The 108,178-nt window shown below is 67.5% G+C and carries 119 protein-coding genes, 2 pseudogenes and 1 riboswitch (1 of these 122 cut by a window edge); of the genes and pseudogenes, 53 read left to right on the top strand and 68 right to left on the bottom strand.

What is annotated here, in order from left to right:
* The 4 genes from ASD72_RS21590 to ASD72_RS18285 all read left to right on the top strand — a co-directional run.
* Positions 1-60, top strand: the final stretch of a protein-coding gene (locus tag ASD72_RS21590; protein ID WP_056881404.1) for a phosphatase PAP2 family protein. The gene continues 522 nt to the left of window position 1, outside the view; the window shows 60 of its 582 coding nt (coding positions 523-582); its start codon lies beyond the left edge, outside the window; it ends in the stop codon at positions 58-60.
* Between the two features lie 2 nt (positions 61-62).
* The gene (locus tag ASD72_RS18295; protein WP_056881403.1) at positions 63-785 is read left to right on the top strand and encodes an arginyltransferase; all 723 of its coding nucleotides are present in this window, start codon (positions 63-65) and stop codon (positions 783-785) included.
* Between the two features lie 141 nt (positions 786-926).
* Positions 927-1,328: a hypothetical protein gene (locus tag ASD72_RS21340; RefSeq protein WP_056881402.1), complete on the top strand. Its 402-nt coding sequence runs from the start codon at positions 927-929 to the stop codon at positions 1,326-1,328.
* Between the two features lie 94 nt (positions 1,329-1,422).
* Positions 1,423-2,622, top strand: coding sequence for an endonuclease/exonuclease/phosphatase family protein (locus tag ASD72_RS18285; protein ID WP_056881401.1), 1,200 nt, complete (start codon positions 1,423-1,425; stop codon positions 2,620-2,622).
* Here ASD72_RS18285 and ASD72_RS18280 read toward each other — a convergent pair.
* Together ASD72_RS18280 and purT are read right to left on the bottom strand one after the other, a co-directional pair.
* Positions 2,612-2,923, bottom strand: a complete 312-nt coding sequence (locus tag ASD72_RS18280; protein ID WP_056881400.1) for a hypothetical protein — start codon at positions 2,921-2,923, stop codon at positions 2,612-2,614. The two genes, ASD72_RS18285 and ASD72_RS18280, sit on opposite strands and share 11 nt — an antisense overlap.
* 10 nt (positions 2,924-2,933) lie before the next feature.
* Positions 2,934-4,118: a formate-dependent phosphoribosylglycinamide formyltransferase gene (gene purT / locus ASD72_RS18275; RefSeq protein WP_056881399.1), complete on the bottom strand. Its 1,185-nt coding sequence runs from the start codon at positions 4,116-4,118 to the stop codon at positions 2,934-2,936.
* Positions 4,119-4,240: 122 nt separating this feature from the next.
* On the opposite strand from purT, the gene ASD72_RS21680 reads away from it, so the two are divergent.
* The 8 genes from ASD72_RS21680 to ASD72_RS18240 are packed head-to-tail and all read left to right on the top strand — an operon-like array spanning position 4,241 to position 8,084.
* Positions 4,241-4,363, top strand: coding sequence for a hypothetical protein (locus tag ASD72_RS21680; protein WP_255357666.1), 123 nt, complete (start codon positions 4,241-4,243; stop codon positions 4,361-4,363).
* Positions 4,364-4,384: 21 nt separating this feature from the next.
* Entirely contained in the window at positions 4,385-5,248 is an 864-nt protein-coding gene (locus ASD72_RS18270) for an SPFH domain-containing protein (protein WP_056881398.1), read from the top strand.
* Positions 5,249-5,261: 13 nt separating this feature from the next.
* Positions 5,262-5,537 (top strand): hypothetical protein, encoded by a 276-nt coding sequence (locus ASD72_RS18265; RefSeq protein WP_056881397.1) that lies wholly within the window; start codon positions 5,262-5,264, stop codon positions 5,535-5,537.
* A complete protein-coding gene (locus tag ASD72_RS18260; RefSeq protein ID WP_056881396.1) occupies positions 5,534-5,734 on the top strand; it encodes a hypothetical protein in 201 nt (66 codons plus the stop codon). The genes ASD72_RS18265 and ASD72_RS18260 overlap by 4 nt, the downstream gene beginning before the upstream one ends.
* On the top strand, positions 5,731-5,910 hold the full coding sequence (locus ASD72_RS18255; RefSeq protein WP_056881395.1) for a DUF4177 domain-containing protein: 180 nt from the start codon (positions 5,731-5,733) through the stop codon (positions 5,908-5,910). The genes ASD72_RS18260 and ASD72_RS18255 overlap by 4 nt, the downstream gene beginning before the upstream one ends.
* Positions 5,911-5,935: 25 nt before the next feature.
* Entirely contained in the window at positions 5,936-6,478 is a 543-nt protein-coding gene (locus ASD72_RS18250) for a DUF3093 family protein (RefSeq protein WP_162250410.1), read from the top strand.
* Positions 6,479-6,487: 9 nt separating this feature from the next.
* Complete coding sequence (locus tag ASD72_RS18245; RefSeq protein ID WP_056881393.1) at positions 6,488-7,327, top strand: M15 family metallopeptidase; 840 nt, start codon at positions 6,488-6,490, stop codon at positions 7,325-7,327.
* Complete coding sequence (locus ASD72_RS18240; RefSeq protein ID WP_081420453.1) at positions 7,305-8,084, top strand: DUF4328 domain-containing protein; 780 nt, start codon at positions 7,305-7,307, stop codon at positions 8,082-8,084. The genes ASD72_RS18245 and ASD72_RS18240 overlap by 23 nt, the downstream gene beginning before the upstream one ends.
* 15 nt (positions 8,085-8,099) lie before the next feature.
* Here the strand turns inward: ASD72_RS18240 and ASD72_RS18235 are convergent, their stop codons facing one another.
* From ASD72_RS18235 to ASD72_RS18215, 5 genes are all read right to left on the bottom strand, one after another.
* The gene (locus tag ASD72_RS18235) at positions 8,100-8,774 is read right to left on the bottom strand and encodes a DNA-3-methyladenine glycosylase (protein WP_056881391.1); all 675 of its coding nucleotides are present in this window, start codon (positions 8,772-8,774) and stop codon (positions 8,100-8,102) included.
* Between the two features lie 4 nt (positions 8,775-8,778).
* Positions 8,779-9,147 carry a DUF423 domain-containing protein gene (locus tag ASD72_RS18230; protein WP_056881390.1) on the bottom strand — a complete coding sequence of 123 codons (369 nt, stop codon included), beginning with the start codon at positions 9,145-9,147 and terminating at the stop codon, positions 8,779-8,781.
* A 145-nt stretch (positions 9,148-9,292) separates the two neighbouring features.
* The gene (locus ASD72_RS18225; protein ID WP_056881389.1) at positions 9,293-10,456 is read right to left on the bottom strand and encodes an SRPBCC family protein; all 1,164 of its coding nucleotides are present in this window, start codon (positions 10,454-10,456) and stop codon (positions 9,293-9,295) included.
* Between the two features lie 175 nt (positions 10,457-10,631).
* Positions 10,632-11,273, bottom strand: a complete 642-nt coding sequence (locus ASD72_RS18220; RefSeq protein WP_056881388.1) for a response regulator transcription factor — start codon at positions 11,271-11,273, stop codon at positions 10,632-10,634.
* Positions 11,270-12,511 carry a sensor histidine kinase gene (locus ASD72_RS18215; protein ID WP_056881387.1) on the bottom strand — a complete coding sequence of 414 codons (1,242 nt, stop codon included), beginning with the start codon at positions 12,509-12,511 and terminating at the stop codon, positions 11,270-11,272. Before ASD72_RS18215 ends, ASD72_RS18220 begins: the two co-directional genes overlap by 4 nt.
* A gap of 181 nt (positions 12,512-12,692) precedes the next feature.
* Here ASD72_RS18215 and ASD72_RS18210 point away from each other — a divergent pair, with 181 nt between their 5' ends.
* The 8 genes from ASD72_RS18210 to ASD72_RS18170 all read left to right on the top strand — a co-directional run bounded on the left by ASD72_RS18210 (position 12,693) and on the right by ASD72_RS18170 (position 20,331).
* Complete coding sequence (locus tag ASD72_RS18210; RefSeq protein ID WP_056881386.1) at positions 12,693-13,289, top strand: GNAT family N-acetyltransferase; 597 nt, start codon at positions 12,693-12,695, stop codon at positions 13,287-13,289.
* Positions 13,290-13,291: 2 nt separating this feature from the next.
* Positions 13,292-14,059, top strand: coding sequence for a septum site-determining protein MinC (minC, locus tag ASD72_RS18205; protein WP_235578061.1), 768 nt, complete (start codon positions 13,292-13,294; stop codon positions 14,057-14,059).
* Positions 14,060-14,100: 41 nt separating this feature from the next.
* Positions 14,101-14,910, top strand: a complete 810-nt coding sequence (gene minD / locus ASD72_RS18200) for a septum site-determining protein MinD (RefSeq protein WP_056881384.1) — start codon at positions 14,101-14,103, stop codon at positions 14,908-14,910.
* A gap of 2 nt (positions 14,911-14,912) precedes the next feature.
* Entirely contained in the window at positions 14,913-15,167 is a 255-nt protein-coding gene (gene minE / locus ASD72_RS18195; protein WP_056881383.1) for a cell division topological specificity factor MinE, read from the top strand.
* A 75-nt stretch (positions 15,168-15,242) separates the two neighbouring features.
* Complete coding sequence (locus tag ASD72_RS18190) at positions 15,243-15,692, top strand: hypothetical protein (RefSeq protein ID WP_235578060.1); 450 nt, start codon at positions 15,243-15,245, stop codon at positions 15,690-15,692.
* A gap of 367 nt (positions 15,693-16,059) precedes the next feature.
* The gene (locus ASD72_RS18180) at positions 16,060-18,036 is read left to right on the top strand and encodes a M2 family metallopeptidase (protein ID WP_056881380.1); all 1,977 of its coding nucleotides are present in this window, start codon (positions 16,060-16,062) and stop codon (positions 18,034-18,036) included.
* Between the two features lie 83 nt (positions 18,037-18,119).
* Positions 18,120-19,673: a hypothetical protein gene (locus ASD72_RS18175; protein ID WP_056881379.1), complete on the top strand. Its 1,554-nt coding sequence runs from the start codon at positions 18,120-18,122 to the stop codon at positions 19,671-19,673.
* A 127-nt stretch (positions 19,674-19,800) separates the two neighbouring features.
* A complete protein-coding gene (locus tag ASD72_RS18170; protein WP_056881378.1) occupies positions 19,801-20,331 on the top strand; it encodes a metal-dependent hydrolase in 531 nt (176 codons plus the stop codon).
* A 156-nt stretch (positions 20,332-20,487) separates the two neighbouring features.
* Here ASD72_RS18170 and ASD72_RS18165 read toward each other — a convergent pair whose 3' ends face one another.
* Positions 20,488-20,898, bottom strand: coding sequence for a hypothetical protein (locus ASD72_RS18165; RefSeq protein ID WP_056881377.1), 411 nt, complete (start codon positions 20,896-20,898; stop codon positions 20,488-20,490).
* Positions 20,899-20,916: 18 nt separating this feature from the next.
* Positions 20,917-22,170 carry a multidrug effflux MFS transporter gene (locus tag ASD72_RS18160; protein WP_056881376.1) on the bottom strand — a complete coding sequence of 418 codons (1,254 nt, stop codon included), beginning with the start codon at positions 22,168-22,170 and terminating at the stop codon, positions 20,917-20,919.
* 200 nt (positions 22,171-22,370) lie between these two features.
* Positions 22,371-22,489, top strand: a riboswitch (glycine riboswitch).
* Between the two features lie 42 nt (positions 22,490-22,531).
* Here ASD72_RS18160 and gcvP point away from each other — a divergent pair.
* Complete coding sequence (gene gcvP, locus ASD72_RS18155; protein ID WP_200948928.1) at positions 22,532-25,435, top strand: aminomethyl-transferring glycine dehydrogenase; 2,904 nt, start codon at positions 22,532-22,534, stop codon at positions 25,433-25,435.
* A gap of 124 nt (positions 25,436-25,559) precedes the next feature.
* The gene (locus tag ASD72_RS18150; RefSeq protein WP_056881374.1) at positions 25,560-26,744 is read left to right on the top strand and encodes an FAD-binding domain; all 1,185 of its coding nucleotides are present in this window, start codon (positions 25,560-25,562) and stop codon (positions 26,742-26,744) included.
* A 15-nt stretch (positions 26,745-26,759) separates the two neighbouring features.
* Here the strand turns inward: ASD72_RS18150 and ASD72_RS18145 are convergent, their stop codons facing one another.
* On the bottom strand, positions 26,760-27,500 hold the full coding sequence (locus tag ASD72_RS18145; protein WP_056881373.1) for an SDR family oxidoreductase: 741 nt from the start codon (positions 27,498-27,500) through the stop codon (positions 26,760-26,762).
* A 97-nt stretch (positions 27,501-27,597) separates the two neighbouring features.
* Here ASD72_RS18145 and ASD72_RS18140 point away from each other — a divergent pair, with 97 nt between their 5' ends.
* Entirely contained in the window at positions 27,598-28,521 is a 924-nt protein-coding gene (locus tag ASD72_RS18140; RefSeq protein ID WP_056881372.1) for an AraC family transcriptional regulator, read from the top strand.
* 10 nt (positions 28,522-28,531) lie between these two features.
* Complete coding sequence (locus tag ASD72_RS18135; protein WP_056881479.1) at positions 28,532-29,776, top strand: cation:proton antiporter; 1,245 nt, start codon at positions 28,532-28,534, stop codon at positions 29,774-29,776.
* A gap of 19 nt (positions 29,777-29,795) precedes the next feature.
* On the opposite strand, the gene ASD72_RS18130 is transcribed toward ASD72_RS18135, so the two are convergent.
* Positions 29,796-30,698: a LysR family transcriptional regulator gene (locus ASD72_RS18130; RefSeq protein WP_056881371.1), complete on the bottom strand. Its 903-nt coding sequence runs from the start codon at positions 30,696-30,698 to the stop codon at positions 29,796-29,798.
* Between the two features lie 127 nt (positions 30,699-30,825).
* Between ASD72_RS18130 and ASD72_RS18125 the strand changes: the two genes are divergently transcribed.
* The gene (locus tag ASD72_RS18125; protein WP_056881370.1) at positions 30,826-31,590 is read left to right on the top strand and encodes an SDR family oxidoreductase; all 765 of its coding nucleotides are present in this window, start codon (positions 30,826-30,828) and stop codon (positions 31,588-31,590) included.
* 171 nt (positions 31,591-31,761) lie between these two features.
* On the opposite strand, the gene ASD72_RS18120 is transcribed toward ASD72_RS18125, so the two are convergent.
* Complete coding sequence (locus tag ASD72_RS18120; protein WP_056881369.1) at positions 31,762-32,190, bottom strand: VOC family protein; 429 nt, start codon at positions 32,188-32,190, stop codon at positions 31,762-31,764.
* Positions 32,191-32,323: 133 nt separating this feature from the next.
* On the opposite strand from ASD72_RS18120, the gene ASD72_RS18115 reads away from it, so the two are divergent.
* The 4 genes from ASD72_RS18115 (at position 32,324) to ASD72_RS18100 (ending at position 33,997) form a co-directional block, all read left to right on the top strand.
* Complete coding sequence (locus ASD72_RS18115; RefSeq protein ID WP_056881368.1) at positions 32,324-32,782, top strand: hemerythrin domain-containing protein; 459 nt, start codon at positions 32,324-32,326, stop codon at positions 32,780-32,782.
* 106 nt (positions 32,783-32,888) lie between these two features.
* Complete coding sequence (locus ASD72_RS18110) at positions 32,889-33,329, top strand: hypothetical protein (RefSeq protein WP_155944734.1); 441 nt, start codon at positions 32,889-32,891, stop codon at positions 33,327-33,329.
* A gap of 13 nt (positions 33,330-33,342) precedes the next feature.
* Positions 33,343-33,783, top strand: coding sequence for a hypothetical protein (locus ASD72_RS18105; RefSeq protein ID WP_056881367.1), 441 nt, complete (start codon positions 33,343-33,345; stop codon positions 33,781-33,783).
* Positions 33,770-33,997 carry a hypothetical protein gene (locus ASD72_RS18100; protein WP_056881366.1) on the top strand — a complete coding sequence of 76 codons (228 nt, stop codon included), beginning with the start codon at positions 33,770-33,772 and terminating at the stop codon, positions 33,995-33,997. Before ASD72_RS18105 ends, ASD72_RS18100 begins: the two co-directional genes overlap by 14 nt.
* A 364-nt stretch (positions 33,998-34,361) precedes the next feature.
* On the opposite strand, the gene ASD72_RS18095 is transcribed toward ASD72_RS18100, so the two are convergent.
* The 4 genes from ASD72_RS18095 to ASD72_RS18080 all read right to left on the bottom strand — a co-directional run bounded on the left by ASD72_RS18095 (position 34,362) and on the right by ASD72_RS18080 (position 37,411).
* A complete protein-coding gene (locus ASD72_RS18095; protein WP_155944733.1) occupies positions 34,362-34,583 on the bottom strand; it encodes a hypothetical protein in 222 nt (73 codons plus the stop codon).
* Positions 34,580-34,885 (bottom strand): hypothetical protein, encoded by a 306-nt coding sequence (locus ASD72_RS18090; protein WP_056881364.1) that lies wholly within the window; start codon positions 34,883-34,885, stop codon positions 34,580-34,582. The genes ASD72_RS18095 and ASD72_RS18090 overlap by 4 nt, the downstream gene beginning before the upstream one ends.
* A 191-nt stretch (positions 34,886-35,076) precedes the next feature.
* The gene (locus ASD72_RS18085) at positions 35,077-36,564 is read right to left on the bottom strand and encodes a heme peroxidase family protein (protein ID WP_081420452.1); all 1,488 of its coding nucleotides are present in this window, start codon (positions 36,562-36,564) and stop codon (positions 35,077-35,079) included.
* 355 nt (positions 36,565-36,919) lie between these two features.
* Positions 36,920-37,411 (bottom strand): pyridoxamine 5'-phosphate oxidase family protein, encoded by a 492-nt coding sequence (locus tag ASD72_RS18080; RefSeq protein WP_056881362.1) that lies wholly within the window; start codon positions 37,409-37,411, stop codon positions 36,920-36,922.
* A 210-nt stretch (positions 37,412-37,621) separates the two neighbouring features.
* Here ASD72_RS18080 and ASD72_RS18075 point away from each other — a divergent pair, with 210 nt between their 5' ends.
* The 3 genes from ASD72_RS18075 (at position 37,622) to ASD72_RS18065 (ending at position 38,800) form a co-directional block, all read left to right on the top strand.
* A complete protein-coding gene (locus tag ASD72_RS18075; RefSeq protein ID WP_056881361.1) occupies positions 37,622-37,987 on the top strand; it encodes a glycine zipper 2TM domain-containing protein in 366 nt (121 codons plus the stop codon).
* 154 nt (positions 37,988-38,141) lie between these two features.
* Positions 38,142-38,363: an AbrB/MazE/SpoVT family DNA-binding domain-containing protein gene (locus tag ASD72_RS18070; protein WP_056881360.1), complete on the top strand. Its 222-nt coding sequence runs from the start codon at positions 38,142-38,144 to the stop codon at positions 38,361-38,363.
* Between the two features lie 8 nt (positions 38,364-38,371).
* Positions 38,372-38,800, top strand: a complete 429-nt coding sequence (locus ASD72_RS18065; protein WP_056881359.1) for a type II toxin-antitoxin system death-on-curing family toxin — start codon at positions 38,372-38,374, stop codon at positions 38,798-38,800.
* A gap of 11 nt (positions 38,801-38,811) precedes the next feature.
* Here the strand turns inward: ASD72_RS18065 and ASD72_RS18060 are convergent, their stop codons facing one another.
* The 3 genes from ASD72_RS18060 to ASD72_RS18050 all read right to left on the bottom strand — a co-directional run bounded on the left by ASD72_RS18060 (position 38,812) and on the right by ASD72_RS18050 (position 42,274).
* Positions 38,812-40,914, bottom strand: coding sequence for a bifunctional diguanylate cyclase/phosphodiesterase (locus tag ASD72_RS18060; protein WP_056881358.1), 2,103 nt, complete (start codon positions 40,912-40,914; stop codon positions 38,812-38,814).
* 214 nt (positions 40,915-41,128) lie between these two features.
* Positions 41,129-41,620 (bottom strand): TspO/MBR family protein, encoded by a 492-nt coding sequence (locus ASD72_RS18055; RefSeq protein WP_056881357.1) that lies wholly within the window; start codon positions 41,618-41,620, stop codon positions 41,129-41,131.
* 48 nt (positions 41,621-41,668) lie between these two features.
* Positions 41,669-42,274, bottom strand: a complete 606-nt coding sequence (locus tag ASD72_RS18050) for a DUF2878 domain-containing protein (protein ID WP_162250409.1) — start codon at positions 42,272-42,274, stop codon at positions 41,669-41,671.
* Positions 42,275-42,639: 365 nt separating this feature from the next.
* Between ASD72_RS18050 and ASD72_RS18045 the strand changes: the two genes are divergently transcribed.
* Positions 42,640-43,422: a hypothetical protein gene (locus ASD72_RS18045; RefSeq protein ID WP_155944731.1), complete on the top strand. Its 783-nt coding sequence runs from the start codon at positions 42,640-42,642 to the stop codon at positions 43,420-43,422.
* Between the two features lie 109 nt (positions 43,423-43,531).
* Here the strand turns inward: ASD72_RS18045 and ASD72_RS18040 are convergent, their stop codons facing one another.
* The 5 genes from ASD72_RS18040 to ASD72_RS18020 all read right to left on the bottom strand — a co-directional run bounded on the left by ASD72_RS18040 (position 43,532) and on the right by ASD72_RS18020 (position 46,668).
* A complete protein-coding gene (locus ASD72_RS18040; RefSeq protein ID WP_056881354.1) occupies positions 43,532-43,723 on the bottom strand; it encodes a hypothetical protein in 192 nt (63 codons plus the stop codon).
* 91 nt (positions 43,724-43,814) lie between these two features.
* Positions 43,815-44,120 (bottom strand): hypothetical protein, encoded by a 306-nt coding sequence (locus tag ASD72_RS21585; RefSeq protein ID WP_081420450.1) that lies wholly within the window; start codon positions 44,118-44,120, stop codon positions 43,815-43,817.
* Between the two features lie 226 nt (positions 44,121-44,346).
* Positions 44,347-44,667 carry a hypothetical protein gene (locus ASD72_RS18030; protein WP_235578058.1) on the bottom strand — a complete coding sequence of 107 codons (321 nt, stop codon included), beginning with the start codon at positions 44,665-44,667 and terminating at the stop codon, positions 44,347-44,349.
* A gap of 147 nt (positions 44,668-44,814) precedes the next feature.
* The gene (locus tag ASD72_RS18025; protein WP_056881353.1) at positions 44,815-45,129 is read right to left on the bottom strand and encodes a hypothetical protein; all 315 of its coding nucleotides are present in this window, start codon (positions 45,127-45,129) and stop codon (positions 44,815-44,817) included.
* 246 nt (positions 45,130-45,375) lie between these two features.
* Positions 45,376-46,668 carry an adenylosuccinate synthase gene (locus ASD72_RS18020; RefSeq protein ID WP_056881352.1) on the bottom strand — a complete coding sequence of 431 codons (1,293 nt, stop codon included), beginning with the start codon at positions 46,666-46,668 and terminating at the stop codon, positions 45,376-45,378.
* Positions 46,669-47,207: 539 nt separating this feature from the next.
* On the opposite strand from ASD72_RS18020, the pseudogene ASD72_RS18015 reads away from it, so the two are divergent.
* Positions 47,208-47,528: pseudogene (locus ASD72_RS18015) on the top strand (DUF559 domain-containing protein); the annotation flags it as partial.
* A gap of 301 nt (positions 47,529-47,829) precedes the next feature.
* On the opposite strand, the gene ASD72_RS18010 reads toward ASD72_RS18015, so the two are convergent.
* From ASD72_RS18010 to miaA, 6 genes are all read right to left on the bottom strand, one after another.
* The gene (locus ASD72_RS18010) at positions 47,830-48,015 is read right to left on the bottom strand and encodes a DUF2065 family protein (RefSeq protein ID WP_056881351.1); all 186 of its coding nucleotides are present in this window, start codon (positions 48,013-48,015) and stop codon (positions 47,830-47,832) included.
* Between the two features lie 93 nt (positions 48,016-48,108).
* Positions 48,109-48,972, bottom strand: a complete 864-nt coding sequence (hflC, locus tag ASD72_RS18005; RefSeq protein ID WP_056881350.1) for a protease modulator HflC — start codon at positions 48,970-48,972, stop codon at positions 48,109-48,111.
* On the bottom strand, positions 48,969-50,108 hold the full coding sequence (gene hflK / locus ASD72_RS18000) for an FtsH protease activity modulator HflK (protein ID WP_056881349.1): 1,140 nt from the start codon (positions 50,106-50,108) through the stop codon (positions 48,969-48,971). Before hflK ends, hflC begins: the two co-directional genes overlap by 4 nt.
* 230 nt (positions 50,109-50,338) lie before the next feature.
* A complete protein-coding gene (hflX, locus tag ASD72_RS17995; protein WP_056881348.1) occupies positions 50,339-51,685 on the bottom strand; it encodes a ribosome rescue GTPase HflX in 1,347 nt (448 codons plus the stop codon).
* 34 nt (positions 51,686-51,719) lie between these two features.
* Positions 51,720-51,998 carry an RNA chaperone Hfq gene (gene hfq, locus ASD72_RS17990; protein WP_056881347.1) on the bottom strand — a complete coding sequence of 93 codons (279 nt, stop codon included), beginning with the start codon at positions 51,996-51,998 and terminating at the stop codon, positions 51,720-51,722.
* Between the two features lie 166 nt (positions 51,999-52,164).
* Positions 52,165-53,121 (bottom strand): tRNA (adenosine(37)-N6)-dimethylallyltransferase MiaA, encoded by a 957-nt coding sequence (gene miaA, locus ASD72_RS17985; protein WP_056881346.1) that lies wholly within the window; start codon positions 53,119-53,121, stop codon positions 52,165-52,167.
* Between the two features lie 233 nt (positions 53,122-53,354).
* Here miaA and ASD72_RS17980 point away from each other — a divergent pair, with 233 nt between their 5' ends.
* Positions 53,355-55,736, top strand: a complete 2,382-nt coding sequence (locus ASD72_RS17980) for a hypothetical protein (RefSeq protein WP_056881345.1) — start codon at positions 53,355-53,357, stop codon at positions 55,734-55,736.
* A 40-nt stretch (positions 55,737-55,776) separates the two neighbouring features.
* Here the strand turns inward: ASD72_RS17980 and ASD72_RS17975 are convergent, their stop codons facing one another.
* The 5 genes from ASD72_RS17975 to rlmE all read right to left on the bottom strand — a co-directional run bounded on the left by ASD72_RS17975 (position 55,777) and on the right by rlmE (position 60,831).
* The gene (locus ASD72_RS17975) at positions 55,777-56,571 is read right to left on the bottom strand and encodes a c-type cytochrome (protein WP_056881344.1); all 795 of its coding nucleotides are present in this window, start codon (positions 56,569-56,571) and stop codon (positions 55,777-55,779) included.
* A gap of 57 nt (positions 56,572-56,628) precedes the next feature.
* Positions 56,629-57,528: a dihydropteroate synthase gene (gene folP / locus ASD72_RS17970; protein ID WP_056881343.1), complete on the bottom strand. Its 900-nt coding sequence runs from the start codon at positions 57,526-57,528 to the stop codon at positions 56,629-56,631.
* A 24-nt stretch (positions 57,529-57,552) separates the two neighbouring features.
* Complete coding sequence (locus tag ASD72_RS17965; RefSeq protein ID WP_155944730.1) at positions 57,553-58,059, bottom strand: hypothetical protein; 507 nt, start codon at positions 58,057-58,059, stop codon at positions 57,553-57,555.
* A gap of 161 nt (positions 58,060-58,220) precedes the next feature.
* Positions 58,221-60,149 carry an ATP-dependent zinc metalloprotease FtsH gene (gene ftsH / locus ASD72_RS17960; RefSeq protein WP_056881341.1) on the bottom strand — a complete coding sequence of 643 codons (1,929 nt, stop codon included), beginning with the start codon at positions 60,147-60,149 and terminating at the stop codon, positions 58,221-58,223.
* Positions 60,150-60,198: 49 nt separating this feature from the next.
* A complete protein-coding gene (gene rlmE / locus ASD72_RS17955) occupies positions 60,199-60,831 on the bottom strand; it encodes a 23S rRNA (uridine(2552)-2'-O)-methyltransferase RlmE (RefSeq protein ID WP_056881340.1) in 633 nt (210 codons plus the stop codon).
* Between the two features lie 102 nt (positions 60,832-60,933).
* On the opposite strand from rlmE, the gene yhbY reads away from it, so the two are divergent.
* Genes yhbY through ASD72_RS17940 form a run of 3 tightly spaced genes read left to right on the top strand, consistent with a single transcriptional unit; the run spans position 60,934 to position 62,252 of the window.
* Positions 60,934-61,239: a ribosome assembly RNA-binding protein YhbY gene (yhbY, locus tag ASD72_RS17950; protein WP_056881339.1), complete on the top strand. Its 306-nt coding sequence runs from the start codon at positions 60,934-60,936 to the stop codon at positions 61,237-61,239.
* Positions 61,240-61,261: 22 nt separating this feature from the next.
* Positions 61,262-61,639 carry an Mth938-like domain-containing protein gene (locus ASD72_RS17945; protein WP_056881338.1) on the top strand — a complete coding sequence of 126 codons (378 nt, stop codon included), beginning with the start codon at positions 61,262-61,264 and terminating at the stop codon, positions 61,637-61,639.
* A 13-nt stretch (positions 61,640-61,652) separates the two neighbouring features.
* Entirely contained in the window at positions 61,653-62,252 is a 600-nt protein-coding gene (locus ASD72_RS17940) for a D-Ala-D-Ala carboxypeptidase family metallohydrolase (RefSeq protein ID WP_056881337.1), read from the top strand.
* On the opposite strand, the gene ASD72_RS17935 is transcribed toward ASD72_RS17940, so the two are convergent.
* From ASD72_RS17935 to surE, 5 genes are read right to left on the bottom strand one after another with little or no spacing between them, the layout of a single operon-like run.
* The gene (locus ASD72_RS17935; protein WP_056881336.1) at positions 62,204-63,076 is read right to left on the bottom strand and encodes an endonuclease/exonuclease/phosphatase family protein; all 873 of its coding nucleotides are present in this window, start codon (positions 63,074-63,076) and stop codon (positions 62,204-62,206) included. The genes ASD72_RS17940 and ASD72_RS17935 overlap by 49 nt on opposite strands.
* A complete protein-coding gene (locus tag ASD72_RS17930) occupies positions 63,073-63,864 on the bottom strand; it encodes a peptidoglycan DD-metalloendopeptidase family protein (RefSeq protein WP_056881335.1) in 792 nt (263 codons plus the stop codon). The genes ASD72_RS17935 and ASD72_RS17930 overlap by 4 nt, the downstream gene beginning before the upstream one ends.
* A gap of 40 nt (positions 63,865-63,904) precedes the next feature.
* Positions 63,905-64,558: an exopolysaccharide biosynthesis protein gene (locus ASD72_RS17925; RefSeq protein WP_056881334.1), complete on the bottom strand. Its 654-nt coding sequence runs from the start codon at positions 64,556-64,558 to the stop codon at positions 63,905-63,907.
* A gap of 4 nt (positions 64,559-64,562) precedes the next feature.
* Positions 64,563-65,240, bottom strand: coding sequence for a protein-L-isoaspartate(D-aspartate) O-methyltransferase (locus ASD72_RS17920; protein ID WP_056881333.1), 678 nt, complete (start codon positions 65,238-65,240; stop codon positions 64,563-64,565).
* Positions 65,237-66,016 (bottom strand): 5'/3'-nucleotidase SurE, encoded by a 780-nt coding sequence (surE, locus tag ASD72_RS17915; protein ID WP_056881332.1) that lies wholly within the window; start codon positions 66,014-66,016, stop codon positions 65,237-65,239. The genes ASD72_RS17920 and surE overlap by 4 nt, the downstream gene beginning before the upstream one ends.
* A 99-nt stretch (positions 66,017-66,115) precedes the next feature.
* On the opposite strand from surE, the gene ASD72_RS17910 reads away from it, so the two are divergent.
* Complete coding sequence (locus ASD72_RS17910; RefSeq protein ID WP_056881475.1) at positions 66,116-66,658, top strand: Smr/MutS family protein; 543 nt, start codon at positions 66,116-66,118, stop codon at positions 66,656-66,658.
* 9 nt (positions 66,659-66,667) lie between these two features.
* Here ASD72_RS17910 and ASD72_RS17905 read toward each other — a convergent pair whose 3' ends face one another.
* The 9 genes from ASD72_RS17905 to ASD72_RS17865 form a co-directional block, all read right to left on the bottom strand.
* Positions 66,668-66,901 (bottom strand): hypothetical protein, encoded by a 234-nt coding sequence (locus tag ASD72_RS17905; RefSeq protein ID WP_155944728.1) that lies wholly within the window; start codon positions 66,899-66,901, stop codon positions 66,668-66,670.
* A 131-nt stretch (positions 66,902-67,032) separates the two neighbouring features.
* A complete protein-coding gene (truD, locus tag ASD72_RS17900; RefSeq protein WP_056881330.1) occupies positions 67,033-68,070 on the bottom strand; it encodes a tRNA pseudouridine(13) synthase TruD in 1,038 nt (345 codons plus the stop codon).
* Positions 68,067-68,558 (bottom strand): 2-C-methyl-D-erythritol 2,4-cyclodiphosphate synthase, encoded by a 492-nt coding sequence (gene ispF, locus ASD72_RS17895; RefSeq protein ID WP_056881329.1) that lies wholly within the window; start codon positions 68,556-68,558, stop codon positions 68,067-68,069. The genes truD and ispF overlap by 4 nt, the downstream gene beginning before the upstream one ends.
* Positions 68,559-68,575: 17 nt before the next feature.
* Positions 68,576-69,271 (bottom strand): 2-C-methyl-D-erythritol 4-phosphate cytidylyltransferase, encoded by a 696-nt coding sequence (gene ispD, locus ASD72_RS17890; RefSeq protein WP_200948934.1) that lies wholly within the window; start codon positions 69,269-69,271, stop codon positions 68,576-68,578.
* The gene (gene ftsB, locus ASD72_RS17885; RefSeq protein ID WP_056881327.1) at positions 69,268-69,612 is read right to left on the bottom strand and encodes a cell division protein FtsB; all 345 of its coding nucleotides are present in this window, start codon (positions 69,610-69,612) and stop codon (positions 69,268-69,270) included. Before ftsB ends, ispD begins: the two co-directional genes overlap by 4 nt.
* Before the next feature lie 3 nt (positions 69,613-69,615).
* On the bottom strand, positions 69,616-70,899 hold the full coding sequence (eno, locus tag ASD72_RS17880; RefSeq protein WP_056881326.1) for a phosphopyruvate hydratase: 1,284 nt from the start codon (positions 70,897-70,899) through the stop codon (positions 69,616-69,618).
* Between the two features lie 17 nt (positions 70,900-70,916).
* Positions 70,917-71,750, bottom strand: a complete 834-nt coding sequence (gene kdsA / locus ASD72_RS17875; protein ID WP_056881325.1) for a 3-deoxy-8-phosphooctulonate synthase — start codon at positions 71,748-71,750, stop codon at positions 70,917-70,919.
* 49 nt (positions 71,751-71,799) lie between these two features.
* Positions 71,800-73,461, bottom strand: a complete 1,662-nt coding sequence (locus ASD72_RS17870) for a CTP synthase (RefSeq protein ID WP_056881324.1) — start codon at positions 73,459-73,461, stop codon at positions 71,800-71,802.
* Positions 73,462-73,598: 137 nt separating this feature from the next.
* The gene (locus ASD72_RS17865) at positions 73,599-73,850 is read right to left on the bottom strand and encodes a hypothetical protein (RefSeq protein WP_056881323.1); all 252 of its coding nucleotides are present in this window, start codon (positions 73,848-73,850) and stop codon (positions 73,599-73,601) included.
* 259 nt (positions 73,851-74,109) lie between these two features.
* Between ASD72_RS17865 and parE the strand changes: the two genes are divergently transcribed.
* The gene (gene parE, locus ASD72_RS17860; protein WP_056881322.1) at positions 74,110-75,999 is read left to right on the top strand and encodes a DNA topoisomerase IV subunit B; all 1,890 of its coding nucleotides are present in this window, start codon (positions 74,110-74,112) and stop codon (positions 75,997-75,999) included.
* 113 nt (positions 76,000-76,112) lie between these two features.
* Complete coding sequence (locus ASD72_RS17855) at positions 76,113-77,255, top strand: carboxylate-amine ligase (protein WP_056881321.1); 1,143 nt, start codon at positions 76,113-76,115, stop codon at positions 77,253-77,255.
* Positions 77,256-77,265: 10 nt separating this feature from the next.
* Here the strand turns inward: ASD72_RS17855 and ASD72_RS17850 are convergent, their stop codons facing one another.
* The 6 genes from ASD72_RS17850 to ASD72_RS17825 form a co-directional block, all read right to left on the bottom strand.
* Entirely contained in the window at positions 77,266-78,186 is a 921-nt protein-coding gene (locus tag ASD72_RS17850) for a DMT family transporter (protein ID WP_056881474.1), read from the bottom strand.
* Positions 78,187-78,259: 73 nt separating this feature from the next.
* Complete coding sequence (gene hutG / locus ASD72_RS17845) at positions 78,260-79,036, bottom strand: N-formylglutamate deformylase (protein WP_056881320.1); 777 nt, start codon at positions 79,034-79,036, stop codon at positions 78,260-78,262.
* A 35-nt stretch (positions 79,037-79,071) separates the two neighbouring features.
* The gene (gene gorA / locus ASD72_RS17840; protein WP_056881319.1) at positions 79,072-80,427 is read right to left on the bottom strand and encodes a glutathione-disulfide reductase; all 1,356 of its coding nucleotides are present in this window, start codon (positions 80,425-80,427) and stop codon (positions 79,072-79,074) included.
* On the bottom strand, positions 80,424-81,674 hold the full coding sequence (locus tag ASD72_RS17835; protein ID WP_056881318.1) for an FAD-dependent oxidoreductase: 1,251 nt from the start codon (positions 81,672-81,674) through the stop codon (positions 80,424-80,426). Before ASD72_RS17835 ends, gorA begins: the two co-directional genes overlap by 4 nt.
* 19 nt (positions 81,675-81,693) lie before the next feature.
* Positions 81,694-82,941: a DUF418 domain-containing protein gene (locus ASD72_RS17830; protein ID WP_056881317.1), complete on the bottom strand. Its 1,248-nt coding sequence runs from the start codon at positions 82,939-82,941 to the stop codon at positions 81,694-81,696.
* Positions 82,942-83,058: 117 nt separating this feature from the next.
* Positions 83,059-83,538: a peptidylprolyl isomerase gene (locus ASD72_RS17825; protein ID WP_056881316.1), complete on the bottom strand. Its 480-nt coding sequence runs from the start codon at positions 83,536-83,538 to the stop codon at positions 83,059-83,061.
* An 83-nt stretch (positions 83,539-83,621) separates the two neighbouring features.
* Here ASD72_RS17825 and ASD72_RS17820 point away from each other — a divergent pair, with 83 nt between their 5' ends.
* The 3 genes from ASD72_RS17820 to ASD72_RS17810 all read left to right on the top strand — a co-directional run bounded on the left by ASD72_RS17820 (position 83,622) and on the right by ASD72_RS17810 (position 86,114).
* The gene (locus tag ASD72_RS17820) at positions 83,622-84,176 is read left to right on the top strand and encodes a C40 family peptidase (protein ID WP_081420448.1); all 555 of its coding nucleotides are present in this window, start codon (positions 83,622-83,624) and stop codon (positions 84,174-84,176) included.
* A gap of 119 nt (positions 84,177-84,295) precedes the next feature.
* Positions 84,296-85,078: a C40 family peptidase gene (locus tag ASD72_RS17815; RefSeq protein ID WP_081420459.1), complete on the top strand. Its 783-nt coding sequence runs from the start codon at positions 84,296-84,298 to the stop codon at positions 85,076-85,078.
* A 169-nt stretch (positions 85,079-85,247) separates the two neighbouring features.
* Positions 85,248-86,114: a bile acid:sodium symporter family protein gene (locus ASD72_RS17810; RefSeq protein ID WP_056881315.1), complete on the top strand. Its 867-nt coding sequence runs from the start codon at positions 85,248-85,250 to the stop codon at positions 86,112-86,114.
* Positions 86,115-86,222: 108 nt separating this feature from the next.
* Here the strand turns inward: ASD72_RS17810 and ASD72_RS17805 are convergent, their stop codons facing one another.
* A complete protein-coding gene (locus tag ASD72_RS17805) occupies positions 86,223-87,500 on the bottom strand; it encodes a dicarboxylate/amino acid:cation symporter (protein WP_056881314.1) in 1,278 nt (425 codons plus the stop codon).
* 139 nt (positions 87,501-87,639) lie between these two features.
* Between ASD72_RS17805 and ASD72_RS17800 the strand changes: the two genes are divergently transcribed.
* Positions 87,640-89,340, top strand: coding sequence for an alkaline phosphatase (locus tag ASD72_RS17800; RefSeq protein WP_056881313.1), 1,701 nt, complete (start codon positions 87,640-87,642; stop codon positions 89,338-89,340).
* Positions 89,341-89,355: 15 nt separating this feature from the next.
* On the opposite strand, the gene ASD72_RS17795 is transcribed toward ASD72_RS17800, so the two are convergent.
* From ASD72_RS17795 to ASD72_RS17790, 5 genes and pseudogenes are all read right to left on the bottom strand, one after another.
* On the bottom strand, positions 89,356-91,458 hold the full coding sequence (locus ASD72_RS17795) for a peptidase domain-containing ABC transporter (RefSeq protein WP_056881471.1): 2,103 nt from the start codon (positions 91,456-91,458) through the stop codon (positions 89,356-89,358).
* A gap of 708 nt (positions 91,459-92,166) precedes the next feature.
* The gene (locus tag ASD72_RS21580; protein ID WP_235578057.1) at positions 92,167-92,307 is read right to left on the bottom strand and encodes a hypothetical protein; all 141 of its coding nucleotides are present in this window, start codon (positions 92,305-92,307) and stop codon (positions 92,167-92,169) included.
* Between the two features lie 99 nt (positions 92,308-92,406).
* A pseudogene (locus ASD72_RS21110) lies at positions 92,407-92,589 on the bottom strand (hemolysin D); the annotation flags it as partial.
* Positions 92,590-92,619: 30 nt separating this feature from the next.
* Positions 92,620-93,081: a hypothetical protein gene (locus ASD72_RS21105; RefSeq protein WP_155944727.1), complete on the bottom strand. Its 462-nt coding sequence runs from the start codon at positions 93,079-93,081 to the stop codon at positions 92,620-92,622.
* Positions 93,082-93,407: 326 nt separating this feature from the next.
* The gene (locus tag ASD72_RS17790; protein ID WP_056881312.1) at positions 93,408-94,673 is read right to left on the bottom strand and encodes an HlyD family efflux transporter periplasmic adaptor subunit; all 1,266 of its coding nucleotides are present in this window, start codon (positions 94,671-94,673) and stop codon (positions 93,408-93,410) included.
* Between the two features lie 298 nt (positions 94,674-94,971).
* Between ASD72_RS17790 and ASD72_RS17785 the strand changes: the two genes are divergently transcribed.
* The gene (locus ASD72_RS17785; protein ID WP_056881311.1) at positions 94,972-95,358 is read left to right on the top strand and encodes a transcriptional regulator; all 387 of its coding nucleotides are present in this window, start codon (positions 94,972-94,974) and stop codon (positions 95,356-95,358) included.
* Between the two features lie 13 nt (positions 95,359-95,371).
* On the opposite strand, the gene ASD72_RS17780 is transcribed toward ASD72_RS17785, so the two are convergent.
* Positions 95,372-95,788 (bottom strand): CopD family protein, encoded by a 417-nt coding sequence (locus tag ASD72_RS17780; protein WP_056881310.1) that lies wholly within the window; start codon positions 95,786-95,788, stop codon positions 95,372-95,374.
* Positions 95,789-95,887: 99 nt separating this feature from the next.
* Between ASD72_RS17780 and ASD72_RS17775 the strand changes: the two genes are divergently transcribed.
* Positions 95,888-96,496 carry a class I SAM-dependent methyltransferase gene (locus ASD72_RS17775; RefSeq protein WP_056881309.1) on the top strand — a complete coding sequence of 203 codons (609 nt, stop codon included), beginning with the start codon at positions 95,888-95,890 and terminating at the stop codon, positions 96,494-96,496.
* Between the two features lie 80 nt (positions 96,497-96,576).
* Positions 96,577-97,824 (top strand): polyhydroxyalkanoate depolymerase, encoded by a 1,248-nt coding sequence (phaZ, locus tag ASD72_RS17770; RefSeq protein ID WP_056881308.1) that lies wholly within the window; start codon positions 96,577-96,579, stop codon positions 97,822-97,824.
* Here the strand turns inward: phaZ and ASD72_RS17765 are convergent.
* The 3 genes from ASD72_RS17765 to ASD72_RS17755 all read right to left on the bottom strand — a co-directional run bounded on the left by ASD72_RS17765 (position 97,802) and on the right by ASD72_RS17755 (position 100,068).
* Entirely contained in the window at positions 97,802-98,722 is a 921-nt protein-coding gene (locus tag ASD72_RS17765; protein WP_056881307.1) for an alpha/beta fold hydrolase, read from the bottom strand. The genes phaZ and ASD72_RS17765 overlap by 23 nt on opposite strands.
* Before the next feature lie 66 nt (positions 98,723-98,788).
* Entirely contained in the window at positions 98,789-99,706 is a 918-nt protein-coding gene (locus ASD72_RS17760) for a sensor domain-containing protein (protein ID WP_056881306.1), read from the bottom strand.
* On the bottom strand, positions 99,703-100,068 hold the full coding sequence (locus tag ASD72_RS17755) for a PadR family transcriptional regulator (RefSeq protein WP_056881305.1): 366 nt from the start codon (positions 100,066-100,068) through the stop codon (positions 99,703-99,705). The genes ASD72_RS17760 and ASD72_RS17755 overlap by 4 nt, the downstream gene beginning before the upstream one ends.
* A 132-nt stretch (positions 100,069-100,200) precedes the next feature.
* Between ASD72_RS17755 and ASD72_RS17750 the strand changes: the two genes are divergently transcribed.
* From ASD72_RS17750 to ASD72_RS17740, 3 genes are all read left to right on the top strand, one after another.
* Positions 100,201-101,121 carry a peptidylprolyl isomerase gene (locus ASD72_RS17750; protein ID WP_056881304.1) on the top strand — a complete coding sequence of 307 codons (921 nt, stop codon included), beginning with the start codon at positions 100,201-100,203 and terminating at the stop codon, positions 101,119-101,121.
* An 89-nt stretch (positions 101,122-101,210) separates the two neighbouring features.
* Positions 101,211-101,540, top strand: coding sequence for a metalloregulator ArsR/SmtB family transcription factor (locus tag ASD72_RS17745; RefSeq protein ID WP_056881303.1), 330 nt, complete (start codon positions 101,211-101,213; stop codon positions 101,538-101,540).
* A gap of 18 nt (positions 101,541-101,558) precedes the next feature.
* Positions 101,559-102,956: a DUF2867 domain-containing protein gene (locus ASD72_RS17740; RefSeq protein WP_056881302.1), complete on the top strand. Its 1,398-nt coding sequence runs from the start codon at positions 101,559-101,561 to the stop codon at positions 102,954-102,956.
* A 6-nt stretch (positions 102,957-102,962) separates the two neighbouring features.
* On the opposite strand, the gene ASD72_RS17735 is transcribed toward ASD72_RS17740, so the two are convergent.
* Positions 102,963-103,859: a DMT family transporter gene (locus ASD72_RS17735; RefSeq protein WP_056881470.1), complete on the bottom strand. Its 897-nt coding sequence runs from the start codon at positions 103,857-103,859 to the stop codon at positions 102,963-102,965.
* A 106-nt stretch (positions 103,860-103,965) separates the two neighbouring features.
* On the opposite strand from ASD72_RS17735, the gene ASD72_RS17730 reads away from it, so the two are divergent.
* Positions 103,966-104,910: a LysR substrate-binding domain-containing protein gene (locus ASD72_RS17730; protein WP_056881301.1), complete on the top strand. Its 945-nt coding sequence runs from the start codon at positions 103,966-103,968 to the stop codon at positions 104,908-104,910.
* A 22-nt stretch (positions 104,911-104,932) separates the two neighbouring features.
* On the opposite strand, the gene ASD72_RS17725 is transcribed toward ASD72_RS17730, so the two are convergent.
* Positions 104,933-105,715, bottom strand: a complete 783-nt coding sequence (locus tag ASD72_RS17725) for a DUF4349 domain-containing protein (protein ID WP_235578056.1) — start codon at positions 105,713-105,715, stop codon at positions 104,933-104,935.
* The gene (locus ASD72_RS17720) at positions 105,712-106,062 is read right to left on the bottom strand and encodes a GFA family protein (protein WP_056881299.1); all 351 of its coding nucleotides are present in this window, start codon (positions 106,060-106,062) and stop codon (positions 105,712-105,714) included. Before ASD72_RS17720 ends, ASD72_RS17725 begins: the two co-directional genes overlap by 4 nt.
* A gap of 114 nt (positions 106,063-106,176) precedes the next feature.
* On the opposite strand from ASD72_RS17720, the gene ASD72_RS17715 reads away from it, so the two are divergent.
* Positions 106,177-107,988, top strand: coding sequence for a DUF885 domain-containing protein (locus tag ASD72_RS17715; RefSeq protein WP_056881298.1), 1,812 nt, complete (start codon positions 106,177-106,179; stop codon positions 107,986-107,988).
* Positions 107,989-108,178 lie beyond the last annotated feature (190 nt).

The raw sequence follows: 108,178 nt of genomic DNA, 5'->3' as shown, positions 1-108,178 counted from the left end.
GCCCTGGTCGGCTCCGCGGCGGGTGCCGCCTTCTGGCCACTGGCCGCGCAGTGGGGCTGACGATGGGCGAGAACTCCCACCCCATCGACGACCTGCGGCTTTTCCACACCGGCGAACATCCGTGCGGCTACTGGCCCGACCGGGTGGCGCGCGACCTGGTGCTGGACCCGCGCGACCCGCGCCTGCCGCAGCTGTATCCCGATGCGCTGTCGTGGGGTTTCCGTCGTTCGGGCGACATCGTCTACCGCCCGCATTGCCGGCAATGCCGCGCCTGCGTGGCGGTGCGCCTGCCGGTGGCGGACTTCGCGCCCGACCGCAGCCAGCGCCGCTGCGCCGCCCGCAACACGCGGGTGGAAACGCGCATCGTCGCGGCGCTACGCGGCGAGGAACACCTGGCGCTCTATCAGCGCTACCTGGCGGCGCGGCATCCGCTTGGCGGCATGGACGACCATGGCGCGACCGAGTTCGACCAGTTCCTCGTCGGCAGCTGGTCGCGCGGACGCTTCGTCGAACTGCGCGAAGACGGCCAGCTGCTCGCGGTGGCGGTCACCGATGTGATTCCCGGCGCACTCTCCGCCGTCTACACGTTCTACGAGCCGGGAATGGAAGCGCGCAGCCTGGGCACGCTCGCCATCCTCCGGCAGATCGAGTGGGCGAAGCGCGACGGTTATGCGCACCTCTACCTCGGCTACTGGATCGACGGCCATCGGAAGATGGATTACAAGCGGCGTTTCTCACCGCTCGAGTGCTTCGATGGACGCGCGTGGGTTCGCGCAGAAACGTGAGTCGATCGACTGATTGCGCGCACTGAATGTGAGTCGCAAATGTGAATAGCAACTTCGTGGTGAGGTACGCAGAATGTGCCGCCGACGCGCGCACGTGTCGGTGCTGGAATCAGCACATTCACTCACACGATGGGAGCTTTCATGAAGTTCAACTGCCTTGCCCTTGCGGCACTGACCACGCTGGCATTGTCGGCCTGCCTACAGCATGAAGAAACGGCCCCGGCGGCGGATGCACCGGCGGCCGAGGCTCCCGCCGACACGGCTACCGCCACCGACGCCGCCACTGACGCCACCGCGATCGCCGCGTCCGATACGGTCAACGCGGGCACCGGCGTCGCCGAGTGCGACCAGTACCTCGAGAAGGTCTACGCCTGCATCAGCGACAAGGTGCCGGAAGCGCAGCGCGACATGATGAAGCAGGGCATCGAGCAGTCGAAGGCCGGCTGGGCAGCGGTCACCGACAAGAGCGCGCTGGCTGCGCAGTGCAAGACCGCGATGGACCAGGCCAAGACCGCATACGCGGCCATGGGTTGCTCGTTCTGACGTTCCACAGGCCGACCCGTCGTTAGCCTGCGGCGCCCCGGTCTCCGGGGCGCTTTTTTTTACGACTGTCATGCCGGCATGACAGAATCCGCGCATGCGCACCCTCGCCGTCCTGTTCACCATGTCCCTCGCCGCCTGCAGCAGCTCACCCGATGCCGGCGATGCCGCCGGCCCGTCGCCGGCGCGGCTCCGCGTGGCCACCTACAACACCTCGCTGTACTCGGACGATGCCGGCGGCGTGATCCGCGAGCTGCAGGGCGACAGCGCGCACGCGCGCAAGATCGCCTCCGTGCTACAGAAGGTCCGGCCGGACCTGGTGCTGCTGAACGAGTTCGATTTCGACGAGGCGCACCACGCCGCCGATCTGTTCCAGCAGCGCTATCTCGAGGTCGCCCAGCCTGCGGGGGGCGAGCCCCTGCGCTATCCCTATCGCTATCTGGCACCGGTGAACACCGGCGTGCCGAGCGGGCTGGACCTGGACGGCAACGGTACCGTCGGTGGCAAAGGCCGCGAACGCGGCAACGATGCCTGGGGCTACGGTCTTCATCCCGGCCAGTACGGCATGCTGGTGCTGTCGAAGTACCCGATCGACGAGGCCCAGGTGCGTACGTTCCAGCTGCTGCGCTGGAGCACGCTGCCGGGCGCGACCAATCCCGTCGACCCGGCCAAGGGCCGCGGCTTCTACCCGGATGCCACCTGGGCGCAGCTGCGCCTGTCGTCGAAGTCGCATTGGGACGTGCCGGTACGCACGCCGCAGGGCACGGTGCATTTCCTGGTTTCGCATCCCACGCCACCGGTGTTCGACGGACCGGAGGATCGCAACGGGCGCCGCAACGCGGATGAGATCCGGCTGTGGCGCGAATACCTCTCGACCGGCGACAAACCCTGGCTGTGCGACGACCAGGGCCGCTGCGGCGGTCTCGCTCCGGACGCGCGCTTCGTCATCGCCGGCGACCTCAACAACGATCCGGTGGATGGCGATGGCCACCACGACGCCATCCTGGAACTGCTCGAACACCCACGCGTGATGCGGATGGCCACGCCACGCAGCGAAGGCGGCGAAGAAACCGCCCTGGCCTACGCGGCGAAAGGCCTGCAGCGTCGCGGCGCGCCTGCACACGTGACCGGCGACTTCGGTCCGCGCGCGGGCGCCATGCGCCTGGACTACGTGTTGCCCTCGACCGGCTTCGCCCTGGTCGACAGCGGCATCTTCTGGCCGAAGAAGAGCGACCCGGACGCCGCCATCGCCGATGGCAGCGACCATCACCTCGTGTGGGTGGATCTCACGCCGTAGGCGGCGCGGATGTACCGGGCGGCGGCGTCACCCGCGGCCCGAAGCCGAACAGCGATTCGCTCTGCGCGGAGACGATCATCCGGATCATGCTGCCGGGGACCATCAGTTCCACCTGCACGTCGTGGCCTTCGGCGTCCTTGCCCACCAGCGTCATCTCGGTGAAGGCACCGCCGGTGTCGATCTCCCTGCAGAAGATGTGCGGACCTTCGGGCTGGTTGGTCAGGTAGGGCTTGATCGCTTCGCCCAGGGCCTCGAGCGCCTGCGGGAAGAAGAACACCGCGTAACCACCATGGCCGTTCATCGCGTGCGCCTCACTTCAGTTCGATGGTGATGGCCGCGGCCGCGGCGCGGGCCTTGGAGCGGGCGATGTCGACATCCTCGCCGCGCGCCAGGGTCACGCCGACCCGGCGGTGACCTTCGACGCGCGGCTTGCCGAACAGGCGCAGCGCGGTGTCGGGCTCCTCCAGCGCGCCTTCCACGTTGCCGAACACCGGCACGCCGTGGCCGTGCGCCAGCATCGCGCACGACGCGGACGGGCCGCTCTGGCGGATCACCGGGATCGGCAGGCCGAGGATGGCGCGTGCATGCAGCGCGAATTCGGAAAGCTCCTGCGAGGCCAGCGTGACCAGGCCGGTGTCGTGCGGGCGCGGCGAGACTTCGCTGAACCACACCTCATCGCCCTTCACGAACAGCTCCACGCCGAACAAGCCCCATCCGCCCAGGTCGTCGGTCACCGCCTCCGCGATCTGCTGCGCGCGTTCCAGCGCGCGCGGCGACATCGGTTGCGGCTGCCAGCTCTCGCGGTAATCGCCATCCTTCTGCCAATGGCCGATGGGCGCGCAGAACGCGGTGCCATCGGCATGGCGCACGGTCAGCAGGGTGATCTCGTATTCGAAATCGATGAAGCCTTCGACGATGCAGCGGCCGGCGCCGGCACGGCCACCGGTCTGCGCGTAGTCCCATGCGGGATCGATGTCGGTCTCACTGCGCAACGTGCTCTGGCCCTTGCCGGACGAGGACATCACCGGCTTCACCACGCACGGCAGGCCGATCTCGCGCACGGCCTCGCGGTACTCCTCCACCGTGTCGACGAAGCGGTACGGCGAGGTGGGCAGGCCCAGCGTTTCGGCGGCGAGCCGGCGGATGCCTTCGCGGTCCATCGTCAGGCGTGCGGCGCGGGCGGTCGGGATCACCCGGGCCGCGCCTTCGGCTTCCAGCGCCACCAGCGTCTCGGTGTGGATCGCCTCGATCTCCGGCACGACCAGGTGCGGCCGTTCCTGCGCGATCAGCGCGCGGATCGCGGCCGGATCGAGCATGTCCAGCACGTGCGAGCGATGGGCCACCTGCATGGCCGGCGCGTCGGCGTAGCGGTCGGCGGCGATCACTTCCACGCCCAGCCGCTGCAGCTCGATGGCCACCTCCTTGCCCAACTCGCCCGACCCCAGCAGCAGGACGCGGGTCGCATGGGGGGACAGCGGGGTGCCGAGGGTGGTCATGGGGTCGTTCCGGAAAAGGGGGCGCCAGTGTACCGGTCGCCCCGACGGACGGCGGGGACCAGCCGTTGACATCTGATATCAAATTGATATCTTTTAATCCAACAACCAGCCGGGGACCGACCATGCTCCATGTGATCCATCAGATCCAGCGCCGCTGGCCCTCCCAGGCGCACAAGGTCATCCCCGCCCTGCTCATTCTCTCCGTCGCCCTGCTCGCGCTCGGTGCCGGCCTGTCGCTGCTGTGATCCCGTCCTGAGACCAAGACCATGAAAGAGAACGCCACGTCGTCGCTGCCCGGAATCCCAACCCTCCTCGGTCTGCTGGTGCTGGGCCTGGGGGTGATCGCCTTGTTCATCATGGGCGCCGCGGACAAGCAGCCCGCCTACATGGTGGTGGCCGCCCTGCTCGGCTTCGCCGTGATGTTCCTGATGGCCGGCCTGTACAAGCTGGAACCCAACCAGTCCGCCGTGCTCAGTCTGTTCGGCAAGTATGTCGGCACGGTGAAGGACAACGGCCTGCGCTGGAACAACCCCTTCTTCAGCAAGCGCAAGGTCTCGCTGCGCATCCGCAATTTCGAAAGCAGCCGCCTGAAGGTCAACGAGCTGGATGGCAGCCCGATCGAGATCGCGGCGGTGATCGTGTGGCAGGTGGTGGACTCGGCCGAGGCCGTATTCAACGTGGACGACTACGAGAGCTTCGTGCACATCCAGTCCGAAGCCGCGCTGCGCGCGATGGCGTCCAGCTACCCGTACGACCAGCACGAGGAAGGCCAGATCGCCTTGCGCAGCCATCCGCAGGAGATTTCGCAGCACCTGCAGGACCAGATCGCCGAACGCCTGGGCAAGGCCGGCGTGGACGTGATCGAAGCGCGCATCAGCCACCTCGCCTACGCACCGGAAATCGCCCAGGCCATGCTGCAGCGCCAGCAGGCCAACGCGGTGATCGCGGCCCGCACGCGGATCGTCGCCGGTGCGGTGGGCATGGTGGAAATGGCGCTGGCCGAACTGCAGAAGAACGACGTGGTGAAGCTGGACGAAGAGCGCAAGGCGCAGATGGTCAGCAACCTGCTGGTGGTGCTGTGCGGCGAGCGTGGCACGCAGCCGATCGTCAACACCGGCTCGATCTACTGACCGGCCGTTCCGCATGCACGCGCTCGCACCGCTCATCGTCGCGCTCTCCGGCCTGCCCGCGCTCTTCATCGGCGCGTGGGTAAGCCGGGCTCGCGACCCGCGTTCGCGCGGCATGGCCCTGCACTGGGTGCTGATCGGCCTGGCCATCCAGGCCGGTGCGGTTGGCCTGTACTGGGCGGGCGACGACGACCGCCTGGCCACGGGCGCCGTCATCGCGATGGTGGTACTGGTCAACGCGCTGATCGTCTCGATGGTGCTGCAGCTCCGCCGCAATGGGACGCCCCGGTGAGCGAGAAGCAGGACAAGAAGGCCTACCCGCTGCGCATCAGCGCCGACGTGCTGGCCGCCGCGCAACGGTGGGCCGACGACGAGTTGCGTTCGCTGAATGCCCAGATCGAGTACGTGCTGCGCGACGCACTGCGCAAGGCGGGCCGGCTCCCGAAGACCGGCTCCAACCCGGAAGACAGCAAGAAGGAATCGCCATGAACCACCGATGGAGCCACAAGGTCATCGAAGTCCCGTACAAGATGTTCGCGGGCAAGCTCACCGACCGCATCCAGCAGGAGTTGGACAAGATGAGTGCGCAGGGCTGGGAACTGGTCAGTACGCTTTTCATCGAGCATGAAGTCTCGGTGCGCCTGTTCTTCAAGAAGCCCGCCTGACGGCCCACACGCACGGAGCCACTGCATGCAGCATCCACAGGATTTCCCCGTCGCCCCGATGCCGACCCACGTCACCTGGTGGCTGTGGCTGCCCCTGCTGCTTGCGATCGGCGCCTGCGTCGCCGCAATGACGATGGAATCGAATACGCCACCGCTCGCGGCGTGGCTGGCGGTGCCCCTCGTCCTGCTGGTCGGCGTAGTACTGGCGCTGGCGCTGCGGCGGCGCGCGATCGTGCTGGACAATCGCGAACTCCAGGTGAAGGCGACGTTCTATACGAAGAAGCTCGCCGTCGAAGCCATCGACCTCGACAAGGCCCGCGTGTTGAGCCTGGAAGAACACACCGAACTCGCGCCGACACTGAAGACGAACGGTTTCAGCCTGCCGGGCTTCAAGGCCGGGCACTTCCGCCTGCGCAACCTGGGCAAGGCGTTCTGCCTGGTCACCGACCGCACGCGCGTACTGACGTTGCCGCTGCGCGATGGCAGCCTGGTGCTGCTCAGCCCCGCGCGCCCGGCCGACCTGCTGGCCCGGCTGCGCGAACTGGCGGCGCCCACGCCGCGTCGCTAAGCTGCGGGCATGCGCCGCCTGCCCTCCCAGCCGCTGAAGTCCACCCTGCTCAACACGTCGCGGATCGAACTGTGGCCGGCAGACCTGTTGCGCGTGCGCAGCAATGCGGATGCACGCATCCTGGCGGCCGCGCACGCGGTGCTGCGACGCAAGCACGATGGCCGCTATCTCGCCGCGGTGTCTGCGCACGGCGTGCATCCGCTGGTGCCCGGCCTGCCGCGCGAACCGGGCCTGGATGAAGCCTGGGATGCGCTGGAGTGCTTCGAGACCGCGACGCGCGGCTTCGATGCGGATGCCCAGGGCCTGCTGCCCCTGCATGCGTTGCAGGAACGCCTGCACGCACTGGGGTTGGATGATGATGCGTATGCCGAGCAGACCGGCCTGGCGCTCGTCGCCGAACCGGCGGCCCTGGCCTTCGCGGGGCGCGACCGTTATCGCCGGCCGCTGTGGCTCACGCGCGAAGCCGCACGCGCATGGCAGGCGCTGCACACCGCCGCGGCACGCGACGGCCTCGTGCTGGAGGCCATTTCCGGCTATCGCAGCCACGATTACCAACTCGGCATCTTCGAGCGCAAGCGCGCCCGTGGACAGCGTGTCGACGAGATCCTCACCGTCAACGCCGCACCGGGCTACAGCGAACACCACAGCGGCCGCGCGCTCGACATCGGCGCGCCGGGCGAACCGCCCGCCGAGGAATCCTTCGAGCGTACGCCGGCATTCGCCTGGCTCACCCGTCGCGCTGGGGACTTCGGCTTCGTCATGAGTTACCCGCGCGACAACCCGCACGGCATCGTGTACGAGCCGTGGCATTGGTACCATCTTGGCCATGACGGCGGTGGGGACCGCTGAAGCCAGGGCCGGATACGGCCGCCAAGGGGATCACATGGAGAATCCGTACCAGACGCCTGCAGCGGAAGTCATCGCTGCGCCTCCCGCACACACGGCATGGGCCTTCAAGGACCCGACCTGGCTGACATGGGCGTGCCGGGCTTGCCTGGTCGCCGGCGCTCTGGTTTCGCTGCTGATGATCGCCGTAATGGCACGGCAGTATTCGCTGTTCGAAGCGGCCGAGGCCAATGGCTTGACGGTGGACGATGTCTATGCGGAATCGGGCCTGATCTTTCTCGCCGCCGCGCTCCTGCAGTTCGTGACGATGGTGTCCTCGTTCGTGTTCATCGGCATGTGGATCTATCGTGCGGCTTGGAACGGGCGCGCCTTCGCGGGCGCACGGCAACTGGATTTCACGCCGGGCTGGTCGGTCGGTTGGTACTTCCTTCCCATTGCCAACCTGTGGAAGCCCTACCAGGCCATGAAAGAAATCTGGCGGGCCAGCGCGCGTCCGGACAAAGTCGATGCCGCCGAAGTCCCCGGCTGGCTTCCGCTCTGGTGGTTCCTCTGGCTGGCCTTCAGTTTCACCAGCAATTTCGCCAGCCGCACGTCGTGGAGAGCGCAAACTCCCGAGGCCGAGATGAACGCTGCGCTCGCCTCCATTACGTGCGATGCGATCAACGTGCCCCTGTGCTTGGTGCTGCTGGTGATCATTACACGCGTGCACCGCATGCAGTGGCAGCGCCAGACCGAGCGCCTGCAGGCACTCGCTGGCTGACGCCGGTTTCCGCGCCTAATCCTGCGACCGCTTCGTCGCCGTCTTCGCTTCCGTGCCGAAGTCGGCGATCCGCCACAGGTATTGGGCGGCGTAGGTGCGGTAAGGGCCCCACTTCTCGCCACGCGCCAGCAGCTCCTTTGGCGTGGGCATGACCTCCTGCTTGTCGACGAACTGCGCACCCTTGCGCACACCCAGGTCATCGACAGGCAGCACGTCCGGGCGGCCTAGGCGGAACATCAGCATCATCTCCACCGTCCAGCGGCCGATGCCGCGGATGGGCACCAGCGCGGCGACGATCTCGTCCTCGCTCATCACCGACATCTGCCGCAGGTTCGGGATCTCGCCCCGCTGTTCGCGTGCGGCCAGATCGCGCAACGCCAGGGTCTTGTTGCCGGAGACGCCGCACGCACGCAGCGCCACGTCATCGATGCGGCCCAGGGTGTCGAAGTGCAAACGCGTGCTGCCGATGGCGGTCTCGACGCGACCGACGATGGTGCCGGCGGCCTTGCCGCTGAGCTGCTGGTAGAGGATGGCGCGCGCCAGCGCGTCCACCGGGTCGAACGGCTTGCGCCACGTAGGCTGCGGTTCGATGTAGCCGATCCGCTTCATCCATGTGCCGAGCTTGCGGTCGCGCCGCGCCAGGTGGTCCCAGGCCTGCTCGGTATCGAAGCCGCGCGCGTGCCGGGGCATGGCGTCAGCGACGGACGGCGTCCACCGCCCACAGCACCCATCCCAGCATCAGGGTGATGCCGCCCGCGGGCGCGAGCCGTGTCGGCAGGCCCGCGAGTGCACCGCCCACCAGGCTGCCGGAGAACAGCAACGTGCCCAGCAACAGCAGGCCAAGGGCCAGCTTGCCCAGGCGACGGGTGGTGCCGGGCGACAACGCGGCGAGCGCGAGGCCGTGGCCGAAGGTGAACAGTGCCGCCGTCTGCACGTGCGATTGCGCTTCTGCCATCGCGATCCCATGCGAAGCATAGGCGGACAAGCCTACGGCGATCGCGGCGAGCAAGCCGCCACTCAGTGCGAGGAACGAGGGTTTGCGTTGGCGTCGATCGTAGTTCATCGGCTCAGGGATCCCGAAAACCGGGTGGGCATCCTGCCAGTGGAGGACCGCCTGAAGCGGACCGGCAGCCCCACAAACGCAACGCGCCGCATGAAGCGGCGCGTTGGCGTGGAGCTGACCATCCGGGACAGCGGTCCGGAAAGGCTTACTGCTTGACGGCCCAGTAGATGTCGAACTTGCCGTCGGCCTCGAACGAACCATCGACGCCGGACTTCCAGGACTCGTACGGACGATCCACGACCTCGTGGCCGGACGTCACCGCCCAGGCACGCAGCGCATTGCGCTGGTTGTCGAGTTCGGCCATGTAGCCGGTGTAGCTGGCGAAGGCGGACTTGCGGGCATCGGTATGGACGTACGTGACCGGCGCGCCGGACGGGATGGCGACCTTCAGCTCGCCCGTGGAGGCGACCGGAGCGGCCGGCGGCGGGGTCACCGGCGGCTGGCCAGCGGCGGGAGCGTCGGCCTTCGGCGCGGCACTGCCCTTGCGGACCGGCTGGACCACGTCGAATGCGTACTTCTCGGCGCCGAAATCGGTGGTGACGATGCGCAGCGGGCCGGCGGCCACCAGGCCATTGGCGTCCATCACGCGCTTGATCCACTCCTGGTTCGACTTGATCGATGCCTTGATGGCGTCGTTCGTGCGGTCGATGTTGCCGGCGTTGACGACCAGCAGGTCCTCGGCGGGCACCTCGACGATCTTCAGATCGGTCAGCGGGCTGCCTTCGGTGCGGTAGTCGAAGTTCGGCACGGTGGCCAGCATGTTGGTCAGCTTGCCGAGGCCGGCCTTGACGGCGTCGCCCACGTGGCGGCTGACGTACATGCCGGCATAGCGGCCGATCAGGTTGAAGCCGTAGGTGACCTCGTAGCTCTGGGTGACCTTGACGTTGCGGTTGTTCTTGCCGGTCGGCTCGAGCGTGAAGGTGCTGCGCTTGTCGGTGCCCATGCGCTTGTCGGTGATCGCATAAACGATCTTGCCGGGACCACCGGACGGCGCCGGGCGCTCGCTCTCGACGATTTCCCAGCTGCCCTGGCCCCAGCCGGCATTGGCGGAATTGAAGTCGACCTTGGCGCCGACGCCCGAGTCGTTCTCGCCACCGGAGTAGCTCAGCTCGTTGGCGGCGCTCGGGATCAGCGGGTTCCAGTCCTTCAGTCGGCGCACGTTGTTCAGCGTGTCGAACACGATGGTCATGCGACGGTTGGTTTCAATGCTTTCCTGCAGCTCGCGCGAGGACGGCAGAACCAGGCCGATCACCAGGAACAGCGCCAGGACCAGCGCCAACGCAATCACGAACTCGATCAAACGGGTCATTCAGGAAGTCTCCGGGGGCCGGTGCCACGGCCGTGAAAAAAATGCACCGCGCATCCTAGCAGGGTTGCCGGGCTTCGGGCAGCCCACCTGACACCGGTGGGCGGCCCTATCCAGAGGCGTATGGACGCCTCTCCGGGCCCGTGTCCGGGCACCCGCGGACGGACGGTGGCCGCCTTCACACCAGTTGCAGTTCGAAGGCCTTGAGGACCGCCCGCGTGCGGTCGCGGACACCGAGTTTCGAGAGGATGTTGGACACGTGGTTCTTGATCGTGCCCTCCGCCACGCCCAGCGAATTCGCGATTTCCTTGTTGGAGAAGCCGCTGGCCATCAGCCGCAGGATCTCGGTCTCGCGGTCCGTCAGCGGGTCGGGGCGATCCAGGCTGACGAACTCGTTGCGCATGTGCTCCAGCCCCGACAGCAGGCGCTGGGTGACCGCCGGCTGGACGAGGGAGCCACCGTCGGCCACCGTGCGGATCGCGCCGACCAGTTGCTCCAGCGAGACATCCTTCAGCAGGTAGCCCTTGGCGCCCGCTTTCAGGCCCGCAAGCACGAGCTGGTCGTCGTCGAACGTGGTCAGGATGATGGTCGGCGGCAGCTGGCCGGCCCTGGCCAGCGCCTGCAGGGCCTCCAGGCCCGACATCACCGGCATCCGCATGTCCATCAGGACCACGTCCGGCTTGACTTGCGGTACCAGCTCAACGGCCTGGCGGCCGTCCGCGGCTTCGGCGATGACCTCGATACCGTCGTCCAGCGCCAGCAGGGAGCGGATGCCCTGGCGTACCAGGGTTTGATCGTCGACCAGGCAGACACGGATCACAGGGTTCCTCCGGAGCTGAGCTCGGGTGTGGGTTCGGGTGGGGAAACGGGAAGGGGCGCCAGGGCCGCCGGGGCCTCGCTGACGGGCAAGACGATGTGCAGGCAGAAGCCCTGCCCCGGCTGCGTCTCGATACGCAGCTCGCCGCCGTACTGGGCCAGGCGCTCCCGCATGCCGGTCAGGCCGTTGCCGGCCACCACGTGCGGGCGGCCGGCGCCGTCGTCGCGGGCATCGATCAGGATCCTGGCGCCGTCCCTGCGGCAGTGCAGCCACAGGTTGCGGGCGCCGGCATGACGCACGGCATTGGTGATGATTTCCTGGGTGCACCGCAGCAACACATGGGCGCGATGCGGGTCTTCGAGGGTCAACGGCTCCTCGATGTCCATGTGGATCGCCAGCGACGGCACCTTCTCGGCCAGCGGCACCAGCGCGGCACCGAGATCGATCGCCCCGCTGTCGCGCAACTGGCTGACGGCCTCCCGGACGTCGGTCAGCAGCAGGCGGGCCAGCGTGTGGGCCTGGCGCACATGCTCCTGGGCCCGGCCCTCGGTCATGTGGCCGGCCACTTCGAGGTTCAGGCTGAGCGCGGTCAGATGGTGGCCAAGCAGGTCGTGCAGCTCGCGGGAGATGCGGGTGCGTTCATTGACGCGGGCGCTCTCGGCCAGCAGCACGCGGGTCGCGCGCAGTTCCGCGTTGAGCCGGCGCTGGTCCTCGCGGGCCTGGGCCTGCTGCCGCGCCACGTACGTGGTGATGAGCACGAAAGCGGCGAAACCCACGTAGAACATCGACTGGAACAGGGCTTCCCAGAAGTTGAAGTCGTCGCGCGCCATGAACGACGGCACCAGCAACACATGGGCGGCCAGCAGCCAGGCAACGGCAAAACGCAGCTCCAGCAACCAGGGCAGCACACCCGCCATGATCAGCAGCAGCACGGCACCCAACCCGGTCTGGGTGTAGAAACCCACGCCGATGGACGTCGCCGTCAGCACCATGGCCAGCGGCACGTTCCATGCCACCGGCAGGCTGTCCCGGCGCCCGTCCAGGGCGCGCGTCGCCAGCCAGTACACCGCGCCGAACGCGAAATAGCTCAATGCGGTCAGCGGCAGGTTCACGCCCTGCCCATCCGTGCCGCTGGACGGCGGCAGCACCCACACATTCAGGATGATGGGAATCCCCACCAGGGCCCAGGTGTAGAGGCCGGCGGCACGCAGCAGGCGGGTATGGCTGAGTCGTCCCAACATCCGGGCATATTAGGCGGAATCCCCGGCGGCCATGTCCCAACTAAAGTCATGCTGCGGCGGCACGGATGCACCAAGCGGGTTCATGCCCCGCTCACCCGCTGCCTCGCCGGGCTCGGCGCCACCATGCGATAATCCGGGCTTGGCCGCGTGCCACCCCGCAAGACCCGTACGGAGTCAGGTAATGTCGATCGTCATCCGCGACGTGCGCGAGCACGAGCTGGATTCCGTCCTAGCCCTCAACAACAATGCCGGACTGGCGATCCTGCCGCTGGATTCGGCCAAGGTTCGCCGCTTCTACGAGACGGCCGAATACTTCCGCGTCGCCGAGCGCGACGGCAACCTCGCCGGTTTCCTGGTCGGATTCGGCTCGGCCGCCGGGCACGACAGCAGCAACTTCGCCTGGTTCGGCGAACGTTATCCGCAGTTCTTCTACATCGACCGCATCGTGGTGGCGAGCCGCCGTCGCGGCGGTGGCGTGGGCCGGGCGTTCTATGCCGATGTCCAGAGCTTCGCCGAACTGCGCTACCCGCAGCTGGCCTGCGAAGTCTTCCTCGACCACGGCGCCGATCCGGCCCTGCTGTTCCATGGCAGCTTCGGCTTCCGCGAAGTCGGGCAGCACGTGATGGCCGAGGCGAACGTCCGCGCCAGCATGCTGATGAAAGAATTGTGCAGCTACCCGTGGGTGCGCGACACCTACGGCGACGCCCTGCCCGAAACCCCCTGGACCCGTACCCGCCTCGTGGCGGATGCCGGCGCGCAGCGCCCGACGGGAACATGAGCGTGACCCGGACCCACATGGACTACGAACAGGCCGGCGAACTGAAGATCGGCCAGGTCGGCATCGCCAACCTCCGCATCCGCACCCTCGACGTCGATCAACTCACCCGCGAAATGCGCGAGCGCGTGGAACGCGCGCCCAAGCTGTTCGGCCGCGCCGCGGTGATCGTCGATTTCGGCGGCCTGGCCCAGATGCCCGACGCAGCCACGGCTCAGGCGCTCATCGAGGGCCTGCGCGGCGCCGGCGTCATCCCGGTGGCGCTGGCCTACGGTTCCCGCGACACCGAGGTGCTGGCCGAGCAACTTGGCCTGCCGTTGCTGGCCAAGTTCCGCGCGCAATACGAGCCCGTCGGCGCGGCCGTCCCGGCGCCCGCCCCGCGTGCAGCCGAGCCCGCGCCTGCGAAATCCGCGGCCCCTCCGGCCCCCAAGTCCGCCGACAGCAAGCCGGGCCTGGTCCAGAAGACGCCCGTGCGCTCCGGTCAGCAGCTCTACGCCGAGAATCGCGACCTGACCGTGCTGAGCACGGTCGGCGCCGGCGCGGAAGTCATCTCCGACGGCTCCATCCACATCTACGGCGCCCTGCGCGGCCGCGCCCTCGCCGGCGCCCGCGGCAATGCCGATGCGCGCATCTTCTGCCGCGAGTTCCACGCCGAACTGGTCGCCGTCGCCGGCCACTACAAGGTGATGGAAGAAGTGCCCAAGGAGCTGCGCGGCAAGGCCGTGCAGATCTGGCTGGACCAGGACCAACTCAAGATCGTCGCGCAGGACTGAGCGCGACGCCCCGAACATAAGAACGACCAAGGAGAACACCGTTGGCTGAAATCATCGTAGTCACGTCCGGCAAGGGCGGCGTCGGCAAGACCACCACCAGCGCCAGCATCGCCTGCGGGCTGGCCCGTCGCGGCAAGAAGGTCGCGGTCATCGACTTCGACGTCGGCCTGCGCAACCTCGACCTCATCATGGGCTGCGAGCGCCGCGTGGTGTACGACTTCGTCAACGTCACCCAGGGCGAGGCCACGCTGAAGCAGGCCCTCATCAAGGACAAGCGGTTCGAGACGCTGTACGTGCTCGCCGCCTCGCAGACGCGCGACAAGGACGCGTTGACGAAGGAAGGCGTGGAGAAGGTGCTGAAGGACCTGTCCGACGACGGTTTCGACTTCATCGTCTGCGACTCGCCCGCCGGCATCGAGAAGGGCGCGTTCCTGGCGATGTACTTCGCCGACCAGGCCATCGTGGTGGTCAACCCGGAAGTGTCTTCCGTGCGCGACTCCGACCGCATCCTCGGCCTGCTGGATTCCAAGACCCGGCGCGCCGAGAACGGCGAGCCGCTGAAGGCCAACCTGCTGCTGACGCGCTACAACCCCGCGCGCGTGGAAGGCGGCGAAATGCTCAGCATCAAGGACGTGGAAGACGTGCTGGGCCTGAAGACGCTGGGCGTGGTCCCCGAGTCCGGCGACGTGCTCAACGCCTCCAACAAGGGCGAGCCGGTCATCCTCGACCTCGAATCGCCGGCTGGCCAGGCGTACGACGACACCGTCGCCCGCCTGCTGGGCGAAGACCGCCCGCTGCGCTTCATCACCCTGGAGAAGAAGGGTTTCTTCAGCAAGTTGTTCGGAGGTTGAGCATGGGCCTGTTCGATTTCCTCAAGGCGAAGAAGAACACCGCCGAGACCGCGAAGAACCGCCTGCAGATCATCATCGCGCAGGAACGCAACTCGCGCGGCGCTCCCGACTACCTGCCGCTGCTGCGCCGCGAGCTGCTGGAAGTCATCAAGAAGTACGTCAACGTCGACGTCGATGCGGTCAAGGTCGACCTGATCAAGGATGGCGACCACGACGTGCTCGACATCTCGGTGGCGCTGCCGGAAGGCAACAACTGACGCCGTAACGGGCGGAGCCCTGCTCCGCCCGCGTTTCCGATGAACGCGACGCTGACCGAAACCGAGGCCTCCGTGATGCGGGTGGGCAGCCTGTTCTTCGGGGATGCCGCCTCGCTGCTGGCCGGCTACGGCCTGCTGCTCCATCGCGTCGAGGATGGCGCGCCGATCCCCGGCAGCTACTGGGGAGAGCCCGAGGCGGGCGTGATCGCGCACAACGTCTATGTGCGCGGGGACACGCCCGTGCACTCCATGCTGCACGAGGCCTGCCACCTGATCGTGCTCCCTTCGGAGCGGCGCGCGCAGGTGCACACGGACGCCACCGATTCGGTGATCGAGGAAGACGCCACCTGCTGCCTGCAGATCATCCTGGCCGACGCCCTGCCCGGCGTTGGGCGCGCGCGCCTGATGGCCGACATGGACGCCTGGGGGTATACCTACCGGCTGGGGTCGACGCAGGCGTGGTTCGAGCAGGATGCGGATGACGCCCGCACGTTCCTGCAGGAACGCGGGCTGCCCTTCCGCTGATCTGGCGGCGACACCCGGACGCGCTGCGGCGCGCGATCTGCCGCGGCGCCCGTCATTCCAGTGGGCGCGGTTCGAGCAGGATGCGGATGACGCCCGCRCGTTCCTGCAGGAACGCGGGCTGCCCTTCCGCTGATCTGGCGGCGACACCCGGGCGCGCTGCGGCGCGCGATCTGCCGCGGCGCCCGTCATTCCAGTGGGCGCGGTTCGAGCACGACGCCGACGATGCCCGCGCGTTCCTGGAGGAACGAGGCCTGCCGCACCGCTGACGGCGCTTTCCTGCCGGGCGTCGTGACGTCGCACTTGCCGCCCTTCCCCCGTCTCACTACCCTTCGGGTTCCCGTGCCAGCCGCACCCCGAAGGACGTCCCGTGAAGCACCGTCATCTCCTGCTCGCCCTCGCCATCGGCGCCGGCATCGCCACGCTCGCCGCCTGCAAGAAGGACGAACCGGCCGCCGAGACCGCCGCCGCACCCGCTGCGCCGAAGGGCGAGACCGCCGACCAGTTCGTCGCGCGCGTCAACGACGAATTCAAGAAGATGTACCCGGAGCTCACCGCCGCGCAATGGCTCTCGAGCACGTACATCAACGATGACAGCCAGCTGCTGGCCGCCAAGGGCAACGAACGCTACCTGACCCAGCTCAACAGCTGGATCGAGCAGGCGAAGCAGTTCGAAGGGCAGAAGATGTCGCCCGAAACCGCGCGCGCCATCCAGTTGCTGAAGCTGGCCACCGCGATGCCGGCGCCGAAGGATCCGGCCAAGCTCGCGGAGCTGACCCAGATCGCCACGAAGATGGAAGGCACCTACGGTGCGGGCAGCTATTGCACCGGCGAAGGCGATGCGAAGAAATGCCGCCAGTTGGGCGAGCTCGAGGACGTGTTGCGCAGCAGCCGCGACTACGACGCGCAGCTGGATGCATGGCAGGGCTGGCACACGATCGCCCAGCCGATGCGCAAGGATTACACCCGCTTCGTCGAACTGGTGAACGAAGGCTCCAAGGAGATGGGCTTCGCCGACGCCGGCGAGATGTGGCGCAGCGGCTACGACATGACGCCCGCCGAGATCGCCGCCGAGACCGACCGCCTGTGGGGCCAGGTCAAGCCGCTGTACGAACAGTTGCACTGCTACACCCGCACCAAGCTGCAGGCGACCTATGGCGTGGAGAAGGGCCAGGTCAACGGCCTGCTGCCCGCCCACCTGATGGGCAACATGTGGCAGCAGGACTGGGGCAACCTGTGGGACATGCTGGAGCCGTACAAGGGCGCCGGCAGCCTCGACATCACCGGCGCGCTGGAGAAGCAGTACCAGGCCGACTACCAGGCGGCGCTGGCCAAGGCCGGCCCCGGCCCGGGCACGGACAAGCTGTTCCAGGCCGAGCGCGAGGCGCAGTTGCAGGTCGCCAAGCAGATGACCGAGCGCGCGCAGGACTTCTACACCAGCCTGGGCATGCCGAAGCTGCCCGAGAGCTACTGGACCAAGACCCAGTTCATCAAGCCGATGGACCGCGACGTGGTCTGCCACGCGAGCGCGTGGGACATGAACATGACCGGCGACGTGCGCACCAAGATGTGCATCAAGCCGAACGAGGAAGATTTCACCACCATCTACCACGAGCTGGGCCACGTGTATTACTACCTGGCCTACAACAAGCTGCCGCCGCTGTTCCAGACCGGCGCGCACGACGGCTTCCACGAAGCCATCGGCGACACGATGGTGCTGGCGATGACGCCGGACTACCTGAAGTCCATCGGCATGGTCGGCGACCAGCAGCAGACCAACGAAGCGCTGATCAACGCGCAGATGCGCATGGCGCTGGCCAAGGTGTCGTTCATGCCGTTCGGCCTGATGATCGATCGCTGGCGCTGGGGCGTGTTCGACGGCAGCATCAAGCCGACCGACTACAACAAGGCCTGGTGGGACCTGAAGGCGAAGTACCAGGGCGTGGCGCCGGCCACCGCGCGCAGCGAGGATTTCTTCGACCCGGGCGCGAAGTACCACGTGCCGGGCAACACGCCGTACACGCGCTACTTCCTCTCGCACGTGCTGCAGTTCCAGTTCTACAAGGGCCTCTGCGATGCGGCCGGCTACAAGGGCCCGCTGTACAACTGCAGCTTCTACGGCAACAAGGCGGCGGGCCAGAAGTTCTGGGCGATGCTCGAGAAGGGCGCCAGCCAGCCGTGGCAGGGCACGCTGAAGGAGCTCACCGGCACCGACAAGATGGACGCCGGTGCGGTGCTGGAATACTTCGCGCCGTTGCAGGACTGGCTGAAGCAGCAGAATGAAGGCCAGACCTGCGGCTGGCCGGCGACCGCACCGGTCGCCGCCGCCGCACCCGCCAAGCCCTGAACCCGCCCCGTGGGCGGGCCCGCGTCGGCCCGCCCGTTCCCGACACACGCTCCGACAAGGAGGTCCCACGAATGACACGATCCATGAGTCTGCGATGCCTGGCCAGCCTGCTGCTGGCTGCCCTGCCCTTCGCCGCCAGCGCCGCGGCCACCCAAGCGGCCGGCGAAGCCAGCCGCACGCCGGCACAGGCCGCGCCCGCCTGGAAGCTCGCGCAGTTTCCTGCACGCAGCGTCACCCGGCAGGGATACCGGGAACTGGCCATCGAACGGTTGGTGGAGCTGGAACGGAACAATGCGAGCGAACGCATCAAGGCCACCCAGATCGGTGTCGGTCGCAAGCTGCTGGGGGAAGGCGTCGAACGCGTGACGCCCGCGGTCCGTTGGGTGTCGATCCCGTCGGGCGGCGCGGTCGCCCGGCTGCAGGTGGGCTCACCGGATGCGCTCGGCTTGCGCGTGGGCCTGCAGGTGAAGGGTCTGCATCCGCACGTGGAGCTGCGCTTCGCCGGCACGGATGATCCCCAGCGGGTCGTCGCACGCGTCACTGCGGCCGAAGCCCAATCGTTGGCCGACGCCAACGGGCTGTACTGGACGCCCTCCACCGACGGTGCGGCGCAGATCATCGAGATCTATCGCCCTGCGCACGTCAAGGCGACCCAGGCACGACTGCAGGCACCGCAGGTCTCGCACTTGCTGACCAACAGCCGCAACGACTTCAAGATCGTCGAGAAGCTGGGCGAATCGGCCAGCTGCAACATCAACGCCATGTGCCGCGTCGACCAGCTGGGAGCGGCCTACGTGCGGGCGAAGAATTCCGTCGCGCACATGGTGTTCGTGAAGAGCGGCAGCAGCTACATCTGCACGGGCACGCTGCTCAACGACACCACCGCGTCCACGCAGGTGCCCTACTTCTATTCGGCCGCGCACTGCATCGCCGACCAGACCGTGGCCAACACGCTCAATACCTATTGGGGCTACGAGAATTCCGGCTGCGCGACCCTAGACGGCATGCGGACGAATCCGCTCACCGGCGGTGCCGACATCCTGTTCGTCGATGCGGCCGTGGATGCGCTGCTGCTGCGCCTGAAGAATCCCGCTCCCGCCAGCGCGACTTTTTCCGGCTGGGATGCGAGTCCGCTGGCGGCCAACGCCGAGGTGATCGCGATCCACCATCCCAAGGGCGACGCGAAGAAGTACTCGCGCGGCCAGCACGTGACCGACGCTTACGCGGAGCAGTTCACCGTGGGCTGGCTCGAGGGCACCACTGAAGGCGGCAGCAGTGGTTCCGGGCTGTTCACCCGTCATACCGACAACAGCTACCGATTGAGGGGCGGCCTGTACGGAGGGAATGCCTCCTGCGCCAATACGGGCAATCTGTCCAATACGGCGAATCGCGACCACTACTCGCGCCTGGACCTGGTCTTCCCCCAGATCAAGCAGTGGATCGCCGCGGATCCCGTCCTCGAGCGCAGCTCGCAGCCCCTCGTGCGGAGTGCAGGTGCCACCGCGGGCGCCACCGCCCAGGGCCAGGGCGCGCGCGCCACAGGGACGACGGATGTCGCTGCACCGCCGGCGTCTTCGACGACCGTCGAACGTGCGCGCCAGACCGCCCCCTTGCGCACGACCCAACGCGAACGCTGAACCCTGCACACGGGATGTCCCAGGAAAAGGCCGGCGCATGCCGGCCTTTCCTTTTGGGCACACGCGGACTTCATCGGAGCCACACGCCGCCGGTCGATGCTGGGCACCACCACGGACGATGCCCCACATGCCCACGATCCTGACCCACGCCCTGCTACCGCTCGCCGCCGGCATCGCAGCGGGACGCAGACGTCTCCCGCCGCGACTGGTCGTTGCCGGGATGATGGCCGCGATGCTGCCCGATGCCGACGTCGCGATGTTCGCGCTCGGCATCGACTACGCGCACGCCTTCGGTCATCGCGGCGCCAGCCATTCGCTGATCTTCGCGCTGGCGTGTGGCTTGCTGGCCGCCTGTTTCGCGCGAACGCTGAGGACATCGCCCATCACCGCGCTGTTTTTCGTCGCACTGTCCGCCGCCTCGCATCCCCTGCTCGACATGCTGACCGACGGTGGCCTGGGCGTCGCGCTGTACTGGCCGTGGTCCGACGCGCGCCACTTCGCGCCATGGCGAGTGATCGACGTGTCGCCTTTCGCGAACCGCTTCTTCAGTGCACGCGGCGTGGAGGTGTTGCTGTCGGAGATGCGGTGGGTGTGGTTGCCGATGATCGCGCTTGCGGGGTCCGGAGCGTGGCTACGCCATCGCCACGCTCCAATGTAGGAGCGACGTGAGTCGCGACCGCACGGCTGGATTGCTTGATTGGCCCTGGCAAGAGCAGGACAGCAGCGACGGCAACACCACCGCTCCTCTCCTTGCCGTCGACATGTCAGAGTCTGCGGTCGCGACTCACGTCGCTCCTACAGAAAGCGCCAACCATCAGTTCACGTCCGGCGCCGGTTCCGGCTTGTTCGCCTTCATCTGCTCGGCCATCTGCTGCTCGAACTGTTCCAGCGTCAGCCCCTGCGCGGCCGCCTCGATCACGGCCGTATCGCGCAGTTCATCGGAATAGACCAGGCGCACCGCATTGCCCTGCGCCTCGTGCAGGGCCGCGGCCTGCTTGATCATCGCCAGCACTTCCGCCGCGCTGTCCGAGCTACCGGCGATGCGGCCGTCCATGCCCAGCACCCACACACCGGCCTGGCGCACGATGCCGGCCAGCAGGTCGCCCTGCGGATTGCGCAGTTCGGCGTGCGGCTCGATCGCCGGTGCGTTGGCGCGCGACACGTTGCGCTCCTTGGTCGCCTTGCGCTTCTTCGCTTCGCGTCGGGCCTTGGACTGGATGGACATGGGAAATCTCGCTGTAAGTCAGAGTTGATCGGTGGGCTCGAGCGCGGCCGGCGCGCGCGGGCAGGCGGGCTGGCGGCGGCTCGCGTGCGCCTCCCACTGCCACATCAGCCAGCCGACCAGCACGAAGCCGGCCATGCCCAGCGCCAGGTGCAGGCCATGATGGCTCAGCAACGGCGAGAGCACGCCGGCGATGATGGCGTTCACCACCAGATTGCTGAAGGCCTGCAGCGACGACGCCGCGCCGCGCTGGCGCGGATACATGTCGAGGATGGCCAGGGTCAGGATCGGGAACACCAGCGCCACGCCCAACGCCGCCAGCATCATCGGCAGCACCGCCCACGGCACCCGGATGTCCGCGCCGGCCCAGGCGTTGTAGCCCACGTTCGCCACCATCGCCAGCGCCATGCAGGCATAGCCGATCCTCACCAGGCGCGCGCCTTCCATGCGGCCGGCCGCACGGCCGGACAGGAACGCGCCCAACACCATGCCGCCGATGGTGGGCAGGAACAGCCACGCGAACTGCTGCTCGTTGAGGTGCAGCAGGTCCATCACGAACGCGGGCGCGGAGGCGATGTACAGGAACAGGCCGCCGAAGCTCAGCGAGCCGGCCAGCGCCAGGCGCAGGAAGCGCCGGTTGCGCACGATGCCGACGTAGTCGCGCAGCAGGTGCCGCGGCGACACCTTCAGGCGCACCTCGGCCGGATGCGTCTCCGGCAGCCACACGGCCACCGCGACCAGCAGTACCAGCGAGAAGGCCGCCAGGAACCAGAAGATCATCGGCCAGGCGCTCCAGCCGAGGATCCAGCCGCCCACGATCGGCGCGATCGCCGGCGCGATGCCGAAGATCATCGAGACCTGGCTCATCAGCCGTTGCGCATCGTCGCCCTGGCGCGCATCGCGGATCACCGCGCGGCCGACGATGAAGCCCACGCCCGCGGACAGGCCCTGCAGCGCGCGGAACAGCAGCAGCGTGCCCATGTCGGTGGCCAGCGCGCAGCCCGCCGAGGCGAGCAGGAACAGGAACAGGCCGCCCTGGATCACCCGCTTGCGCCCGAATGCATCCGACAGCGGCCCATGCACCAGGCTCATCAGTGCGTACGTCAGCAGGTAGGCGCTGATGGTCTGCTGCATCGCCACCTTGTCCGCGCCCAGCTGCGCGCCCATGGCCGGGAAGGCAGGGAAGATGGTGTCGATCGAGAACGGGCCGAACATCGCCAACCCGCCCAGCAGCAGGGCCAGGCGGCGGTTGGAGATGGCGTGGGGGGCACTCATTGCGGGGAACGCTCCGGACGGGCGCGGCGGTCCACCATGAACAGGCCGCGCCGGGCGGCACATGGTACGCCGAAACCGCCGGCGGCCCCGCCGCCGGGCTATAATCGGCCGGCAATACCCGGTGGGAGAAGCCCGTCGCACGCGACCGGCTGCCGAAGGCGCAAACGCCCGTAATCGCTCAGGCCCGATACCACCACTGCAACAGACACTCTGGAGAGACCGGCCGCCTCGCGGCAGCGCCGGCGCCGAAGGGGCACGAAGCACGCGACCTCGTCCGCCGTGCTTCCAAACTCTCAGGCAAAAGGACAGAGGGGCATCCCACGTGCGGTTTCCGCGCGCCGGTCCTCATTGCCCTTCCCGGATGCCTGCCATGTCGAATACCCCCACCCTGCGCGAGCTCGAGCACCACGGCGCGTTCCTCGAACGCCACATCGGCCCCAACGACGCCGAGATCGCGCACATGCTCGGTGTCGTCGGCCATGCGTCGCTCGACGCGATGACCGATGCCATCGTGCCGGGCAACATCAAGTCCGCGCAGCCGCTGGCCCTGCCCGCGCCGATCAACGAGGAAGAAGCGCTGGCGAAGATCCGCGCCGTCGCCGACCGCAACCAGGTCTTCCGCAGCTTCATCGGCCAGGGCTACTACGGCACCCACACGCCGAAGGTCATCCTGCGCAACATCCTCGAGAACCCGGCCTGGTACACGGCCTACACGCCCTACCAGGCGGAGATCTCGCAAGGCCGCATGGAAGCGCTGATCAACTTCCAGACCATGGTCGCCGACCTGACCGGCATGGAGATCGCCAACGCTTCGCTGCTGGACGAAGGCACCGCCGCCGCCGAGGCGATGACGCTGGCCAAGCGCTCGGCCAAGTCGAAATCGAACACCTTCCTTGTCGCCGGCGACACCCATCCGCAGACGCTGGAAGTGCTCGCTACCCGCGCCGAACCGCTGGGCATCACCGTCGACGTCGTGCGCTCCACCGACGCCTTCCACGAGAAGCTCGCCGCCGGTGATTACTTCGGCGTGCTCGTGCAGTACCCGGCCTCCAGCGGCTGGGTCGAGGAATGGACGAAGGATGCCGAGACCATCCACGCGCACAACGCGCTGTTCGTGGTCGCCACCGACCTGCTCGCGCTGACCCTGCTGAAGTCGCCGGGCGAAATGGGCGCAGACATCGTGGTCGGCAACTCGCAGCGCTTCGGCGTGCCGTTCGGTTTCGGTGGCCCGCATGCGGGCTTCATGGCCTGCCGCGACGCGTACAAGCGCAGCATGCCGGGCCGCCTGATCGGCGTGTCGGTCGATGCCGAAGGCAAGGCCGCCTACCGCCTGACGCTGCAGACGCGCGAACAGCACATCCGCCGCGAGAAGGCGACTTCCAACATCTGTACCGCGCAGGTGCTGCTGGCCGTGATGGCCAGCATGTACGCCGTCTACCACGGCCCCGACGGCCTGAAGCGCATCGCCGGCCGCGTCGCCCGCCTCACGGCCATCCTCGCCGAAGGCCTGCGCACGCTGGGCTACCCGGCGGTGCACGCCAGCGCCTTCGACACCCTGTGCATCGAACCGGGCGATGCCCGCGATGCCATCCTCGCCCGCGCCCGCGCCGCACGCATCAACCTGCGCGTGCGCGGCAACGGCTCGCTGTGCCTGTCGCTGGACGAAACCACCACGCGCGCCGAAGTCGAAGCGCTGTGGGGCGTGTTCGCCGGCGAAGGCGCCACGCTGCCGTCGATCGACGCGCTGGATGCCGCCGCACCGTCGCTGATCCCGGCCGGCTTGCGGCGCACCAGTGCGTTCCTGACCCACCCAGTGTTCAACACGCACCACAGCGAGCACGAACTGCTGCGCTACATGCGCGCGCTGTCGGACAAGGACCTGGCGCTGGACCGCACCATGATCCCGCTGGGCAGCTGCACCATGAAGCTCAACGCCACCGCCGAGATGATCCCGGTGACGTGGCCGGAGTTCGGCAACATCCACCCGTTCGCGCCGGCCGAGCAGTCGCAGGGCTACACGCAGCTGATCGATGAACTGGAAGCGATGCTGGTCGAATGCACCGGCTACGACGCCGTCAGCCTGCAGCCGAACTCCGGCGCGCAGGGCGAGTACGCCGGCCTGCTCGCCATCCGCGCCTACCACCGCGCGCGCGGCGATGCCCATCGCGACATCTGCCTGATCCCCGAATCCGCGCACGGCACCAACCCGGCCAGCGCGCAGATGTGCGGCATGACCGTGGTGGTCACCAAGTGCGATGCCAACGGCAACGTCGACGTGGAGGACATCCGCCGCGCCGCCGAGAAGTACAGCGACCGCCTGGCCGCGATCATGATCACCTACCCGTCCACGCATGGCGTGTTCGAGGAAGACGTGGTCGCCATCTGCGACATCGTCCACCAGCACGGCGGCCAGGTGTACACCGACGGCGCCAACATGAATGCCCTCGTCGGCGTGGCCAAGCCCGGCAAGTGGGGCTCGGACGTTTCGCACCTCAACCTGCACAAGACCTTCTGCATTCCGCACGGCGGCGGCGGCCCCGGCGTCGGTCCCTGCGCGGTGAAGGCGCACCTGGCGCCGTACCTGCCGAAGAAGCTGGGCGGCGAAGGCGACGTCGGCATGGTCAGCGCGGCCAGCTTCGGCAGCGCCAGCATCCTGCCGATCAGCTGGATGTACGTCACCCTGATGGGCGCCTCCGGCCTGCGCAAGGCCACCCAGGTGGCGCTGCTCAACGCCAACTACATCGCCAAGCGCCTGGAAGCGCATTACGAGACGCTCTACACCGGCCGCAACGGGCTGGTGGCGCACGAGTGCATCCTCGACCTGCGCCCGATCAAGGACGCCACCGGCATCAGCGCCGAAGACGTCGCCAAGCGCCTGATCGACTTCGGCTTCCACGCGCCCACGCTGAGCTTCCCGGTCGCCGGCACGCTGATGGTCGAGCCGACCGAGAGCGAATCGCAGCACGAGCTGGACCGCTTCATCGACGCGATGATCGAGATCCGCGAGGAGATCCGCGCGGTCGAGGACGGCCGCCTGGACCGCGAGGACAACCCGCTGAAGAACGCGCCGCACACCGCCACGATGGTGATGGCCAGCGAGTGGACCCACGCCTATCCGCGCGAACTGGCCGCATTCCCGCTGGCCACGCTGAAGCTGCAGAAGTACTGGCCGCCGGTGGGACGCGTGGACAACGTCTACGGCGACAAGAACGTCATGTGCGCCTGCATCCCGGTGGATGCGTACAAAGACGAAGTGGACGCCTGAGTGCGGCGCCACGTATGACGAAGAAGCCCCGCCGATGCGGGGCTTTTTCTTGCGCCACCGCGACAACGTGCGTGCCTGGCCGATACCGGGCACGCTTGGATTCGAACCACGGGGAGACGCATCGATGAAGGTCGTCATCAACGGAGCCGGTATCGCGGGGACCGCGCTGGCGTACTGGCTGGGCAGGCTCGGCCACGGCGTGACGCTGGTGGAGCGCGCGCCTGCACTGCGGACGGGCGGTTTCGTGGTCAACCTCTGGGGCATCGGCTACGACGCGCTGGAGCGCATGGGCCTGCTGCCCACGTTGCTGGACATGCAGCACACCACCGACGCGTTGCGCATGGTGGACCAGGCCGGGCGCACCCGCGGCGGCTATCCGTCCAGCGTGCTGCTGAAGCTCGCACACGGACGCATGGCCACGCTGGCGAGGTCCGATATCGCCGCGACCCTCTACGGCGCCCTCGATGGCCGGGTGGACACCCGGTTCGGCGACAGCATCACGGCCATCGAGGATGACGGGGCGCGGGTGCGCGTCATGTTCGAGCAGGCGGCGCCGCAGGAAGCCGATCTCGTGATCGGCGCCGACGGTCTGCATTCGCGCGTCCGCGAATACGCGTTCGGCCCGCAGGCGCGGTTCGAGTATCCGATGGGGTGCCACGTCGCTTCGTTCGAGGTGGCCGGCTACCGGCCCCGCAACGGGAACGCCTACGTGGCCTACACCGCGCCCGGTCGCTACGTCGCGCGCTTTCCGATGCGCGACGATCGGATGCTCTTCTTCGTCCTGCTGCGCGACGAACATCTCGCAGACGGAACACCCCGCGACCTTGCCGGACGCCAGGCCGCGCTGGTCCGTGCGCTCACCGGCATCGGGTGGGAATCCACCGCCATCGTGTCGGCGGTCGAGCAGGCGGACGACATCTACTTCGACAGCATCAGCCAGATCCGCATGGACCGCTGGGTCCAGGGCAACGTGGCGTTGATCGGCGATGCCGCAGCGTGCCCGTCCCTCATCGCAGGAGAAGGCGCGGGCTTCGCGCTGGCGGAAGCCTACGTACTCGCGGGCGAACTCCACCGACACGGCGACGACACCGCCGCGGCGCTTGCGCGCTACCAGGCGCGCCTGCACGCCGTCGTCGCCCGCAAGCAGAAACACGCGGAAAGCCTGGCCGCCTCGTTCGTGCCCAGAACGGCGCTCGGCGTGCGCCTGCGCGACTACACCACGCTCCTGATGCGCCTGCCCGTCTTCCCCCGGCTCCTGATGGGGCGCTACTTCCACGACGAACTGACCCTGCCGGATTACGGGATCTGACGCGACGCGATTTCCCTACGCCGCGGCCAGCGCCACCGCATCGGCGCCGGCGGGGAATCGCAGCTGTCCACCCGTGTCGTGGACCGCCGCCCACACCGCCTGTGCGACGTCGGTTTCCAGGGTGAACGCGCTGGCATCGGCGAACCCGGCGAACACGTCCTGCGCGTAACGCGCGTAGGCATCGGGCACCAAGCCTCGCATGCGCTCCTCTCCGTTCGCGGCGAAGCGCGTAGTGGGTGCGTAGCCCGGCTCGACCAATCGCACCGCCACGTCGAACGCGCCCAACTCGTGCGCGAGCGACGCGGTGAAGCCTTCGACCGCCGTCTTGCTCGCGGTGTAGGCCGCCACCAGCGGCATCGGTGCCAGGGTGGCGCTGGACGTGACGTTGACGATGGTGCCCGCACGCCGCGCACGGAACGCGGGAATCACCGCCTGCGCCATCGCCATCGTGCCGAACGTGTTGGTGTCGAAAATCTCGCGCACGGTCGACATCGGCGTGGCCTCGAACGCGCCGAACAGGCCCAACCCGGCATTGTTGACCAGCACATCCAGCGGGCCGGCGGCCTCCAGCGCGGCCGCGATGCTGTCGGGCCGGGTGACATCCAGGGCCAGCACGCGCAAGCGTTCGTCGGTGGGCAGCAGCTCGGGGCGCGGCGTGCGCATGGTGGCGATGACGCGCCAGCCCTGGGCGTGGAAGTGGCGGGCGGTCGCCAGGCCGTAGCCGGAGGAACAGCCGGTGATGAGGACGGTCTTCATGGAAGGATTCCGGGGTCGTTGATCGGGAGGCCACGATAGGCGAGCATCACCGGACGCTCTATCGCCCTGCGTCCACATTTCTTGTTGGATCGTCCATATGTCAGACCCGCTGTCCGACGTCGTCCGCCTGCTCCGCCCGCAGGCCGCCTTCTCCAAGGGCATCACCGCCGCGGGTGCCTGGGCCGTGCGGTACAGCCGGTTCGGCGAACCGAGCTTCTGCATCGTCCAGGCCGGCCAGTGCGTGCTGGCCGTCGATGACCATGCGCCCGTGCTGCTCGAAACCGGCGATTTCGTGCTGCTGCCGGCGACACCGGGGTTCCTGTTGTCCGATGGGCGCACGCAGCTCCCCCACCACATCGATCCCGTCCGCGATCCGCCCCCCGACCAGGCGATCCGCCACGGCCGCCAGGACGGACCGCCGGACGTGCGCCTGCTCGGTGGCTGGTTCCGTTTCGACGCGGATGAACCCGGCCTGCTCGCCGCGCTGCTGCCCGCGCTGGTGCATGTGCGCGGCGTACCGCGCTTCTCGCCGTTGGTGACGCTGCTGAGCGATGAAGCCGACGACGACCGCCCGGGACGCGACGTGGTGCTGTCCCGGCTGGTGGACCTGCTGCTGGTGGAAGCCCTGCGCGCCACGCCCGCGGCCGCCGCGCCACCGGGCCTGCTGCGCGGACTCGCCGATCCACGCCTCGCACCGTCGCTGCGCGAACTGCACGCACGGCCCGCGCATGCCTGGACCGTCACCGAGCTCGCCCGGCACGCCGCGCTCTCGCGCTCGGCGTACTTCGAACGTTTCAGCCGCGCCCTCGGCATCGCCCCCATGAGCTACCTGCTGCACTGGCGGATGGCCCTGGCCCGCGAGTTGCTGCGCGAAGGTCGCGTCAGCGTGGCAGAAGCCGCCGAACAGGTCGGCTACCGCTCGCCCGCCACGTTCAGCACGGCCTTCCTGCGCCTCACCGGCCTGCCGCCGCGACGCTATGCCCGCCAGCACGCCGCGACACCGCGCGCGACCCACGGGTAACATCGCCGCCATGACCGATCTCACCGCGCTCGCCCTCGATGCCCTGATCTTCATCGGCCTGGCCTGGACGGCCTGGCGCGCGTTGGGGCGGTCGATCCCGATCGCCGTCATCCCGATCATCATCGGCCTGCTGCTGGCGGCCACCGGCGTACTGCCCGCCAGCTGGGGCGTGCCGTCGAAGCTCGGCGACCAGATCGGCTTCATCGGCGTGCTGCTGCTCGCCTTCACCGCCGGCCTGGAAACACGCCAGTCCGCGCACCTGCCCAGCGCGCCGAATGCGGCGCCGCTGCCGCGCCCGCAGGCGCTGCGTTTCATCGCCAGCGCCAGCATGGCGCTGCTGCTGCCGTTCGTCGCCGGCACGCTGGCGGCGCATTACTACTTCACCGGCCTGCCGGGTTGGGACGCACCGAAGGGCGGCGCGTGGATGGGCTCGCTCGCGATCGGCCTGTGCATCGCGGTCAGCGCGCTGCCGGTGCTGATCGGCATCATCCGCGAGCTCGGACCGCTGCACCGCCCGCTCACCCAGATCGCATTGCGCATCGCCGTGATCGACGATGCCGTGCTCTGGACCGGGCTCGCGCTGCTGCTGCTCGCGGCCGAAGGCGGCTCGCTGCTCGCCAGTGCGTCGTCGGCCACCGCGTTGGCCGTCGGCGTGCTCGTGGCGCTCGCCTTCGCAGGTCGGCTGGCGCAGCGCGCACAGGCCGCCCCGCCGGTGTGGGCGGTGTGGATCGCATTGCCGGTGTTCCTCGTCGCCGGTGCATGGGCCAGTTCGCAGCTGGGCCTGCATGCGTTGCTCGGCGCGTACTTCGGCGGCGCGATGGTGCCCTCCGCATGGTCGCGCCGCGTGCCGGTCGAACGCCTCGGCCAGTTCGCCCTGATCGGCATCGCCCCGCTGTTCTTCGGCCACAGCGGATTGAAGATCGATGGCAGCGTGCTGGGCTGGGCCTCGCTGCAGGCCTCGGTGGCGCTGCTGGTGGTGGCCGTGGCCGCCAAGCTGGCCGCCGTGATCGCCTGCCCGCCCTCGTCCACGCTGTCGCGCCGCGACGCGCTCGCGGTCGGCGCGCTGCTGCAATGCAAGGGCCTGATGGAAATCGTCGCGGCCACCATCCTGCGCGACAAGGGCCTGCTGTCCGAACACGCCTTCGCCGCGCTGGTCACCCTCGCCGTGCTGTCCACGCTGCTCACCGGCCCGTTCTTCCGTGCGCTGGTGAAGCGCCGCGCCACCGCCGACGCGCACGGCCGTCACGCCGTGTGATCGCGGCTACGCATCCAGATCACGCATCCAGGTAAGGGCGCGTCGTCTCCGTCAGCCACGCCATGAACGCCTGCACGCGCTGCGGCAGGTGGCGGCGGTGCGCGTACAGCAGCGTCACCGGCATCGGCTCGGCGGCGTACTGCGGCAGCACCTCCTCCAGCAGCCCCTGCTCCACCAGCGTGCGCAGGCCGGCGACCGGCGCCTGGATCAGGCCCAGGCCGGCGATGCACGCCGCTTCGTAGGCATCGGAACTGTTGACCGTCAGCGCGCCTTCCATCGGCACGCTGGCGTAGCGCGCGCCATCCCAGTACTCCCAGCCGTCGGGCTTGCCGCCGAACTGGCTGGCGTAGTGGATCAGCCGGTGCGTGTGCAGATCCCCCGGCGACTGCGGCACGCCATGGCGCTGCAGATACGCCGGGCTGGCGCAGGTCACCACCCGCAGCTGGCCCAGCGGCCGCGCGATCAGGCTGGTGTCGGCCAGCGTGCCCACCCGCAGCACGCAGTCGAAGCCCTCGCGCACCACGTCCACGCGGCGGTCGGTGCAGCTCAGCTCCAGCGCGAGTTGCGGATGGTCGTGCAGGAACGCCGGCAGGTGCGGCAGCACGAAGTGCCGCGCGAAGCGCGCCGGCATGTCCACCCGCAACCGGCCGCGCAGCGCCTGCGGCGAACGCGCGAACAGGTGCTGCACTTCGTCCATGTCGGCCAGCAGGTCCTGGCAGCGCTCGTAGAAGGCCTGCCCGTCCTGGGTGAGCTGCACGCGCCGGGTGGTCCGGTGCAGCAACTGGGTGCCCAGCCAGGCTTCCAGCTGCTGCACGGCGGTGGAGACGCTGGCCTTGGGCAGGCCCAGGCTGTCGGCGGCACGGGTGAAGCTGGCCATCTCGGCGACCCGGACAAAAGCCTGCATGGCATCGAGGCGGTTCATGGTGGCTCCGGCGATTGTTCGCCACAGGCGAACGGTGCAATCGGTTCAGGCCAGTTTATCCATCAGATCACGCCCAATACAGTGCTTCCACGGTGAACCCACCGCCTTCCCCGACTGGAGACCTGCCATGACCCCAACCACCTCCCCTCTCACCCTGATCACCGGCGGCAGCCGCGGCCTGGGCCGCAACATGGCGCTGGCCGTCGCCCGCCAGGGCCACGACGTGCTGATCACCTACCGTAGCCAGCAGTCCGAAGCCGAGGCCGTCGTGGCCGAGATCGAGGCCCTCGGCCAGCGCGCCGCCGCGCTGCCGCTGGACGTCGGCCAGAGCGACAGCTTCGACGCCTTCGCCGAGGCCGTGCGCGTACGGCTTGCGGCCTGGGGCCGCGAACGTGTCGATCATCTGGTCAACAACGCCGGCATGGGCGTGCACGCCGGTTTCGCCGAGACCACGCGGGCGCAGTTCGACGCGCTGGTCGACGTGCACTTCAAGGGACCGTTCTTCCTCACCCAGGCGTTGTTGCCGCTGCTCGCCGATGGCGGCCGCATCATCAACATCTCGTCCGGCCTGGCGCGCTTCGCCCTGCCCGGCTACGCCGCCTATGCGGCGATGAAGGGCGCAATGGAAGTGCTGACGCGCTACCAGGCGAAGGAACTGGGCGCGCGCGGCATCGCGGTGAACATCATTGCACCCGGTGCGATCGAAACCGACTTCGGCGGCGGCGCCGTGCGCGACAACGCCCAGCTCAATGCCTTCGTCGCCTCGCAGACCGCACTCGGCCGCGTGGGCGTACCCGACGACATCGGTGGCGTGGTCGCCTCGCTGCTCTCGCCCGCCAACCGCTGGGTCAACGCGCAGCGCATCGAAGCCTCGGGCGGGATGTTCTTGTAAGCGTGTGACGCTTCCTTCTCCCCGCAAGGCGGGGAGAAGGTGCCCGAAGGGCGGATGAGGGGCGCGCGCGAACGCGGTATTACCTCGGGGTTCGTCGTCCTGGACTTCGTTCGCCCCTCACCCGCCTTCGGCACCCTCTCCCCGCTACGCAGGGAGAGGGAACGCGCGGGGCTAGAACTCCACCTTCACCGACGGCGCACTGCGCTTGGCTTCGCCGTGGTACACCGCTTCGATGTTGTTGCCGTCCGGGTCCAGCACGAACGCGCCGTAGTAACCCGGGTGATACGCCCGCAGGCCCGGCGCTCCGTTGTCCTTGCCGCCGTGCGCCAGCGCGGTCTCGTGGAAGCGGTCCACCATCGCGCGGTCCTGCGCCTGGAACGCGATGTGGTGGCGGCCGGTGAGCTTGCCGTCCGCCGCTTCGCTGTCGGCGGTGGAGACGAACAGCTCGTCCGCCCAGAAGTAGTTGCCGCCGTCGCCGCCCATCGGAATGCCGAGCACGTCGAACACCGCGGCGTAGAACGCGCGGCTGGCGTCCAGGTCGCGCACGACCAGCTGGATGTGGTCGATCAAGCGACCGCGATGCAGTTCATGGGTTTCCATGGCAAAACCTCCGGTGGTGGTCGCGGCAGTATCCGCGCGCATTGTGGACAGCGAGTGTCCGCGAGGCGCCGTTAACGCGGCCTCGACAGCGCGTGAGGGACGCTGCCATTCCGCCAGCCATCCCGAGCGCGCCATGCCCGAGTCCATCTACGACGCCCTGCACGAAAGCCACGAGGCCCAGCGCGCGCTGTGCCGCCGCGTGCTGCGCTCCAAAGCCGGCACGCGCGAGCGGCTGGACCTGTTCACCGCGTTGCGCATCGAGCTGGCCGCGCACGCCGCCGCCGAGGAGCGCTTCCTCTACGTGCCCCTCCTGATGGACGACCGCGGATTGAATTCCTCGCGACATGCCTTGCACGAACATCACGAGATCGACGAACTCGTCGAAGACATCCAGGCCCTCGATCCGCGCCACGCCGCGTGGCTGAAGAAAGCGCGCGCGCTGTCCGAGAAAGTGCACCACCACCTGCGCGAGGAAGAGAAGAAGTTCTTCCAGGTTTCCGGCCGCATCCTCAGCGCCACCAGGAAGACGCAGCTCGCCCGCCAGTACCGGCGCGACTACGCCCGCATGCGCAAGGAACTGGAAACGGCATAGTCCGCTACGCGTTCTTTACGCCTCCGTCGCCGGAACGCATGGCGACGTTACGGGGTGCGGGCCTAACGTGGCCACACCGCACACGCTGTGCGCCACCGACCGCTCCATGTCCATCCTGATCCTGCGCGGCCCGCATGCCACGCATCCCGACACTTCCTTCCTCGACCGATCGCTGCGCGCCCGGGCGCACGCCGCCGGGCAGGCGATCCACTGCCGTGCCTTCGCGACCGCCCGCGACCTGCTCGCTGGCCTGTGCCGCGCGCGCGGCGATCGTGCCGACGTGTTGCTGCTCGATGTCGGCGACCTGACGCTGCCGGACGCAGCGCACACGCGAGCCCTGCGCGACGCGCTGGACGCATGGCCCACGCCGTACATCGAACTGCACGACGACGCCGCGCATGCGCTGGAACCGCGCCTGCAGCCACGGCACGCGCCGCTGGTCACCGTGATCCTGCGCGACGACCTGCCGCGCGCCTACACGATGGCGCTGGACATCGCGCTACGCCGCGCCGACCGCGCGCCTGTCGCGGAGCCCTTCCATGCCTGATCCGGAGCCCCTCATGTCCATCCTCGTCATCCGCGGCCCCGAACGCCGCGACACCCTCACGTCGCCACCCCCGCCCCTGCCGCCATCGGTGCTGGGTGCGCTGGTCCAGCGCGCCGGTTGCGCGGGGCAGACGCTCGCCGTGCGCAGCTGCGGCTCCACCACCGAAGTGCTCACCGCGCTGCGCCTCGCCAACGAATGGGGCGTGCGCGCCACCCTGCTCGACCCCGGCGCACTCACCGACCATCCGTTGCTGCAGCGCGCGGTGCAGGGCCTCGCTCATCCCTACGTGGAAGTGCACGACGCCCTCGATGAAGGCACCCTGCCCGCCGCCACCGGCCGTCGTCTCGCGGTGGTCGATGGTTACGGCGCACGCAGCTATGCGCTTGCATTGGAGATCGCGCTGGAACAGCTCGGCTGCGCGGCCTGCGAATGCGATGTGCATGTCGGCACCTGATGCGGACGGCGGCGCATGCCTTGGACAGTACTTCGCCGACTACGAGGTCTACGACGGCGGGCACTGCATCGCGTGGGGCCAGGTGGCCGCGCGCCTCAACGACGGAGCGAAGGCGTCGGCCGACGCCATCGTGGCGACCTTGCGCGATGACGCGGCGCGCCAGCACGGCGTGGCGCGCGGCGCGATCCGCCTGCGTTGCGTGTGCCGGCTGTGATCCCGCAAGCAAGACAGCGTATGTTCACACGCGCGTGTGATCCGGCGCGCAGTTTCGCGCGGCGTGCACGCGCGCGTTGACGCGGTCTTTGCGGATACCGCGCGACACTGCAGGCGTGGTCGGTGCCGCGTCGCGGCCAGCCGGATCCAGGTGAACAGCCACGGCGACCACAAGGGTACCGTTGTGCGAAGCCCTAGCTTCGCCCAGCTCGGCTGCATGTGCGTCCCCGTCGATAGGATCGCTGGCGCGGTACCTTCTTTCTTCCAGCGCGCTTTCTTCTGGCGCGCTTTCTTCTGGCGCGATGCATGGCATCGCATGATGGCCCCTTTTCCCGCGTGGCGGGGAGAAGGCGCCTGCGTATGTTTCATGCTTCCGTGCGGGCCTGCGCCGATGGCGCCTGGATATCGGACATCGCCTCTGCCACCCCCCGCAAGGTCTCCGGCGCGGCCGTCGCGCCCATCGCCATCACCGCAACGGCCAGCAACCCGGCCGTGGACAGCGGGGCGATGCCGGGCGTGCAGCCTTCGCATTGGCGCCTGGCGCGCACGACGCGACGGCGGCCCGCATCGGGCGAACGGCGCCTCATACGTTGGGCGGCGGCGGCAGGCGCACGCGGGGCAGCGGCTCGGCCAACGACGCCAGCGATTGCAGCTGGCAGAACGTGGCGTCGTACGCGGCCACTTCTTCCTGGTACTGGCAGAGCGCGCGGAAGGGATTGCGGGCAGAGAGCGCCTGCGCGGTGGCGCGCAGTTGGGCGCCATCGGGATGGGTTTGGACCAGCGCCGCCACCCACACGGTGAGGGCTTCCAACTGGCCGGTGGTGCGGGCATCGCTGGTTTCCAGGCGATCCAGCAGGTTATGCAGATGGGTTTGCGAGTACAGCAACATGGGGCGTGGCATCCGGTGCGTGATCACCGCGGCCTGGCCCCTGTTCCAGCGCGTTGGTTTTCCCCTGTCACGGGCCGTGCCCCGGCATCCGGCCACCGTTGGGCGGTTGGAGTCAGGTGCCGTTGGGGAAGTCGTGACCAACGGCAGGGTCGTCACCGACGGCCCTGCCCTGGCGACCGCATGCGGTCCACTCACGTCCCGGCCATGCCCGCCTTGCGCAGCAGATCCACCAGATCGAAGTCGCCCGTGACGCGTCCGAACATCGGCTTCCAGTCCGGCTTGGCGACCAGGAACGAGATCGGATCCTTCTGCAGCAGACCGATCAGCACCTCGGCCACGATCCTGCCTCCCAACGGCCCCAGGTGCTTGCCGTCGGCCAACACCGCGGCCTCGCGCAGCACGTAGAACCACAGCGGCACATCGTGGCTGGCGAAGGGCTGCAGATCGCCGCTCCAGATCTGCGCGGATGGCACCAGCGGGATGTTGACGCCCAGCCTGTTCGCCTCCGCAACCGCTTCCGCACCCGAGGGCAACTCGAAGGCGGCGGCCCGCATCAGGTTGCGCGTAGCCAGCGATCGCTGCGGATCGCCATCGGGCAGGCTGAGCACCGGCACGACGGACAGCGGAAGATTCAGCAGCGGCGCCACCAGCTTTTCGTTGATCAGCGCCGAGAACCGGGTGCCGCCGCCGCGCGGCAGGCCGGTATCGATGAAGAGATTCCAGTTGACCACTTCGCGCGCGCTCAGCGGTCCACCGCGCAGATCGCTGCGCGGCACGATGGGCGCGTTGATCACCCCGGGGAACAGGCCGGCGCCGAATCCCGGATTCACCAGGTAACCCGGCTGCACCTGACTGTGGCCGAAGCGGTACGCCGCGACCGAGAACTCCACCGGGATGAAGGCCTCCTCGGCCTTGTTGTTCGGGTCGTAGAGCTTCCGCCCGTTCTGCAGCACATCCTCCACGACGCCCGGGCCCACGGTGGCGGGCAGGAAGTGCTTGAGCACCAGCCACTGGTAGTGCCAGCGCACCAGCCGCTGCGCGCGATCGAACTTTCCTTCGTCCGCGGAAAAGCCATCGTCGCCCAGCCCGATGTCGATGTCGTCCATGACCGCGTTGTGGAAGCGCAGGAAGGCCAGGTGCAGTTGCGAGACGATCAGGTTCTCGTCGTTGCGCGGGTCTCCGATGAGCGCGACATCCTGCGCATTCCGCGGCAGATCCATGCGCTGCGCAGGATCAGCGGGATCACCGCCCTGCAACGTACCCAGCAGGAAGCGTCCCGGCCGCGTCCTGTCGTACAGGAACGGATGCGACGCGGGGCCGGCGCCATAGAGATTGTCGAGCTCCAGATTGGCCGTGCGGAAATTGCGGGTCGCCTCCGGATCGTTCTGGCGCTCCAGGCTCGAGGTCGGATCGAGCGTGATGTCGTGATCGATGAACTGACCCAGATACGTGAAGGCCGCGGGGATCGAGGGATTGTCCTGCGTACCCAATGCGCCGTCGGGCGCGGGCGTCTGGCCGTGGCTCGTACCCTGGTCCATCGGGCCGCCGCGCTTCCCGAGCGCTGCGGGATCGGGCCATGATTTTCCTACTGCTGCCTTGGGGAAGATACGTCCGAAGCGCGCTTGTGCAGGATTCTTCTCCGCGGTGTAGGAACCGCGCATTTCGTAACCGTGCGTCATCGTGGGTCTCCTGTGCCTGGGGATGCGCCCACGCGCGACACCCACCGGGTGACGGCACCCACCGGGCGCCATCACGTCTCACCGCACAGCCCCTGTTTACGCGTACAACGCCGCGGGTGGACAAACCATCCCTGCGTCCAGCACGTCAGTGCGCATCCGATCGAGTTCCATCGCTACGTGTCGCACTGATTCAGAACGCGCGCGCGCGCGCCGCACGGACGACCGCTTGTCCGAAGTAGCCACTCAATCGCGCGAGGCCAAGACCATCACGCCGTCAATGCGTAAACGCATGTAGCAGATGCAACCCCACACCGCGATGCACTCGCAAGCACTTCTGCACCACGTGCAACGCTTGTCATCCGCGCAGGTTCACCTCGGCCACCTTGTCTTCGTAGTCCTGCTTGGGGTCTACGCCGAACAGCAGCTTCATGCCGGCCCACAGGCTCTGCTCGTTGAGCCAGATCTCGGCGTGTTCGGGATCGAAGCGCAGCAGCGCGAGCTTGGGGTCGTCCTTGCCGTCTTCGTACCAGGCGGCCACGAACGGATTCCACAGGCGTTCGATCACGGCGCGGTCGTCATCGCGCACCAGCGCACCCTGCAGGCTGGCGAACAGGTCGTGGCCCATCGAGGCGAACGTGGCGATGGCGCGTTGCGGTGTCTGCGAGCGCTGCGCGAGCAGGTTGTCGGTGGCGGTGAAGATCCACAACGGGCCGCGGCCTTCGTGTTCCAGCAATGCGGTCATCGGACGGGTGTGGCCGTCTTCTGCGCCGTCCAGGCCCAGCATCAGGGTGCGGTCGGATTTCAGCGCCTTCCACAGCTTCTTCTCGAGTTCTTCGGGGGTATGCATGGGAACCTCCTCGTCGATGGATGCGCCCAACGTAGGCGCGCAGGCGTGGCGTGGATGTCAACGCGGCATGGAATCGTCATTCCGTGGTCATGTTTGTCGCGTGCGCGTCACGGCAAGCGCACTGGCGGGTGAACGCGCACGCACACCTTTCACCTCGAGTTCGCAACATCGCGCGCAGGCTGGCCCGGCGATACTCACCAGGAGAAGCGCATGAAGACCTCCCGCCTCGTGCTGTCGCTCGGCCTGCTGTCGGTGATGTCGGCCGCCGCCGCGCAAAACAGCTATTACGGCCCCGAAGACGAGGGTCGCCGCTTCAGCGACGGCAGCAAAGTGGAATGCCGCAACGTGGAAGTGCAGAAGAACACCCGCGACCCGAACCGCGTGGCCGGTACCGCCATCGGCGCCGTGGTCGGCGGCCTGCTGGGCAACCAGGTCGGCAGCGGCAACGGCAAGAAGGTCGCTACCGTGGGCGGCGCCGTCGCCGGCGGTGCGATCGGCCGCAAGGTGCAGGGCAACAGCCAGGAAACCAAGGGCGACCGCATCGTCGAACGCCGTTGCGAGCGCGTGTACCGCTAACGCACCTGCTCCCGGGACAGGTGCCCCCGGGCGCCTGCGGTGACGAGGCCGCAGGCGCCTTTCTTTTCCCGGATCGGCGGCGGTCCGGCCACGGGTTGCGAGGCCGGGGCATCGAGCGTATAACATCCGTTATAACTCCCGGAACCGCTGCGCCATGAAGCTCAAGATCACCACCATCGGCAACTCCGCCGGCGTCATCCTGCCCAAGGACCTGCTGGCCCGCCTGCGCCTGGAAAAAGGCGACGAGCTGCATGCGCTGGAGACGCCCGACGGCATCCGCCTGACCGTGTACGACCCCACCCTTGCCGAGCAGATGGAAGTGGCGGAACAGGTGATGCGCGATCGCCGGACGTTGCTCAACAAGTTGGCGCAGTAAGGGTCCCGATGATCACCTGGATCAGCAGGACGCTGGCCCTGGCCATCCACGACCGCCAGTTGGCCGAACATGGAGGTGCTACGGGCGTGCGCGATGAAGGCCTGCTCGACAGCGCACTTGCACGCCCGCAACAGTTGTTCGCATACGGTGACCCTCCGCCCGACCTGGCCGCGCTCGCGGCAAGCCTCGCGCATGGGCTTGCGCGCAACCACCCGTTCGTCGACGGTAACAAGCGCACCGCCGCCGTCGCTTGCGAAGTCTTCATCGTGCTCAACAGCGGTCGGCTGCAGGCCACGGACCCGGAGCTCTATCCGCAGTACATCGGCCTCTCCGAAGGCTCACTCAGCGAAGCCGACTTCGCCACCTGGCTGCGCGCGCACCTGGTGGTGACGCGCACGGGCAAGCTGCAGGAAACGCGCGCGGCCTATCGCCGCTAGCGAAGAGCCGATCAGCCCAGCAAGCCGTACGCGGCGACGGTGACGGCGCGTTCGGGTTGTTCTTCCACCGGGCGCGGCGGGCTGATCAGATAGCCCTGCAGGCGCGTGCAGCCCATGCCGGCGAGCAGTTGCTTCTGTTCGGGTGTTTCCACACCTTCGGCCACCACGTCCAGGCCCAGCTGCCGGCCCAGGTGCACGACCGATTGCACGATGGCGGCGTGGCGTGAACCGGGCACGAGTTGGCGCACGAACTGGCGATCGATCTTCAACTCGTGCACCGGCAGGTGCGCCAGGTACGAGAGACTGGAATAGCCGGTACCGAAGTCGTCCACCGAAATGCGCGCGCCGGCCTCGGCGAGTTCTTCCAGCACGCCGGCGGTGCGTTCGGGTTCCACCATCGCCATCGATTCGGTGATCTCCAGCGTCAGCACGCCGGGCGGCAGGCCGTGGCGGCGCATCGCGCTGCGCACCTGCGCGACCAGTTGCTCGCTGCGCACCTGCGCGGCGGACAGGTTCACCGACACGGTGGGCACGCGCGCGCCAGCGCGTTGCCAGGCGGCCCATTGGCGGCAGGCTTCGTCCAGCACCCAGGCGCCGAGTTCGACGATCAGCCCCACGCGCTCGGCCAGGGCGATGAAGCGGTCCGGCATCACCAGGCCCAGGCGCGGATGCTGCCAGCGCACCAGCGCCTCCATGCCGGCAAGACCGCTGTCGAGCGCGCGGATCTGTGGCTGGTAGTACAGCACCAGCTGGCCACGCTCCAGTGCGCGGCGCAGGTCGTAGGTCATCTGCAGCTGGCCCTGCGCGCCTTCGCTCATCGAGGGCTCGTACAGGGCCATGCCGTTGCGGCCGGATTCCTTGATGCAGTACATCGCCGCATCGGCGTGCGCCATCAGCGCGTCGGCATCTTCGCCATCGCCGGGGTACAGGGCGATGCCGATGCTGGCGGTGACCCGCACGTCGTCGTGGTCTTCCAGTTTCATCGCTTCGCCCAGGCGCGCCAGCAGGCGCTGGCCCAGCACGGTGGCCTCGTTGGCGCCGCCCACGGCCGCGGCCATGACGAACTCGTCGCCGCCCAGCCGCGCGACAGTATCGCCGGGCGCGATCATCTGCCGCAGCGTGGTGGCCACGCGCACCAGCAGCGCATCGCCCACGTGGTGGCCGAAGCTGTCGTTGACGCCCTTGAAGCCGTCCAGGTCGATGAAGAGCACAGCGAAGCGGTTGTTGTCGTCGCGCTGCGCCTGGGCGATCAACTGCTGCAGGTAGTCGACCAGTTGCAGGCGGTTGGGCAGGCCGGTGAGTGCGTCGTGCAAGGCCAGATGGGTGAGTTGCTGGTTGGCCTGCTGCAGGGACGCCGACAACCGCGCGGTGCGTTCGTGCAGCAGGCGGTCCAGCACGCTGGCGCCGATCGCGGTGCCCAGCACCGCGGCGTTGATGACCACCACCAGCCAGGCGAGCGAATCCGGCGAGAAGCCAGCGCCCAGTGCGGCGCCGCACATGGCGCCTTCGGGGAAATGGGCGGCAGCCATGCCGGTGTAGTGCATGCCCACGATGGCCACGCCCATCACGCCTGCGGCCAGGGCGCGGTGCAGGCGTTCGTGGTGCACGTCGTCGCGCAGGCGGTAAGCGATCGCCAATGCGCCGCCGGCCGCGGCGATGGCGATCAGCACGGAGGCGATGAACCATCCGGGGCGGTAGACGATCTGGGGGTCCATCCGCATGGCGGCCATGCCCACGTAGTGCATGGCGGCAATGCCCAGGCCCATCACCACGGCGCCGCTGAAGAGGCGCGCGCGGCTGACGTGGTCGCGGGTGACCAGCCACAGGGCGTAGCCGCTGGCAGCGACGGCCAGCAGCAGGGACAACAGGGTGATGCCGATGTCGTAGCCCAGGCGGATGGGCAGGCGCAGGGCCAGCATGCCGATGAAGTGCATCGACCACACGCCGATGCCCATCGCCAGGGCACCGCCGGCCAGCCACCAGCGCTTGGCCACGGCGTCGCTGGCACGCACGCGGCCGGCGGTCTTCAGTGCGGCGTACGAGGCCAGGGCGGCCACGACGAACGAGGTGACCACCAACTCCGGCACGTAGGTTGCGACCAGCCCCTTATCCATCAGGTCCTGCTTACTCCTCTTCCTGACGGCCATAAAGGCCGCCCGCCCCGAAGCATGATGGTGTATGCGTGGTTACAAGCTTTACATGCTCCGGAGTGAGGGCTGTGTCACGGAATGGGAGCGCCCCGCAGGGGCTGGCACGGGCACAGGGCCCCAAAACGGCGGCGACGGCATGGCGAGGCGGCGATGCCCTGCCTCACCCATGCCCCGCGCATCACCCCCCCAACGCCGCGCCGTTGGCCTGCCAGACGGCGTAGTTCAGCGCGGCCGCGAAGGTGATCCACAACAGGTAGGGCACCATCAGCGCGCCCGCGATGACCCGGATCTTCCAGAACGCCGTGAGGGTCCACGCGACGAGGATCCACAGCAGCACGATGTCGGCGAAGGCGAGCGCGCCCTGCTTCCCGCCGAAGAACAGCCAGCTCCATAGCGCGTTGACGAGAAGCTGGATCACGAAGGCGGTCAGCGCGGCTTTGCGACGCGCCCATCCCCCCGTGCGCCAGACGATCCAGGCGGCGAGCGCCATCATCCCGTACAGCACGGTCCACACCGGACCGAACAGCCACGCGGGGGGTGCCCAGACGGGCAACGTCAGCGACGCGTAGAACGTGCTCGCCTCCACGGACGCCAGCGCACCCACGCCCGCCGCGGCGTAACACGCCACGATCCATCCCACCAAAGCCCAAGCCTGTCGGCCACGCGTCATTTCCGGTCTCCCTGTGTGTTCAACGTTGCAACGAATTGATTGAAGCTGTCATCGCGAGTCGGCCGGCGCATCGGCGCTCCACTCCCGCGCCGCCCACAACAGACCCGGCAGCGCCATCGCCCACGCGACGGCGAGCCAGGCGACGCCTCGCCACGCGGGATCCGCGAATCGCGCCGCATCCCATCCTTTACTCGCGGCCAGGTACGCCAGCGGTCCGCCGATGCCCCCGACCAGCACGCCCAGCCAACGCCGCCGCTGCAGGCTGCGCATCGCCACGTTGAGGGTGACGGCGAGCGAGGCCCACAGCGCCAGAATCCACGCGGGCGGCAAGCCCTCGCCTCCCGGCAGGGGTGCGGCATAGCGGAGCCATCCTTGCGACGCTGCGATGCCATCCACCACGACACCGCACGCCAGCGCCGCGCCTACCAATTTCAGTTCCACGCGCGGCGCGGTCGCGGTGACTACGTGGACGCCGACGAACGCCGCGGCCGCGAGCACGCCCGGCCACGCATGGCCGTACGACGCCGCGATCACCGCCACGAACCAGACCGCCTGATTGCCCGCCACGTTGACGAGCAGTCGCGGCCATCGCACCGCGCCCGTTGGCCGGATGCGTCTTTCGTCCTCGGCCATGACCGTGCGTCGAGGGTTCAAGGCGTCGGCTCGTTGGAGTACGTCCGCACGCATGCCGTGCTGATCGGCAAGCCGGCATGGAATGCATCGACGCGACGCGTGGTCATGATCGTATGTCCTGTGATGTAAGTGCTCGCAGGCAGAACCCTCACCCGCGGCGGCGTCTGGCGGGATGCATACGCGGGGCGATACGCTTCGGATGCGCGCGTTGCGCCGGGCGCGCGCGATGCCGACGAACGGCCGTGGCGTACAGCCACGTGTAGCGCGCGTGAAGCGTTCTGAAAGTGCGCTTACGGCCGGCGAGCGATTGAATCCATCGCCACCGCGTTCGCGTACAGCACGTGCCTACAGTGGGTAGGCGAAACCCGTTCTGATGGGAGAGGCACATGCAGATCAAACTTCTTGGAGCTGCCCTGCTGATGGCCGCAGGGCCGGCATTCGCAGCGGGGCCCGAGCAGGGAAAATTCTCGATGTCCGTGTTCGGTGGCGCCGACAGGCCGATCAGCGGTGACGTCCACACGGGCGCCGTGGCACCGGTAGCGGATCTCGGCCCGTTGAATCCCGACCTGGCCGGCGTCAGCGCGGAGCTGCGGATCCGTTCGCGCAGCCACGAGCAGATCTACGGCACCGCCCGGTCGTTGGGCCTGGAAGTGGGTTATGGACTGAGTGACCGGAGCGAAGTGTTCCTTCAGGCCAAGGAGACCAGCGCCGATGACGGGCGCGTGCGCGTCGGCGCCGCCTACGTGCCGGCGCTCGAAACCGAACTCGACGTCTTCGGCCGATTCTCGCGCTACGACGCGTACACGTGGGAGGTCGGTTACCGGCACTACTTTGGCGACGGTGGCCGGGTCAGGCCGTTCGTCGCGGCGCGCCTGGGCGCGACCGAAACCGATGACATCCGGGCCACCTTCGAGATTCCCGACGCCGCGATCACGATCCCGAATGCGCCGTTCTACGAGAAGGGCTGGGCGCTCAGCGGCGGGCTCGATGCCGGCGTGCATGTGTCCTTCACCGAGCGTTTCAGCATGAGGTTCGCCGCAGGCGTGAACTACATCGACGATCTGTCCGACGACGATTCCGCGATCGCCGGGCTCGGTCTGGCGGCGATCAACGACACCGGCAGCCGCGTCTCCGTGCCACTGTCCATCACCGGCCGCTGGGACTTTTGAGAACATCCGGCGGCGGGCCCGAACCTCGCCACGTGCACTGCGGTCGCAGGTGGCGGAGAGAGCAACAAGAAAGGCCCCGCATTGCGGGGCCTTCGATTGCGTGCCGAATTCAGTTGTCGCCGCTGCCTGCGGGCTCCGGCGCGGGCGATGCGTTACGCCGGACGAAGCGGGACGCCAGTTCTCGGCGGGCTTCATCCACGCCTTTGTCCTTGCCCGCCACCTTGATGACGCCATAGACCTCCAGCGAGGCGGCCATCAGATCGCTGCCGAGGGCGAGTTCGGTGTCGGCCGTACGTTGCATGAGGTGTGCGAGCCGCGCGGCGCGCGGGCGCAGGGCGTCGAGGGCCAGGTGAGGGAGCGGCCGAACGTGTCGGGCTAATCTGCTGCGGCCCTCAATCCCTCAACACCAACGCCGGGTTCTCATCGATCGTCCCGTCCTCGTTCACCACCACGTAGCGGTCGCCGGCGCGGTTGAACAGCACGGGCACGGGGACCTTGAAGATCGGGCGGCGGACGAACTTCAGGTGCCAGTGGAAGTTTTCCATCGTGTGGATGGTGGCCTGCTGCGCCGGGGTGAGGCCGGCCAACAGCGTGGCGTCGTCGAGCTTGGGGGCGCCCTTGCGGCGCTCCGGCGTACGGGGGCCGGCGCCGGGGGCGTCCGGGGGAGAGCTGTCGCCTGGGCGGTGCGGATCCGACATCCGGTGGGGGGCTCCTGATGGCGTGGAACGGGAACGGACCTGCCGCCATGGCGGCAGGAGCCCACCTTGTATCGGCCGACTTCAAGAAAACGTGAGGGTCGCGTTGCCGCGTGGGGGATGTGTTCAGGGGGGCGGCGGGCATCGCGCTCTGCCCCTCATCGGCCCGTTGGGCACCTTCTCCCCGTGGGACGGGGAGAAGGAACAGCGGAGGGAGAAGGAACGACGGTCAGGCGCGCAGGACGAGCGTCTGGCTCTCGTCGAGGCTGCCGTCTTCCTGGATGACGACATGGCGCGTGTGGTCGCGGTCGAACAGCACCGGGATGGGCGCCTGGAACAGCGGGCGGCGCACGAAGGCCAACTTCCACTGGAAGATCTCCAGCGCTTCCAGGGTCATGACCTGCGCGGGGGTGAGGCCGGCGCGCAGCGCGTCCGCTGCCTGCATGGGTGCGGGCTTGCGGCGCTCGGGCGTGCGCGGGGCGGCCGCGGCGGGCACGGGGGTCTGCCAGGGGCCGGTGATGACAGCGGCTTGGGCGGCATTGCGGTACATGGGGGGGCAACTCCATCGACGACGGGCGACATCTGTTGTTTCTAACGGCCGGTCTTGGCCGCTATTTAGGGTCGTGATGACGATGCAAACCATGTGCCGGAATGCAGCGCACCGGCCCGCGACGCGCCGATGCGCCACGGGGCCGGGTCAACCGCGCAGCGTCAGCCCGGGCTGTTCGTCGAGGCTGCCGTCTTCGTTGATCACCACGTAGTGGGTGCCGGTTTGGTTGAACAGCACCGGGATGGCCGCGCTGTGCATGGGCCAGCGCACGAAGGCCAAGCGCCACCGGAAACTTTCCATCATGTCCAGGGTGTCGAGCTGCGCGCGCGACAGACCGGAGCGCAAGGCGATGGGGTCCTGCTCCGATGCCGGGTCGCGACGGTCGTGGACGCTGGATGCGGGCACGGTATCGTCTTCGAGGTCGTTGAGGTCGTCGCGGTACGGATCGTTGGGGTCGTGCATGGATAAGGCTCCGTCGGAAACAGGCAGGCGCGCGCGGGGACGGCACGTGGCGGCCGAACGGGCGCAATCGAGAGAAAGTGAACTGCCGGCATTGCGCCGCAGGGGGGCGCGCCAGGGACCATGGCGAAACAAAAAGCCCCGCATGTGCGGGGCTTCCTTTCACCAGGCCGTGCAATCCCTGCACACCTGGTTCTGTCGCGACGGTGTACTGCGGCAGGACGGCCGCAGTACACAACGTAGGACCTGTTACGCGAACGGGTCCTGCAACACCATGGTGTGGTCGCGATCCGGGCCGGTGCTGACGATGGCCAGCGGGCAGCCGGAGAGTTCTTCCAGCGCGCGCAGGTAGGCACGGGCGGCCGGCGGCAGCTTGTCCCACTCGGTGATGCCGTGGGTGTTCTCTTCCCAGCCCGGGAACTCCAGGTACACCGGCGTGCACTCTTCCCAACCGCCGGCGTCCAGCGGGGCGTACTCGGTGCGCTTGCCGCGGTACTCGTAGGCGATGCAGATCTTCAGCTTTTCCATGCCGTCGAGCACGTCGAGCTTGGTGATGCACAGGCCCGAGATGCCGTTGATGGCGACGGCGCGCTTCAGCGCGACGATGTCCATCCAGCCGCAGCGGCGCGGACGGCCGGTGGAGGCGCCGTATTCCTGGCCGCGATCGCGGATGCCCTGGCCGACTTCGTCGTCCAGCTCGGTCGGGAACGGGCCGCCGCCCACGCGCGTGGCGTAGGCCTTGCAGATGCCCAGCACGTAGTCGATCGCGTCCGCGCCCACGCCGGTGCCGGCGAACGCGCCGCCGACGGTGGTGTTGGAGCTGGTGACGTAGGGATAGGTGCCGTGGTCGATGTCGAGCAGCGCGCCCTGCGCGCCTTCGAACAGCACGCGCTTACCCTGCTTGCGCAGGTCGTGCAGGATGCCGGCCACGTCGGACTTCATCGGCTGCACGTAATCGCCGAAGGCGAGCGCTTCGTCGTAGGTCTTCTGGAAATCGACCGCTTCCACGCCCAGGTACTTGGTCAGCACGAAGTTGTGGTAGTCCAGCGCGGTGCGCAGCAGTTCTTCCAGCTGCTTGGGGTAATGCAGGTCGGCCACGCGGATGCCGCGGCGCGCCACCTTGTCTTCGTACGCCGGGCCGATGCCGCGGCCGGTGGTGCCGATGGCCTTGCCGCCGGCGGCCTTCTCGCGGGCCTGATCCAGGGCGATGTGGTACGGCATGATCAACGGGGTGGCCGGGGAGATCTTCAGGCGCGAACGCACTTCCACGCCGGCGGCTTCGAGCTCGGCGATTTCCTTCATCAGGGCGGCCGGCGAAAGCACCACGCCGTTGCCGATCAGGCACAGCGCGTCGGGGCGCAGGATGCCGGACGGAATCAGGTGGAGAACGGTCTTCTTGCCACCGATGACCAGGGTGTGGCCGGCATTGTGGCCGCCCTGGAAACGGACGACGGCACCGATTTCCTCGGTAAGCAGATCAACGATCTTGCCCTTGCCTTCATCGCCCCACTGGGCGCCGAGAACGACGACTGACTGACCCATGACGGGTAACTCCTCGCTTGGTGGCGGCCATCGGGGCCGCCGGGAAGGGTCGTGCTGGGCTTGGCGCCAATGATGCCGGCAGGCTCCATCGGGGAGCCGCCCGCCACGCCGGGCCCAGACACGGAAAAAGCCGGCGGTCTTCCCACGCGGGGAGCCCGTCCGGCTTTTGTGCATTATCCGGGTTTCCGGGGACGGGGGCTACCCTGCCCGGCCCGAGCGCCAGGGCGTTCAGGAACCGCGCGGAAAGCCGCCCCTCATCCGCCCTCTGGGCACCTTCTCCCCGCTAGCGGGGAGAAGGAGAAGCATGGTCCCGCTAGCGGGGAGAAGGAAAAGCATGGTCCCGCTAGCGGGGAGAAGGAAAAGCATGGTCCCGCTTGCGGGGAGAAGGCTTCGAGCGCGCGCGCTATCCCCTTCTCCCCGCTAGCGGGGAGAAGGTGCCGAAGGCGGATGAGGGGCGCCTTCCGATCCGCGACCGAGGGGCTTTCCGATAGATACAGCGTGCGCCCACATCGACGCTACCTCCTGACAGGAGGTGCCCCTTGCGAAGCAAAACGAACCACGACCTTCAGCGTCTGCTGCGCCATGGCCAGACCGAAGCAGAACGCGTGCTATGGCAGCGCCTGAGAGACCGACGCCTGCAGGGGTGGAAGTTTCGTCGCCAGTACCGGATTGGGCGTTACATCGCGGACTTCAGCTGCCTGGAGAAGCGTCTCGTCGTAGAGCTGGATGGAAGCCAACATCTCGAGGCAACCGAGCACGACGCATTGCGTACGAGGTTCCTGGAGGCGCGGGGATTTCGCGTACTGCGATTCTGGAACGATGACGTGTTACGCGAAACGGATGCTGTACTGGACACCATCTGTACAGCGCTCGCCCCTCATCCGCCCTCCGGGCACCTTCTCCCCGCTTGCGGGGAGAAGGAAAAGCATGGCCCCGCTTGCGGGGAGAAGGAAAAGCACGATCCCGCTTGCGGGGAGAAGGAAAAGCACGATCCCGCTGGCCGGGAGAACAAAAAGACGAAGCGCTGATTGCTTCCTTCTCCCGTGGCAACGGGGGGAAGGTGACGAAGGCGGATGAGGGGCGCCCTGCCATCCGCAAACGCAGGAAGCGGAACCGCAGGCGAGTTCCCACCTCAAATGAGGCGATGAAGACGCGCGCCGTTCAGCGCTTCAGCGCCCACAGGAAGGTCAGGCCGAAGATCAGGATGAAGCCGCCCACGGCGCGGACCTGGCCGTCGGACATCTGCAGGAGCTGGAGGACCGCACGCTTCCAGCCCGCCGGGATGGCGAACAGCACCAGGCCTTCCAGGATGGCGACCAGGCACAGGGCGGACCAGAGTTCGGGCATGGCGGGGTGTCCTGGCCCGCGCGGCGAGGCGGGCGACGGAAAAAAGGGGGCTGGAACGGAACCGGCCGCCCTGAGGCGGCCGGCGCGGTGACCTTAGCGGTCGCTCTTCATGTACTGGAGGAACGGGTCGTCCTTGTCCAGGACGATCACGCCCTGCCCGTCGCGGAACGACTCACGGTAGGCCTCCAGGCTGCGCTGGAAGGCGTAGAACGCCGGGTCGCGGTTCGCGGCCACGCCGTAGATGCGGGCGGCTTCGGCATCGCCTTCGCCGCGCAGCTTCTGCGCATCGCGTTCGGCTTCGGCCAGCAGCACCGCGCGGTCGCGGTCGGCCTGGGCTTCGACGATGCGGGCCTGCTCTTCACCCTGCGCACGCAGCGCGCTGGCCACCTGCTTGCGTTCGGCGCGCATGCGGTCGTAGACCTGGCCGATCACTTCGCTGTCGGTGGGCAGGTCGATCTGCTTGAAGCGGATGTCGACGATCTGCATGCCCAGCGTCTTCGCACCGGCGTTGATGCCGGGCAGCTGCTTCTCGATCAGCTCCATGCGGTTGCCCGACACCAGTTGGGTCAGCGTGCGCGAGTTGATTTCGTTGCGCAGCGATTCCTTGATGATCGGCGCCAGGCGGTCGGTGGCGACCTCGGCATTGCCGCCGGTGGCGCGGTAGAAATCCGCGGCGTTGACGATGAAGCCGATGGCGATGAAGTCGACGCTGACGTCCTTGCGCTCGGAGGTCAGCGAACGCTCCGGCGGGAACTCGTTGGCGGTGAAGCGCTGGTCGAACACGCGCGCCGATTCCACCAGCGGCAGCTTGAAATGCAGGCCGGGGCCGATCTCGCTGCGGACCACGCGGCCCAGGTTGAGCACCAGGCCCACCTGGCCTTCACGGACCACGTAGACCGAGCCCATCAGGCCCAGCAGCAGGGCCACGGCGATACCGACGATCAGGGACATCCTCATGGCTGCGCCTCCTCTCGGCCGGCCGGACGGGGGGTGCGCGCGCTCCTCGCGGCGGAGGGCGTGCTCTCGACCTGCGGCATCACCACCTCGGGCGGCACCACTGCGGGTGCGGCGGCACCGGCGGGCGCATTGCCCATCGGCACGTAGATCAGCTGGCGGCCGTCGCCACCGACGACCTTGCGGTTGTCGGCGAGCACCTGCTGCACGGTGTCGAGCCACAGGCGCTTGCGGGTGACCTCGGGCGCGTTGCGGTACTCGTCCAGCAGCAGGCTGAAGCGGGTGGCGTCACCGGTCGCGCGGGCGATGGCGGCGGTCTTGTAGCCTTCGGCGGCGGTGCGCACGCCCTGCGCCTGGCCACGGGCCTCGGGCACGATGCGGGCGGCGTAGGCGCGGGCCTGGCTGACCAGGCGCTCGTTCATCTGCTGCGCGCTGTTGACCTCGTCGAACGCGGGCTTGACCTCTTCCGGCGGACGCGCGTCCTGCAGGCTCAGCTCGGTCACGACCAGGCCGGTGCGGTAAGCCTCCAGCGAGGATTGCAGCGCGGTCAGCGCCGCGGCCGACAGCGGACCACGCGCATTGAGCGCGGCATCCAGGTTGGAACGGCCGATCACTTCGCGCACCGCGCTCTGCGCGGTCTGCTCGAGTACACGGACGGCGTCGGTGGTGCCGAACAGGAACTTCTGCGGATCGCCCACGCGGTACTGCACGTTGAACGACACGGTGATGATGTTCTCGTCGCGGGTCAGCACCGGCAGGCTGTTGCTGAAGGTACGCACGCCGGTGGTCGGGACCTTGGTGACGCTTTCGATGGGCCAGGGGAACTTGAAGTTCGGGCCGGGCTGCATAGTGCGGTTGTAGTGGCCGAAGCGCAGCACGACGCCGCGGTCCTGTTCGCCGATCAGCTGGAAGCTGGAGAACAGCACCAGGATGCCGATGCCCAGCAGCACCCAGCGCAGCGGATTGCCACCGCCACCACCACCGGCACCGCCCAACAGGCCGCGCAGGCGGTCGATGACGTCACCCAGGCCACCGCCCTGGCTCTTGCGGGGCTTCCAGTTGTTGTTCCGGTTGCCGTTGTTGCCATTGTTGCCGGATCCGCCGCTACCAGAGCCGCTTCCAGGGGTGTTCCAGGCCATGCCCACTCCATTTGAAAGGTTCGCGCGGGCCCGGGGACCGGCGCGTTCTCGATTCTACTAGATAGGGACGCCCCGGCCGGGAGGCAAGGCCGGGAGGTCATGGAGCGGGCGCCTTTGTAGGAGCGACGTCAGTCGCGACCGCGGCAATGCCGTACCAGGGGATTTTCCCCCGGGCGATTCACCCGTGCGGTCGCGACTGACGTCGCTCCTACAACAACCCTGCCCCGCCCCTACTGCCAGTCTTCCCGCTCCGCCTGCGGCAGCAGCGCTTCCAGCGGATGGCCGCCGGCCTGCGAGGCCAGGCGCTGCGCGTCGGCCAGGGCGAGGTCGACGGTGACGCGCCAGCCGTGTTCGTCGAAGTCCTCCGACAGCACGGCGCCGAGCGCATGCAGGCGCGAACGCAGGCGGGCCGAGTGCGCGGGCAGGTGCAGTTCGCCGCGCACGCGCTGGAAGCCCAGCCGCTGCGCCAGCGCGCCCTTGAGCAGGTCGATGCCCTGCCCGTCGCGCGCGGAGATCCACACGCGTTCGCGCGCGCGGCCGATGCCGACGGCGTCGCCGCCTTCTTCGCCGGCGTCCGGATCGGGCTGGTCGTGGCGCGGCTCGGCGCCTTCGATGCGGTCGATCTTGTTGAACACCAGCATCTGCGGCAAGTCGCCAGCGCCGATCTCCTGCAGCACTTCATCGACCTGGGCGATGCGCTCCTCGCGGTGCGGATCGGCGGCGTCGACGATGTGCAGCAGCAGGTCGGCTTCACGCGCTTCGCTCAGGGTGGAACGGAACGCAGCCACCAGTTCGTGCGGCAGGTCGCGCACGAAGCCGACGGTGTCGGCGAGCACCACGGCACCGCCGGGCAGATCGATGCGGCGCACGGTGGGGTCGAGCGTGGCGAACAACTGGTCGGCCGCGTAGGCCTCCGCGCCGGTCAGCACGTTGAACAGGGTGGACTTGCCGGCGTTGGTGTAGCCCACCAGCGCTACGCGCGGCAGTTCGCTGCGCACGCGGGCGCGACGCATCTGGGTGCGCTGCACTTCCACTTTCTCGAGCCGCTTCTGCAACTGCTCCACGCGCTTCTGCAGCAGGCGGCGGTCGGTTTCCAGCTGGGTTTCGCCGGGGCCGCGCAGGCCGATGGAACCGCCGCGCTGGCGCTCCAGGTGGGTCCAGCCGCGGATCAGCCGGGTGGCCATGTGGCGCAGCTGCGCCAGTTCCACCTGCAGCTTGCCTTCGTGGCTGCGTGCGCGCTGGGCGAAGATGTCCAGGATCAGCCCGGTGCGGTCGAGCACGCGGCGCTGCAGGAGTTTTTCCAGGTTGCGTTCCTGGCCCGGCGACAGCGGGAAGTTGACCAGGATCAGGTCGGCGCCGGTCGCATCGGCGGCCGCCTTCACTTCGTCCAGCTTGCCGCTGCCGATCAGGGTGGACGGATTGGGGCGGTCGATGCGCGCGGTGATCAGCGCGGCGATGCTGGCGCCCGCCGAGCGCGCCAGGTCGCTGAATTCCTCGGTGATGCCGTCGTCCAGACGGCCGCTGGCATACGGCTGGATCAGCAGCGCATGCTCGCCCTTGCGGGATCTTTCAAACAATGGGGTCGTGCCTCTTCAAACGAGGCACGCATTATCACGCGGTTTCGTCGTCGCCGCCTTCCGCGCCATCTTCACCCTGCTGCACGTAGCCGCCACCCGGGCCCACGCGCACGTTGCGCGCCGGCACCACCGTGGAAATGGCGTGCTTGTAGACCATCTGGCTGACCGTGTTGCGCAGCAGGACCACGAACTGGTCGAAGGATTCGATGGTGCCCTGCAGCTTGATGCCGTTGACCAGGTAGACCGACACCGGCACGCGCTCGCGCCGTAGTGCATTCAGGAAAGGATCCTGCAGGGATTGCCCCTTGGACATGACGTACTCCCGCCTTGCGTTCTTATAGTAGGTATGGGTGCTGACCCCGGTGCGGCAAACAGCTCCCCTGCCGACCCGGAGACCCGATGTTACACAACATCGGCCCCGGGGGGCGCCGCGAAGGCAGGCAGCCGGTCCCAGTTCCGCCATGCTGGGCCCCGGGGACTCATCCCCGTGGGAGGAACAGGTCCAGCGCCTGCGCCAGCCGCGCGTGCTCGGTGGCGGGGTCGAACCAGCGGGCATCCAGCTCGCCGCGCAGCCAGGTGAGTTGCCGCTTGGCCAACTGGCGGGTGGCCGCGATGGCGCGTTCGCGGACGTCCTGGGCATCGCCCTGCCCGTCCAGGAACTCCCACGCCTGCCGATAGCCGACGGCGCGCACCGCCGGCAGCTCCAGCGGCGCGGCCACGGCCTGCATGCCGGGCAGCGCGCGCAGCCGGCGCACTTCCTCCAGGAAGTCCTGCGCCAGCATCAGGTCGAAGCGCTGCGCGATCCGCGCATGCAGTACGGCGCGATCGGCCGGCGCCAGCACCAGCTTGAGTACGCGGAACGGCAGGCGGTCGCGCCGCGCTTCGCGCTGCCACTGGCTGATGGGCTTGCCGGTCAGCCGGAAGACTTCCAGCGCACGCTGGATGCGCTGCGGATCGGTGGCGTGGATGCGCGCGCCCGCGTCGGGATCGATGCGCGCGAGTTCGCCATGCAGCGCCGGCCAGCCGACCCGCTCCGCCTCGGCGCTGATCCGTTCGCGCAGGGCGGCGTCGGCCGGCGGCATCGCCGCCAGTCCTTCGAGCAGCGCCTGGAAATAGAGGCCGGTACCGCCTGCCAGTACCGGCAGGCGGCCGCGTGCGGCGATGTCGTCCATCGCCTTGCGCGCGTCGGCGGCGAAGTCGGCGGCGGAATACGTCTGCCACGGATCGCGGACATCGAGCAGGTGGTGCGGCACGCGCGCCTGCTCCGCTGCGGTGGGCTTGGCCGCGCCGATATCCAGGCCGCGGTAGACCAGCGCCGAATCGACGCTGACGATCTCGCCGTTGAAGCGTTCGGCCACGTCCAACGCGAACGCCGTCTTGCCCGACGCGGTCGGGCCCATGATGGCAATGGCGAGAGGACGGATATCGAACGGCATGCAGGCGGAACGTCGTGCGCGAGGGCGCCCAGCTTAACGCGCGATTCCACGATCAAACGCTTTCTGCGATGCCGGTCATGCTTGGCGATGCCGGGTCGGCAGAGAGGCTTGGCGCTCAGGTACATTCGGCCCGCGTCCACAGGGGGATGCCGAGGGACGCCGATGCGCGCGATGCCGATCATCGCGACGTCGCACACCGTGGACGTTGATGTTTCCCAGCGCGAGTCGACCGGATGCCCGTTCTTCACCTGTTTTCGCCGCGGCCCCTGCTGCCCCTGTTCGCGATGGCTGCGCTGCTCTCCGCATGCCAAGCGGACAACGCCGCGCCCGTCGACGCGACTGCCGCGCAGGCCGCAGCGACCGCATGGCCTGCGGCGGCGGCATCGCCCGTGCGGGTGACGGCAGCGGCCGTCCCGACCACCGCGGTGCCCAACCCGATCCTGTTCGTGACCCAGGTGCCGACGCAGGGCGATCCGTTCGCCAGCCGGATGTCGACCTTCGCCAACCATCTGCCCAGCATGGCGGCGCTGCCGCGCGGGGGCGATCTGATGATCCGCTACCCCGACGGCACGCTGCGCAACCTGACGAAGGAAGCAGGCTTCGGCATGGAAGGCCAGCAGGGCGCCACGGCGATCGCGGTGCGCGAACCGGCCGTGCATTGGAGCGGCACCAAGGCCATCTTCAGCATGGTGGTCGGCGGACCGCCGCAGCGCTACGTGCACCCCACCGCGAAGTGGCAATTGTTCGAAGTCACCGGACTGGGCCAGGGCCAGGCGGTCGTCGTCACGAAGGTGGCGAACCAGCCGGCGGACTACAACAACGTCTCGCCGCTCTACGACAGCCAGGACCGCATCCTGTTCACCTCGGACCGCCCGCGCGGCGGTGAGGCGCACCTGTATCCGCAGCTCGACGAATACGAGAGCACGCCCACGATCACCGGCATCTGGCAACTGGACCCGTCCAACGGCCAGCTGCGCCTGCTCAACCACGCGCCGAGCGGCGCGTTCTCGCCCAGCATCGACAGTTATGGCCGGGTGGTCTTCATCCGCTGGGACCATCTGCAACGCGACCAGCAGGCCGACGCCGGCACCTACGGTGCCTACGACGTGGCCAGCGAGGCCTCCGGGGCCGCGAGCATCGGCCTGCAGCCGGAGACCTTCCCCGAATCGCGCAGCGGCATGGGCAGTGCGTACGGCAACGTCAACGGCTTCACCTACAACCTGTTCACGCCGTGGCAGATGAACCAGGACGGCAGCGAAGAGCTCACGCTCAACCATATCGGCCGGCAGGAACTCTCGTTCGGTTACCTACCGAAATCCTTCTCGACCGATAGCGCCCTGTCGGACTATTCCAACACCGCGCTGATCGCCAACAAGAAATACATCCGCATGGATGGCGGCCTGTTCCAGCTGCGCGAGGACCCGACCGTCGCGGGCAGCTACTACGCCATCTATACCCGCGAATTCGCCACCGGCGGCACCGACCAGATCGTCCGCATTACGGGCGCGCCGAATCTCAACGCAGAGCAGATGGAGATCGTCGATGCCTCGCCGCCCGTCGACGGCAGCGGCAACCTGGCCGGCGGCCGCTTCCGCAGCCCATTGCCGATGAGCAGCGGCCACATGGTCGCCAGCTACACCAGCAGCCCGGCGTTCCAGGCCGGCGTCCCGCTGCGCCTGCACCAGTTGCAGACGAATGCCGGCGGCCTGCTGGTGGCGGGGCCGGCGCTGACCCCGGGCATCACCAAGAACCTGACGTGGTGGGATCCGGACAGCCAGCGCAGCTACAACGGCGTGTTGTGGGAGATCGACCCGGTGGAGGTTGTCGCGCGCACGCGTCCGCCGGTGACCACCACGCCGATGGCATCGCCCGAGCAGTCGGTGTTCGCCAGCGAGCAGGTCAACGAGGCCGCATTCCGCGCCTGGCTGAAAGCGAACGCACTTGCCCTGATCGTCACCCGCAACCAGACCGCCCGCGATCGCGACGACAAGCAGCAGCCCTACAACCTGCGCGTGCCCGGCGGCGTGCAGACGCTGGGAGGCAGCGGCCGGATCTACGAGATCTCGCACTACCAGATCCTGCAGGCCAACATGATCCGCGCCTACAACAATGGCTCGATCTACCAGCGTGGACGCCGGCCGATCGCGCAGCCGATGGCGGTCGCAGCGAATCCGTCCAACGCGGGAGGGCCGGCCGGCAGCGTGCGTATCGCCGCCGATGGCTCGACGGCGGCCTTCGTTCCCGCCAGCCGCGCGCTGACCTGGCAGAGCACGGACACCGCGGGTGTGCCTGTCGTGCGCGAACGTTTGTGGGTGACGCTGCAGCCCGGCGAGATCCGCACGTGTACGGGTTGCCATGGCGAGAACGTGCGCAACCAGGCCGGCGCGGCGCCGTCCACGACGCCACCGGAAGCCTTGCGGCAGTTGTTGCGGCACTGGAAGCAGCAGAACGGCGGCACTCCGATCCGGGTCAATGGCGCGCAGCCGCTGATCCCGACGCCGGCCGCAGCCACGACGCCACCGACGGCGGGCATGCGCGTTGCACCGGTGAACGACGGCGCACCGCTGACCGCGGGATGGCTGCAAACCGTGCAACCGCCTCGCGCGGACCGCTGATCACGCTGGCGAGACGCCCGCGACGTTCAACGCGAGACGTTCAACGGGAATCGAGGAACTGCTTCAGCGCGGCAATCTCTTCGTCGGTCATCACCGGATACCGATAGGCCGCCACGCCGCTCATCATGCCGGTCTTCGATCTGCCGCCGGCAGCGATCTCGCCGGTACGCATCAGCCGGGTGAACTGCTCGGACGTATAGGCCTTGGCGACCACCAGCGACGGCGCGGGATCGCCTTCCCACCCGTTGAGGTCCCAGGCGTGGCATTCCGTGCAGGAGGTGTAGGCCAGGTGCCGGCCGAGTGCGAGCGCCTGCGTCGGGGGTGCGGCCGGTGGTTCATGGCCCGGGTCGGGCACCATGTCGACCAGCCAGGGATGCGTGCCGTCGTTCGTGGATGTCGTGAGCGCGTCGGACCACTGCCCGGCAGGCAGTGTCGGGTTGTCCACGGCCGGCAGGCCACGCAGCCAGGCGGTGATGTCGCGCACTTCGCGGTCGCTCAGGTGCTGGAACATCTTGATCGGCATGCCCCACGGCACATGGTCGTCGTGCGTGCGGCCTTCGCGCAGCAGGGCGGCGAGCGCGGGATCATCGTAAAGCGCGCGACGCTGGGTGAGGTTGGGCGCGACGATGCGGCCCATGTCGGGGTTCTCCATGAACACCTTGCCGGCACCGTCAGGGCCATGGCAGCCGTTGCAGCCGACGCGGGTCGCGACGCGCAGTCCTTCGACGGGATCGCCCGGCGGCGGCGCGGGTACCGACACCACGGGCGGTGACGGCGGCGCGCGGTTGCACGCGGTCAGCAACAGACACAGCAGGACCAGCGATGCGATACGCATGGACGACTCCCCTCCCCGACGCTGATGCCAACGCGGAGGGCGCCATGCGCCGGCCAGTCAGTCGTCGTCGGGCCAGCGGATCGTCGGCGTGGCCGCGGCCTTGCGGGGTGCGGGTACGGCGGCGACGGCGTTCCAGACTTTCAACGCATCGACGGTGGCGGCGACATCGTGCACGCGCACGATCAGGGCGCCGCGCTGCACGGCGATCAGGTGCGCAGCCACCGAACCGGCGGCACGATCCGCCGGCACGTCGCGGCCGGTCAGCTCGCCGATGCTGCGCTTGCGCGACAGGCCCGCGAGCACCGGTACGCCGAGTTCGACGAAGCGTTCGAACTGCGCGAGCAGTTGCAGGTTGTGCGCAGTGTCCTTGCCGAAGCCGAAGCCCGGATCGATGACGATGCGCTTCTTCGGGATGCCCGCCATCTCGGCGGCGAAGATGCGCTCGGCCAGGAAGCGATGCACGTCACCCACCACGTCGTCGTACTGCGGCGCGGCCTGCATCGAGCGCGGCTCGCCCTGCATGTGCATCAGCACCACCGGCACGCCGAGCGCAGCCGCGGCATCGAGCGCACCCTCGCGGCGCAGGCCGTAGACATCGTTGATCAGGCCGGCGCCCGCCTGCACGGCGGCACGCATCACCTCCGGCTTGGAGGTGTCGATGCTGATCGGCACGGACACCTGCGCGGCCAGCCGTTCGATCACCGGCACCACGCGGCGGAGTTCTTCCTCCACCTCGACATCGGCGGCGCCGGGACGCGTGGACTCGCCACCGATGTCGAGCAGGTCGGCGCCCTCTTCCACCAGCTTCAGTGCATGCGCGACCGCAGCGTCGGTGGTGTCGTGCGCGCCACCGTCGGAGAACGAGTCCGGCGTGACGTTGACGATGCCCATGACCTGCGGGCGGTCGAGCCGCAGGATGCGGCCGGCGCAATCAAGCTGGGGAGAGGTGTCGAACATGATGGTCTTCCTGCGTGCTTGCGATCAGCGCAGATCGCCGAGCTGGGCGCCGTCGCTGGGATTGTTCAACCATCCGGCCACGTCCTTGCCGATGGCGTTGACGGTCCGCTCGAGCACCGCGCAGGAGCCCTTGAAGCCGGCACCGAAGCCGCCCCTCGAGTTGCGGCGCGCCACGAACTTCGCGACCTGCTGCCCGTCGCGATACAGCGATCCCTTGACGGTGACCGACTTGTGGTGACCCATCCAGGCATTGCCGGCGCTCTGCGCGTCGTGGATCTCCATCTTCACGACCTGGCCGGAGGCCGTATCCGGCGTGTCCTGGAGCTCGACGCGATGGCCTCCTTCAGCGGCGAAACGGACCAGTGCCGCAGGCAGTTGGGTCGCGATCTCGCACTCGCGCTTGATGTTGCCCGCCACGATCGAATCCTCCGCGAAGGGCACCGATCGTTGCGCCGTGAAGTCCGCCGCGTGGGCGAACGGCGCCATTGAGGACGTCCCCAGCAGGACGACGCCCATCAGGATCCCTTTCACGGCAGCTCCTTTCACGACAGCTCCTTTCATGACTCCCCCTTTCATGACGTCCCCTTGTGGTCGGCGCGACGACCCTTCGGCACCCCGCCTCCGGTATCACCGTGGCCAAGAAAAAAGGCCAGACGCAAGTCTGGCCTTTCATCGTCATGCTGGCAACGCGCTCAGGTCTGCGCGGCCGGCCCACCGATCGGCGGCAATGGGCGCGATTCGGGCTTGTCGTCCTTGTCCGACTTCGTCCAACCCAGCGGCGGCGGCACATCGCGGCCTTCCATGATGGCGTCGATCTGCGGGGCATCGATGGTTTCGTACTGCATCAGCGTATCCGCCATGACGTGCAGCTTGTCGATGTTGTCGGTGAGGATCTTGGTGGTGCGCGCGTACGCCTTGTCCAGGATGTTGCGGACGACCTCGTCGATCTTGCGCGCGGTGTCGTCGGACACGTTCTTGTGCTGGGACACCGAACGCCCCAGGAAGACTTCCTCTTCCTCTTCGGCGTAGGTGATCGGCCCCAGCTCTTCGGACAGGCCCCACTTGGTCACCATGTTGCGCGCCATCTTGGTGGCGCGTTCGATGTCGTTCGACGCACCGGTGGTGACCTTGTCGGCACCGAAGATCAGCTCTTCGGCCACGCGTCCGCCATACAGCGTGCACAGGCGGCTCTCGATACCGGTGCGGTTGATGCTGTACTTGTCGCCTTCCGGCAGGTACACGGTCACGCCCAGCGCGCGGTCGCGCGGGATGATGGTCACCTTGTAGACCGGGTCGTGCTCGGGGACCAGTCGGCCGACGATGGCGTGGCCGGACTCGTGGTAAGCCGTATTGCGCTTCTCTTCCTCGCTCATCGCCATGGAGCGACGCTCGGTGCCCATGATGATCTTGTCGCGGGCGCGATCCAGGTGGTCCATGCGGACCTCCTTGGCGTTCTCGCGGGCAGCGAACAGCGCGGCCTCGTTGCAGAGGTTGGCGAGGTCCGCGCCACTGAAGCCCGGGGTACCGCGCGCGATGACCATCGGCTCGACGTCGTCGGCCAGCGGCAGCTTGCGCATGTGCACGCGCAGGATCTGTTCGCGGCCCCTCACGTCCGGCAGGCCCACGGTCACCTGGCGGTCGAAGCGGCCCGGGCGCAGCAGCGCCGGGTCAAGCACGTCGGGGCGGTTGGTGGCAGCGATCACGATGACGCCTTCGCCGCCCTCGAAACCGTCCATCTCGACCAGCAGCTGGTTCAGGGTCTGCTCGCGCTCGTCATGACCGCCGCCCAGGCCGGCGCCACGATGGCGGCCGACGGCGTCGATTTCGTCGATGAAGATGATGCACGGCGCATGCTTCTTGGCCTGCTCGAACATGTCGCGCACGCGGCTGGCGCCGACGCCGACGAACATCTCGACGAAGTCCGAACCAGAGATGCTGAAGAACGGCACCTTGGCCTCGCCCGCGATGGCCTTGGCCAGCAGCGTCTTGCCGGTGCCGGGCTGGCCGACCATCAGCACGCCGCGCGGAATCTTGCCGCCCAGCTTCTGGAACTTGCCCGGGTCGCGCAGGAACTCGACCAGCTCGCCGACTTCTTCCTTCGCTTCGTCGCAGCCGGCGACGTCGGCGAAGGTGACCTTCACCTGGTCCTCGCCCTGCAGCTTGGCGCGCGACTTGCCGAAGGACATCGCGCCCTTCGCACCGCCGCCGCCGCCCTGCATCTGGCGCATGATGAAGATCCAGAAGCCGATGATCAGCAGCACGGGCAGGAAGTTGAACAGGATCGCCGTCAGGCTGATGCCGCTGGGCGGTTCCTTCTGGATGATCTCGACCTTCTTCGTGCGCAGGTCGTTGATCAGGTCGCGATCGAACGGCGCGTTGATCGTCTTGCTGTCGCCGTTACGGAGGGAGTAGGTGATCTCGCCGACGCCGCCGCGCGCATCGCCACCGAACTCGACGCGCTGGACGTTGCCGCTGTCGACCTGGTCGAGGAAGTCGGAATAGGTCGTGCCGCCCGCGATGGCCGCGGTGCTCGCGCCCTTCGGCGAGAAGCTCTGGAAGACGACCATCAGCACGACGGCGACGACTACCCACAGCAGCAGATTCTTGGTCAGGTCGTTCATCCTCATCGGCTCCGGCGTTCCTCTTTCGTAATACGCACTTTACGTCACCTTACTTGATCTGGGCCCGCTTGCCCTGTCCCAGGGCATACACCTCGGGCGAGCGCTTGCGGGACGCATCCGGCTTGCGGATCGCCACCTTGTCATAGCGGCGGCGAAGCTCGCGGATGTAGTCGTCGGAACCGGCGCCCTGGAACAGCTTGATCAGGAACGCCCCGCCCGGCTTCAGATGGCCGTCGGCGAACTCCATCGCCAACTCCGCCAGGTGCATCATCCGCGGCTGGTCGACCGCATCCACACCACTCTTATTGGGGGCCATATCCGACAGCACAAGGTCCACGGGCGCGCCGTCCAGCATGGCTTCCAGTTGGGATAGGACGCTGTCCTCCCTGAAATCCCCATGAAGGAAGTCCACCCCGGCCAGCGGGGGCATGTCCAGGATGTCCATGGCCACCACGCGGCCGTTGTCGCCCATCGCCTGGCGGACGAACTGCGACCAGCCACCGGGGGCGGCGCCCAGGTCGACCACCACCATGCCCGGCTTGAGCAGGCGGTCGCGCTCGAGCAGCTCCTCCAGCTTGTACGCCGCGCGCGAGCGCAGGCCCTCGGCCTGGGCCTTCTTCACATAGGGGTCGGAGAAGTGTTCCTTCAGCCAGCGCTGGCTGCTCTTGCTGCGGGTAGCCATGGGCGGCGAGGTCTCCGGGCACGCTGCGACGGGAGCCGCCGGAGCCGTTCTGGGGGGCCGCCATGATACCCTGATCCCCCTTTACGACCCGTACCGTGCCGCATGCCTGTAGCCCTGACCGCCGCCCAGACCCGTTTCCTGCGCGGCCAGGCCCATGACCTCAAGGCCCTGCTGCAGATCGGCAACAAGGGCGTCACCGCCGCGTTCATCGCGGAGCTGGATGGCGTGCTGGAGCAGCACGAGCTGGTCAAGGTGAAGGTGGCAGGCGAAGACCGCGAGGCCCGGGACGCCATGATCGACGACCTCGCCGACAAGACCGACGCAGCCCTGGTGCAGCGGATCGGCCACACCGCCGTGCTGTACCGCCCCAGCAAGGAACGCCGGCACATCGTGCTGCCGCGCGGTTGATACGCCGGCGCAGGCCCCCGCCATGCAGCTGAGCCACGAACTGCCCGACTACGCCTTCACCCTGCGGTCCGCCGACGGGCAGCACGCCCGGGTGAACGATCGCCTGTTGACCGCCAGCTTCATCCTGTCGCCACAGCAACTGACCGAGAGCTGGTCGGTCAGCGACAGCGCAGCGCTCACGCCAGAAGACATGGCCCCCCTCCTTGCCCTCCAGCCTGAAGTGATCCTGCTGGGTACCGGTGACCGCCAGGTGTTTCCGCCCGCGGCCGTGATGGCCGCATGCCTGCGCCAGGGCGTGGGGCTGGAAGTGATGACCAACGCCGCCGCCGCACGCACCTTCAACGTGCTGGCCGGCGAATCGCGACGGGTGGTCGCCGGTTTCCTGCTGTCGCCTCGCTGATCCTGCCGCGACGATGCGTCGCGCATTCCTTCTTTTCCTGACCTGCCTGACGATCCCGGCCTGCATCGCCCCGGAACCCGACGAGGCCGCGCGCTACGCGACATGGAAGACCACTTCCCATGCTGCTGGCCTGTCCGGCTACGAGCGCGTGTTGAGTGAAGGCCGGGTGGCGGACGTCGTGCCGATGCAGGCGCTGTTGCGTTCGAGCCGCCGCTGGCGCGCCTGCGATGCGGAAGAATTCGCGCTGCCGCCACCGGATCGCGCCGCAGCGATCATTCCCACGTTGCGTGTGGTGCAGCAACTCCAGGCATCGGGTTGGCTCGATGGCCATGGCATCCGTTCGGGCTACCGCTCGCCGGCGCTGAACACCTGCTCCGGTGGCAGTTCACGTAGCCGGCACCTGGATAACACGGCGCTGGACTTCGACCTGCCGAGCGATGCGCATGTCGAAGACCTGTGCCGTTTCTGGCGCGAACAAGGCCCCGCGCTGGCGATGGGCCTGGGCTTCTATACGCCGACGAAAATCCACATCGACACGTCCGGCCACCGCACATGGGGCAAGGACTATCGGCGCGAAACGTCGCTCTGCATCACCCGCACCCAGACGCCGTAATGATCTGATGGCCATGCGCCGCCGGCATCGGGCCGGTCGAGGATGATGCGCGCGTCCACGACGCGGAACGCATCGCGCTGGACGAAGACATGGTCGATGCGTTCGGGCGGATGGCCCAGGTGCGTGTTGAGCGTGCTGTGCGCGACCGCGTTGGCATCTCCAACCTCGTGAGTGCGCGCGTAGGCCTCGATGAACTTCGCGGCCAGGGGCGCCAGCTCGGGCGTATCGGAGCGCGTATTGAAGTCGCCACCGATCACCGACGGCACGTCGCCGGACGTGGCGTCGATCAGGGCAAGCACACCGGCGACCTGCTCCGCACGGATCGCACCGCCTTCTGGCGTGTGGTGCAGGTGGGTGGCGTAGACGTTCAGTGGCCGGCCGCGCACCGTCGCGCGGACCCACCCCGCATTGCGGTAGTCGTCCAACGGCGCCAGCTTCACTTCGCGGGACGCTTCGACCGTGCCCCGGACCAGGATCGCGTTCCCGTAGCGACGCGCCTGTGACGGCGCATCGACGGAAAAGAACCGGTAGTCGTAACCCAGCCGCGATGCGAGGACCTGCGCCTGGTTGGGCAGAGCGACGTCCTGCAGCACTTCCTGCACGACGATCACGTCGGGCGCGAGCGTGCGCAGTTCGGCCACGATCATGTCCTGCCGATGCCGCCAGTCCTGTTTGTCATGCCAGAGGTTCAGCGTGACCACGTCGAGCGGTGCCTCCGACCCTTTCGCGCCGCGCGCCGTCGAGGCACACCCTGCGAGCACGAAGGCGGCGGCGAGCAGCAGCGCGACGGTGAAGCGCAGGCTTCGCGCCCGGCGGGGAGTCATCGCGCCGGCAGGTACTGCAGCGGATCGACCGGTTTGCCGTTGTGGCGGATCTCGAAGTGCAGCATCTCGCGCGCGGCGCCGCTGCTGCCCATTTCGGCGATCTGCTGGCCGGCTTTCACGCTCTGCCCTTCGTTGACCAGCCGCTTGCGGTTGTGGCCATAGGCGGACAACCACTGTTCGTTGTGCTTGACGATGATGAGTTCGCCATAGCCGACGAGACCGGCGCCGGAATACACCACTACGCCATCGGCCGCTGCGCGCACGGCCTGGCCATTGCTGCCGGCGATGTCGACGCCCTGCTTGGTGGCATCGCCATTGACGAACCGGCCGATGAGGTGGCCGTCGGCCGGCCAGCGCCAGGCGAATCCACTGTTGGCGGGTGCCGGTGTCGCGGCGGGGCGCGTGATCGGTGCCGGCGGCGGCGTGGGCCGCGTGGTGGTACCGGTCGCGGGCCGTGCCGGCGTGGTGGTGGTCGCCGCAGGGCGGCTACCGGAACCCGGATAGAGCTTGAGCGACTGGCCGGGATAGATCGTGTAGGGCGGCGCGATGCCGTTCCAGGCCGCCAGGTCCTTCACGTCGACGCCGTTGCGGAACGCGATGCCGTACAGCGTGTCGCCGCGCTGCACGCGCACGGTGGCGCCAGGCTTGGCCTGCGAAGGTTTGCGGGTGGACGACGACGACGCAGGCTCGCGCACCACGGTGGTGGAGCACGCCGCGAGCGTCGCGATGGCGAAGCCGATCAGGAGGGCGCGCATCATGCGGGTGCCGGAGTGGTGCGTGGTGGTCATGCGTTCTCGTCGTTTCCTCACGGGGCGCGGCGTCGCGGCGTCAGCCGGTCAGTCGCTGGAACAGTTCGCGTACCGCCACACCGCCGCCGCCGATCAGCACGCTGAAGTAGATGATCGTCCCGATGTTCGCAAGATGGCCCAGCAGGATCGCACCGCCATCGCGCTGGATGAAGCCGATGGCGTAGAGCAGCAGGGCCAAGGCTGGCAGGGTGTTGCTGAATGGGACGAATCCGAAAGGCGCCATCAGCAGCAGGGCCGCGAGGATGAAGGCCAGGTTGTTGAACACGCCCTGCCCCGGCCCATCCACGAAGAAACGCAACCGGTGCGGCCGGCTGATCTTCTCCATGCGGCGCACCCAGACCAGCCCCGCGGTAAGACCCGGGCGCAGGCGATCTGCGGGCAACGCCTTGTGTTTCACGCGCGCCGGCAACCACAGCGGTCGATTGAACAGGCGACTGATGCCGACCAGCAGGATGGCCGCGCCGAACACCGTGCTCACGCCGGGGATCGACACCGGGATCAGGAACACCAGCGTCAGCAGGATGGTGAGCAGCAGCAGGCCTTCGTCGCTGAAGACATCCAGCAGTTCGCCCAGGCTCAGGGTGTCCGGCGGAAGGCGCTCGATGATGTCCGCGAGTTGCTGGCCCAGGGAGGCGGCCGGGTCGACGGTCCCGCTGTGTGGCGTGTCGGTCATGCGATCAGTCCAGCGTGCCCGACAGCAGCGGCACGAAGACGACCGGCGCCAGCGTGGTTTCCTCGATGCTGCCGTCCTCGCGCTTCACCAGCCGCACCAGCGATTGCGAACCGCTGCCGCCCACGGGGGCGACCAGTTGTCCGCCGACGGCGAGCTGCTCGATCAGTACCGGCACCAGCGCGGGTGCCGCGGCAGTCACGATGATGCCGTCGTAAGGGCCATGCTCGACCCAGCCGATACGGCCATCGTCGTGCTTGCTGCGCACGTTCATGCCGAGTTGGCGCAGGCGCTTGCGTGCCTGGCGCAGCAGGTCGCCGATGCGCTCGACGGTGTAGACCTCCAGCCCGAGGATCGCCAGCACCGCCGCCTGGTAGCCCGAGCCGGTACCGATCTCGAGCACTTTCTTCGGTGCGTTCTCGAGCAGCACCTCGGTCATCCGCGCGACCACCCAGGGCTGGGAAATCGTCTGGCTGTGGCCGATCGGCAACGCGGTGTCTTCGTACGCCCGCGTGGCCAGCGCCTCGTCCACGAACAAGTGGCGCGGCAGCGTGCGGATCGCATTGAGCACGCGCTCGTCGGCGATGCCCGACTCCCGGAGCCGTTCGACCAGCCGGTCGCGGACGCGCTGCGAGGTCATGCCCATGCCCACCGCTTCAGGTTGCAGGCGCAACCGCGGCGTCATGCAGACGCCTCCAGGGCGGCCGTCAGCCCGCCCACCCAACCGGCCACCTTTTCCAGCGCCTGGTAGCGGGTCAGGTCGACGTGGATCGGCGTGATCGAGATATGCCCGGTGCGGACCGCATGGAAGTCGGTGCCGGGGCCGGCGTCCTGCTCGCGCCCGGCCGGACCGATCCAGTACACCGTGTGGCCACGTGGGTCGGGTTGCGGGACGCAGGGCTCGGACCGGTGACGGTTGCCCAGGCGGGTGACTTCGAAACCGCGCACATCGGCCCAGGCGAGGTCGGGCACGTTGACGTTGAGGATGGTGTCGGCCGGCAACGGATCGGCCTTCAGCCGCGCCACGATTTCCACTGCGGCACGCGCAGCGGTCTCGTAGTGCTTCGCGTCGTGGTTCTTCGTGGCCAGCGACATCGCCACCGCCGGCAGACCGAGGAAGCGCCCTTCCATCGCGGCCGACACGGTGCCGGAATAGATGACGTCGTCGCCCAGGTTCGCGGTGTTGTTGATGCCCGACACCACGATGTCCGGCTCGAACTCCAGCATGCCCGTCAGCGCAAGGTGGACGCAGTCGGTGGGCGTGCCTGCGATGCTGCACGTGTAGTGATCGATGCGCTTGAGCCGGATCGGCAGATCGAGCGTCAGCGAGTTGCTGGCGCCGGAGCGATCGCGATCGGGTGCGACCACGTACACCTCGTGACCCGCGCTGCGCAGGCCCTCTGCCAGGATTCGGATGCCGGGGGCGTCGACGCCGTCGTCGTTGCTGACCAGTACGCGCATGGGGTTCCTCGGGGACGGCCCATGATACCGGAACAGCGCCTGCGCTTCCCGCGCTTGCGCAATCTGGCCGCGATCGGGCGATGTCGCTACGCTGGCGGCATGGTCAAGCCCCCGCCGCCCGACGATGACGATGCCGCACTGTTCCGCGATGCGATCGGCGATGTCCGCCGGTTGGATGACATCCCGCTGCCGCCCCGCAAGGCACCGCCCAAGCCCCGCGCGCGCATGGCCGAGCAGGACGAGCGCGATGCGCGCAGCGAGTTCCAACGCGGGCTGGACGCACGAGAGCTGCATGCCGCCGGCGATGTGCTCAGCCACCGGCGCGACGTGGTGCCGCCACGGGTGTTCCAGCGCCTGAAGCGCGGCCAGTTCTCCGCACAGGACGAACTGGACCTCCATGGTGCGACGGCGCTACAGGCCGAAGGGCTGCTGAGGCATTTCCTGGCGGAGGCCCATCAGCACGACCATGGCTGCGTTCGCATCATCCACGGCAAGGGAACGCGATCCGATGCCGGCGCGCCCGTCATCAAGAATGTGGTCGACAGGATCCTGCGCCAGCGCTCAGACGTGCTGGCGTTCCATTCGGCACCGCCCGCTCAGGGCGGTACGGGCGCGGTGCTCGTGCTGCTCGCCCGGAGCTGAAACCGAAGGTCAACGGGCGGCGGCAATGGTCTCCGGCGCCTTCTTCTTCGGCAGGTGGACCCACATGACGCGGGTGCCACGCAGCTTGGCGACCGTATTGACGTAGCCCACGTAGACCTCGTCCACATCCGTCTGGCGCTGCATGAGCGTCTTGTCGGAGCTGCGTGCGGTCTGGGTGCTCGCGCACGCGGAAAGCAGCACGGTGAGGAACACGGCACAGGAAAGGCAATTGAGGCGACTCATGGCGACCTCCTGGGAGCGGGAAGGATCTGCGGCCCACACGGACAGCGATGCATCACCCGCCGCCGCTGCCTCCGCTTATACGCCCGCCATTCCGCGCTGCCAGTGCTGGCGCGTGCTTTCCGACGAACGGCTCAGGCCGCCCCGGAACCTTCAGACACCTCACCCAACTCATGCAGTACGGCCGTTGCGTAGCTGCCGGGTGGTAGCGCGAACTCCACGTGCAGCGTGGACGCCTCCGGCCAGTGCCACGCCAACCCATCGGGCTTCAGGCGCAGCGCGCGACGCTCCTGGCGGAGCCCTTCCTGCTCAAGTCCGGCCTGCAACGCACGCGCGTCGTCGGCCTGCAGTGCGGCGTCCTCGCAGGCCCGCGCCGCGGCCTGGGCACGCGATTCGCCCGTGCCCCACAGTGGCCCCGTCGGATGGATGTCGAAGTCCGCCAGGCGCTGCGCGAGCGTCTCGTTCCACGGTTCGGGTCCGAATACGCTGCGGCTGCCGGCCAGCATCCACACTTCGCCTTCGATGCCCCGGTTCCAGCTCCCGTCAGCAAGCCGCGTAGCGAGCACGCGATTGAACAGTTCCGAGCGCGCCGCCGACAGGAAAATCGACCGCTGGTCGCGGCGCACCCGTCGACCGGCGAACATCGCCAGCGCCGCGGCCACGTTGCCGCCATCGCGCCCGAATCGTTGCTCGCCGAACCAGTTGGGCAAGCCGTGGGACGCGATTTCGCCGAGCCGCGCATCGATCGCATCACGCTCGCCTTCCACGTCGCGCAGCACCAGCACGAACCGGTTGCCGGCCAGCGCACCGCGCGGCAGCTTGCGCGAATGCCACGTCGCATCGATGACCTTGAAGTCGTCCGCTGCGAGACCTGCCAGATCGGGCGCGACCTTGCGCGGCAGGTGCACGCTGAAACGCTGGCGGGTGACCGCGTGGCGATCCTTCAGCCCGGCATACCCCACGCCCATCTCGGCGATGCCCGCCCAGGCCGCGATGCGCTTGGCGGCGAAGGCGGTGTTCATGCCCCGCTTTTCCACCGTGAGCAGCAGATGTTCGCCCTGACCCGACGGATCGAACCCCGGGAGTTCTTCGACGAAGAAATCTTCGGGCGTGCTGCGGAACCGCGCCGTCAACACGGGCGCGCCGAACGCGCGCGGCAGGCCTTCGCTCACGCCTTCACCAACAGCACCACGGCCTGCGCCGCGATGCCTTCGCCGCGACCGGTGAAGCCGAGCTTCTCCGTCGTGGTGGCCTTGATGCTGACGGCGTCGGTTTCGATACCGAGAGCCGTCGCGACCTGTTCACACATCGCCCAGGCATGCGGCCCGACTTTCGGTCGCTCACAGATCACGGTGATGTCGGCGTTTCCAACCCGCCAGCCGCGTTCGCGCAGCAGCTGCTCGCAGTGATGCACGAACATGATGCTGTCCGCGCCTTTCCAGCGATCATCGGAGGGCGGGAAGTGCCTACCGATGTCGCCGAGCGCGAGCGCGCCCAGCATGGCGTCGCACAGCGCGTGCAGCACCACGTCGCCATCGCTGTGCGCCAGCACGCCCCGGTCGTGCGGCACGCGCACACCGCCCAACATGACGTGGCCGCCCTCGCCGAAGGCGTGCACGTCGAAGCCCTGGCCGATGCGGATGTTCAAGGTGTCTGGCATGGCGATACCGTCGTGGATCAGACGCGGCGCGAGAGTTCGAACTCGAACCGCTCGAGGTCCGCGCGCGTGGTGATCTTGAAATTGCTTTCCGCGCCTTCCACCAGCAACGGACGCAGGCCCTGTCGCTCCATCGCCATGGCCTCGTCGGTCACTTCGATGCCATCGGTCGTCGCGGCTTCCAGTGCACGGGTCAGTTGCAGGCGGCGGAACAGCTGCGGGGTGAAGGCGCGCCACAGGCGCTCGCGCGGTTCCGTGCCATCGATACCGCCGTCATCGCCCGCCCGCTTGAGGGTGTCGCGCACGGGCGCGGCGAGGATCGCACCGACGGGATCGTTCCGACCGCGCTCCAGCAACTGCGCCAGATCTTCCCGGCCCAGGTTCGGGCGCGCCGCATCGTGCACCAGCACGAAGTCGTCGGCACGCACGCTGGCCGGCAAGGCGCGCAAACCTGCCAGCACAGACGCCGCACGCGTCGCGCCGCCGGTACACGCGATCAGCGGCCGCCCGTCGTATTCCGTCCAGCCCGGCCAATCCGGATCGTTCTCCGACAATGGCATCACCACGCCTTCGACCGCGTCATGGGCGAACAAGGCCTGCAGTGTCCAGGCGATCAGCGGGCGGTCGCGCACGGCCAGGTACTGCTTGGGCAGTTCGCTGCCGAAACGGGTACCACGACCGGCGGCCGGCACCACCGCCCAGACACCGGCCATCAGGGCGCAGCCTCTTCGTCCGTACCGGGCGCCGCGTCATCACCGTCGGCGGGCGCGGCAGGCACCGGCTCGACCACACGATAGAACTTCTCGCCCGGCTTGATCATGCCCAGTTCGCTGCGAGCGCGCTCCTCCACCGCGGATTCGCCGGACTTGAGGTCCTCGACTTCCGCGGCGAGCGCGTCGTTGCGCTCCTGCAGACCGGCGTTCTCGCGCTTCTGCACTTCGACCTGCTGCTCCAGCGCGACGACCTGGCCCGAACTGCCGACGCCGAACCAGAACTTGTACTGCAGCCAGCCCAGCAGCAGCACGAGCACCAGCAGGAGCCAGGGCGCCTTGCGCATGGATTACTTCTTCAGCGACACGAAGGCGTTGCGGCCGGCGTAGCGCGCCTTGCTGCCCAGCGCCTCTTCGATGCGCAGCAGCTGGTTGTACTTGGCCACGCGGTCGCTGCGGCACAGCGAGCCGGTCTTGATCTGGGTCGCCGTGGTGGCCACCGCGATGTCGGCGATGGTGGTGTCCTCGGTTTCGCCGGAGCGGTGCGACACGACCGCCGCGTAGTTGGCGTGGTGCGCCATCGAGATCGCTTCCAGCGTTTCGCTCAGCGTGCCGATCTGGTTGACCTTGATCAGGATCGCGTTGGCGGTGCCGGACTCGATGCCTTCCTTGAAGATCTTGGGATTGGTGACGAACAGGTCGTCGCCGACCAGCTGCACCTTCTTGCCGATCCGGTCGGTCAGCAGCTTCCAGCCCGCCCAGTCGTCTTCGGCCAGGCCGTCTTCGATGGTGATGATGGGGTACTGCGCGGCCCAGTCGGCGAGGAAATCGACGAACTGCTCGCTGGTCAGGCGCTTGTTCTCGCCCACCAGGTGGTACTTGCCGTTGTCGAAGAACTCGCTGGAGGCCACGTCCAGGCCCAGCAGCACGTCCTCGCCCGCGGTGTAGCCGGCCTTGCCGATCGCCTCGAGGATCGTGTCCAGCGCTTCCACGTTGCTGCGGAAGTCCGGGGCGAAGCCGCCTTCATCGCCTACTGCCGTGCTCAGGCCGTGGCCTTTCAGCACCGACTTCAGCGAGTGGAAGATCTCGGTGCCGGCACGCAGCGACTCGGCGAACGAATCGAAGCCGACCGGCAATACCATGAACTCCTGGAAGTCCACGTTGTTGTCGGCGTGTGCACCGCCATTGATGATGTTCATCATCGGCACCGGCAGGGTCACGTCGCCGGTGGCGAGGTACTGCCACAGCGGCTGCTGCTTCGAAGCGGCCACGGCATGCGCATTGGCCAGCGAGACGCCGAGCAGCGCATTGGCGCCCAGGCGGCCCTTGTTCTCGGTGCCGTCCAGGTCGATCAGGCGGCGGTCCAGGCCTTCCTGGTCGGCGGCATCGAAGCCCTTCAGCGCCGTGGCGATCGCCGTGTTGACGTTCTCCACCGCCTTGCGCACGCCTTTGCCCAGGTAGCGGGTCTTGTCGCCATCGCGCAGCTCCACGGCTTCCTTGGTACCGGTCGAGGCGCCGGACGGCACCATGGCGCGACCGAAGGAACCGTCTTCCAGCGTGACCTCGGCTTCGAGGGTGGGATTACCGCGGGAATCGAGGATTTCGCGGGCGTGGATCTTGGCGATCTGGGTCATCGTGTCGTGTGCTCAGCTCAGAGAGTGGATTCGAGGAAACCGTTCTTCTTGGTGATGCCGTCCAGCGCCAGCAGCGTTTCCAGCAGCGCTTCCATCTTGTCCAGCGGCCAGGCATTCGGGCCGTCGGACAATGCCTTGGCCGGATCCGGATGCGTCTCGGCGAACAGTCCGGCGACGCCGACGGCGACGGCCGCACGCGCCAGCACCGGCACGAATTCGCGCTGACCGCCCGAGCTGCTGCCCTGCCCGCCCGGCAACTGCACCGAATGCGTCGCATCGAACACCACCGGGCAGCCGGTATCGCGCATGACGCTCAACGAACGCATGTCGCTGACCAGGTTGTTGTAACCGAAGGACGCACCGCGCTCGCAGACCATGATGTCCTGGTTGCCGGTGGACTTGGCCTTGTCGACCACGGGCTTCATGTCCCACGGCGACAGGAACTGGCCTTTCTTGATGTTGACCGGCTTGCCGGCCGAGCAGACCTTCCTGATGAAGTCCGTCTGGCGCACAAGGAAGGCCGGCGTCTGCAGCACGTCGACGACGGCCGCGACTTCGTCCATCGGCGTGTACTCATGCACATCGGTGAGCACCGGCACGCCGACCTGCTTCTTCACCGCGTCCAGCACCTTCAGGCCCTCTTCCATGCCCGGGCCGCGGAAGCTGGTACCCGAGGTACGGTTGGCCTTGTCGAAGCTGGACTTGAAGATGAAGTTCATCCCCAGCTTGCCGGTGATCTCCTTCAGGCGGCCGGCGACGTCGATCTGCAACTGCATCGATTCGATCACGCACGGGCCGGCGATCAGGAACAGGGGTTGGTCCAGGCCAACGTCAAATCCACAGAGCTTCATTCACCACTCCTTCGTTGCAGGCGCCGCGGACGGCGCCGGTGCAGGACAGTTACGCGCGCGCTTCCTTCAACAGCTTCCCGCCCGCCTTCTTCTCGCGGGCGGCACGGATGAAGCCGACGAACAGCGGATGGCCGTCGCGCGGCGTGGACAGGAACTCCGGATGCGCCTGGCAGGCCAGGAACCACGGGTGCACGGCGCGCGGGAGCTCGACCATTTCCACCAGGAGATCGTCCATCGACTTGGCGGCGATCACCAGGCCGGCGTCCTCCAACTGGGTGCGGTACCGGTTGTTGAACTCGTAGCGATGGCGGTGACGCTCGGCCACCACGTCCTTGCCGTACAGGTCGCGCGCCAGCGTGCCGGGCTTGAGGCGCTGCTCCTGCAGGCCCAGGCGCATCGTGCCGCCCAGGTCGGAGCGTTCGTCGCGCTTCTCGACATCACCCGCAGCGGTACGCCATTCGGTGATCAGGCCGATCACCGGGTGCGGCGACTGCTTGTCGTTCTCGGTGCTGTTGGCGTCGTCCAGCCCGGCCACATGGCGGGCATAGTCGACGACCGCCGCCTGCATGCCGTAGCAGATGCCGAAGTAGGGCAGCTTCTGTTCGCGCGCGAAGCGCGATGTCAGCACCTTGCCTTCGAAACCGCGGTCGCCGAAACCACCCGGCACCAGGATGCCGTCCACGCCCTGCAACAGGGCCATGTCGGTACCTTCCAGTTCCTGCGCTTCGATCCACTTCAGATTGACGCGCGTGCGCTGGCGCAGACCGCCGTGCTTGAGCGCCTCGCCCACCGACTTGTACGCATCCTGGTGGTCGACGTACTTGCCGACGACCGCGATGGTCACCTCGTCCAGCGGATTGAGCGTCGCATCGACCGCGGCCTCCCACTCGGACAGGTCGGCGGACTTGGCGTTCTCGATGCGGAACTGGCGCAGGACGATCTCGTCCAGCCCCTGGCCATGCAGGCCCATCGGGATGCGATAGAGCACGTCCACGTCCGGCACGCTGATGACGGCGCGCTCGGGCACGTTGGTGAACAGCGAGATCTTGCGGCGCTCGGAGTCCGGGATCGGCTGCTCGGAACGGCACAGCAACACGTCGGGCTGGATACCGATCGAGCGCAGTTCCTTCACCGAGTGCTGGGTGGGCTTCGTCTTCAATTCGCCCGCGGCCGCCACGTAAGGCACCAGCGTCAGGTGCATGAAGAGGGCCTTTTCGGGGCCGCGCTCGGTGCGGATCTGGCGGATCGCTTCCAGGAAGGGCAACGATTCGATGTCGCCGACCGTGCCGCCGATCTCCACCAGCGCCACGTCGAAACCTTCGGTGGCCTCGTCGATGCAGCGGCGGATCTCGTCGGTGATGTGCGGGATCACCTGCACCGTGGCGCCCAGGTAGTCGCCGCGGCGCTCCTTGCGGATCACGTTCTCGTAGATCCGGCCGGTGGTGACCGAATTCTTGCGGCTCAGGCGGGTGCGCACGAAGCGCTCGTAGTGGCCCAGGTCCAGATCGGTCTCGGCGCCGTCGTCGGTGACGTACACCTCGCCGTGCTGGAACGGGCTCATGGTGCCCGGGTCGACGTTGATGTAGGGGTCCAGCTTCATCATCGTGACCTTCAGGCCACGTGCTTCAAGGATGGACGCAAGCGAAGCGGCGGCGATGCCCTTGCCTAGCGAGGACACAACGCCGCCGGTAACGAAAATCAGGGGAGTCATGGGCGGGGCTCCGGAAAGCCATAGTCTACAGGCAACGCGTGTCGCCCGAAAGCGCGACGCCCCGCCGGAGCGGGGCGTCCTGGATCGTCAGATGGACGCGAAACCCTTGCCACGCAAAGGTTTCGAAGCAGAACGGATCAGGGCTTGCGCTCTTCCTCTTCCTCGCCGGCCTTCTTCTGCTGGCCCTCGGCGGCCTTGCGCTTGGCGGCGGCCTCGTTGGCCGCGCGGCGACGCGCCTTGGCTTCCGGATCGGAAGGATCACTGGTCTGGGACTGGTCCTGCTTCGGCTTGTCGGCGTCGGCACCCGCCTTGGACTGGGCGAACGCGTGGACCGCGAACAGCGCGCCGGCGACGGCGGCGGAGAGCAGCAACAGGTTGCGCGATTTCATGGCGGAAACTCCTCGTGGATGAGCGGAATCTGGGGGTGCCGGATGGCAAACCCAAGGGCGTCCCTGTCCACGCGGCAAGCCTACTGCCCGTATGCCGGCCCCCGACTGAACACGGTAGGGCGTCCGCTGGCCCGGATTGCGGACAGGCATGTCCGCATCCTGTCGGCACCGCCGCGTCTGCCGGCCAACTGCCACTACAATTCCCCTTCCAGCGGCGCGCAGGATGCCGTGCCGCCGCAACCGAGAACCCGCAGAACCCATGAGCAGCCGCTACAACGCCGCCGACATCGAAGTCCTCTCCGGCCTGGACCCCGTCAAGCGCCGGCCCGGCATGTATACCGACACCGCGCGCCCCAACCACCTCGCGCAGGAAGTCATCGACAACGCGGTGGACGAAGCGCTGGCAGGCCACGCCGGCAGCATCGAGGTCACCCTCTTCAAGGACGGCAGCTGCGAAGTCAGCGACGATGGCCGCGGCATGCCGGTGGACATCCACCCGGAGGAGAAGATCCCCGGCGTCGAACTGATCCTCACCCGCCTGCATGCCGGCGGCAAGTTCAACAACAAGAACTACACGTTCTCCGGCGGCCTGCATGGCGTAGGCGTGAGCGTGGTGAATGCGTTGTCCACGCTGGTGGAAGTGCACATCAAGCGCGACGGCAGCGAACACCGCATCACCTTCCGCAACGGCGACCGCGCCACGCCGCTGGAAGTCGTGGGCAGCGTCGGCAAGAAGAACACCGGCACCCGCGTGCGGTTCTGGGCCGATCCGAAATACTTCGATACGCCGAAGTTCAACGTGAGGGCGCTGCGTCACCTGCTGCGCGCCAAGGCCGTATTGTGCCCCGGCCTGAACGTCACCCTGTTCGACGAGGCCACCGGCGAGCGCGATACCTGGCATTACGAAGATGGCCTGCGCGATTACCTGAAGGGCGAGATGGCCGGGCGCGAACTGCTGCCGCCGGACATCTTCGTCGGCCAGCTGAAGAAGGACAGCGAGATCGTGGACTGGGCCGTGGCCTGGGTACCGGAAGGCGAGCTGGTGCAGGAGAGTTACGTCAACCTGATCCCGACCGCGCAGCACGGCACCCACGTGAACGGCCTGCGCAGCGGCCTGACCGATGCGCTGCGCGAGTTCTGCGACTTCCGCAACCTGCTGCCGCGCGGCGTGAAGCTCGCGCCGGAAGACGTGTGGGACCGCGTGACCTTCGTGCTGTCGCTGAAGATGACCGATCCGCAGTTCAGCGGGCAGACCAAGGAGCGTCTGTCTTCGCGCCAGGCGGCGGGCTTCATCGAAGGCGCCGCGCACGACGCCTTCAGCCTGTGGTTGAACCAGCACGTGGACCTGGGCGAGAAGATCGCCCAGATCGCCATCGAGCGCGCCAGCGCCCGCCTGAAGACCGAGAAGCAGGTCGTCCGCAAGAAGGTCACCCAGGGCCCTGCCCTGCCCGGCAAGCTGGCCGACTGCATCAGCCAGGATCTGTCGCGCACCGAACTGTTCCTGGTGGAAGGCGATTCGGCGGGCGGCTCGGCCAAGCAGGCGCGCGACAAGGATTTCCAGGCGATCCTGCCGCTGCGTGGCAAGATCCTGAATACCTGGGAGGTCGCGTCCGGCAGCGTACTCGCGTCGCAGGAAGTGCACGACCTGGCCGTGGCGATCGGCTGCGACCCGGGCAAGGACGACATCAGCGGCCTGCGTTACGGCAAGGTGGTGATCCTGGCCGACGCGGACTCCGACGGCCTGCACATCGCCACGCTGCTGAGTGCGCTGTTCCTGCGCCACTTCCCCGCCCTGGTCGCGGCCGGGCACGTGTTCGTCGCGATGCCGCCGCTGTTCCGCGTCGACGTGGGCAAGCAGGTGTTCTACGCGCTCGACGAGGAAGAGAAGCGCCTGCTGCTCGAGAAAATCGAGCGCGAGAAGATCCGTGGCGCAGTGAACGTCACCCGCTTCAAGGGCCTGGGCGAGATGAATCCTTCCCAGTTGCGTGAGTCCACCATCCATCCGGACACGCGCCGGCTGGTGCAGCTGACCGTGGACGACGACCTGCAGACGCGCGGCCTGATGGACATGCTGTTGGCCAAGAAGCGTTCGGGCGATCGCAAGACGTGGCTCGAGACCAAGGGCGATCTGGCTTCGCTGGAAGCCTGATTCCGGCCCTTCGTCGCACGGGGCCGTTGCGACGGCCTCGCTATCCTCCAGCAGGTACTGTCGCGCGGTGCGGTTGAACATCGCGTTCACCCTGCCGGTGCGATAACCCGTGCATGGCATCGACATCCGGGCCCGTCCTTCACGCCTATACGTTCGGTCTCGAGGAAGAGTATTTCCTCGTGCGCCGCAACGGGCGCCGGCTGCGGCACATGCCGCGTCGGTTCTTCGCCGAATGCCGCGAAACACTGGGTGAGCGTTTCGGCAGCGAGATGCTGCAGACCCAGGTCGAAGTCCAGACCGGCGTGCATGATGGCCCAAGCGCCGCCGAAGCCGACCTGCGCACATTGCGCCGCACTGTCAGCGACATCGCGCACCGGCACGGACTCGGCATCCTGTCGGCCGGCACCCATCCGTCGGCGCAATGGCGTGGGCAACGCAGTACGGACAAGCCCCACTATGACAAGGTAATGGGCGAACTGCAGATGCTCGGCCAGCGCAACCTGCTGTGCGGCCTGCACGTGCACGTACAGCCGGCCGACCCGACACAACGCGTCGCACTGATGGCGCGCGTCCAGCCGTTCCTGCCGCTGCTGCTCGCGCTCAGCACGTCGTCGCCCTTCTGGATGGGCCATGCCACGGGCCTGATGGGTTACCGGCAGACCGCCTACCAGGAGATCCCCCGCACCGGATTGCCGCCGCTGTTCCGTGACCAGGCCGAGTACGATCACTACGTCCAGCGCATGACCGACGGCCGCGCGATCCAGGATGCGAGCTTCCTCTGGTGGGCACTGCGCCCGTCGCTCGCCTTCCCCACCCTCGAACTGCGTGTCACCGACGCCTGCACCGACGTCTGCGATGCGTTGGCCATCGCGCAGGTCTACCGCTGCCTGGTGCGGCACCTCGAACGCAGGCCCGAGCTTTACCGCGGCCTGCATGCTGGCGACCAGGCCATCGTCGCGGAGAACCTGTGGCGCGCACAGCGTCACGGATTCGATGCCGGCCTGATCGATCTGGGCAGCCACCGCCTGGTGTCGGTGCGCGAGATGCTGGAGAACACCCTGGATGCGCTGGGCGAAGACATCCGCGCGCTGGACTGCGCACGACAGGTGGAACGTGTGTGGCAGATCCTCGAGGAAGGCACCGGCGCGCACGGGCAACTGCGGCGTTACCAGGAACGCAGGGACGCTGGCGACAGCCACGCCGACGCGCTGTCGCATGTCGTGCGTTGGTTGACCGAAGCGACCGCGGCGGCCTAGCGGCACGTATTCAGCGTGGGACGGTCTTCTGCTGCGACACCACGAACACGCCCGCCATCACCAGCACCGTGCCGGCGACCTGCCACGGCCCCATCGGTTCGCCCAACAGGAACAGACTGAGGATGATGGTCGAGACCGGCCCGATCATTCCCACCTGCGCGGCCAGCGCCGAACCGATCCGCGCGACCGCCATCATCACCGCCAGCACCGGCAATACGGTGCACAGCGTGCCGTTCACCAGCGACAGCGCATACACCTGCCACGGCAGCGCCAGCGCTTCCATCGGCCGCAGCAAGACGAATTGCAGCAGGCACAGCACGCTGGCCACGCTGCTGGCGTAGGCCGTCAGGCGCACCGCACCCACCCGCGCGACCAGTTCACCGCTGCCCACCAGGTAGAGCGCATACGCCAGCGCGCTGCCGAATACGAGCAAACTTCCCAGCGCGATGTTGGCGCCTCCCACCTGCAAGTCGTGGCCGAAGGCGAGCGCCACGCCCACGTAGCTCACCAGCAGCGCCACCGCCTGGCGGCGCGAGATGCGTCGGCCGAACGCCAGCCAGCCGACCAACGCCACCAGGGTCGGGGTGAGGTAGAGGATCAGCCGTTCCAGCGTAGCGGTGATGTACGCCAGGCCCGCGAAATCCAGGAAGCTGGCGAGGTAATAGCCAAGGAACCCGAGCAACAGGATCCGCCCGCGGTCTGCGGCACTCAGGGGCGCGCTGCGCCGCGCGGCCCACGCGCCCATCGCGAGGAAGAACGGGAATGCCACCAGCATACGCAGCGCCAACAGGGTGATCGCATCGGTGCCGTAGCGGTAACCGAGCTTGACGATGATGGCCTTGCCGGAAAACGCGATGGCACCCATCGCCGCCAATGCAAGACCGGAACGACTGACGACATGCAGGGCGGGATGCGCGGATGGCGCATCCATCGCCTCGGCAGGCGCGACGTCCAACGGCTGCGCCAGTTCGTCCTCTGCGCCGGCTCGGCTCATCGGCGCGCGATCATGCCAGCGTGCTTTCCAGCAACCGTCGGATCAGCACCTGCGTGCGGCTGGCGCGTTCGGGCAGATAGGCGAAGCTGTCCTCATCCATGTAGTTCAGCTGCGCCAGTTCCAGTTGCACCGCCTGCACGCCATTCGCGGGATCGGCGTAGTGCCGGGTGATATGGCCGCCGCGGAACCGGCCGTTGACGACGAAGCTGTAGTCCGACTGCGCCGCGAGGATCGCTTCCAGCGCCTGTTGCAGCGCAGGCGAACAACTCGCCCCGGCCGCCGTGCCGAGGTTGAAATCCGGCAGTCGCCCTTCGAACAGGAAGGGCACTTCGCTGCGGATCGAATGGCCTTCCCACAACACGACACGGCCGTGCGTTTCGCGGATGCGCGCGAGCTCCTGCCGCAGCGCCTGGTGGTAGGGCCGCCAGTAGATGTCCACACGTGCAGCGATGTCGTCCGGCGTGGGGGCCTGGTCCGGCAAGTACACCGGATCGCCGCTGAAGCGCACGATGGGGCACAGGCCGGTGGTGTTCTGCCCGGGATACAGCGAGACGTCGTCTTCGGGCCGGTTGAGATCGACGACGTAGCGCGAGTACGCGGGCACGATGATCGATGCGCCCAACGAGCGCGCAAAGCCGTACAACTCGGCGACATGCCAGTCGGTGTCCGGCACGCGTCGCGCTTCCGGCGTCAGGCGCGCGGCGATGTCGTCGGGCACGCGCGTCCCGTTGTGCGGCAGGCTGATGAACAGCGGCGCGGTGCCTTGGTGCAGCGTGTAGGTGTCCATGGCGCCATTGTATCGCCGCACCCTGCCCCGCGGACTCAGCGCATCAGCACCACTTCCTCGGCGCTGGTGGGATGGATGGCCATCGTGTCATGCAGGTCCGCGAGGGTGATGCCCTTCTTCAGCGCCACCGCGAACCCCTGCAGCATTTCGTCGGCCCCTTCGCCCAGCAGGTGGATGCCGACCACCCGCTCTTCCTCACCCACGCACACCAGCTTGAACAGGCCGCGCTGCGGCGAATCGGCCAGGGCATGCAGCATGGGCCTGAAGCGCGCGGTATACGCCTTCACGCGGTCGCCATGCTCGGCACGGGCTTCGTCTTCGGTCTGCCCCACCTTGCCCGCCGGCGGGTGCGAGAAGACGACGGTCGCGATGTCGCGATAATCCAGGCGGGCATCGGACTGCCCGCCGAACACCCGATCCATCAGGCGCCGTGCGGCGGCGATGGCCACCGGCGTCAGTGCCGCCTGGCCGGTCACGTCGCCCACCGCATGGATGCCGGGCACGTTCGTGTCCTGCCACGCATCCACCTGCACGAACCCCCGCGCATCGGTCTTCACGCCCGCGACATCCAGCCCCATCCCGCCGGTGTTCGGCGTGCGACCGGTGGCGAAGATCAGACGATCGAAGCGCTCGCTGCGCGTGCCGTCTTCCGCCAGCACGATCACGCCGCCGTCGCGTGCCTCCTCAAGCGCCGCCACCGCATGGCCGAAGTGCAGGCGCACGCCGTGCTGGCGCATGTCGTCCGCCAGCTCCGCGGTGATCTGCGCGTCGAATCCATCGAGCAGCTTCTGCCCGCGCACGAACAGCTCCACCTGGCTGCCCAGCGCCTGCAGCACGCCGGCCAGCTCGACCGCCACGTAACCGCCGCCGACGATCGCGACGCGCGCCGGCGCCGCGCACAGGTTGAAGAAATCGTCCGACACCTGTCCCAACGCCGCACCCGGGATGTCCGGCCGCGAGGGCCGACCGCCGGTCGCGATCAGCAGGTGCTCCGCACGCAACGGCACGCCATCGGCGTTCACCACGGTATGCGCGTCGAGCAATCGGCCGTGGCAGGGCATCAGCACCACTCCGCTTCCGTCCAGCCGTTTGCGGTAGCTGGCGTGGATGCCGGCGATATAGCGCTGGCGATGGACGATGAACTCCTTCCAGTCGAGCACGGGCGGCGACACGTCGAATCCCAACGATGAGGCCAGCGCGATCTTCTGGGACAGTTCGGCCGCCAGCCACATCGCCTTCTTCGGCACGCAGCCGACGTTGACGCAGGTGCCCCCGAGCTCCTTCGGTTCGAGCAGGGCCACCCGTGCGCCGTGCGACGCCGCGCGGAACGCACCAGCGAGTCCACCGGAGCCGCCGCCGATCACGACAAGATCGAATGCCTGTGGCGTCATGCGAATCGCTCCGGTCGGTACGGGGTGGGATCGAAGGCCGGCGTACGGCCGGTGATCATGTCGGCCATCAACTGGCCGGTGGCGGTGCTCATGCTGATGCCCAGCATGCCGTGGCCCGCGGCGATCCAGACATGGCGTTGGCCCGGCGCGTGTCCCAGCAACGGCAGGTCGTCCCAGGTCATCGGCCGCCAGCCGCACCAGTGCTCATGCACGTCCGGGCCGACGGGCTCGCGGAGGAACTCGCGCGCACCGCGCTCCAGCGCGGCGAGGCGGGTCGGATTGAGGCTGTCGTCATGACCGGAGAACTCCATCGTACTCCCCAGCCGGAAGCCGCTTTCCCAGACCGTCACGCACACCGAACGGTCCTTCAGCACCATCGGATGGCGGGGCACCTGCGCAGGCCGCGAGTAAGTGATCGAGTAGCCCTTGCCGGGCTGGATGGGCGCGCGGATACCGAGCCGGCGTGCGAACGCGGGCGTCCAGGCGCCCAGCGCGATCACCGCATCGCGCCCTTCCCGCGGCCCCTGGTCCGTGGCCAATCGAACACCTTCGCCCGCCTGTTCGAGGCGCTCCACGCGACAGTACTCGTCGATGACGCCGCCATGGGCACGCACCACGCGCGCGAGTTCGGCTACGTAGCGATCCGGCCGCAACCGCGCATCGCCCGGAAACCGGATGGCGCCGGCCACGCCAGGCAACATCGCGGGCTCGTCGCGCTCGTAGTCGCTGCCGCCGAACACCTGCGTGGCGATGCCGAATTCGGCCAGCACGACGCTTTCGTCCACGTATTGCTGGAACTTGCGCGGATCGCGGAAGACGTAGTCCAGCCCTTCTTCTTCGAATTCGCACTGCAGGCCGTAGCGGCCGACCCAGTCGGCCAGCCGCACACGCGCGTCGTTGAGCAGCGCAGCGCGGGCCTGCGTGCTCTGTCGCCAATCGCGCGGGTTGCAGCGCGCGGCGAAGCGCAGCAGCCAGTGCCAGAGGGCCGGATCGACGCGTGGTTTCAGATAGAGCGGCGCATCGGGGGTGAACATCCAGCGCAGTGCCTGCGCCACCACGCCAGGCGCCGCGAGCGGCGGCGCGTGGCTCGGCGTGATCGTGCCGCAGTTGCCGTGCGATGCACCGCCGCCAGCGCGGCCAGCGTCGATGACGCGCACGCCTCGGCCGGCTTCCAGCAACGCCAGGGCGGTCGCCAGGCCGATGGCACCGCCACCGATGATGAGAACGTCGTCGCGGGGGGGATTCACCCCGACATTCTAGTCGCAATCACACGGTGCGAAGGCGCAGCGGCTGCCACTTCGCGTAGGTCAGCGAGCGCCAAGCCCATTCCATCGGGCCGAAACGGAAGCGCGACAGCCAGGCATGACTGAGTACCACCTGCACGCCGAAGAACACCAGTGCGAACAGCGGATGCCAGGCACGCGGCAGTTGCTCGAAATACCCCAGCCCGTAGCCGTAGAAGATCCACGTGCACACCAGCGACTGCATCAGGTAGTTGGTCAGCGCCATCCGGCCCGCCGGCGCCAGCACCGACAGGACCCGCCCGCCCACCGGCGTCTGCAAGGCCTTCAGGATCCACGCCAGGTAACCCAGGCACATCAACAGGTTGGCGGCCATCTGCAGCGCGAAAGCGGTCGCTGTCCTCAGGTTGTACGTCGCGGCATCCATCACCGGCGACAGGGCGAGCGATCCCAGCATCACCAACAAACCCAACGGCAGTGCTACCCAGCGGAGTGCAGCATAGAAGCGCGGGAACTCGAGCGGACGCGCAATGGCGCCGCTACGCACGAACCACGCTCCCAGCAGGAACAGGCCGAAGGCGATGAACCCGAACATGGTGATGTTGCTCAGTGCCATGCCTGTGCTCTTGAAGCGCTGCCATGTCGCATCGGCATAGCTGCCGCTGGCGTAGGCGGCCCGCTCGCTCTCGACCAGGGCCTGCATCTGCGCACCGATCTCGCCCATCGCCTTGTCCCAGCCCTCGGTGCCGCCGAGCAGCGAACCCATCGCGCCCATCAGGTACATGAAGCCGATCGGTATGACGTAGGCACCCAACCCGAACCACACGTACCAGCGGTACGGCAATGGCCGGAACGCCAGCAGCAGGAACGAGCACAAGGCATACATCATCAGGATGTCGCCCGCCCAGATGAAGATCGCGTGCAACAGGCCGATCGCCAGCAGCGCCAGCCCGCGCCGCCAGTACACGCCCGCGAAGGGACGGCCGGCCTGTTCCGCCCGCTGCGACATCACCGCGAACCCCATGCCGAACAGCAGCGAGAACAAGGTGTAGAACTTGCCCTGTACAAGCACGTAGATCAGCAGGTCGGCGATGCGGTCGGCGCCGCTCAGCGCCGGATCCACGCCGCTCGCCGAAGCCATCACCGGCCCCACGAAGCCCTCCAGGTTCATCAGCAGGATGCCCAGCAGCGCGAACCCGCGCAGCACGTCCATCGCGCCGATGCGCTCCGACACCCCGACAGGTGCCAGGTTCTGCGTGATCGTCGCCGTCATTCCATTCCCCCGTATCGAGGCACGATTAGAGCACGTCGCGCGCTTCGGCTCGCGCGCCAAAAGAAACGGCCCGCTTTCGCGGGCCGTTCGATCGTTGCGCAGGGCGCAAGACGCGACTCAGTGGTGGTGGCCGCCGTCGCCGTGCACGTGGCCGTGCTCGAGCTCTTCGGCGCTGGCTTCGCGCACTTCCACGATCTCCACGTCGAAATGCAGGTCCTTGCCGGCCATCGGGTGGTTGAGGTCCACATCGACCACGCTCATGCCGATCTTCTCGATGGTGACGGCGCGCGGACCGAAGTTGGTCTGCAGCACGACCTGCTGGCCGGGGATCAGACGCTGGTTGCCGAAGTGCTTCTTGGGCACGCGCTGGGTCAGGCCGTCGCGACGCTCGCCATAGGCATCGGCCGCGGCGACGTCGACGCCGAAGCTCTCGCCGGCTTCACGGTCCTGCATCGCGTTCTCGAGGCCCGGGATGATGTTGCCGTGGCCGATCAGGATCGCCAGCGGCTCGCGGTCCGTCGAGGTTTCGATCGGCTCCTGGCCGGCTTCGGACACGGTGTAGTGGAAACGGACGACGCTGTCTTTTGCGATTTTCATGCGGGACTCTGGGCGGGGCCTGCCGGCCGGCAGGACGGGAGCGGCTTGTCGGCCGCGAGGGAATGCGGCGAAGATGCGCCGCGATGAAGGCCCGACATTATCCCGGCTTGCCCCAGCCCGCGCCACTTCGGCGCTGGGTCGCGCTGTCCGTCTGCGTCGTCGTGCTGGGCCTGGCCGGCTGTGGCGGCTCCAAGCCCCAGGTCCGGAAGTCCCCGCCGCCCGCGCAACGTGCGTGGCCGGTGGTGGAGGCCGACGATCCGGCCGCCGCGACGGCGGTGCTGATGCGGGCCATCGGCCTGGTGGGCACCCCTTACCGGTACGGCGGCAACACCCCGGAGTCCGGCTTCGACTGCAGCGGCCTGGTCACCTACGTATTCCGGGACATGCTGGATGTCCGCCTGCCGCGCACCTCGCGCGAGCTGGCCAGCGTGCAGGGCCCGAAGATCGAGCCGCGCCGCCTGGCGCCGGCCGACCTTGTCTTCTTCGGCAGCTGGGGGACGGTCACCCACGTGGGCATCTATGTAGGCGAAGGCAGGTTCGTCCACGCCCCGAGCACCGGGGGCACGGTCCGGCTGGACCACCTGGACGGCCCCTACTGGCGGGACCACTACACGGGCGCGAAACGCGTCCTTCGTTAGGAATCGGTCAAGTCTGTGACAGCGGACGTTCACGCTTAACGAATAAATAACGATTTCTGAACCAAATCGGGCCGATCAGCCGGCATTATCGTGACCATCCTGTGAATCCCTTCCCGCGCGTGACGACCGACGACCTGCCGCCAGGCCTGCCAGCCGCCACCCACCGCATCCCGCGGGGGGTCACCCGAATCCTCTTCAGCCTGTCGCTCTGCGTCGCCGCCTCCACGGCCTTCGCCCAGAATGCACCTGCGCCGGCCGATGCCGCCGCGCCGGCCGCTGCCAGCGCCGACGTGGTCGAAGCGCCCGCTGCAGCCCCGGCCAAGTCGGTCACCGCCAGCGTCAAGGAAAAGGCCGCCGAGGCCGCGACCGCTACGCTCTCTGCCCTGCTCCCGCGTCTGGCAGCCAGCGACACGCTGCCGCTGGTCGATCGTTCGGCGATGGTCGCCGGCGACATCAGCAAGCTGCTGGCTGCCTACGACCTCAGCAAGGAAGGCGTGGTCGCCCAGGAACAACAGGGCGGCAAGGTCCAGGTCGTGCTCCAGCGCGCGCTCGCCCTGATGGGCACGCCCTACCGTTGGGGCGGCACCTCGCCCGACAGCGGCTTCGACTGCAGCGGCCTGGTCGGTTACGTGTTCCGCACCGCGCTCGGCATCGAACTGCCGCGCGTCTCCCGCGACATGGCCAGCAAGGCCGATGCCGAACTGATCGGCGCGCGCGAAGAGCTCCGCCAGGGCGACCTGGTGTTCTTCGGCCTGAAGGGCCGCGTGAACCATGTCGGCATCTACGTCGGCGAAGGCCGCTTCCTGCACTCGCCCAGCCGCGGCAAGGACGTGCGCGTGGACACCCTGCTGACCGGCTACTGGGCCAACCGTTACCTCAGCGGCCGCCGCGTCGCGATGTAACGCGCAGGGCAGATCCGCGACACGAAGAAGGCCGCCATATGCGGCCTTCTTCATTTGATTCGACGGTGCAGCGCAACTTGCACCGCATGGCGCATTGCCGCCATCCTCCGGCAGGCGTGCCCATAACGCGCGCCATCTGTCCACTCGCGCCGAAGGGGAGTCGTACGCGATGCAGGCTTCATTGCTGACCAACCTGCTGCTGCCGTTGGCGCTGGGCATCATCATGCTCGGGCTGGGGCTGGGACTGACGCTGGACGATTTCCGTCGCGTCGCACGCTACCCGCGCGCGGTGCTGATCGGGCTCGCGCTGCAAACGCTGGTGCTGCCGTGGGCAGCGTTCGGGCTGGCGTTGGGCTTCGGGCTGCCGGCCGAACTCGCCGTCGGACTCATGCTGCTCGCGGCGTCGCCGGGTGGTGCAACCGCCAACATCTACAGCCATCTCGCGCGCGGCGATGTGGCACTGAACATCACCCTGACCGCGATCAACAGCCTGCTCTGCCTGCTGACCTTGCCGGTGATCCTCAACCTGTCGCTGGAGTACTTCTTCGGCGCCGGCCAGTACGTGCCGCCGCCGACGAAGAAGGTGATCGAAGTCGCCGTCATCATCCTGCTGCCGGTTGCCATCGGCATGCTGCTGCGTGCGAAGGCGCCGGGCTTCGCCGCTCGTGCGGAAAAGCCGATCCGCCTGGCATCGGTGCTCGTGCTCGCCTTGCTGGTGGTCGCCGCAGTCGTCCAGGCATGGGAAACGCTGGCGACCTACTTCGCCGTCGTCGGCCTGGCCGGCCTGCTGTTCAACATGGCGAGCATGGGTGCCGGCTATGCAGCGCCCCTGGCGCTACGGCTGCCGAAGAAGCAGGCCATCGCCATCGCGATGGAGATCGGCATTCACAACGGCACGCTGGCGATCTTCATCGCGCTCAATGTGCTGGAGAGGCCCACCATTTCCGTTCCGGCCGCGGTCTACAGCCTGCTGATGTTCGTCACGGCAGGCGTGTTCGCCTGGTGGGTATCGCGCGACAAGGCGACACCGGCGTGATGGGGTGAAAGCGTTTTTCTCGTGGGAGCGACGTCAGTCGCGATCGGAGCGAACCGGGGCGCGCATCGCGACTGACGTCGCTCCCACAACCGCAAGGGCGCACGCGACTCAACCTGCGCGAGGCTCGCCCTCGTCCAGGCCGACGTTGGTCGACGCCGACTCGTAGATCTCCCGGTCCAGCAACCCGGTCTCCTTCGCCACCAGCACGGGCACCAGCATCTGCCCGGTCACGTTGGTCATCGTGCGCATCATGTCGAGGATGCGGTCGATCGCCACGAGCAAGCCGATACCTTCCAGCGGCAGGTTCGCCGCACTCAACACCAGCGTGACCATCACCGTCGCCGTACCCGGCACACCGGCTGTGCCGAAGCTGCCCAGCACCGAGGCCAGCAGGATGACGAAGTACTGGTTCACCGACAGGTCCAGACCGAAGTACTGCGCCACGAAGATCGAGGTCAGCGCCGGATAGATCGCGCCGCAGCCGTCCATCTTGATGCTGGCACCGAGCGGCACGGCGAACGCGGCGTAATCCTTGTCCACGCCCAGGTTGTGGGTGACGCTGCGCAGCGCGACCGGCATCGAGGCGAAGCTCGACGAACTGACGAACGCCACCTGCATGCCCGGCGCCGCGCCACGGAAGAACTTCCATGGGTTCAAGCCGTGCGCGAGCAGCAGGCTGCCGTACACCACCACGATGTGGAGCGCGCACGCGACGTACAACGCACCGATGTAGCTGCCCAGCGGCAGCAGCTTCTCGAAGCCATACGTGCCCACCAGCGAACCGATCAGGCCGAACGTGCCCAGCGGCGTCATCTCCAGCACGAAACGGGTGACCTGCACCATCGTGTCGCTGGCCTCGCCCGCGAGCTTGCGCAGGCCCGCGCTGCGTTCGCCGAGCTTCACGAGCGCAAAGCCGAGCAGGCCGGCGAAGAAGATCACCTGCAGGATCTTGCCCTCGGTCAGGGCCTTGAACGGATTGGCCGGCACGATGTCGAGCAATACCTGCACCGGCGTGGGCACTTCGCGCACCTGGTAGTCGGGCGCCATCATCAGCCCGGTCAGCCCCTTGCCCGGCTGCACCACCCAGCCCACCGCCAGGCCTACGCAGACGGCCAGCGCCGCCGTCGCGGCGAACCAAAGGAACGTGCGCCCGCCCAATGCCGCCACGGACTTCTGTCCGTGCAGGCTGGACACCGCATTGATCACCGCGAAGAACACCAGCGGCACCGCGATCATCTTGATCAGCGTGACGTACAGATCGCCCAGCGGCTTCAGCCAGATACCCGCCGCCGGCCCCATCAGCCAGCCCGCCAGCGCGCCCAGCACGAAGCCGGCGACGACGCGCTGCCAGAACGGGATCCTCAACCAGGCGGAGACCAGCTTCATCCAGACGACTCGCATAAATGGACGGAACACCTTATCCCAAGGCCCCGCCGGGGGCGACCTTGCGGGCGGAATGCCGGGTGTCATGAACAGGACACTGCCCGGACGGCATAATGATGCGTCCGTCTTTCTCCGGTTCGCCATGCTCCCGCGTTCTTTCGTATCGCCGCTCGCCGGCGCGATCCTGCTCAGCGTCCTGGCCGGCTGTGCCAGCACCTCGCCTTCCGTGCCCTCCTCCATCCAGGTCGATGTCGCCCCGGTGGCGCATCCCCAGGGCGAGACGCCGCAGTGGTGGTATCGCAGTGGTGCTGCGAAGGCGGCCGGCAATGGGGCCATGCAGGGACGCGCGAAGAACGTCATCGTCTTCCTCGGCGACGGCATGAGCCTGACCACGGTAGCCGCCGCGCGCATCTTCGAAGGCCAGCGCAAGGGCACGCCGGGCGAGGAGAACCTGCTGAGCTGGGAGCGCTTCCCGCATACCGCCTTCAGCAAGACCTACAACACCGATTCGCAGACGCCCGACTCCGCCGGCACGATGACCGCGGTCGCTACCGGCGTGAAGTCGCACATGGGCGCCATCGGCGTTTCCGCGGGTCGCAAGAACGATTGCGCCGACAGCCGCGGCAAGCACCTGCTCAGTTGGCTGACGCTGGGCGACAGCGCGGGCCTGGCGACGGGCATCGTCACGACGGCGCGCCTGACCCATGCGACACCCGCGGCCACGTACGCGCATGTCCCGCACCGCGACTGGGAAAACGACACCGACCTGCCCGAAGAAGCCGTCGCCGCAGGCTGCACGGACATCGCGCAGCAACTGCTCGCCTCGGCGCGCTTCGGCCATGGTCCGACGGTCGCGTTGGCCGGTGGCCGCGGCGAGTTCCTGCCGGTCGACGTACGCGACCCGGAAGAGGACGACAAGGTCGGCCAGCGTCTGGATGGCCGCAACCTGGTGGCCGAGTGGCAGCAGGCGCATCCCCAGGGAGCGTACGTGTGGAATACGCAGCAGCTGAAGGCCGCGGCCGACGCGCCGCAGCTGCTGGGCCTGTTCGAATACGACCACATGCAGTTCGAACATGACCGCCGCAAGGACGACCAGGGCGAGCCATCGCTCGCCGACCTGACCCGCGCTGCGATCCACACGCTCTCGCGCAACCCGGAAGGCTTCGTGTTGCTGGTGGAAGGGGCGCGCATCGACCACGCCAACCACTACGGAAACGCGTATCGCGCGCTCGACGAGACCGTCGCGATGTCCGATGCCGTGCAGGCCGCCCTCGAAGCGACCTCGCGCGACGACACGCTGATCCTCGTCACGGCCGATCATTCGCACACGCTGAACTTCGTCGGCTATCCCGTGCGCGGCAATCCGATCCTCGGCAAGGTGCGCGGCCAGGGTGGCGAAGACGACACGCCCGGCGACCTCGCGCGCGACCAGACCGGCATGACCTTCACCACGCTGAGCTACGCCAATGGCCCCGGCTATACCGGTGCCAGCAACCGCCAGCCTGCGGGTCCGAAGAAATTCCTGCACGCGCCCAGCAGCGTCGAGCCCGCCGAAGGCCGCCCGGACCTGAGCCATGTCGACACCGAGCATCCCGATTACCTGCAGGAAGCGTTGGTGCCGCTGAAGTCCGAATCGCACGGCGGTGAAGACGTGGGCATCTGGGCCATCGGCCCCGGCAGCGATGCCTTCCGCGGCACGCTGGAGCAGAACACGATCTACCACGTCATCGTGCAGGCCACGCCGAAGCTGCGCGCACGCCTGTGCGCCGCCGGCACCTGCGACGCGAACGGCGTGCCGGTGGAACTGCCGAAGACCGGGGATTTCGAGAAGCAACCGCGCTGAAAAGAAGCGCGGCGCTCAAGCGGGCACGGCCTGGACGTCGGCCGCCGACGCCTGCGGCCTGAGTTCCTGCGCGATCCGCCCCTGCTCCATCACCAGCACGCGGTCCGCACTGGCGATGGTCTCGGGCCGGTGGGCCACGATGACCTTGGTCAGGCTCAAGGCCCTGACCGCATCGTTGACCAGACGTTCCTTCATCACGTCCAGATGGCTGGTCGCCTCGTCGAGGAACAGCAGCTTCGGATTGCGGTACAACGCCCGCGCCAGGATCACCCGCTGCTTCTGCCCACCTGACAGCGAACTGCCCATGTCGCCGATCAGGCTGTAATAGCCCATCGGCATGGCGGCGATCTCGTCATGCACGGCGGCCAACCGCGCCGCGTGTTCGATCCGGGCCTGGTCCATTTCCGGATCGAAGAAACTGATGTTGTCGGCCACGCTGCCGGCAAACAGTTGGTCGTCCTGCATCACGGCGCCTACGATGGCGCGGACACTGCGGGGACCGATCCTGTGCAGATCGTGCCCGCCGACGCGGATGGTGCCCGCCGTGGGCGGCAGCAGGCCCAGCAGCAGTTTGACCAGCGTGGTCTTCCCGCAGCCGGACGCGCCGATGATCGCCACCGATTCGCCGGCCTCGATCGTGAAACTGCAGTCCTTCAGTACCCATTGCTCGCCCTCGCCATAGCGGAAGGCGAGGTTCTCCACCTCGATCCGTGTGCTGGCCGGGGACGGTGCCTCAGGCTGACCGGCGTGCTCCTCGGGCGGCGTCAACACGATGTCGGCCAGACGCTCGCCATGCAGGCGCAGCATGCGGAACTCGACCCACTTGTCGATCAGGGCCGCCATCCGCCCGGCAAACTGGTCCTTGTACGCCAGGTAAGCGATCAGCATGCCGACGGAGAACGCGTTCTGCAGGGCCAGCGTGGCGCCGATCCAGATCACGGCGATGCGTTCGATGCCGAACACCAGTTGGCTGGCGCTGTTGAAACCCAGCCCCATGCGCGCCAGCCGTACTTCCTGATTGACGGTGTCGTGCATCAGGTTGTCGTAGGTACTGCGGCGCTGCGACTCCTCGCCCGCCACTTTCAGGCTCTGCATCCCGCGCAACGATTCCAGCAGATGGGTCTGCTGCTTGGCGCCCGCGACCAGTTGCTGCTCGGTACGATCGCGGACGGGCCGGTACGCGATGGAGCGAATGCCCAGATAAAGGATCACGGCCAACAGTGTCACCAGCGCCAGCTTCCAGCTGTAGAACAGCATCAGGCCGAGTGTGACCATCGCCATCAGACCGTCGATGATGGCTTCGACAAAACTCGTGGTCAGCGTGCGCTGGATAGCCTGTACCGACGACATGCGCGAGGTGATGTCGCCGAGGTGGCGCTTCTCGAAGTAGTCCAGCGGCAATCTGAGCAAATGGGCGAACACGTTGCCCATCCATTGCAGTCCGAGCCGGGAAGACAGATACACCACCGACCAGCCACGCAGCAGGCCGATACCGATCTGCAGCACCAGCGCCAGCCCGAATCCCAGCCCAAGGACCGTCAGCAGATCGCGATCTGCGGATACCAGCACCTGGTCCACCACCCACTGCATGTAGAACGGCGCCAGCACCACGAACACCTGCAGTGCCACGGACAGCAACAGGATCTGGGCCAGTGCGCGCCACATTCCGCGCACCGGGCCCGTAAGCTGCCGAGCCGTCACGGAGGGCGTCGCCTTCTGCGGCTTGAACTCGGCCGTTGGCGTCAGCTCAAGCGCCACGCCGGTGAAGTGATCGGAGACCTCTGACAGCGAGAGTTTGCGCTCGCCGATGGCTGGATCAAGGATGGTGACCCTCGACCTGCCTACCTTCGCCAGTACGACGAAGTGGTTGAGATCCCAATGCAGGATGCAGGGCAGCTTGAGCTTGCCGGCATCTTCCATGTCCAGCCGCAGCGGGCGAGTGGAAAAGCCAAGCTGTTGGGCGATATGGATCAGATGATTGAGCTTGGCGCCTTTGAGGGAGAGCGGGAAACGACGGCGAAGCTCCGACAAGCCAACATGATAACCATGCGCGCTGGCCACCATCGCAAGAGAAGCGAGGCCGCACTCGGCGGCCTCGGATTGCAGCACTGTTTTCAACAATCTCAACTCCGAGAACGCCTCTTGTTATTCTTAATCTCAGTCGATAGCAAAGACCGTGCGAACGTGGCTCTATTACACGATAGCGGCAACCATCGACACGAAGCCAAAAAAATGCCGACGAGCAGCCGCCGCCCTAGCAATTAACTGGCAGCTTCGAAAACACTTATTGCACCCTGCAGGACGGACAAAAGCTCCCCCAAAGGCATCTACAGCAGCCCATGACCGGGCCGCAAGGAACGAATCGCCTGGCGAGCCACCACAGCCTTTGGCATTTAACTCGGAGCAGCAATTAGGCGGCCAACCTATTATCAGGGCTTAGATCCATTCTGTTCCCGTCCCTGCCGCCATATTATCCAAGCACATGGAATCGAAAGTACGCCGAGAAAGACATCAATTCCTGATCCAACGTCCAAACCGTGCTTAGTGACAACGATACCCATGACGATCACATACGGAATTGTTCCCCTAGCACCGCGCATTATTATTCCGAATATAGTTGATTAGGATTAGTGCCCCGCACAAGCAGCATGCGGGGCTCGGACATGATATCAAAGTCCGTCGTTAAGACCGTCCCAAACTCCCTCAAAGAAGTCAACGATGTCGTCGGCCAATTCACTCATTTCGCGGCATCTTCGGCAATCGCAATCGCCACCAGAAATGCTAAACAACTCGTGCTCACGTAGTTCGCGGACCATGAAGTCTTCCTCAAGAGTTTGCGACAACAATGGCCACTACGAGCGAGATAGCGCCAGCCCATTTGAGCGCACTCCCAATGGCGTGGCCAACCTCATATCCAGCGCCGTAGCTTTCCTCGCTCCCTCCGGAAACTACGTTGATCTGGTCCATGCTCAGTTCATACATTCAAATCACTCCTTATGTTAATCGACGCACGCCCGCGTCTTGGGGCCGGGAACACACCCGGCAATCTTGTTACCGGGCGGCAGCTCAACCATTGCCCACCTTCCCACCCAGCGAGTACAGCGGCTCAAAGATCCATTCAGCCAGCGTCCGCCGCTCACCCAGCACGTCCGCATCCACCAACATCCCCGGCTTCAATGCCTCCGGCTTACCGTAGGCCGTGATCGCCTGTCGCGCCAGCGAAACGATCACCCGATAGAACGGCTCACTAAGCGTTCAATCGAGCATTAGAGATAATGATCAACAACCAAACAACGTGGCCAAAATTACCGCTAGAAAGACATAGAAATTGTGGAAGGAATGCATCATCAAAGAATACATAAACTTCTTCTCGATGGTGTCTGACGACACAGAAAATGGGATAGCGAATAGCATGAACGGAACAAGCACAATGACAGCCCACCCCCACCAAACTAACGCATGCAAAGAAGCCAGAGCAACCGCCGCAAAGCAAGTAGAGACGAGAGAGTTGAAGAAAAATCTAGATAATGAATAGAGTATCGCCAACACCAACGTTTCGACTAAAGGGGAGAAAAAGACAAGCCCCAGAAAAAGCAAAACGTGGCCACCAGCGCTACAAGAGCCTTCAGTATCCCGCACTGGAGGATCGACCAACGCATAGAGCACCAGAGCGACTCCGACTGCGATGCAGAAACTCGCGACAGCCCTTCTTGCGCAAAGCAGCAACATTGCTTTTTGCATATCGCCATAAATCCCTAAAAAGCTGGCCCTGAATGAGGACCAGCCGAAAGCGTTGAAAGACTAACCCTGCACCGCACTTGATGCGCTCGGCTTGTCCACGATGAACTTCCGAGAATCCTGTTCTTCACCACTCGTGGCAAGATCCCAACCCACGCTTCCTGCAACCCATTTAAGGAACTCTACAACCAACTTGTTTCCGCCCGAAACCTCAGAAACCTCCAATGCAGTCAACGATCGCACAAGCGTTCTCCTCTTTTAGCGGCGCAAGCCCTGCGCCAGGGTCCAGTCAACCATTGAGCGGTCCAGATTCCATACCGACGTCCACTTCAACCTTCAGTCGTCCTTCCGACCAATGAGTACAGCGGCTCAAAGATCCATTCCACCAGCGCCCTCCGCTCTCCCAGCACATCCGCGTCCACCAACATTCCCGGCTTCAGCGACTCGGGCTTCCCATACGCGGTGATCGCCTGTCGCGCCAGCGAAACGGTCACCCGATAGAACGGCTCACCCTGCTGTGTATTGCCGATCAACGCACCCAACTCGCCTGGACTGAGCGCGCTGCGACTGATGGCCGTGATGCGCCCTTCCTGGTGACCAAACTTCTGATAGGGGAACGCCTGGTAACGCAGCAGGACGCGGTCGCCGGGCTCGATGAAACCGATCGCCCGGCTCGGTACGAGCAACTCGGCCTCCAAACGTCCATCGCCCGGCAACAGCGTCATCAGCGGCTGGCCGGCCTGCACCGACTGCCCTGGCTTGACGACCTGCGTGGCTACCACACCGGCGACCGGGGCATTGACGACCAGCGCGCTTCCAGCCTGCATCTGCACGCGCTCCTGTTCCAACTGCGCCAGCTCGCGCTGAAAGCCCGCGGCGCTTGCCTGCCCCTGCGCCGGTAGTTCGTGCACCGCCTGCTGCAGTTGCGCAATCAGGCGCCGAACACCAATCGCCTGCCGTTGCAACGCCTGCCTCTGCCCGGTGTACTCGAGCACCGTGGCTTCCTGCTGCTTGATCTGCAGCACGCTGACGTACTGGCCACCCTCCAATCGACGCAAGCGCGCCAGCGTCTCCGTGGCGATGCGGATCTGGTCCTGCCGGGTGGTGACTTCGGATTCGATCTGCGCCAGTTCGCGCTGCGCGACCGCCAGTTGCGCTGTCGTACCCAGCGCCTGGACGCGCAGCTGCGCCTGTTGTGCCTGCTGGGTGGACAGCAACCCGTCCTGTCGTTGTTGCAGCCGCTGCTCAAGTGCCACCTGCGTGTCGCCTGCAGCCAGCGTCGCGCGAGGCACGCCAACCACGGCCAGCGCGTCACCCAATGCCACACGGCTACCCTCTTCTGCCCCCAGACTGGTCACCACCCCGGTGGCGGGCGCCAGTACGGACGCCAGGCCCTGAGAGGGCACCAACTGTCCCGTGACAGTTGAGCGTCGCGTGTACGTGCCGAAGATTACGAACAGTACGATCACCGTCGCCACCAGCGCAGCCGCCAGCGTCAGCACCCACAACGACACCGGTTGCGTCAGCGATATCCCGCCGAGCCAGCTGCCGCGCTTGGCCTGCATCACTTCGGGGCGGAACAACGGTTGCGTCATGCAGCGTCCTTGACTCTTAGCGCGCACCGGCGAAGGCCCGGCAGACTCGGGCATCCCTGCGCCCTTGGGTCGATCTTGTCGCGTGGCCAATGTGTGCTTCAACCGCGATTGGGGAAACGCGTGTCAGCGCCCCTGACATTCACAATCGCATTGACGTTCTGCCTCAATCACTTACGCGCGCGTGTCAGCCAGAGTGCACAACATGGCGTCATTCTGGCTGACGCAGCAATGTGAGTTGCGTCGCGGAATTCACGCGTTTAGTTTGAGTCGTCCTCGCTCAACCACTGAATCAACTCACATGAAACTCTCGATGCGCATCCGGATTGCACGCCAACGCGCACGGATGTCCCAGGAAGCGCTCGCCCTGAACTTGGGCGTGACGCGCAGTGCCGTGGCGAACTGGGAGAGTGTCGAGGGTGTGCTGCCGGCAACGGGTCGGTTGGCCAAGCTGGCTGAGTTGACCAGCGTGAGTTTTGAGTGGCTCGCCACGGGCCGTGGTGCCGTCGAAGCAAACGCCAGCGCGAACGAAACGCCTGCGGTCGACGTAGAAATGGTCTACGACGAACTGGAACGCCAGATGCTGAGCGCATTCAGGCGGATGACACGCGATGCGCGTGTGCTGGCCATCCTTGAGCTCGAAGCGAACGCGACTGTCGGGCGATCGACCGAACGCTCGCCCCGCTGACAGGGGCGATACGTTAGAACGGCTTGGCGAGCACCAGCCACACGATCGCGATCAACGCGAACAGCGGCAGTTCGTTGAACCACTTCAATGCCGTCGGCGACGGCAGCGACTTGCCCTTCGCCACGCCCTTCAGCCAGCGGCCGGTGACGATGAAGTGCGCCAGCACCAGCGCGACCAACGTCAGCTTGGCGTGCAGCCAGCCACCGCTGATGCCGAAATAGAACCACAGCACGCCGCCGAGGATCACCGCGATGCCGAACATGCTGTGGCCGAAGCCATACAGGCGGCGACCCATCAGCAGCAGGCGCGCCTGCACCTCGGGCTGCCCGGCCGTCTCGGCCAGGTTGACCAGGATGCGCGGGAGGTAGAACACGGTCGCCATCCAGGCGATGACGAAGACGAGATGGAAGGTCTTGACCCACAGGTACATGCGGCTGGCTCCGTCTGGCTGCGCGGGATGGCGTGCGGCGCATAGGATAACGCGCCGCATCGCGTAAGCTTCCCGCCTTTCCGCACCCCGGGCACGCGCATGACCAAGCAGTACGACGCCGACTACTTCAAGCGCTGGTACCGCGACGGTGACATCGGCGGCGCGCCCCGGCTCGCGCGCAAGGTCGCACTGGCGGTGGCGGTGGCCGAATACCATCTGGAGCGACCGATCCGCACCGTGCTCGACATCGGCTGTGGCGAAGGCGCGTGGCGCGCGCCGCTGCTGAAGCTGCGTCCGAAACTGCAGTACCTGGGTTTCGACAGCAGCGAGTACGCCATCCGCCGCTTCGGGCGTACGCGCAACCTGCACTACGCACGCTTCGAGGATTTCCAGTACCTGCGCCCGTGCGCGCCCGTCGACCTGCTGGTGTGTTCGGACGTGCTGCATTACGTACCGACCCGCGACCTGAAACGCGGCCTCCCCGGGCTGGCGGAACTGTGCGGTGGGGTCGCCTTCCTCGAGACCTTCGCCAAGGAGGACGAGTTCGACGGCGACCACGAGGGCTTCCAGTCGCGCAAGGCGGCCTGGTACCGGCAGGCCTTCAATGGCGAGGGGTTCCAGTCGATCGGCAACCACTGCTGGCTGGGCCCGCGCCTGGCTGGCGACGTGGCGATACTGGAGGCTGCGGACTACCGGCCGATAACCTGAACAGGCCACGCGCGGCGCCCTCGCCTTTGGGGTATGCTGCGCCGCAGCACAACGCACCAAAAGCGGGATTCCGGACAGCCATGACCTTGTACCAACTGCACGAACTGGGACGCGCATGGATGGCGCCGCTGGCCTACATGGCCGAAGCGAACGCGCGCATCTTCTCCGCCCCGACCAGTTGGTTGTCCAACGTGCCGGGCGCCGAGCGCATCGCCGCCGGCAACGAACTGATCTACCGCATCGGCAAGGACTACGAGAAGCCGGCGTGGGAGATCCACGAGGTCGAGGTCGAAGGGCGCACCGTTCCCGTCGTGGAGCAGGAGATCGTCAAGAAATCGTTCTGCCGGCTGCTGCGCTTCAAGCGCTACACCGACGACGCCGACACGATCGTCGCGCTGAAGGACGATCCGGTCGTGCTGGTGGTGGCGCCCCTGTCCGGCCACCATGCCACCCTGCTGCGCGACACCGTGCGCACCTTGCTGCGCGACCACAAGGTCTACGTGACCGATTGGGTCGATGCCCGCATGGTGCCGGCCTCGGAAGGCGCTTTCAGCCTGGACGACTACGTGGCCTACGTGGAGGAATTCATCCGCCACATCGGCGCGGACAAACTGCACGTGATCAGCGTCTGCCAGCCCACCGTGCCGGTACTGGCCGCCGTATCGCTGATGGCGGCACGCGGCGAAGCCACGCCGCGCTCGCTGGTCATGATGGGCGGACCGATCGATGCGCGCCGCAGCCCGACCGAAGTCAACAGCCTCGCCACGCGCAACCCGCTGTCGTGGTTCGAGAACAACGTGATCCACACGGTACCGACGCCCTATCCCGGCGAAGGCCGTCGCGTGTATCCCGGTTTCCTGCAGCATGCCGGCTTCATCGCGATGAACCCCAGCCGCCACTTCATGTCGCACTGGGATTTCTACGCGGACCTGGTGAAGGGCGACCAGCAGGACGCCGAATCGCACCGCAAGTTCTACGACGAATACAACGCCGTGCTCGACATGCCGGCCGAGTATTACCTGGACACCATCCGTACCGTATTCCAGGAGTTCCTGCTGCCGCGCGGCAAGTGGAAGGTCAATGGCGAACTGGTGACGCCGTCAGCCATCAAGAAGACCGCCTTGATGAGCATCGAAGGCGAGTTGGACGACATCTCAGGCCAGGGGCAGACTGCCGCCGCGCACGACCTGTGCACCGGCATCGCGAAAGCGCACCACAAGCACCTGACCGTCGAGGGCGCCGGCCACTACGGCATCTTCAGCGGCCGCCGCTGGCGCGACAAGGTCTACCCGCAGGTGCGCGACTTCATCGCGAAGTACGCAGGCTGACGGCGCGGGCCTGGCGATTGTCCGGCGGGATGTGGGAGCGCGCGGTGATCCACTTCACTGCCGCGTCCACCGGCTCGCTGGAATCCGCGAATGCCACGTTGTGTCCCAGCCCGGGAAACACCCTGGACTCATAGGCTTTGCCTTGCGCCTTGAGCGCGTCGAGACGTTCGACCGACAACTGCACCGGCGCCTGCACGTCCACCGCGCCGTAGAGCCACAATCCCGGGATAGAGAGCGCGGCAAGCGCATCGCGCGGGTCGGTGTCGGCGAACTGATAGCGGTCCGGATCGTTGCGGATGTGGTCGCGCGCGTCGGCCTCGGTATGCGTCTTCCAGAAATCCGGCGCGCCTTGCGTGTAGAACTGGAAGCGCAATTGCTCGCGCGCGGTCACGACCGGCCCGCTGAAGATCACCATGAACTGCACGCCGGGATGTTTCTTCGCCGCAAGCGGAATGATCCATGCGGCCTGGCTGAACCCCACCAGCCCGACGGGCACGTCGCGGGAAGGAAGACGCGCCAGCAGCGCATCCACGGACGCGCCCGCATCCGCCGCCAGCAACGCGAGATTGGCGGCGTCGACATTGTTGGTGCCCACCTCGGGACCCGCGTACACGCCACCCGATGCACCGACGCCGCGCTTGTCGTACGTCAGCACCGCGATGCCGTCGCGGGCCAGGCGCGTCGCGAAGTCCTTCATGCGCTTTTCCTGGCCGGACCCATGCACGATGACGACCGCCGCGCGCGGATGCGCCGGCTGGAATAGCGTGCCGATCAGGGTGACGCCTTCGCTCTCGAAGCTGACTTCTTTCGATGCGACGACGGCCAGTTCTTCAGCCTGCGGGCGGAACGAGACCAACAGCAGCGACAGGCACAGCAGACGCCCAAGCACATGGCGCATGACGACGGCTCCTCGACTCTCTTCGTGAGAACGCCGGACCGCGAAGGCGGCCCGGCGTTCGATGACTTACACCACCGGCGTCCTTACCAGCAGGTGCTTGGCCAGCCAGCCGTGGAAGCGGCCGATGTAGCGCGCCAGGTGCAGCGTGCCGAACAGCAGCAGGAAGCCACCGATGAAACACACAGGCCACAACCATGGCCAGTCCGGCGACATGTTGATGACATCCACGTCGAACGCACCTGCATGACCCAGCAACAGTGCGACCGGTGCCGCCATCAGGCTCAGCGACAGGGTCAGCAGCGTCACCGCGATGGTGAAGTAGGCCACGCCCAGGGGCTGCATCAACACCAGGTACAGCATCGCCGTCCACGTGCGCCCATCGGTGAACAGTTCCTGCAAACGCGTCATCCACGGCTTGTCGCGCTGCGTGTACAGCGGGCGGCGCGGCATGCGTTCGCCCAGCAGCACTTCCACGATGCGGCCTTCCACCAGCGACAGCAGCCGCACCGACATCAGGAACAGCAGCAGCAGCGGGATGCCGACGATCAGGATCAGCAGACCCACCGACAGGCCCGCGCCGGTGACGACCCAGGTGAAGTAGAACGTGCCGGTCGCCACCGACAGCAGCATGTAGAACAGCGCACCGTAGGTGCGTGGATCGGCGGCGACGCCGAAGAAGCGCCCCAGCAGCGACGTGCGCTTGGGCGGTGCCGGCGGCTGCAGTGCGCGCGTCACCGTGACTTCGGTGTCGCGGTAGATGTCGGCCACTTCCTCCGGCGCGCCATAGCTGCCGGCGACGGACGCAATGACATCGGCTTCCGACGTGCCGGGGTTGGCCGCCATTTCCGCGCGCAGGTACTCCTCCGCGTCGTACAGGGCGTCCTGGACCATGGCCTTGTCGGCACCGGACAGCGCGGCGCGCAATTGCTCCAGGTAAACGGGGATGGTGGTGGGCAGGCTGCCCGGGGCGGTGGTGGTGTTCATGCAGGAATCCCCTCAAGCACGGAATCAACGGAATCGCGGGTGGCGCGCCAGGCGGCGGTCCAGGCCTGCAGGGTCTGCCGCCCTGCCTCGGTGATGCGGTAGTAACGACGCGGCGGCCCGGCGACCGAGGGCTCGACGAAGCTGTCCAGCAGCCCGCCCCCCTCCAGGTTGCGCAGCACCGGGTACAGCGCGCTCTGCTTGCCGCTGAGTACGCCTTCGCCCTCGCGCTCCAGCTGTTTGGCGATCAGGTAGCCATACAACGGCTCCCCGGCCCGGGCCAGGACGGCCAGCAACGCCAGCGACACCGTGCCGGCGCTGAGTTCTTTCTGGAACTTCTTCAGATGGATGTCGGGTTCGTTCATTGCTCCCCCTTTGCGGACCGGCCGCTAGGTTGGAGAGGATGCTATTACGAACTTTGATATAGTGAATGTGCCAGTAGTCACTGGGACCGGCGGCCTCCCTACAATCGGGTCACCTACCCGCCCGGATCCGCCATGCGCCTGACGCCCCTGCTGCTCGCCTGCCCGCTCGCCTGCCTGCTTGCCCTGCCTGCCGCGCATGCGGCCGAGGCGCCGAAGTACCTGAGCGCCAAGGAGATCGTGGACGCCTCGCCGGACGCCGACTGGCGCACGCTCGATCCGGCGAACACGCTGTACATGGACGTACCCGGCGGCCGCGTGGTGGTCGAACTGGCGCCCGCCTTCGCACCCGAGCACGCGGCCAACATCCGCACGCTGGCGCACGAGGGCTTCTGGAACGGCCTGGGCATCTATCGCTCGCAGGACAACTTCGTGGTGCAGTTCGGCGATGCTGATGCGGAAGACACCGCCAAGGCGAAATCGCTGGGCACGGCGAAGACGAAACTGCCGGCGGAGTTCGCGCGCGCGGGCAAGGGCGTGTCCTTCACCGGATTGCCGGACGTGGATGGCTGGGCGCCCGAAGTCGGCTTCGTCGATGGCTTTCCGGCGGGACGCGATCCGAAGACGAACGAGGTCTGGCTGGCGCATTGCTACGGCGCGCTGGGCGCGGGCCGCGGTGGTCCGCCCGACAGCAGCAACGGCAGCGAGCTCTACGTGGTCACCGGCCAGTCGCCGCGGCAGCTCGACCGCAACATCACCCTGGTCGGTCGGGTGGTGAAGGGCATGGAACTGCTTAGCGCGATCCCCCGCGGCCCCGAGCCGATGGGCTTCTACGAGAACGCCACCGAGCGCACGCCGATCACCGCCGTCCGCCTGGCCAGCGACGTGCCGGAAGCCGAACGCACGCCATTGCAGGTCCTGCGCACCGATTCGAAGACCTTCGCCGCCGCCACCGAGGCGCGCCGCAACCGCCGCGACGGCTGGTACGTGCGCCCGGCCGGCCATATCGACCTGTGCAACGTGCCGCTGCCGGTGCGCACGCCCCCGATCCGCTGAGCCCCGCAAGCGCCGCCCCGACGGGCGGCGCTTGACAGCCGCGCCCTGTACTTAGATATTTAGCAAATACGTTAATTATCTAAGTACATATGACGGTCGACCGCATCTTCGACGCCCTGGCCTCCCGCCCGCGTCGCGAAATCCTCGCCTACCTGTCCGCGCAGGAACTCACCGCTGGCGAGATCGCCGCGCGCTTCGACATGAGCGCGCCCGCCATCTCGCGGCACCTGTCCGTGCTGGAAGCCGCCGGCCTGGTCAGCAGCGACAAGCGCGGCCAGTTTGTTTTCTACCGGCTGGCGCCCGACAACCTAGTCAACACGCTGAGCGGTTTCGCCTTCGAGGTCTGCCCCACCGCGGGCCCGCTGAAGCGCGAAGCCAAGGCGCGCGCGCGCAAGACCGCGACACCCAAGCCCCGCTGATCCTCGAGGAGTCTTCCCATGCGCCGCCATGCCGATGTCGTCCCGGGTTTCCCCACCGCCCGCATCCGCTCTTACTCGGGCGGGCTGCCGGTGGAAGTGGTGTTGCTGGCGCAGCTGGGACCCGGCGCGGGCGATCGCCTGCATGCGGATACCAGCGCGCTGCAGCGCGCGCATCCGGGCTTCGTGGACGCGCTCGACGAACCGTCGGTACGCATCGCCGCACCGGATTTCGATGCTGGCGAACGTAGCGCCCTGTACACCTTCACCGTCGGTGCGGCGGGACATCCCTTCCATCGCCACGCGGGGCATCGCACGTTCACCGCGGTGACCGGCAGCGGTGGCGCACGCCTGCGTTTTTCCACGGCGCCGGACGAACAGCTCGCGCGCGATCCCGCGCACTTCGCCGCCGCCCTGCACCACGTCGACCTGCCTGCCGATGCGCTTTTCAGCGTGCGCTTCGGCGGCGGCACCTGGCACCAGTTCGCGCCGCTGCAGGCAGGAACCTCGCATCCGGTGCTGTTCGCACTGTCGTGCCACACGGACGAACTCGGCGGGCTACCGCCAGGCGCCCTGCAGGACGACGTCCTGGCCGGCGACGCGAACATCGCCACGCTGACCGAAACGCTGCCTCCGTCCGTGCAGGCATGGCTGGCGGCGCATCCCGCGCATGCAGAGCGCATCCCCACCGTGCGGCTGGCCCTGCATGCACCGCCTGGCAGCTGGCAGCAGCATCTCTGCGCCGGCCTGCGCGCGCGTGCCGGTCGCGTCCGCACGCGGTTGGCGGGCTGGTGCGGCGAGATCGGCTTCGTCGAAGGCCGCGCATCGCCGGTGAAAGCGCTGCCGTCTCCACCCATCGGATCACTGCTGTTGGCGCAACTGCCGGACTTCCATCACCAGGACACCTTCAGCCTGCGCCTGCAAGGCACCACGAATGCGACGGCATCGGCCTTGATGGCCGACGTGCTGGAAGGCTTCCTGCAATACCGCCCCGCCGGCGTGACCCAGCTGATGCGATTGCGGAACGTGTTGGTGCGGCCGTTGCGACTGCGCACCTCGCCGTTGGGCTGCCCGGTGTCGTCGCTGCTATCGACGAGCAACGGGCCGATGTTCGCCGGACGCTATCCGGTGCTGGCGCAACAGGTCGATGTCGACGGGCGGCGCGCGCAAGTGATCCTCGGTGCGGACGATCGCCATCTGGCGTTCCGTTCCTGCGTGGGCGTGCAGATCACCGATGCCGGCGTGGAGATCACGTTGGGGACGCGCGTGCAGTGCGCCAATGTCTTCGGACGCGCGTACATGGCCGCGATCAGCGGCGTGCATCACGCCTACATCGCGCCGGCGATGCTGCGGATGGCGGTGGAAGGCGCGGTGCAGCGGCATGCGCCACTGACGCTGGCGCAGGGTTTGTTCGCCTGACGCCCGTCAGGCAGCGCGCTGGCTGGCCGCGACGCTGCCCAGGATCAGCGCGCCCGCGGCGAGCATCGCCAGCGTGACCGACTCGCCGAGGAACGCCCACGCGAAGCCTGCGCCGAACAGCGGCACCAGGTAAGTCACCGTCGACGCACGGGCCGGACCGATGCGCTGGATCAACCGGTAATACAGCAGGAACGCGTAGCCGGTGCAGACCACGCCGATGGCGATGGCCGCCCCCCATGCACCGGGCGCGATGCTGGCCGTTGGCCAATGCGTCGCCGCGAACGGCAGCACCAGCAGCGCCGCGCAGCTCAGCGTCGCCGCCGCTGCGGCCGCTGGCGGGATGCCTGCCAGATGCTTGCGTACCAGGTTCACGCCCACGCCATACAGCAATGCTGCCGTGGAGCCGGCCACGACCGCGCCGCCCACGCTCAAGCCACCGGCCTTGCTCGTCGCCAGCACGACCACGCCGACGAAGCCCACGAGCAACGCCAGCGAACGTCGCGTACCGATCTTCTGGCCGAAGAACAGGAAGCCCACCAGCGCCGCAAACAACACGGTCATCGCGTTGCAGATCGCGCCGATCGCCGCGGGCGAACGTTGCGCCGCCCACGCGAACAGCAGGAACGGGATCGCCGAATTGATCGCGCCGATCATCGCCAGGCGCGGCCACATGCCGGCGCGGAAGTGCGCCCGCTCGCGCCACAGGAACGGCAGCAGGACCAGCGCACCCAGCGCCAGCCGTACTTCGACCAGCGCGAAGGGGCCGAACGGATTCGCCGCGATGCGCATGAAGAGGAACGAGCTGCCCCAGATCGCGCCCAGCGCCAGCAACTCCAGCGGCGTGCGCCAATCGCGCCCAACCACCTCGGGGAGCGCGTTCGCGGTTGTGTCTGCCTGCGCCATCGCTGCGCCCTCGTTCGTGCCTGGCGCCATTCTGGCGAATCCTACAGGCCCCACAAGCGCGTACGATACGGCCAAGCCACAAATCTGGTTTGTGCCTGGATCCCCCATGAGCCTGCGCCCCGCCCTGCTGCCCGCCCTCGGCGTGTTCGCCGCCGCCGCCCGCCACCAGAATTTCGCCCACGCGGCCGACGAACTGCACCTCACCGCCAGCGCCGTCAGCCACCACGTGCGCAAGCTGGAGGGGCTGCTGGGCGTGGTCCTGTTCCAGCGCCACGCGCGTGGCGTGAAGCTCACGACGGAGGGCCGCCAACTGGCGGATGCCGCCAACGCGGCGCTGGGCGATATCGATGCCGTCGCCTCGCACCTGCAGCTCGCCGGCAAGACCACCACGCTGCGCATCACCACGCTGCATTCGCTCGCCTACTGCTGGCTGTTGCCGCGGCTACCGCGGTTCTGCGCGCGCCATCCGCATGTCCGCCTGCATGTCGACACCGGCATCTCGCTGACGCGTTTCGACGACGAAGGCCCGGAATTGGGCATCCGCCATGGGCCCGGGCACTGGGCAGGCCTGACCTCGCACCATCTGATGGACGACGAACTGTTCCCGGTCGCGTCCCCCGCCCTGCCCGGCATCGAAGCGGTCAAGGAGCCGCGCCAGATCGCGCAGCTACCACTGGTGACCGACCTTGCGCTGCAAGGCTGGCGCGACTGGTTCCGTGCCGCCGGCGTGCGCGGGCTGCGCCTGCCGCCGATGCACAGCTTCAACGACAGCACCGATGCGATGCGCGCGGCCGTGTATGGCGTGGGCGCGGCACTGGCGCGCCGGCACGTCGCCCAGCCCTACCTGCAACGTTACGAACTCGTGCGGCTGCCCGGGCCTGCACTGAAAGCGCGCTTCGCCTACTACGCGGTGCATCCGGCGCACAAACCACCGAGCGCCGCCGCGCAGGCCTTCATCAACTGGCTGAAGGAAGAGGCGCGCGACGAGCGCACGCCGCTGCCGCCGATGCCGGACGACTTCCTCGGTCGCGGTGCGCCCGCCACGCCCTAGCACCACGAGCGCTGCCGGCAGCTCAGGCGCGACGTCGCCGCAGCCGACGCCATGCGACAACCAGAATCAAAAGCACGACCAGCACGGGGATCAGGAATGCCACGGCCCGGATCGTCCATGCTGTGCCGCTGGCCAAGGTCGCGAAGAAATCGGCCACGGCCTGTCGGATCTCGCCGCGACCGTTCTCCCCACCCGGCGTTTCGAAATGCAACGACACCTTCTGTGTCTGGATCCTGCGTTGGTGCTGCGCAGCCTCCTGATCGGCGGCCTCCAACTGGGCCTCCAGCCTAGAGACTTGTTGCGACAACGCGATCATGTCCGCCACCGACAGGTCGCGGCGTTGCTGGAACGCCTGCAGGCCCGACAGCTCCTTCTGCAGCCGGGAGCGCGTCAGCGCGTTGTCGCGCACCGATTCCGCCAAATCCTCAGCGCGTGTGCTGCGGTCTCCGGGGTCGGCACCCTCGCTTGCGGCCGCGATCAACGGCTCGACGCCCGCGGGCACGATCCGGACCGTCAGCATGCCGCGGGGGTGGTCGCCACCTCGCTGGCTCACCTCCAACACCGTGCAGTCGCCATGCTGCTTGCGCATGCACGCATCCTGCAGCGCCTGCACGCGCGCCGGAATCCGCTCTGCGTCCAGCCGCAGCGTGACGTTGTGCTCGTAGGCGAGGAACTCGCCTGCGGAGGATTTGAGCACCACGGCGGCGCGCGGCCGTTGACCGCTCTCCTGCTTGGCGCATCCTGCCAGCGCCACACTTGCCGCAAGCGCTACCGCAGCCATCCGAAGCGCGTTCCCGAAACTCATAGGCTGGCACCGTCGTAGGCTGCGACCTTCAGTTTCGAGAGGTCCACACCCGGCAGGCAGCGCACGTTGATGGCCGCCATCTGCGCCCCCGTCTTCGGATGCGCGGCTTCGCCGTACGGGGCGATGCCACAGACAGCGCAGAAGTGGTGCTGGATGTGGTGCTTGTTGAACGTGTAGGTCGACAGGTCTCCCTCGGGCGTCTTCAGCACCAGCGCCTCGCGGGGCGCGAACCACAACAGGCCACCGCGCCGACGGCACAGCGAGCAATTGCAATCGACCACGTCGTTGACCTCGCCTTCGACCTCGAACGCGATCCGCCCGCAGTGGCAGCTTCCCTCGTGCTTCATGGCATGGATTCCCGTTGGCTGGAGACCAAGCGTATATCGAATGGCATGGGCACCGGCATGACCTTCGGCCTATGCTGTCGCCTCCGCTCACCGCTGCAATGCAACAGGACTCCCATGCGCAAGACCCTGCTCGCCGCCGCCCTCCTGGCCTCGCTGTCCGCCTGCCAGAAGAGCGAAGCCCCCACCGCCGCCCCCGGCGCCGACACGGCGGCCACCGCCCCGGACACCGCCAAGGCCGACGCCGCCTTCGCCGATCTCTCCAAGCGCGCCCTGGAAGGCTGGCTGCAACTCTCGCCCGTCGGCGCCACCCAGATCGGCGAACACAAGTACGACGGCGAACTCGACGACCTGAGCGCCGCCGGCCGCCAGAAGGGCCTGGAGTTCAGCAAGAAGATCCTGGCCGAACTGGATGCGACCGACATCGCCGCGCTGTCGCGCGAGAACCAGGTCGATGCCGCCATCCTGCGCAACCAGCTGCAGTACGACATCTGGACCGCGGAAACGCTGCAGAGCTGGGCCTGGGATCCGCAGGTCTACAACAATGTCGCCGGCGGCGCGATCTACGGCCTGATGGCGCGCGAGTTCGCGCCGTTGCCGGATCGCCTGAAGTCCGCCACCGCGCGCATGCAGAAGATCCCCGCACTGCTCGCGCAGGCCCGCGAGAACCTGGACCCGGCACGCGTGCCGAAGGTGCATGCCGAGACCGTCGCCAAGCAGAACGCCGGCATCCTCAGCATCGTCGAAACCTTCATCGCGCCGCACCTCAAGGACCTGCCCGAGGCCGACCGTGCGCAGGCAGAAGCCGCCATCGACGGCCTGAAGAAGGCCGTGGCCGAACACCAGGCCTGGCTGGACAAGACGCTGGTACCGAACGCGAAGGGCGACTTCCGCATCGGCCAGGCGCTGTACGACCAGAAACTGCAGTTCGCCCTGCTCTCTTCGCTGTCGCGCGCCGACATCAAGCAGCGCGCCGAAGGCGAGCTCAAGCGCGTACGCGAAGAGATGTACGGCATCGCCCGCACCGTGCTGAAGGACAAGCCCGGCGCGCCCGCGCTGCCGGAAACGCCTACCGCCGACGAGCAGCAGAAGGCGATCGAGGCCGCGCTGGAGCTGGCCTACGCCGAGCGCCCGGCGCGCGACAAGGTGGTGCCGGATGCGGAAGCGGCGCTGGCGCAGGCCACCGAGTTCGTCCGCAAGCACGACCTGGTGACGCTGCCCGACGCACCGGTGGAAATCATCGAGATGCCGGAGTTCCAGCGCGGCGTGGCGGTGGCGTACTGCGATTCGCCCGGCCCGCTCGACAAGAACCTGAAGACCTTCTACGCCGTCTCGCCGATTCCGGACGAGTGGGACCAGAAGCAGGTCGATTCGTTCCTGCGCGAATACAACAGCCGGATGATCCACCTGCTGAGCATCCACGAAGGCACGCCGGGCCACTACCTGGAAGGCTGGCACTCGGCCAAGTTCCCGTCGACGCTGCGCGCCGTGTTGCGCTCAGGCATGTTCGCCGAAGGCTGGGCGGTCTACACCGAAAAGATGATGTCCGATGCCGGCTACCTCGACAACGATCCGTTGTTCCACCTGGTGCAGATGAAGTTCTACCTGCGCACGATCGCCAATGCGATCCTCGACCAGGGCGTGCAGGTCGATGGCTGGACGCGCGAACAGGCGATGGACCTGATGGTGCGCCAGACCTTCCAGCAGGAGCGCGAAGCCGCGGGCAAGTGGACACGCGCGCAGCTGACCTCGGCGCAGCTGCCGACGTACTTCGTCGGCGTGCAGGAGCACTTCGACATGCGCAAGGCCGCGGAAGCCAAGCAGGGCGCGCAGTTCAACCTGAAGGCGTACCACGACCAGGTGCTGTCGTACGGCGCACCGCCGGTGCGCTTCGTCCGCCAGCTGATGCTGGACGAACCGATCAAGTGACATCCCGGCGCGCGCGTCAGCGCGCCTTTGCCGGGATGTCACCCCCGCGCAGGCGGGGGTCCAGCGACTTCCGGGCACCCATCAACGAGGGGACAGGCAGATAGCCTGCCCTTCGTCATACGTCCGGCAACTGCGAGTCGGCAGCAACATTTCTCGGCGCCTCAGCGCGCCTTTGCCGGGATGTCACCCC

This window comes from Pseudoxanthomonas sp. Root630, assembly GCF_001427585.1.
Lineage (GTDB): Bacteria > Pseudomonadota > Gammaproteobacteria > Xanthomonadales > Xanthomonadaceae > Pseudoxanthomonas_A.
Note: the sequence above shows the minus strand (reverse complement) of the source record. Positions and strands in the feature narration are given on the sequence as shown.

What these genes read in the sequence shown, in the direction of transcription:
- ASD72_RS18295 (WP_056881403.1), top strand. Translation starts at nt 63, where the DNA reads ATGGGCGAGAACTCCCACCCCATCGACGACCTGCGGCTTTTCCACACC.
- ASD72_RS21340 (WP_056881402.1), top strand. Translation starts at nt 927, where the DNA reads ATGAAGTTCAACTGCCTTGCCCTTGCGGCACTGACCACGCTGGCATTG.
- ASD72_RS18285 (WP_056881401.1), top strand. Translation starts at nt 1,423, where the DNA reads ATGCGCACCCTCGCCGTCCTGTTCACCATGTCCCTCGCCGCCTGCAGC.
- ASD72_RS18280 (WP_056881400.1), bottom strand. Translation starts at nt 2,923, where the DNA reads ATGAACGGCCATGGTGGTTACGCGGTGTTCTTCTTCCCGCAGGCGCTC.
- purT (WP_056881399.1), bottom strand. Translation starts at nt 4,118, where the DNA reads ATGACCACCCTCGGCACCCCGCTGTCCCCCCATGCGACCCGCGTCCTG.
- ASD72_RS21680 (WP_255357666.1), top strand. Translation starts at nt 4,241, where the DNA reads ATGCTCCATGTGATCCATCAGATCCAGCGCCGCTGGCCCTCCCAGGCG.
- ASD72_RS18270 (WP_056881398.1), top strand. Translation starts at nt 4,385, where the DNA reads ATGAAAGAGAACGCCACGTCGTCGCTGCCCGGAATCCCAACCCTCCTC.
- ASD72_RS18265 (WP_056881397.1), top strand. Translation starts at nt 5,262, where the DNA reads ATGCACGCGCTCGCACCGCTCATCGTCGCGCTCTCCGGCCTGCCCGCG.
- ASD72_RS18255 (WP_056881395.1), top strand. Translation starts at nt 5,731, where the DNA reads ATGAACCACCGATGGAGCCACAAGGTCATCGAAGTCCCGTACAAGATG.
- ASD72_RS18250 (WP_162250410.1), top strand. Translation starts at nt 5,936, where the DNA reads ATGCAGCATCCACAGGATTTCCCCGTCGCCCCGATGCCGACCCACGTC.
- ASD72_RS18245 (WP_056881393.1), top strand. Translation starts at nt 6,488, where the DNA reads ATGCGCCGCCTGCCCTCCCAGCCGCTGAAGTCCACCCTGCTCAACACG.
- ASD72_RS18240 (WP_081420453.1), top strand. Translation starts at nt 7,305, where the DNA reads ATGACGGCGGTGGGGACCGCTGAAGCCAGGGCCGGATACGGCCGCCAA.
- ASD72_RS18235 (WP_056881391.1), bottom strand. Translation starts at nt 8,774, where the DNA reads ATGCCCCGGCACGCGCGCGGCTTCGATACCGAGCAGGCCTGGGACCAC.
- ASD72_RS18230 (WP_056881390.1), bottom strand. Translation starts at nt 9,147, where the DNA reads ATGAACTACGATCGACGCCAACGCAAACCCTCGTTCCTCGCACTGAGT.
- ASD72_RS18225 (WP_056881389.1), bottom strand. Translation starts at nt 10,456, where the DNA reads ATGACCCGTTTGATCGAGTTCGTGATTGCGTTGGCGCTGGTCCTGGCG.
- ASD72_RS18215 (WP_056881387.1), bottom strand. Translation starts at nt 12,511, where the DNA reads ATGTTGGGACGACTCAGCCATACCCGCCTGCTGCGTGCCGCCGGCCTC.
- ASD72_RS18210 (WP_056881386.1), top strand. Translation starts at nt 12,693, where the DNA reads ATGTCGATCGTCATCCGCGACGTGCGCGAGCACGAGCTGGATTCCGTC.
- minE (WP_056881383.1), top strand. Translation starts at nt 14,913, where the DNA reads ATGGGCCTGTTCGATTTCCTCAAGGCGAAGAAGAACACCGCCGAGACC.
- ASD72_RS18190 (WP_235578060.1), top strand. Translation starts at nt 15,243, where the DNA reads ATGCGGGTGGGCAGCCTGTTCTTCGGGGATGCCGCCTCGCTGCTGGCC.
- ASD72_RS18175 (WP_056881379.1), top strand. Translation starts at nt 18,120, where the DNA reads ATGAGTCTGCGATGCCTGGCCAGCCTGCTGCTGGCTGCCCTGCCCTTC.
- ASD72_RS18170 (WP_056881378.1), top strand. Translation starts at nt 19,801, where the DNA reads ATGCCCACGATCCTGACCCACGCCCTGCTACCGCTCGCCGCCGGCATC.
- ASD72_RS18165 (WP_056881377.1), bottom strand. Translation starts at nt 20,898, where the DNA reads ATGTCCATCCAGTCCAAGGCCCGACGCGAAGCGAAGAAGCGCAAGGCG.
- ASD72_RS18160 (WP_056881376.1), bottom strand. Translation starts at nt 22,170, where the DNA reads ATGAGTGCCCCCCACGCCATCTCCAACCGCCGCCTGGCCCTGCTGCTG.
- gcvP (WP_200948928.1), top strand. Translation starts at nt 22,532, where the DNA reads ATGCCTGCCATGTCGAATACCCCCACCCTGCGCGAGCTCGAGCACCAC.
- ASD72_RS18150 (WP_056881374.1), top strand. Translation starts at nt 25,560, where the DNA reads ATGAAGGTCGTCATCAACGGAGCCGGTATCGCGGGGACCGCGCTGGCG.
- ASD72_RS18145 (WP_056881373.1), bottom strand. Translation starts at nt 27,500, where the DNA reads ATGAAGACCGTCCTCATCACCGGCTGTTCCTCCGGCTACGGCCTGGCG.
- ASD72_RS18140 (WP_056881372.1), top strand. Translation starts at nt 27,598, where the DNA reads ATGTCAGACCCGCTGTCCGACGTCGTCCGCCTGCTCCGCCCGCAGGCC.
- ASD72_RS18135 (WP_056881479.1), top strand. Translation starts at nt 28,532, where the DNA reads ATGACCGATCTCACCGCGCTCGCCCTCGATGCCCTGATCTTCATCGGC.
- ASD72_RS18130 (WP_056881371.1), bottom strand. Translation starts at nt 30,698, where the DNA reads ATGAACCGCCTCGATGCCATGCAGGCTTTTGTCCGGGTCGCCGAGATG.
- ASD72_RS18125 (WP_056881370.1), top strand. Translation starts at nt 30,826, where the DNA reads ATGACCCCAACCACCTCCCCTCTCACCCTGATCACCGGCGGCAGCCGC.
- ASD72_RS18120 (WP_056881369.1), bottom strand. Translation starts at nt 32,190, where the DNA reads ATGGAAACCCATGAACTGCATCGCGGTCGCTTGATCGACCACATCCAG.
- ASD72_RS18115 (WP_056881368.1), top strand. Translation starts at nt 32,324, where the DNA reads ATGCCCGAGTCCATCTACGACGCCCTGCACGAAAGCCACGAGGCCCAG.
- ASD72_RS18110 (WP_155944734.1), top strand. Translation starts at nt 32,889, where the DNA reads ATGTCCATCCTGATCCTGCGCGGCCCGCATGCCACGCATCCCGACACT.
- ASD72_RS18105 (WP_056881367.1), top strand. Translation starts at nt 33,343, where the DNA reads ATGTCCATCCTCGTCATCCGCGGCCCCGAACGCCGCGACACCCTCACG.
- ASD72_RS18100 (WP_056881366.1), top strand. Translation starts at nt 33,770, where the DNA reads ATGTCGGCACCTGATGCGGACGGCGGCGCATGCCTTGGACAGTACTTC.
- ASD72_RS18095 (WP_155944733.1), bottom strand. Translation starts at nt 34,583, where the DNA reads ATGAGGCGCCGTTCGCCCGATGCGGGCCGCCGTCGCGTCGTGCGCGCC.
- ASD72_RS18090 (WP_056881364.1), bottom strand. Translation starts at nt 34,885, where the DNA reads ATGTTGCTGTACTCGCAAACCCATCTGCATAACCTGCTGGATCGCCTG.
- ASD72_RS18085 (WP_081420452.1), bottom strand. Translation starts at nt 36,564, where the DNA reads ATGACGCACGGTTACGAAATGCGCGGTTCCTACACCGCGGAGAAGAAT.
- ASD72_RS18080 (WP_056881362.1), bottom strand. Translation starts at nt 37,411, where the DNA reads ATGCATACCCCCGAAGAACTCGAGAAGAAGCTGTGGAAGGCGCTGAAA.
- ASD72_RS18075 (WP_056881361.1), top strand. Translation starts at nt 37,622, where the DNA reads ATGAAGACCTCCCGCCTCGTGCTGTCGCTCGGCCTGCTGTCGGTGATG.
- ASD72_RS18070 (WP_056881360.1), top strand. Translation starts at nt 38,142, where the DNA reads ATGAAGCTCAAGATCACCACCATCGGCAACTCCGCCGGCGTCATCCTG.
- ASD72_RS18065 (WP_056881359.1), top strand. Translation starts at nt 38,372, where the DNA reads ATGATCACCTGGATCAGCAGGACGCTGGCCCTGGCCATCCACGACCGC.
- ASD72_RS18060 (WP_056881358.1), bottom strand. Translation starts at nt 40,914, where the DNA reads ATGGATAAGGGGCTGGTCGCAACCTACGTGCCGGAGTTGGTGGTCACC.
- ASD72_RS18055 (WP_056881357.1), bottom strand. Translation starts at nt 41,620, where the DNA reads ATGACGCGTGGCCGACAGGCTTGGGCTTTGGTGGGATGGATCGTGGCG.
- ASD72_RS18045 (WP_155944731.1), top strand. Translation starts at nt 42,640, where the DNA reads ATGCAGATCAAACTTCTTGGAGCTGCCCTGCTGATGGCCGCAGGGCCG.
- ASD72_RS18040 (WP_056881354.1), bottom strand. Translation starts at nt 43,723, where the DNA reads ATGCAACGTACGGCCGACACCGAACTCGCCCTCGGCAGCGATCTGATG.
- ASD72_RS21585 (WP_081420450.1), bottom strand. Translation starts at nt 44,120, where the DNA reads ATGTCGGATCCGCACCGCCCAGGCGACAGCTCTCCCCCGGACGCCCCC.
- ASD72_RS18030 (WP_235578058.1), bottom strand. Translation starts at nt 44,667, where the DNA reads ATGTACCGCAATGCCGCCCAAGCCGCTGTCATCACCGGCCCCTGGCAG.
- ASD72_RS18025 (WP_056881353.1), bottom strand. Translation starts at nt 45,129, where the DNA reads ATGCACGACCCCAACGATCCGTACCGCGACGACCTCAACGACCTCGAA.
- ASD72_RS18020 (WP_056881352.1), bottom strand. Translation starts at nt 46,668, where the DNA reads ATGGGTCAGTCAGTCGTCGTTCTCGGCGCCCAGTGGGGCGATGAAGGC.
- ASD72_RS18010 (WP_056881351.1), bottom strand. Translation starts at nt 48,015, where the DNA reads ATGCCCGAACTCTGGTCCGCCCTGTGCCTGGTCGCCATCCTGGAAGGC.
- hflC (WP_056881350.1), bottom strand. Translation starts at nt 48,972, where the DNA reads ATGAGGATGTCCCTGATCGTCGGTATCGCCGTGGCCCTGCTGCTGGGC.
- hflK (WP_056881349.1), bottom strand. Translation starts at nt 50,108, where the DNA reads ATGGCCTGGAACACCCCTGGAAGCGGCTCTGGTAGCGGCGGATCCGGC.
- hfq (WP_056881347.1), bottom strand. Translation starts at nt 51,998, where the DNA reads ATGTCCAAGGGGCAATCCCTGCAGGATCCTTTCCTGAATGCACTACGG.
- miaA (WP_056881346.1), bottom strand. Translation starts at nt 53,121, where the DNA reads ATGCCGTTCGATATCCGTCCTCTCGCCATTGCCATCATGGGCCCGACC.
- ASD72_RS17980 (WP_056881345.1), top strand. Translation starts at nt 53,355, where the DNA reads ATGCCCGTTCTTCACCTGTTTTCGCCGCGGCCCCTGCTGCCCCTGTTC.
- ASD72_RS17975 (WP_056881344.1), bottom strand. Translation starts at nt 56,571, where the DNA reads ATGCGTATCGCATCGCTGGTCCTGCTGTGTCTGTTGCTGACCGCGTGC.
- folP (WP_056881343.1), bottom strand. Translation starts at nt 57,528, where the DNA reads ATGTTCGACACCTCTCCCCAGCTTGATTGCGCCGGCCGCATCCTGCGG.
- ftsH (WP_056881341.1), bottom strand. Translation starts at nt 60,149, where the DNA reads ATGAACGACCTGACCAAGAATCTGCTGCTGTGGGTAGTCGTCGCCGTC.
- rlmE (WP_056881340.1), bottom strand. Translation starts at nt 60,831, where the DNA reads ATGGCTACCCGCAGCAAGAGCAGCCAGCGCTGGCTGAAGGAACACTTC.
- yhbY (WP_056881339.1), top strand. Translation starts at nt 60,934, where the DNA reads ATGCCTGTAGCCCTGACCGCCGCCCAGACCCGTTTCCTGCGCGGCCAG.
- ASD72_RS17945 (WP_056881338.1), top strand. Translation starts at nt 61,262, where the DNA reads ATGCAGCTGAGCCACGAACTGCCCGACTACGCCTTCACCCTGCGGTCC.
- ASD72_RS17940 (WP_056881337.1), top strand. Translation starts at nt 61,653, where the DNA reads ATGCGTCGCGCATTCCTTCTTTTCCTGACCTGCCTGACGATCCCGGCC.
- ASD72_RS17935 (WP_056881336.1), bottom strand. Translation starts at nt 63,076, where the DNA reads ATGACTCCCCGCCGGGCGCGAAGCCTGCGCTTCACCGTCGCGCTGCTG.
- ASD72_RS17930 (WP_056881335.1), bottom strand. Translation starts at nt 63,864, where the DNA reads ATGACCACCACGCACCACTCCGGCACCCGCATGATGCGCGCCCTCCTG.
- ASD72_RS17925 (WP_056881334.1), bottom strand. Translation starts at nt 64,558, where the DNA reads ATGACCGACACGCCACACAGCGGGACCGTCGACCCGGCCGCCTCCCTG.
- ASD72_RS17920 (WP_056881333.1), bottom strand. Translation starts at nt 65,240, where the DNA reads ATGACGCCGCGGTTGCGCCTGCAACCTGAAGCGGTGGGCATGGGCATG.
- surE (WP_056881332.1), bottom strand. Translation starts at nt 66,016, where the DNA reads ATGCGCGTACTGGTCAGCAACGACGACGGCGTCGACGCCCCCGGCATC.
- ASD72_RS17910 (WP_056881475.1), top strand. Translation starts at nt 66,116, where the DNA reads ATGGTCAAGCCCCCGCCGCCCGACGATGACGATGCCGCACTGTTCCGC.
- ASD72_RS17905 (WP_155944728.1), bottom strand. Translation starts at nt 66,901, where the DNA reads ATGAGTCGCCTCAATTGCCTTTCCTGTGCCGTGTTCCTCACCGTGCTG.
- ispF (WP_056881329.1), bottom strand. Translation starts at nt 68,558, where the DNA reads ATGCCAGACACCTTGAACATCCGCATCGGCCAGGGCTTCGACGTGCAC.
- ftsB (WP_056881327.1), bottom strand. Translation starts at nt 69,612, where the DNA reads ATGCGCAAGGCGCCCTGGCTCCTGCTGGTGCTCGTGCTGCTGCTGGGC.
- eno (WP_056881326.1), bottom strand. Translation starts at nt 70,899, where the DNA reads ATGACCCAGATCGCCAAGATCCACGCCCGCGAAATCCTCGATTCCCGC.
- kdsA (WP_056881325.1), bottom strand. Translation starts at nt 71,750, where the DNA reads ATGAAGCTCTGTGGATTTGACGTTGGCCTGGACCAACCCCTGTTCCTG.
- ASD72_RS17870 (WP_056881324.1), bottom strand. Translation starts at nt 73,461, where the DNA reads ATGACTCCCCTGATTTTCGTTACCGGCGGCGTTGTGTCCTCGCTAGGC.
- ASD72_RS17865 (WP_056881323.1), bottom strand. Translation starts at nt 73,850, where the DNA reads ATGAAATCGCGCAACCTGTTGCTGCTCTCCGCCGCCGTCGCCGGCGCG.
- parE (WP_056881322.1), top strand. Translation starts at nt 74,110, where the DNA reads ATGAGCAGCCGCTACAACGCCGCCGACATCGAAGTCCTCTCCGGCCTG.
- ASD72_RS17855 (WP_056881321.1), top strand. Translation starts at nt 76,113, where the DNA reads ATGGCATCGACATCCGGGCCCGTCCTTCACGCCTATACGTTCGGTCTC.
- ASD72_RS17850 (WP_056881474.1), bottom strand. Translation starts at nt 78,186, where the DNA reads ATGGATGCGCCATCCGCGCATCCCGCCCTGCATGTCGTCAGTCGTTCC.
- hutG (WP_056881320.1), bottom strand. Translation starts at nt 79,036, where the DNA reads ATGGACACCTACACGCTGCACCAAGGCACCGCGCCGCTGTTCATCAGC.
- gorA (WP_056881319.1), bottom strand. Translation starts at nt 80,427, where the DNA reads ATGACGCCACAGGCATTCGATCTTGTCGTGATCGGCGGCGGCTCCGGT.
- ASD72_RS17830 (WP_056881317.1), bottom strand. Translation starts at nt 82,941, where the DNA reads ATGACGGCGACGATCACGCAGAACCTGGCACCTGTCGGGGTGTCGGAG.
- ASD72_RS17825 (WP_056881316.1), bottom strand. Translation starts at nt 83,538, where the DNA reads ATGAAAATCGCAAAAGACAGCGTCGTCCGTTTCCACTACACCGTGTCC.
- ASD72_RS17820 (WP_081420448.1), top strand. Translation starts at nt 83,622, where the DNA reads ATGAAGGCCCGACATTATCCCGGCTTGCCCCAGCCCGCGCCACTTCGG.
- ASD72_RS17810 (WP_056881315.1), top strand. Translation starts at nt 85,248, where the DNA reads ATGCAGGCTTCATTGCTGACCAACCTGCTGCTGCCGTTGGCGCTGGGC.
- ASD72_RS17805 (WP_056881314.1), bottom strand. Translation starts at nt 87,500, where the DNA reads ATGAAGCTGGTCTCCGCCTGGTTGAGGATCCCGTTCTGGCAGCGCGTC.
- ASD72_RS17800 (WP_056881313.1), top strand. Translation starts at nt 87,640, where the DNA reads ATGCTCCCGCGTTCTTTCGTATCGCCGCTCGCCGGCGCGATCCTGCTC.
- ASD72_RS21580 (WP_235578057.1), bottom strand. Translation starts at nt 92,307, where the DNA reads ATGGACCAGATCAACGTAGTTTCCGGAGGGAGCGAGGAAAGCTACGGC.
- ASD72_RS21105 (WP_155944727.1), bottom strand. Translation starts at nt 93,081, where the DNA reads ATGCAAAAAGCAATGTTGCTGCTTTGCGCAAGAAGGGCTGTCGCGAGT.
- ASD72_RS17790 (WP_056881312.1), bottom strand. Translation starts at nt 94,673, where the DNA reads ATGACGCAACCGTTGTTCCGCCCCGAAGTGATGCAGGCCAAGCGCGGC.
- ASD72_RS17785 (WP_056881311.1), top strand. Translation starts at nt 94,972, where the DNA reads ATGAAACTCTCGATGCGCATCCGGATTGCACGCCAACGCGCACGGATG.
- ASD72_RS17780 (WP_056881310.1), bottom strand. Translation starts at nt 95,788, where the DNA reads ATGTACCTGTGGGTCAAGACCTTCCATCTCGTCTTCGTCATCGCCTGG.
- ASD72_RS17775 (WP_056881309.1), top strand. Translation starts at nt 95,888, where the DNA reads ATGACCAAGCAGTACGACGCCGACTACTTCAAGCGCTGGTACCGCGAC.
- phaZ (WP_056881308.1), top strand. Translation starts at nt 96,577, where the DNA reads ATGACCTTGTACCAACTGCACGAACTGGGACGCGCATGGATGGCGCCG.
- ASD72_RS17765 (WP_056881307.1), bottom strand. Translation starts at nt 98,722, where the DNA reads ATGCGCCATGTGCTTGGGCGTCTGCTGTGCCTGTCGCTGCTGTTGGTC.
- ASD72_RS17760 (WP_056881306.1), bottom strand. Translation starts at nt 99,706, where the DNA reads ATGAACACCACCACCGCCCCGGGCAGCCTGCCCACCACCATCCCCGTT.
- ASD72_RS17755 (WP_056881305.1), bottom strand. Translation starts at nt 100,068, where the DNA reads ATGAACGAACCCGACATCCATCTGAAGAAGTTCCAGAAAGAACTCAGC.
- ASD72_RS17750 (WP_056881304.1), top strand. Translation starts at nt 100,201, where the DNA reads ATGCGCCTGACGCCCCTGCTGCTCGCCTGCCCGCTCGCCTGCCTGCTT.
- ASD72_RS17745 (WP_056881303.1), top strand. Translation starts at nt 101,211, where the DNA reads ATGACGGTCGACCGCATCTTCGACGCCCTGGCCTCCCGCCCGCGTCGC.
- ASD72_RS17740 (WP_056881302.1), top strand. Translation starts at nt 101,559, where the DNA reads ATGCGCCGCCATGCCGATGTCGTCCCGGGTTTCCCCACCGCCCGCATC.
- ASD72_RS17735 (WP_056881470.1), bottom strand. Translation starts at nt 103,859, where the DNA reads ATGGCGCAGGCAGACACAACCGCGAACGCGCTCCCCGAGGTGGTTGGG.
- ASD72_RS17730 (WP_056881301.1), top strand. Translation starts at nt 103,966, where the DNA reads ATGAGCCTGCGCCCCGCCCTGCTGCCCGCCCTCGGCGTGTTCGCCGCC.
- ASD72_RS17725 (WP_235578056.1), bottom strand. Translation starts at nt 105,715, where the DNA reads ATGAGTTTCGGGAACGCGCTTCGGATGGCTGCGGTAGCGCTTGCGGCA.
- ASD72_RS17720 (WP_056881299.1), bottom strand. Translation starts at nt 106,062, where the DNA reads ATGAAGCACGAGGGAAGCTGCCACTGCGGGCGGATCGCGTTCGAGGTC.
- ASD72_RS17715 (WP_056881298.1), top strand. Translation starts at nt 106,177, where the DNA reads ATGCGCAAGACCCTGCTCGCCGCCGCCCTCCTGGCCTCGCTGTCCGCC.